117 protein-coding genes and 1 riboswitch (2 of these 118 cut by a window edge) are annotated in these 115,343 nt (G+C 36.9%); of the genes, 54 read left to right on the top strand and 63 right to left on the bottom strand.

Annotated features, from left to right (window positions below):
* On the top strand, positions 1-825 hold the 3' portion of the coding sequence (locus ABH942_RS01930) for an AIR synthase related protein (RefSeq protein ID WP_370029309.1). The gene continues 354 nt to the left of window position 1, outside the view; only the last 825 of its 1,179 coding nucleotides appear in the window; its start codon lies beyond the left edge, outside the window; the stop codon is at positions 823-825.
* A 47-nt stretch (positions 826-872) separates the two neighbouring features.
* Here ABH942_RS01930 and ABH942_RS01925 read toward each other — a convergent pair whose 3' ends face one another.
* From ABH942_RS01925 to ABH942_RS01900, 6 genes are all read right to left on the bottom strand, one after another.
* Complete coding sequence (locus ABH942_RS01925) at positions 873-1,718, bottom strand: GNAT family N-acetyltransferase (protein ID WP_370029308.1); 846 nt, start codon at positions 1,716-1,718, stop codon at positions 873-875.
* A 4-nt stretch (positions 1,719-1,722) separates the two neighbouring features.
* Positions 1,723-2,082 carry an iron chaperone gene (locus tag ABH942_RS01920; protein WP_370029307.1) on the bottom strand — a complete coding sequence of 120 codons (360 nt, stop codon included), beginning with the start codon at positions 2,080-2,082 and terminating at the stop codon, positions 1,723-1,725.
* Positions 2,083-2,095: 13 nt separating this feature from the next.
* Positions 2,096-2,458 (bottom strand): heavy-metal-associated domain-containing protein, encoded by a 363-nt coding sequence (locus ABH942_RS01915; RefSeq protein ID WP_370029306.1) that lies wholly within the window; start codon positions 2,456-2,458, stop codon positions 2,096-2,098.
* A 140-nt stretch (positions 2,459-2,598) separates the two neighbouring features.
* Positions 2,599-3,093 (bottom strand): hypothetical protein, encoded by a 495-nt coding sequence (locus ABH942_RS01910; RefSeq protein ID WP_370029305.1) that lies wholly within the window; start codon positions 3,091-3,093, stop codon positions 2,599-2,601.
* Between the two features lie 25 nt (positions 3,094-3,118).
* A complete protein-coding gene (locus ABH942_RS01905; RefSeq protein ID WP_370029304.1) occupies positions 3,119-4,048 on the bottom strand; it encodes a GLPGLI family protein in 930 nt (309 codons plus the stop codon).
* Positions 4,049-4,402: 354 nt separating this feature from the next.
* Positions 4,403-5,809, bottom strand: coding sequence for a hypothetical protein (locus tag ABH942_RS01900; protein ID WP_370029303.1), 1,407 nt, complete (start codon positions 5,807-5,809; stop codon positions 4,403-4,405).
* Between the two features lie 323 nt (positions 5,810-6,132).
* On the opposite strand from ABH942_RS01900, the gene ABH942_RS01895 reads away from it, so the two are divergent.
* Positions 6,133-6,750, top strand: a complete 618-nt coding sequence (locus ABH942_RS01895) for a GNAT family N-acetyltransferase (protein WP_370029302.1) — start codon at positions 6,133-6,135, stop codon at positions 6,748-6,750.
* Between the two features lie 2 nt (positions 6,751-6,752).
* On the top strand, positions 6,753-7,190 hold the full coding sequence (locus ABH942_RS01890) for a hypothetical protein (RefSeq protein WP_370029301.1): 438 nt from the start codon (positions 6,753-6,755) through the stop codon (positions 7,188-7,190).
* Between the two features lie 53 nt (positions 7,191-7,243).
* On the opposite strand, the gene ABH942_RS01885 is transcribed toward ABH942_RS01890, so the two are convergent.
* From ABH942_RS01885 to ABH942_RS01865, 5 genes are all read right to left on the bottom strand, one after another.
* Positions 7,244-8,410: a peptidylprolyl isomerase gene (locus tag ABH942_RS01885; protein WP_370029300.1), complete on the bottom strand. Its 1,167-nt coding sequence runs from the start codon at positions 8,408-8,410 to the stop codon at positions 7,244-7,246.
* 40 nt (positions 8,411-8,450) lie between these two features.
* Entirely contained in the window at positions 8,451-9,566 is a 1,116-nt protein-coding gene (locus ABH942_RS01880; protein ID WP_370029299.1) for a peptidylprolyl isomerase, read from the bottom strand.
* Positions 9,567-9,581: 15 nt separating this feature from the next.
* The gene (gene gldI, locus ABH942_RS01875; protein WP_370029298.1) at positions 9,582-10,217 is read right to left on the bottom strand and encodes a gliding motility-associated peptidyl-prolyl isomerase GldI; all 636 of its coding nucleotides are present in this window, start codon (positions 10,215-10,217) and stop codon (positions 9,582-9,584) included.
* Between the two features lie 4 nt (positions 10,218-10,221).
* Positions 10,222-11,232: a bifunctional oligoribonuclease/PAP phosphatase NrnA gene (locus tag ABH942_RS01870; protein WP_370029297.1), complete on the bottom strand. Its 1,011-nt coding sequence runs from the start codon at positions 11,230-11,232 to the stop codon at positions 10,222-10,224.
* 69 nt (positions 11,233-11,301) lie between these two features.
* Positions 11,302-12,558: a voltage-gated chloride channel family protein gene (locus ABH942_RS01865; RefSeq protein ID WP_370029296.1), complete on the bottom strand. Its 1,257-nt coding sequence runs from the start codon at positions 12,556-12,558 to the stop codon at positions 11,302-11,304.
* Between the two features lie 174 nt (positions 12,559-12,732).
* On the opposite strand from ABH942_RS01865, the gene guaA reads away from it, so the two are divergent.
* The 6 genes from guaA (at position 12,733) to ABH942_RS01835 (ending at position 18,044) form a co-directional block, all read left to right on the top strand.
* Entirely contained in the window at positions 12,733-14,262 is a 1,530-nt protein-coding gene (gene guaA / locus ABH942_RS01860) for a glutamine-hydrolyzing GMP synthase (RefSeq protein ID WP_370029295.1), read from the top strand.
* A 100-nt stretch (positions 14,263-14,362) separates the two neighbouring features.
* Positions 14,363-16,384 (top strand): LysM peptidoglycan-binding domain-containing protein, encoded by a 2,022-nt coding sequence (locus ABH942_RS01855; protein ID WP_370029294.1) that lies wholly within the window; start codon positions 14,363-14,365, stop codon positions 16,382-16,384.
* Complete coding sequence (locus tag ABH942_RS01850) at positions 16,384-16,785, top strand: OsmC family protein (RefSeq protein WP_370029293.1); 402 nt, start codon at positions 16,384-16,386, stop codon at positions 16,783-16,785. Before ABH942_RS01855 ends, ABH942_RS01850 begins: the two co-directional genes overlap by 1 nt.
* Before the next feature lie 3 nt (positions 16,786-16,788).
* A complete protein-coding gene (locus tag ABH942_RS01845; protein WP_370029292.1) occupies positions 16,789-17,448 on the top strand; it encodes a hypothetical protein in 660 nt (219 codons plus the stop codon).
* The gene (locus ABH942_RS01840) at positions 17,449-17,679 is read left to right on the top strand and encodes a DUF3820 family protein (RefSeq protein ID WP_370029291.1); all 231 of its coding nucleotides are present in this window, start codon (positions 17,449-17,451) and stop codon (positions 17,677-17,679) included.
* A 155-nt stretch (positions 17,680-17,834) separates the two neighbouring features.
* On the top strand, positions 17,835-18,044 hold the full coding sequence (locus ABH942_RS01835) for a hypothetical protein (protein WP_370029290.1): 210 nt from the start codon (positions 17,835-17,837) through the stop codon (positions 18,042-18,044).
* Positions 18,045-18,139: 95 nt separating this feature from the next.
* Here ABH942_RS01835 and ABH942_RS01830 read toward each other — a convergent pair whose 3' ends face one another.
* Positions 18,140-18,511 carry an RDD family protein gene (locus ABH942_RS01830; protein WP_370029289.1) on the bottom strand — a complete coding sequence of 124 codons (372 nt, stop codon included), beginning with the start codon at positions 18,509-18,511 and terminating at the stop codon, positions 18,140-18,142.
* A 216-nt stretch (positions 18,512-18,727) separates the two neighbouring features.
* On the opposite strand from ABH942_RS01830, the gene ABH942_RS01825 reads away from it, so the two are divergent.
* The 4 genes from ABH942_RS01825 to mnmA all read left to right on the top strand — a co-directional run bounded on the left by ABH942_RS01825 (position 18,728) and on the right by mnmA (position 24,540).
* Positions 18,728-20,341 carry a CTP synthase gene (locus tag ABH942_RS01825; RefSeq protein WP_370029288.1) on the top strand — a complete coding sequence of 538 codons (1,614 nt, stop codon included), beginning with the start codon at positions 18,728-18,730 and terminating at the stop codon, positions 20,339-20,341.
* 70 nt (positions 20,342-20,411) lie between these two features.
* Positions 20,412-22,352 (top strand): membrane protein insertase YidC, encoded by a 1,941-nt coding sequence (gene yidC / locus ABH942_RS01820; RefSeq protein ID WP_370029287.1) that lies wholly within the window; start codon positions 20,412-20,414, stop codon positions 22,350-22,352.
* 144 nt (positions 22,353-22,496) lie between these two features.
* On the top strand, positions 22,497-23,246 hold the full coding sequence (locus ABH942_RS01815; protein WP_370029286.1) for a toxin-antitoxin system YwqK family antitoxin: 750 nt from the start codon (positions 22,497-22,499) through the stop codon (positions 23,244-23,246).
* Between the two features lie 106 nt (positions 23,247-23,352).
* Positions 23,353-24,540, top strand: coding sequence for a tRNA 2-thiouridine(34) synthase MnmA (mnmA, locus tag ABH942_RS01810; protein ID WP_370029285.1), 1,188 nt, complete (start codon positions 23,353-23,355; stop codon positions 24,538-24,540).
* A gap of 143 nt (positions 24,541-24,683) precedes the next feature.
* Here the strand turns inward: mnmA and ABH942_RS01805 are convergent, their stop codons facing one another.
* Both ABH942_RS01805 and ABH942_RS01800 read right to left on the bottom strand, forming a co-directional pair.
* On the bottom strand, positions 24,684-25,877 hold the full coding sequence (locus ABH942_RS01805; protein WP_370029284.1) for a homoserine dehydrogenase: 1,194 nt from the start codon (positions 25,875-25,877) through the stop codon (positions 24,684-24,686).
* An 11-nt stretch (positions 25,878-25,888) separates the two neighbouring features.
* A complete protein-coding gene (locus tag ABH942_RS01800) occupies positions 25,889-27,067 on the bottom strand; it encodes a PLP-dependent aspartate aminotransferase family protein (RefSeq protein WP_370029283.1) in 1,179 nt (392 codons plus the stop codon).
* A gap of 146 nt (positions 27,068-27,213) precedes the next feature.
* Positions 27,214-27,322: riboswitch (SAM riboswitch) on the bottom strand.
* Positions 27,323-27,868: 546 nt separating this feature from the next.
* Between ABH942_RS01800 and ABH942_RS01795 the strand changes: the two genes are divergently transcribed.
* Together ABH942_RS01795 and ABH942_RS01790 are read left to right on the top strand one after the other, a co-directional pair.
* Positions 27,869-29,482, top strand: coding sequence for a S8 family serine peptidase (locus ABH942_RS01795; RefSeq protein ID WP_370029282.1), 1,614 nt, complete (start codon positions 27,869-27,871; stop codon positions 29,480-29,482).
* A 45-nt stretch (positions 29,483-29,527) separates the two neighbouring features.
* On the top strand, positions 29,528-30,466 hold the full coding sequence (locus ABH942_RS01790; RefSeq protein ID WP_370029281.1) for an NAD(P)H-dependent flavin oxidoreductase: 939 nt from the start codon (positions 29,528-29,530) through the stop codon (positions 30,464-30,466).
* A gap of 155 nt (positions 30,467-30,621) precedes the next feature.
* On the opposite strand, the gene ABH942_RS01785 is transcribed toward ABH942_RS01790, so the two are convergent.
* The 4 genes from ABH942_RS01785 to ABH942_RS01770 form a co-directional block, all read right to left on the bottom strand.
* Positions 30,622-31,254: a carbonic anhydrase gene (locus ABH942_RS01785; RefSeq protein ID WP_370029280.1), complete on the bottom strand. Its 633-nt coding sequence runs from the start codon at positions 31,252-31,254 to the stop codon at positions 30,622-30,624.
* Positions 31,255-31,346: 92 nt separating this feature from the next.
* Positions 31,347-32,762: an alkaline phosphatase gene (locus ABH942_RS01780; protein WP_370029279.1), complete on the bottom strand. Its 1,416-nt coding sequence runs from the start codon at positions 32,760-32,762 to the stop codon at positions 31,347-31,349.
* Between the two features lie 136 nt (positions 32,763-32,898).
* Positions 32,899-34,137, bottom strand: a complete 1,239-nt coding sequence (gene lysA / locus ABH942_RS01775) for a diaminopimelate decarboxylase (protein WP_370029278.1) — start codon at positions 34,135-34,137, stop codon at positions 32,899-32,901.
* Between the two features lie 124 nt (positions 34,138-34,261).
* Positions 34,262-34,675 carry a hypothetical protein gene (locus ABH942_RS01770; RefSeq protein WP_370029277.1) on the bottom strand — a complete coding sequence of 138 codons (414 nt, stop codon included), beginning with the start codon at positions 34,673-34,675 and terminating at the stop codon, positions 34,262-34,264.
* Positions 34,676-34,918: 243 nt separating this feature from the next.
* Between ABH942_RS01770 and sucC the strand changes: the two genes are divergently transcribed.
* A complete protein-coding gene (gene sucC, locus ABH942_RS01765; RefSeq protein WP_140001164.1) occupies positions 34,919-36,112 on the top strand; it encodes an ADP-forming succinate--CoA ligase subunit beta in 1,194 nt (397 codons plus the stop codon).
* 57 nt (positions 36,113-36,169) lie between these two features.
* On the opposite strand, the gene ABH942_RS01760 is transcribed toward sucC, so the two are convergent.
* Genes ABH942_RS01760 through ABH942_RS01750 form a run of 3 tightly spaced genes read right to left on the bottom strand, consistent with a single transcriptional unit; the run spans position 36,170 to position 37,947 of the window.
* Positions 36,170-36,691, bottom strand: coding sequence for a DUF4269 domain-containing protein (locus ABH942_RS01760; RefSeq protein WP_370029276.1), 522 nt, complete (start codon positions 36,689-36,691; stop codon positions 36,170-36,172).
* Position 36,692: 1 nt separating this feature from the next.
* Positions 36,693-37,112: a DUF1456 family protein gene (locus tag ABH942_RS01755; RefSeq protein WP_370029275.1), complete on the bottom strand. Its 420-nt coding sequence runs from the start codon at positions 37,110-37,112 to the stop codon at positions 36,693-36,695.
* 34 nt (positions 37,113-37,146) lie between these two features.
* Complete coding sequence (locus tag ABH942_RS01750) at positions 37,147-37,947, bottom strand: alpha/beta hydrolase (protein ID WP_370029433.1); 801 nt, start codon at positions 37,945-37,947, stop codon at positions 37,147-37,149.
* Positions 37,948-37,997: 50 nt separating this feature from the next.
* Between ABH942_RS01750 and ABH942_RS01745 the strand changes: the two genes are divergently transcribed.
* Entirely contained in the window at positions 37,998-38,399 is a 402-nt protein-coding gene (locus ABH942_RS01745; RefSeq protein WP_370029274.1) for a TerB family tellurite resistance protein, read from the top strand.
* A 1-nt stretch (position 38,400) separates the two neighbouring features.
* Here the strand turns inward: ABH942_RS01745 and uvrB are convergent, their stop codons facing one another.
* The 8 genes from uvrB to ABH942_RS01705 form a co-directional block, all read right to left on the bottom strand.
* Positions 38,401-40,389 carry an excinuclease ABC subunit UvrB gene (uvrB, locus tag ABH942_RS01740; protein WP_370029273.1) on the bottom strand — a complete coding sequence of 663 codons (1,989 nt, stop codon included), beginning with the start codon at positions 40,387-40,389 and terminating at the stop codon, positions 38,401-38,403.
* Between the two features lie 90 nt (positions 40,390-40,479).
* Complete coding sequence (nudK, locus tag ABH942_RS01735) at positions 40,480-41,064, bottom strand: GDP-mannose pyrophosphatase NudK (RefSeq protein WP_370029272.1); 585 nt, start codon at positions 41,062-41,064, stop codon at positions 40,480-40,482.
* A 23-nt stretch (positions 41,065-41,087) separates the two neighbouring features.
* On the bottom strand, positions 41,088-41,750 hold the full coding sequence (locus ABH942_RS01730; RefSeq protein WP_370029271.1) for a thiamine diphosphokinase: 663 nt from the start codon (positions 41,748-41,750) through the stop codon (positions 41,088-41,090).
* A gap of 111 nt (positions 41,751-41,861) precedes the next feature.
* Positions 41,862-44,084: an NADP-dependent isocitrate dehydrogenase gene (locus tag ABH942_RS01725; protein WP_370029270.1), complete on the bottom strand. Its 2,223-nt coding sequence runs from the start codon at positions 44,082-44,084 to the stop codon at positions 41,862-41,864.
* 356 nt (positions 44,085-44,440) lie between these two features.
* The gene (locus ABH942_RS01720) at positions 44,441-45,202 is read right to left on the bottom strand and encodes a hypothetical protein (protein ID WP_370029269.1); all 762 of its coding nucleotides are present in this window, start codon (positions 45,200-45,202) and stop codon (positions 44,441-44,443) included.
* A 135-nt stretch (positions 45,203-45,337) separates the two neighbouring features.
* Positions 45,338-45,688, bottom strand: coding sequence for a 50S ribosomal protein L19 (gene rplS / locus ABH942_RS01715; protein ID WP_370029268.1), 351 nt, complete (start codon positions 45,686-45,688; stop codon positions 45,338-45,340).
* Between the two features lie 338 nt (positions 45,689-46,026).
* Complete coding sequence (gene trmD / locus ABH942_RS01710; protein ID WP_140001175.1) at positions 46,027-46,704, bottom strand: tRNA (guanosine(37)-N1)-methyltransferase TrmD; 678 nt, start codon at positions 46,702-46,704, stop codon at positions 46,027-46,029.
* A gap of 96 nt (positions 46,705-46,800) precedes the next feature.
* Positions 46,801-47,250, bottom strand: a complete 450-nt coding sequence (locus ABH942_RS01705) for a DUF1569 domain-containing protein (RefSeq protein WP_370029267.1) — start codon at positions 47,248-47,250, stop codon at positions 46,801-46,803.
* Positions 47,251-47,410: 160 nt separating this feature from the next.
* On the opposite strand from ABH942_RS01705, the gene ABH942_RS01700 reads away from it, so the two are divergent.
* Together ABH942_RS01700 and ABH942_RS01695 are read left to right on the top strand one after the other, a co-directional pair.
* A complete protein-coding gene (locus ABH942_RS01700) occupies positions 47,411-48,343 on the top strand; it encodes a peptidylprolyl isomerase (protein WP_370029266.1) in 933 nt (310 codons plus the stop codon).
* Between the two features lie 101 nt (positions 48,344-48,444).
* Entirely contained in the window at positions 48,445-48,984 is a 540-nt protein-coding gene (locus tag ABH942_RS01695) for a hypothetical protein (RefSeq protein WP_370029265.1), read from the top strand.
* Here ABH942_RS01695 and ABH942_RS01690 read toward each other — a convergent pair whose 3' ends face one another.
* A complete protein-coding gene (locus tag ABH942_RS01690; RefSeq protein WP_370029264.1) occupies positions 48,985-49,539 on the bottom strand; it encodes a thioredoxin family protein in 555 nt (184 codons plus the stop codon).
* Between the two features lie 86 nt (positions 49,540-49,625).
* On the opposite strand from ABH942_RS01690, the gene ABH942_RS01685 reads away from it, so the two are divergent.
* Complete coding sequence (locus ABH942_RS01685) at positions 49,626-49,979, top strand: tRNA-binding protein (RefSeq protein ID WP_056070482.1); 354 nt, start codon at positions 49,626-49,628, stop codon at positions 49,977-49,979.
* Positions 49,980-50,035: 56 nt separating this feature from the next.
* Here ABH942_RS01685 and ABH942_RS01680 read toward each other — a convergent pair whose 3' ends face one another.
* The 3 genes from ABH942_RS01680 to ABH942_RS01670 form a co-directional block, all read right to left on the bottom strand.
* On the bottom strand, positions 50,036-51,076 hold the full coding sequence (locus ABH942_RS01680; protein ID WP_370029263.1) for a WG repeat-containing protein: 1,041 nt from the start codon (positions 51,074-51,076) through the stop codon (positions 50,036-50,038).
* A 113-nt stretch (positions 51,077-51,189) separates the two neighbouring features.
* Complete coding sequence (locus ABH942_RS01675) at positions 51,190-51,567, bottom strand: PUR family DNA/RNA-binding protein (protein ID WP_140001182.1); 378 nt, start codon at positions 51,565-51,567, stop codon at positions 51,190-51,192.
* Between the two features lie 72 nt (positions 51,568-51,639).
* The gene (locus ABH942_RS01670; protein WP_370029262.1) at positions 51,640-53,388 is read right to left on the bottom strand and encodes an ABC transporter ATP-binding protein; all 1,749 of its coding nucleotides are present in this window, start codon (positions 53,386-53,388) and stop codon (positions 51,640-51,642) included.
* A 202-nt stretch (positions 53,389-53,590) separates the two neighbouring features.
* Here ABH942_RS01670 and ABH942_RS01665 point away from each other — a divergent pair, with 202 nt between their 5' ends.
* From ABH942_RS01665 to yajC, 4 genes are all read left to right on the top strand, one after another.
* Positions 53,591-54,694, top strand: a complete 1,104-nt coding sequence (locus ABH942_RS01665) for a Glu/Leu/Phe/Val dehydrogenase (protein ID WP_140001184.1) — start codon at positions 53,591-53,593, stop codon at positions 54,692-54,694.
* A gap of 118 nt (positions 54,695-54,812) precedes the next feature.
* Positions 54,813-55,721, top strand: a complete 909-nt coding sequence (nusB, locus tag ABH942_RS01660) for a transcription antitermination factor NusB (protein ID WP_370029432.1) — start codon at positions 54,813-54,815, stop codon at positions 55,719-55,721.
* Between the two features lie 17 nt (positions 55,722-55,738).
* Positions 55,739-56,215 (top strand): DUF1573 domain-containing protein, encoded by a 477-nt coding sequence (locus ABH942_RS01655; RefSeq protein ID WP_370029261.1) that lies wholly within the window; start codon positions 55,739-55,741, stop codon positions 56,213-56,215.
* A 7-nt stretch (positions 56,216-56,222) separates the two neighbouring features.
* Positions 56,223-56,498 (top strand): preprotein translocase subunit YajC, encoded by a 276-nt coding sequence (yajC, locus tag ABH942_RS01650; RefSeq protein ID WP_140001186.1) that lies wholly within the window; start codon positions 56,223-56,225, stop codon positions 56,496-56,498.
* A 49-nt stretch (positions 56,499-56,547) separates the two neighbouring features.
* Here the strand turns inward: yajC and ABH942_RS01645 are convergent, their stop codons facing one another.
* From ABH942_RS01645 to ABH942_RS01620, 6 genes are all read right to left on the bottom strand, one after another.
* A complete protein-coding gene (locus ABH942_RS01645) occupies positions 56,548-57,123 on the bottom strand; it encodes a YdeI family protein (RefSeq protein WP_370029260.1) in 576 nt (191 codons plus the stop codon).
* A 6-nt stretch (positions 57,124-57,129) separates the two neighbouring features.
* Positions 57,130-58,371 carry a peptidase T gene (pepT, locus tag ABH942_RS01640; RefSeq protein WP_370029259.1) on the bottom strand — a complete coding sequence of 414 codons (1,242 nt, stop codon included), beginning with the start codon at positions 58,369-58,371 and terminating at the stop codon, positions 57,130-57,132.
* 76 nt (positions 58,372-58,447) lie between these two features.
* Positions 58,448-59,065, bottom strand: coding sequence for a hypothetical protein (locus ABH942_RS01635; protein ID WP_370029258.1), 618 nt, complete (start codon positions 59,063-59,065; stop codon positions 58,448-58,450).
* Positions 59,066-59,070: 5 nt separating this feature from the next.
* Positions 59,071-59,820 carry a hypothetical protein gene (locus ABH942_RS01630; RefSeq protein WP_370029257.1) on the bottom strand — a complete coding sequence of 250 codons (750 nt, stop codon included), beginning with the start codon at positions 59,818-59,820 and terminating at the stop codon, positions 59,071-59,073.
* A 21-nt stretch (positions 59,821-59,841) separates the two neighbouring features.
* A complete protein-coding gene (locus ABH942_RS01625) occupies positions 59,842-60,222 on the bottom strand; it encodes a VOC family protein (protein ID WP_370029256.1) in 381 nt (126 codons plus the stop codon).
* 3 nt (positions 60,223-60,225) lie between these two features.
* The gene (locus tag ABH942_RS01620; protein WP_370029255.1) at positions 60,226-60,597 is read right to left on the bottom strand and encodes a VOC family protein; all 372 of its coding nucleotides are present in this window, start codon (positions 60,595-60,597) and stop codon (positions 60,226-60,228) included.
* 142 nt (positions 60,598-60,739) lie between these two features.
* Here ABH942_RS01620 and ABH942_RS01615 point away from each other — a divergent pair, with 142 nt between their 5' ends.
* The 4 genes from ABH942_RS01615 (at position 60,740) to guaB (ending at position 66,192) form a co-directional block, all read left to right on the top strand.
* The gene (locus ABH942_RS01615) at positions 60,740-61,759 is read left to right on the top strand and encodes a quinone-dependent dihydroorotate dehydrogenase (RefSeq protein ID WP_370029254.1); all 1,020 of its coding nucleotides are present in this window, start codon (positions 60,740-60,742) and stop codon (positions 61,757-61,759) included.
* 80 nt (positions 61,760-61,839) lie between these two features.
* The gene (locus ABH942_RS01610) at positions 61,840-62,703 is read left to right on the top strand and encodes a hydroxymethylglutaryl-CoA lyase (RefSeq protein ID WP_370029253.1); all 864 of its coding nucleotides are present in this window, start codon (positions 61,840-61,842) and stop codon (positions 62,701-62,703) included.
* 100 nt (positions 62,704-62,803) lie between these two features.
* Positions 62,804-64,648, top strand: coding sequence for a tetratricopeptide repeat protein (locus tag ABH942_RS01605; RefSeq protein WP_370029252.1), 1,845 nt, complete (start codon positions 62,804-62,806; stop codon positions 64,646-64,648).
* 71 nt (positions 64,649-64,719) lie between these two features.
* Positions 64,720-66,192 carry an IMP dehydrogenase gene (gene guaB, locus ABH942_RS01600; protein ID WP_370029251.1) on the top strand — a complete coding sequence of 491 codons (1,473 nt, stop codon included), beginning with the start codon at positions 64,720-64,722 and terminating at the stop codon, positions 66,190-66,192.
* Between the two features lie 54 nt (positions 66,193-66,246).
* Here guaB and ABH942_RS01595 read toward each other — a convergent pair whose 3' ends face one another.
* The 5 genes from ABH942_RS01595 to ABH942_RS01575 all read right to left on the bottom strand — a co-directional run bounded on the left by ABH942_RS01595 (position 66,247) and on the right by ABH942_RS01575 (position 71,343).
* On the bottom strand, positions 66,247-68,121 hold the full coding sequence (locus ABH942_RS01595; protein ID WP_370029250.1) for a monovalent cation:proton antiporter-2 (CPA2) family protein: 1,875 nt from the start codon (positions 68,119-68,121) through the stop codon (positions 66,247-66,249).
* A 1-nt stretch (position 68,122) separates the two neighbouring features.
* The gene (locus ABH942_RS01590; protein ID WP_370029249.1) at positions 68,123-68,728 is read right to left on the bottom strand and encodes an NAD(P)H-dependent oxidoreductase; all 606 of its coding nucleotides are present in this window, start codon (positions 68,726-68,728) and stop codon (positions 68,123-68,125) included.
* Positions 68,729-68,882: 154 nt separating this feature from the next.
* Positions 68,883-70,229 carry an adenylosuccinate lyase gene (gene purB / locus ABH942_RS01585; RefSeq protein WP_370029248.1) on the bottom strand — a complete coding sequence of 449 codons (1,347 nt, stop codon included), beginning with the start codon at positions 70,227-70,229 and terminating at the stop codon, positions 68,883-68,885.
* Between the two features lie 65 nt (positions 70,230-70,294).
* A complete protein-coding gene (locus ABH942_RS01580; protein WP_370029247.1) occupies positions 70,295-70,987 on the bottom strand; it encodes an NAD-dependent deacetylase in 693 nt (230 codons plus the stop codon).
* Entirely contained in the window at positions 70,984-71,343 is a 360-nt protein-coding gene (locus ABH942_RS01575) for a winged helix-turn-helix transcriptional regulator (protein WP_370029246.1), read from the bottom strand. The genes ABH942_RS01580 and ABH942_RS01575 overlap by 4 nt, the downstream gene beginning before the upstream one ends.
* 131 nt (positions 71,344-71,474) lie before the next feature.
* Here ABH942_RS01575 and ABH942_RS01570 point away from each other — a divergent pair, with 131 nt between their 5' ends.
* Positions 71,475-72,284: a DNA alkylation repair protein gene (locus tag ABH942_RS01570; RefSeq protein ID WP_370029245.1), complete on the top strand. Its 810-nt coding sequence runs from the start codon at positions 71,475-71,477 to the stop codon at positions 72,282-72,284.
* 33 nt (positions 72,285-72,317) lie between these two features.
* On the opposite strand, the gene ABH942_RS01565 is transcribed toward ABH942_RS01570, so the two are convergent.
* Together ABH942_RS01565 and ABH942_RS01560 are read right to left on the bottom strand one after the other, a co-directional pair.
* Positions 72,318-73,103 carry an anti-sigma factor domain-containing protein gene (locus ABH942_RS01565; protein WP_370029244.1) on the bottom strand — a complete coding sequence of 262 codons (786 nt, stop codon included), beginning with the start codon at positions 73,101-73,103 and terminating at the stop codon, positions 72,318-72,320.
* Positions 73,103-73,633, bottom strand: coding sequence for an RNA polymerase sigma factor (locus tag ABH942_RS01560; RefSeq protein ID WP_370029243.1), 531 nt, complete (start codon positions 73,631-73,633; stop codon positions 73,103-73,105). Before ABH942_RS01560 ends, ABH942_RS01565 begins: the two co-directional genes overlap by 1 nt.
* A 54-nt stretch (positions 73,634-73,687) precedes the next feature.
* Between ABH942_RS01560 and ABH942_RS01555 the strand changes: the two genes are divergently transcribed.
* Positions 73,688-74,368, top strand: coding sequence for a TrmH family RNA methyltransferase (locus ABH942_RS01555; RefSeq protein ID WP_370029242.1), 681 nt, complete (start codon positions 73,688-73,690; stop codon positions 74,366-74,368).
* 5 nt (positions 74,369-74,373) lie between these two features.
* Here ABH942_RS01555 and ABH942_RS01550 read toward each other — a convergent pair whose 3' ends face one another.
* The 4 genes from ABH942_RS01550 to ABH942_RS01535 all read right to left on the bottom strand — a co-directional run bounded on the left by ABH942_RS01550 (position 74,374) and on the right by ABH942_RS01535 (position 78,402).
* Positions 74,374-75,132 (bottom strand): carboxypeptidase-like regulatory domain-containing protein, encoded by a 759-nt coding sequence (locus tag ABH942_RS01550; protein WP_370029241.1) that lies wholly within the window; start codon positions 75,130-75,132, stop codon positions 74,374-74,376.
* An 86-nt stretch (positions 75,133-75,218) separates the two neighbouring features.
* Positions 75,219-77,132: a DEAD/DEAH box helicase gene (locus ABH942_RS01545; protein WP_370029240.1), complete on the bottom strand. Its 1,914-nt coding sequence runs from the start codon at positions 77,130-77,132 to the stop codon at positions 75,219-75,221.
* Positions 77,133-77,232: 100 nt separating this feature from the next.
* Positions 77,233-77,805: a non-canonical purine NTP diphosphatase gene (locus ABH942_RS01540; protein ID WP_370029239.1), complete on the bottom strand. Its 573-nt coding sequence runs from the start codon at positions 77,803-77,805 to the stop codon at positions 77,233-77,235.
* 291 nt (positions 77,806-78,096) lie between these two features.
* Complete coding sequence (locus tag ABH942_RS01535; protein WP_370029238.1) at positions 78,097-78,402, bottom strand: hypothetical protein; 306 nt, start codon at positions 78,400-78,402, stop codon at positions 78,097-78,099.
* A 168-nt stretch (positions 78,403-78,570) separates the two neighbouring features.
* On the opposite strand from ABH942_RS01535, the gene ABH942_RS01530 reads away from it, so the two are divergent.
* The 3 genes from ABH942_RS01530 to ABH942_RS01520 all read left to right on the top strand — a co-directional run bounded on the left by ABH942_RS01530 (position 78,571) and on the right by ABH942_RS01520 (position 80,645).
* Positions 78,571-79,665: an MBL fold metallo-hydrolase gene (locus ABH942_RS01530; RefSeq protein WP_370029237.1), complete on the top strand. Its 1,095-nt coding sequence runs from the start codon at positions 78,571-78,573 to the stop codon at positions 79,663-79,665.
* Between the two features lie 491 nt (positions 79,666-80,156).
* Positions 80,157-80,315, top strand: a complete 159-nt coding sequence (locus ABH942_RS01525) for a hypothetical protein (protein WP_370029236.1) — start codon at positions 80,157-80,159, stop codon at positions 80,313-80,315.
* Between the two features lie 54 nt (positions 80,316-80,369).
* A complete protein-coding gene (locus tag ABH942_RS01520) occupies positions 80,370-80,645 on the top strand; it encodes a hypothetical protein (RefSeq protein ID WP_370029235.1) in 276 nt (91 codons plus the stop codon).
* 60 nt (positions 80,646-80,705) lie between these two features.
* On the opposite strand, the gene ABH942_RS01515 is transcribed toward ABH942_RS01520, so the two are convergent.
* Genes ABH942_RS01515 through ABH942_RS01505 form a run of 3 tightly spaced genes read right to left on the bottom strand, consistent with a single transcriptional unit; the run spans position 80,706 to position 83,306 of the window.
* Positions 80,706-81,251, bottom strand: a complete 546-nt coding sequence (locus ABH942_RS01515; RefSeq protein ID WP_370029234.1) for a hypothetical protein — start codon at positions 81,249-81,251, stop codon at positions 80,706-80,708.
* 4 nt (positions 81,252-81,255) lie between these two features.
* Complete coding sequence (locus tag ABH942_RS01510; protein WP_370029233.1) at positions 81,256-81,948, bottom strand: response regulator transcription factor; 693 nt, start codon at positions 81,946-81,948, stop codon at positions 81,256-81,258.
* Positions 81,945-83,306, bottom strand: coding sequence for a sensor histidine kinase (locus tag ABH942_RS01505; protein ID WP_370029232.1), 1,362 nt, complete (start codon positions 83,304-83,306; stop codon positions 81,945-81,947). Before ABH942_RS01505 ends, ABH942_RS01510 begins: the two co-directional genes overlap by 4 nt.
* Before the next feature lie 322 nt (positions 83,307-83,628).
* Here ABH942_RS01505 and ABH942_RS01500 point away from each other — a divergent pair, with 322 nt between their 5' ends.
* The 10 genes from ABH942_RS01500 to ABH942_RS01455 all read left to right on the top strand — a co-directional run bounded on the left by ABH942_RS01500 (position 83,629) and on the right by ABH942_RS01455 (position 93,368).
* A complete protein-coding gene (locus tag ABH942_RS01500) occupies positions 83,629-86,019 on the top strand; it encodes a TonB-dependent receptor (protein ID WP_370029231.1) in 2,391 nt (796 codons plus the stop codon).
* A gap of 214 nt (positions 86,020-86,233) precedes the next feature.
* Entirely contained in the window at positions 86,234-87,073 is an 840-nt protein-coding gene (locus tag ABH942_RS01495) for an AraC family transcriptional regulator (RefSeq protein WP_370029230.1), read from the top strand.
* Positions 87,074-87,219: 146 nt separating this feature from the next.
* Entirely contained in the window at positions 87,220-87,873 is a 654-nt protein-coding gene (locus ABH942_RS01490; RefSeq protein WP_370029229.1) for an ankyrin repeat domain-containing protein, read from the top strand.
* A 106-nt stretch (positions 87,874-87,979) separates the two neighbouring features.
* Positions 87,980-88,471 carry a hypothetical protein gene (locus ABH942_RS01485; RefSeq protein ID WP_370029228.1) on the top strand — a complete coding sequence of 164 codons (492 nt, stop codon included), beginning with the start codon at positions 87,980-87,982 and terminating at the stop codon, positions 88,469-88,471.
* A 97-nt stretch (positions 88,472-88,568) separates the two neighbouring features.
* Complete coding sequence (locus ABH942_RS01480; RefSeq protein ID WP_370029227.1) at positions 88,569-89,114, top strand: hypothetical protein; 546 nt, start codon at positions 88,569-88,571, stop codon at positions 89,112-89,114.
* 34 nt (positions 89,115-89,148) lie between these two features.
* A complete protein-coding gene (locus ABH942_RS01475) occupies positions 89,149-89,529 on the top strand; it encodes a PH domain-containing protein (protein WP_370029226.1) in 381 nt (126 codons plus the stop codon).
* A gap of 190 nt (positions 89,530-89,719) precedes the next feature.
* Positions 89,720-90,052, top strand: a complete 333-nt coding sequence (locus tag ABH942_RS01470) for a DUF4339 domain-containing protein (protein WP_370029225.1) — start codon at positions 89,720-89,722, stop codon at positions 90,050-90,052.
* A gap of 451 nt (positions 90,053-90,503) precedes the next feature.
* Positions 90,504-91,205 (top strand): hypothetical protein, encoded by a 702-nt coding sequence (locus tag ABH942_RS01465; protein ID WP_370029224.1) that lies wholly within the window; start codon positions 90,504-90,506, stop codon positions 91,203-91,205.
* Positions 91,206-91,429: 224 nt separating this feature from the next.
* Positions 91,430-92,698: an aminotransferase class I/II-fold pyridoxal phosphate-dependent enzyme gene (locus ABH942_RS01460; RefSeq protein WP_370029223.1), complete on the top strand. Its 1,269-nt coding sequence runs from the start codon at positions 91,430-91,432 to the stop codon at positions 92,696-92,698.
* Between the two features lie 205 nt (positions 92,699-92,903).
* The gene (locus ABH942_RS01455) at positions 92,904-93,368 is read left to right on the top strand and encodes a hypothetical protein (RefSeq protein ID WP_370029222.1); all 465 of its coding nucleotides are present in this window, start codon (positions 92,904-92,906) and stop codon (positions 93,366-93,368) included.
* Positions 93,369-93,439: 71 nt separating this feature from the next.
* Here the strand turns inward: ABH942_RS01455 and ABH942_RS01450 are convergent, their stop codons facing one another.
* The gene (locus ABH942_RS01450; protein ID WP_370029221.1) at positions 93,440-94,558 is read right to left on the bottom strand and encodes a GTP cyclohydrolase; all 1,119 of its coding nucleotides are present in this window, start codon (positions 94,556-94,558) and stop codon (positions 93,440-93,442) included.
* Between the two features lie 6 nt (positions 94,559-94,564).
* Positions 94,565-95,530, bottom strand: a complete 966-nt coding sequence (locus ABH942_RS01445) for a transporter (protein WP_370029220.1) — start codon at positions 95,528-95,530, stop codon at positions 94,565-94,567.
* Between the two features lie 127 nt (positions 95,531-95,657).
* Here ABH942_RS01445 and ABH942_RS01440 point away from each other — a divergent pair, with 127 nt between their 5' ends.
* From ABH942_RS01440 to ABH942_RS01415, 6 genes are all read left to right on the top strand, one after another.
* Complete coding sequence (locus ABH942_RS01440) at positions 95,658-95,936, top strand: DUF4834 family protein (RefSeq protein ID WP_370029219.1); 279 nt, start codon at positions 95,658-95,660, stop codon at positions 95,934-95,936.
* 71 nt (positions 95,937-96,007) lie between these two features.
* Positions 96,008-98,467 carry a YfhO family protein gene (locus ABH942_RS01435; protein WP_370029218.1) on the top strand — a complete coding sequence of 820 codons (2,460 nt, stop codon included), beginning with the start codon at positions 96,008-96,010 and terminating at the stop codon, positions 98,465-98,467.
* Between the two features lie 102 nt (positions 98,468-98,569).
* Complete coding sequence (locus tag ABH942_RS01430) at positions 98,570-99,853, top strand: glycosyltransferase family 4 protein (protein ID WP_370029217.1); 1,284 nt, start codon at positions 98,570-98,572, stop codon at positions 99,851-99,853.
* Positions 99,854-100,037: 184 nt separating this feature from the next.
* Positions 100,038-101,513 (top strand): lipopolysaccharide biosynthesis protein, encoded by a 1,476-nt coding sequence (locus tag ABH942_RS01425; protein ID WP_370029216.1) that lies wholly within the window; start codon positions 100,038-100,040, stop codon positions 101,511-101,513.
* A 20-nt stretch (positions 101,514-101,533) separates the two neighbouring features.
* A complete protein-coding gene (locus ABH942_RS01420) occupies positions 101,534-102,430 on the top strand; it encodes a LysR substrate-binding domain-containing protein (RefSeq protein WP_370029215.1) in 897 nt (298 codons plus the stop codon).
* 69 nt (positions 102,431-102,499) lie between these two features.
* The gene (locus ABH942_RS01415) at positions 102,500-103,477 is read left to right on the top strand and encodes a YeiH family protein (RefSeq protein WP_370029214.1); all 978 of its coding nucleotides are present in this window, start codon (positions 102,500-102,502) and stop codon (positions 103,475-103,477) included.
* 206 nt (positions 103,478-103,683) lie between these two features.
* On the opposite strand, the gene uvrA is transcribed toward ABH942_RS01415, so the two are convergent.
* Positions 103,684-106,470: an excinuclease ABC subunit UvrA gene (gene uvrA / locus ABH942_RS01410; protein WP_370029213.1), complete on the bottom strand. Its 2,787-nt coding sequence runs from the start codon at positions 106,468-106,470 to the stop codon at positions 103,684-103,686.
* Positions 106,471-106,789: 319 nt separating this feature from the next.
* Between uvrA and ABH942_RS01405 the strand changes: the two genes are divergently transcribed.
* A complete protein-coding gene (locus tag ABH942_RS01405) occupies positions 106,790-107,374 on the top strand; it encodes an RNA polymerase sigma factor (RefSeq protein ID WP_056070645.1) in 585 nt (194 codons plus the stop codon).
* Positions 107,375-107,607: 233 nt separating this feature from the next.
* On the opposite strand, the gene nth is transcribed toward ABH942_RS01405, so the two are convergent.
* Positions 107,608-108,258: an endonuclease III gene (nth, locus tag ABH942_RS01400; protein ID WP_370029212.1), complete on the bottom strand. Its 651-nt coding sequence runs from the start codon at positions 108,256-108,258 to the stop codon at positions 107,608-107,610.
* A gap of 84 nt (positions 108,259-108,342) precedes the next feature.
* Between nth and bcp the strand changes: the two genes are divergently transcribed.
* A complete protein-coding gene (gene bcp, locus ABH942_RS01395) occupies positions 108,343-108,795 on the top strand; it encodes a thioredoxin-dependent thiol peroxidase (RefSeq protein ID WP_370029211.1) in 453 nt (150 codons plus the stop codon).
* 73 nt (positions 108,796-108,868) lie between these two features.
* Here bcp and ABH942_RS01390 read toward each other — a convergent pair whose 3' ends face one another.
* Positions 108,869-109,417 (bottom strand): GNAT family N-acetyltransferase, encoded by a 549-nt coding sequence (locus ABH942_RS01390; RefSeq protein WP_370029210.1) that lies wholly within the window; start codon positions 109,415-109,417, stop codon positions 108,869-108,871.
* Between the two features lie 78 nt (positions 109,418-109,495).
* Complete coding sequence (locus ABH942_RS01385) at positions 109,496-110,968, bottom strand: TonB-dependent receptor (RefSeq protein ID WP_370029209.1); 1,473 nt, start codon at positions 110,966-110,968, stop codon at positions 109,496-109,498.
* A gap of 85 nt (positions 110,969-111,053) precedes the next feature.
* On the opposite strand from ABH942_RS01385, the gene ABH942_RS01380 reads away from it, so the two are divergent.
* Genes ABH942_RS01380 through ABH942_RS01370 form a run of 3 tightly spaced genes read left to right on the top strand, consistent with a single transcriptional unit; the run spans position 111,054 to position 112,863 of the window.
* Complete coding sequence (locus tag ABH942_RS01380; protein ID WP_370029208.1) at positions 111,054-111,818, top strand: MBL fold metallo-hydrolase; 765 nt, start codon at positions 111,054-111,056, stop codon at positions 111,816-111,818.
* A 12-nt stretch (positions 111,819-111,830) separates the two neighbouring features.
* A complete protein-coding gene (locus ABH942_RS01375) occupies positions 111,831-112,328 on the top strand; it encodes a hydrolase (RefSeq protein WP_370029207.1) in 498 nt (165 codons plus the stop codon).
* A 49-nt stretch (positions 112,329-112,377) separates the two neighbouring features.
* Complete coding sequence (locus tag ABH942_RS01370; protein ID WP_370029206.1) at positions 112,378-112,863, top strand: hypothetical protein; 486 nt, start codon at positions 112,378-112,380, stop codon at positions 112,861-112,863.
* Positions 112,864-112,900: 37 nt separating this feature from the next.
* On the opposite strand, the gene ABH942_RS01365 is transcribed toward ABH942_RS01370, so the two are convergent.
* The 4 genes in view from ABH942_RS01365 to ABH942_RS01350 are tightly spaced (at most 6 nt apart) and all read right to left on the bottom strand, a layout consistent with a single transcriptional unit that may run on beyond the window.
* Entirely contained in the window at positions 112,901-113,551 is a 651-nt protein-coding gene (locus tag ABH942_RS01365) for an alpha/beta hydrolase (protein WP_370029205.1), read from the bottom strand.
* 6 nt (positions 113,552-113,557) lie between these two features.
* Entirely contained in the window at positions 113,558-113,884 is a 327-nt protein-coding gene (locus ABH942_RS01360; RefSeq protein WP_370029204.1) for a hypothetical protein, read from the bottom strand.
* A 3-nt stretch (positions 113,885-113,887) separates the two neighbouring features.
* On the bottom strand, positions 113,888-115,144 hold the full coding sequence (locus tag ABH942_RS01355) for a dihydroorotase family protein (protein ID WP_370029203.1): 1,257 nt from the start codon (positions 115,142-115,144) through the stop codon (positions 113,888-113,890).
* A protein-coding gene (locus ABH942_RS01350; RefSeq protein ID WP_370029202.1) for a BatA and WFA domain-containing protein crosses the window boundary here: on the bottom strand, positions 115,141-115,343 show its 3' portion. Its footprint extends 1,738 nt past the window's final position; only the last 203 of its 1,941 coding nucleotides appear in the window; the start codon falls outside the window, past its right edge — the gene reads right to left on this strand; it ends in the stop codon at positions 115,141-115,143. The genes ABH942_RS01355 and ABH942_RS01350 overlap by 4 nt, the downstream gene beginning before the upstream one ends.

Raw genomic sequence — 115,343 nt, 5'->3', positions numbered from 1 at the left:
GCTGAAGTAATTTCAGCTATCATTAACGGAACAGAAGAGCTCATAGAAGAATTGAAATCCTTTGGAGTAACAATCCATTCAACAGGTGGTGAAACGGCTGATGTGGGCGATTTAGTACGTACTATAATTGTCGATTCTACCGTAACAGCAAGAATCCGAAGAGATAAAGTAATTGATAATGCGAATATCAGGCCTGGTGATGTAATTGTTGGTTTGGCCTCTTTTGGACAGGCAACTTATGAAAAATCATATAATGGAGGAATGGGAAGCAACGGACTGACATCAGCACGTCATGATGTTTTCCATAACTATCTTGCTCAAAAATATCCTGAAAGTTTTGATGCTTCTGTACCGGCTGATCTGGTATATTCCGGTGGTGTAAAATTGACAGATGAAGTAGAAGGTTCGCCAATTGATGCCGGAAAACTAGTGCTTTCTCCAACAAGAACCTATGCACCCATTATCAAAAAAATCTTAGACAACTATTCTCCGGAGCAAATTCACGGAATGGTTCATTGTAGCGGAGGCGCTCAGACCAAAGTATTGCATTTTGTTGAAAATGTACATGTCATAAAAGATAACCTTTTCCCAATACCACCGCTTTTCAAACTTATCCAGGAGCAATCCAAAACGGATTGGAAAGAAATGTATCAGGTATTCAATTGCGGTCACAGAACGGAAATTTATGTGCCTCAGGAACTGGCGGCAGATATCATAGCGATTTCTAAATCGTTTAATGTGGATGCACAGATTGTGGGAAGGGTAGAATCTTCAGGAAACAAGAAGCTAACGATAAAAAGCGAATTCGGAACTTTTGAATATTAATCAAAAGCCATAAAAATAAAAACTCCCGCAATTGCGGGAGTTTTTTGTTACTTTAATTTTAATTCCATTTCGTGCTGGACTATATATTTTTCAAATCCTAGTGACGCCAGGAAAGAAGCAGTTTCTTTAGAATTGCCATCTACATTAATTAATGACATTTCATTGCCAAAAGTTGTGGCGATGTAATTAAAAAGCTGCTTTCCGAGTCCTTTTCTTCGATATTCCTTTTTAATACCAAACTGTTGGATTCTTTTAGAAAGAGGATTATAAATCAGATATCCAAGCAATTGTTCACCGTCAAAAATTCCAATGGAATGATTGGTTTCTTTTAAATTTTCAACAGCCGTGATAGAATTCTGCCAGGAAGGTTCCCAATCCCAAAATAGTTTTATGCTTTGCCAATTATATGATTGTATCGTTCTTATTTCATAGTCTTTGCTATGATTTTCTAATGGGAACAATCCTTTGTAACAGTCAAGATACCGTACTGTTTTAAAACCTATTTTCTCATAGGTTTTTAATGCGGGAACATTTCCGGTCAGTACTTCGAGCGTAATGCTATCTGTATTTTTAGCTTTGAGAAGTGGAAGGATATAGTCATAAAGTTTAGCGGTAAGTCCGTGGCCTCTTTTTTCAGGTATGATTCCGGTTCCGGCATTATAAGCAAATGATTTTCCATTGATTGTATCATAACCATGAAGTATAAAACCAATTAGCTTATCTCTCTCAAAGGCTCCAACAGACAAATCCGTATGTATACTGTCATTAGTGATTTTTGCTTCTAATTGCGGTAACGTCAGGTGAAAGGGAACAATATAATCTGAAAATGAACTGTTGAAAACATCTAAGAGATCTTTTGTATTGCTTTTTTCAAGCGTCTGGAATTGTGTCATTATATTATTTCTTTTTTTCTGAATTCTGCTTTACTCTAAATACAGTAATCCTTGTAATCAAATCAAATGGTATTGGTTTATCTAAAGGAAACTGCACAGAGCCTTTCCCTTTTTTATAAACAGCGAGTTCTTTGTCAAATTTTTCCATACCTTGAGGTGCAGGATAAAAACCAATATGATTTTTGAAAGCCGCAAAATGGACGAGATTCCCATGAAACACAAAAGTAGGAATAGCATATTTAATAGCTTCTGTTGCTTCCGGGGCTGCCTTTTTTATAGTTGCGCGAACTTCCTCTAGCATCTTTTGCACCTCATAAGGGAAAGTTGCAATATATTCATCGATAGTGTTTGGTTTCGCTGTCATAGTAAATCATTAATTATGTCTTTTTACAGCAATTGTCTAAACTTTCATAAGCAGCCATGTCTGCCTTAACCTCGTCAGCATCATAACCCAGTTTTGAAATAGCTGTTTTGATGGTCTGTAAGTCGGTTTTTGTAGTATTGTAATATACCGTAATAGTCATGTTTTTCTCATCCAATTCATACATTCGTACGCCTTTTATCTTCAGCATATTGGATTGGAATTTTGGTCCGCAGGTTTCGCATTCCTTACAATGGTCGCAATACAGTGTTGTTTTGATGATTGCCTTTTGGTTCTTTTTGCCTTCTTGCCCAAATGAGGCAACTGCAAAAAGCATAAAAAAGAATAAGATGGATTGCTTTAAGAAAGTGTTTTTCATCAGTTATAAGTTTTGCTTTCTCACAAATATAAGGCAATTTATTTGCTGTAAAATCCTAAAATTATTGAATAAACAATACTTATTTTAAATAACCCACCCTCAAAAACCTTAGAACCTTTTGACCTTCCAACCTTGTAACTCTACTGCTCTGTTATTTCCAAGTAGCTTTTATCCCAGTTTTCATAAAGCAGTATCAGGGTGTCATAATTCCCGTCTTTTGGAAAGTTTTTATCCCAGTTTTCTATCATTTTAAGCAACTTTTCTTTATCTCTTTTGATAAAAGCAACGGTTCCTTTTGCATAAAAATACCATGTCTTTCCTTCTTCTCCGCCAAACCATCGATATAAAAAATTATAAGTTTTTCTAAAATAACGAATAGCCTGCTGATCCTTTTGTGCTTTTGCAAACATTTGTCCTGCATGCCAATACAAAGAGTGTTTATTTGTATGGGTTTTATTGTTTTTAAGATAAGAAACAATCAGATTGGCCCCTTTTTCATATTCTTTATTATCCGCAAGTTTTCTCCAACAGCAGGTATCACTGTCAAAAGAGCGCTGTTCATAGGCAAGCATATTGCTCGTTTCTTGGGCTATAAGGCAAGAATATGAAAAGCAAAGGAAGATTATTATTTTCATAGTCACATTCAATCAGATAGCTTACTTATGGATTTGAAGATAAAGTTTTTGAACGCTCTATAGGATTATTAAATACAGGAATTTGAGTAGGAATATCCATTTTTTTGCCTGGCGAAATTTGTTTCAAGCCACCAAGTCCGATCAATTCCATTTGGGTTTTTAGAAATTTCTTAGGGTCTTTGTCCCGGGTTTCTTTCAATTTCTTTATTTCTTGTGGAGTTGCCTTGATAGCGTCTGATGGCAATTGAATTTCAGTTTCCAAAAGAACATTGCTACTGCCTATTTTATTTATGGTATAATCACTGGATATATCTCGTTCAGGTTTTGCTTTTTCATCAATTTTCTCTAATCCTAAAAAGACAAAACTCACTTCACTATCTTCATCATAGGCATCAACAATCAGTCCGGGCAATCCTACCAATTTCCACGGTCCAGTCGAAAAGGGAAGTTCTTCGGTAAACCAGGCGGTCCAATTTCTGCCTCTAAAATAACCTGTCGCTTTTTTGCATTTGAGACCTTCAATAACTTGGATATCGGCTGTTATTTTCCAATCAATTTTTTCTACCTTTTCTTCAGTAAGATAAAAAGCCACCAATTGTTCTTTGATAAAAAACTTGTGCTGATTGGCAAAATAAAAAATTTCCATACTATTGGTCGGCTTTTTTTTAGGGGGAGAAGTAAACGTCGGAACTTCTACATTGGCTTGCTGTCGGCGTTGTTTCTCGAAAGCATCTCTCGCCTCTATATCCTGTTGTATTTTATCATAACTTAAGTATACCGAAGCATTTTTACCGGCTATCAGCATCATATTTTCTCTATAATAGTTTTCCCTATTTGTAGTATCTGGCACATGCGAAAACGCATATTTCACCCGTATCAAAACCTTGTCTTGGTTTTGTGCAAAAGCAAAGGAGGAAAGAGCTGTTGCGAATAAAGTAAATAAAAAAGTTTTCATATGTCTGTTGTTAAGTGTTACTGTATAACTATTGAAAACCAGTGTTTTATCTCTCTAAAATAAGAAAATTAATTTTTAGTTGTACAAAATCACTACAGAAAGCGATTAGAAATGAGAGGATTAAATAAAAAACGACGGGAAAATCCCGCCGTTTTTAGTTAAGTATAAATTGATTAATCAGGGGTATTTCTGTCTAAAAACTTAATTAGTTTTCGATATAGTTTTATTATAAAGTAAATGACTACTGCAAGAAAAAGAAGGCTGAGTACTTCCCACAAAGTACCTAAAATATAAGGTAGATTATATACCGTTTCTGTTTCAAAGACCTGTTCTTTCATAATTTAATTTTTAATGTTAATTATAGCGCCATTCTGAGCTTATGATTGTAGCATCAGACGGATTTAAGATTAAAGTCAAGCGGATTCCTTTGAAAACTTTGATTCCCCAGCCTTCAATAGAATAATCATATTTCATAGAGCCTGCCACTTCAATTTTGATATTTCCATTCGACAAAATGTCGACGAAATAATCCTTTTGAGTCCATTCTCCTAAAGACGCGCCATATTCTTCAGAAGTTACATTAGTGACAGTATGGCGCTGTTGCCGGGAAACGGAAAACTTTACATTCATTCTTAATCCGGTCAAAAAATTAATTTTGAATTTGTAACTACCCAGAAAGGTGTTGCTTGCATTGGGTTGCTGTTCTATAGCTACAGAATTTATTTGCAGTTGGTTTAAAGATTCAGCCAATTCTTCAATACTATTTATTGTTCTTGTAGCGGCCGGTTCTATAGTACCATCAAATTCAAACGAAAACCCTGTGGCGATAGAATAATCAATCAGTTTTCTGGTGAATGCCATAGCTTCTGGGCTAATCCTGCCATTAAATGTATTTTGGTCTAGATGATTGATTATGGACGTTACTGTTCTGAGATTGGCAGGACTGTCCCACCAGTCTTTTTGCTCTGGAGTCAAATGTCTAATAAAACTAAATTGAATATTTCCAAGGAAAACAGGCTGGGTAGTAATAGGGATTGCAATATCTGGATTTCCGCCACCGGCATCGCTAACAGGATCACTAATAAGTGTGTTCTCAAGATAAGGTTCGGGCGTATTCACGACTATTTCAAAGCAATTAATAGACGCTACTGATTTCACATGTGCTCCGCCGTCTTTGTTCTTATAACAGCCAGGACCGGCTAATGTTGGCGGATTGTTATTCGTGCAATATAAATGAGTACTTATAAAACATTTAGTTGCACTGGAACTTCTGGAAAGAAAAGCAGAACGACTTATTTCTGTCATATTATATTTGCCTGTAAACTGTGCTTCAGGATTAACCATACGACGTGAAAAATAAGCATCATCCGGTTTGTATTTTATAAGTACTGCTTTTTTCTCATTCGCAACATCAAAAACAACAAGGTTCTCAAATGTTCCTTCTTCCATAGTCTCACGTGTAACAGCCATGGTATAATATTCAATACCATTATTTGTTATCTGTGTTACAGAAGTACTGTCAATCTCAAATTGATAAACAGCATTAGAATTGCTATTCCTTGCTGCTAAAGTCAGGTCTTTTGGAAGTGCTTCCGAAAGGAGTCCGGAAAGTTTTCCAAATTCTTTAAATTGTTTACGGACTACAGGAGATTCAGAATTGAAATTTTCAGTAGATTCCTGAATTTCGTCAGTTTGACAACTTAACAACAAAAGGCTCCAAATCAACAGGAGACTTTTCAATAGGTTTGCTCTTTGTTTCATATCTATTTGGTGTTTAATTAGTCATTTTGGCGTGAGAGTGATACAATAATACAAAAAATAATTTATAAATAAACAAATTAATTTATTTTGTTATAAAAAAATAACAAAACAGAATATTTTTAAAATTATATATAATGATTATTCTAGTGTTTGTGATGGTTTATGAGATTTCGATAAAATAACTGAAGTAAACTAAATTGTTTCCTTTTAAGAAAAAAAACAGTCACTAATATTTTATTAAAATCAATAAAAATCGATACAATATTTTATATCTTCACATGGCCTTATAGGTTTCGGATACAACCCTAAATCACAATACCTTTATGACATTTACAAAAGAATTTGACTTTTCACAAAACCTTGTTTTGGAAGATGATGCCGTTTTACTGCGCCCATTGCAGCAGTCAGACTTTGAAAACCTGTTGCACTTTGCTCTTAATGAACCTGAAATCTGGACGTTTTCCAGTATACCGGCCAGCGGTAGCGAAAACCTTAAAAACTATATCGATCAGGCAATAGAAGCCCGCGAAAACAAAACAGAGTTTCCTTTTATTGTCATAGACAAGAAAACCGGACTATATGCAGGAAGCACACGCTTTTACGATATTAATTTCCCGTTCAAAAGTCTGCAACTTGGATACACATGGTATGGAAAAGATTTTCAGGGAACCGGACTCAACAAACATTGCAAGTTCTTAATGTTACAGTTCGCTTTTGAAGTTTTGGAAATGGAAAGAGTTGAATTCAGAGCAGACAGTGAGAATGCCAAAAGTATTGCTGCGATGAAAAGCATAGGTTGTCAGGTAGAGGGAATTTTACGAAGCCATATGCCTAGGATTAATAATGAAACCCGACGCGATTCTATAATTCTAAGCATTTTGAAAAACGAATGGGAGCGAGGAGCCAAACAAAGGCTTTTTGATAAAATAAATAATAAATAAATATGAAAATCAATCCAAAAACAGGAATAGACAAGCTGGTCTTCGGGATGTTGCAAAAAGATGTTGAAGAAGTATACGGAAAACCGGACAAGATTTCTACCGACGAAGAAGATAATAAGATCCTACAGTACAACAAACAGAAAATCAGTCTGACTTTCTATACAGATGAAGGATTCAAGTTGGGTTATCTCACAACATCGAATCCGGACTTGCAGCTTTTTGATAAAGAAATCATTGGGCGCCCTGCTGCTGCTGTACTAAAAGAACTCGAAGCAATAGGATGGACAAAATGGGAAAAAGGAGAATTCGAAATGCAGGAAACCTTTTTTAACGAATCGAACTGGACCATTTTCTATGCAGAATATAATGAAATAGTAAAAGTAGAAGTAGGTGCCATTTTCAACGATAAAGACGAATTTGAATGGAAATTCAAGAAATAAAAAAAAGGGGATTTTCAATTAGAAAATCCCCTTTTTTATAGCTGTTTAGCGTATTATTTTTTTGGTGCTTCCAAAAGTTCTACTTCAAAAATAATGTTAGAATTAGGTGGAATTACATTGCCTGCACCTCTGTCTCCATAACCAAGATTTGCCGGAATGAAGAACGTAGCCTTATCTCCAAATGACATAAGATTGATTCCTTCAAGGAAACCGGCAATCAAGCCTCCTTTATTAGAAATATCAAAAGGGAAAGGCTCGTAACCACCTTGTGCGGCACGATTAGAATCAAATTTTCCATACGCTTTTGATATCTCAGCATCACTACTGTCAAATAAGCTCCCGTCTTCCAAATAACCGGCATAACCTACATAAACAGTTCCTGCTGTTGGTTTAGCTCCCGTTCCTTTATGAGTGATGCTGTATTGCAAACCTGATTCTGTTTTTTTAGAAGTAGCTTTCATTGCTGCAAATTCAGCAACTTTTTTAGCCTTTAGCGGAGCATACTCAGCTTCAAGCACTCTTTTTTTCTCAGCCTCAGCAGCAAGTTGCTTTTTCTCAACTTCATCTTTGTTAGCAAAATAATCATTAAAGACTTTTGCCGCATCGAATTTTTTAGCTTCAGCACCATTACGGATAATCTTGATTTCCATGATAACATCATTTTGCTCAATAGCATTCACGACACTCATACCGCTGATTACTTTTCCAAAAACAGTATGCTTTCCGTCAAGCCATTGAGTGTCTTTGTGAGTAATGAAAAACTGGCTTCCGTTTGTTCCAGGACCTGCATTAGCCATAGAAAGTACACCACCTGAATCATGTTTCAATTCAGGAACAATTTCATCTGCAAAACGATAACCAGGGCCACCTGAACCAGTACCGTCAGGATCTCCACCTTGAATCATAAAATCTTTAATTACTCTGTGGAATTTAAGTCCTGTATAAAAAGGTTTACCTTTATATTTTGCGCTTACGGCATTGTTTGTTCCCTCAGCAAGAGAAATAAAGTTTGCTACAGTAATAGGCGTCTTTTGATATTCTAGCTTTACGACGATTCGACCTTTGTTGGTTTCTATCTGGGCATAAATGCCCGGATCTTGAGCAGTAGCTGCTGCTGCTTTAGTAGTAGCTGCTTTTTTTGGAGCAGCTGATTTTTTTGTCTGTGCGCCAAGACCCGCTGTCATGGCCAAAAACAGTAAGCAAATAAATTTTAATTTCATTGTGTATCAGATTAAGTTTTCTATTCTGTTTTAAAAAAATCTATTGGTTTGGTGTAGAACCGAGCATTTCTATTTCAAAAATAATATTCGCATTTGGAGGAATAACACCGCCGGCTCCTCTTTCACCATAAGCAAGATAAGAAGGAATAAAGATAATAGCTTTGTCTCCTGGCGATAATTGTTCAATTCCTTCTATAAAACCAGGAATCATACCTTCTTTCATTCCAATAGTGAAAGGAATTGGAGAATAAGCCTTAGCAGCAGCTCTGTTTGGATCTAATTTTCCAAAATTTGTAGCGATACTTTCAATATTGGTATCAAACAAATCTCCATTTTCAAAATAACCCGCATAGTTGATAGAAACAGGAGTTCCTGCTACCGGCTTTTTGCCTTTTCCTTTGGTAATGATTTTATATTGTAATCCGGATTGCGTTTTTGTTGATTGCGCTTTTAATTGTTGGAATTGAGCTTCCTTTTCTTTAATAATTGCAGAAAATTTCTCTCTCATCTTTAATTGTTCTTCTTCAAACTTTTTTTGCTCTTCGGCTTGTTTTGCAAAACCATCTTTAAAAATTTTAGGAGCATCAAATTTTTTAGCATCTTGTCCTTTACGGATAATCGTTATTTTTTTGATAACATCATCCTGCTGTATAGCATTTACAACTTCCATTCCGTTTCCTATAACGTGGCCAAAAATAGTATGAATACCGTCAAGCCAAGGTGTTGCCTGGTGTGTAATAAAGAATTGGCTACCATTTGTAGCTTTTCCTCCATTTGCCATTGATAGCACGCCTCCTTTATCATGTTTTAACTCCGGAACAATTTCATCTTGAAAACGGTAGCCCGGCCCACCGGAACCATTTCCGTCAGGATCGCCACCTTGTATCATAAAATTAGGAAGTACTCTATGGAATTTTAACCCATCATAAAATGGCTTTCCTTTGTATTTTTCGTTTACTACCGGATTTTTTCCTTCGGCAAGCGATACAAAATTAGCTACCGTAATAGGTGTTTTCTTGTACTCTAATTCAACCATAATGGTTCCCTTGTCTGTTTCAATTTCAGCATACATTCCGTCAGGCAGATTGCTGTTGGACTTGTCACAGGAGAAAAATAAGGCGCTAAGGCCTAAAAGTAAACTTGTTATTTTTTTCATTGGATATAGGTCGGTTTATTGTTTTATTGTTTCTGTTGTTTTTGGAGTCTCAGTAGTTAGAGGAACAGTCGTTTTTGTATCCTTAGTAGCTGCTTTTGCATCCTTTTCAGGTTTAATATCTCTTAAAGAAATAGTAACCATTAAAGGCTGATTGTGGCCAATTCTTCTATTGTCGCCGTGATAACCATAACCCATGTGGGACGGGAAAAGGAAGGTTAGTTTTTCACCTTTTTTCATTAATTTGATTCCATCACGCATTCCCATCATAATGTTTTGCTTGTCGACACGATAAACTTGCGGGCGAAGCTCTAATTCGGTATAAATTATGTTGCCATTCAGGTCTTTTACTTCATAATCAAAATAGGCGACATTTCCTCTTTTCGGAGTTAAAGTATCAGGTAATGTACTTTTTAAGTCATATTTGTACCAATAGCCTTTTGCCGTGGCAATATATTGGGCTGCTGTGTCTTTTTTGATGACTGCTTCAATCTCAGCTTCCTCACCGGCAATCAGTTTTTTGTTTCGTTCAACAGATTCTTTCATAAAAGTTCCTGATGAATTCGAAAGAGGCTTTCTGGCCTGTTGTTGTGTACAGCCTGTAATCAATAAAGCGCCAGCTGTGACACTCAAAATGAGCTTGAAAAATTTCATAGGGCTACACATTAAAATTTTGTTTCGATAAAATAGATTCAAATTGTTTTATAGTCTCGTCCAAAGATAAGGTAGATTTTCCTCCGGCCGCATTGATATGGCCGCCACCATTAAAATAGTCTCTGGCAAATTGGTTCACATCAAACTTGCCTTGTGAACGGAATGATATCTTAATAATTCCTTCTTCTTTGTTTTCGATAAATATGGCTGTAAAGATAATTCCCCGAATTGTAAGTCCATAATTTACGATTCCTTCCGTATCTCCTTTAACATAGTGGAATTCGTCAAGTTCCTGCTGTGTCAGCTTGATATAAGAAGTTTTGTATTCCGGCAACACCTTCATATTTTGCAATGCTCTTCCTAAAAGCTGCAATCTATGGTAAGAATTATTGTCAAACAATGCATTGTGGATATCTCCGTTTTCTACACCAACGTCAAGCAATTCAGCTACAACACGATGCGTCATGCTGGTTGTCGAAGGGAAACGGAATGATCCGGAATCGGTAACAATTCCAGTATATAAACAGGAAGCAATAGTTTTGTCAATCAGATTTTTATATCCTAAAAATAAGATGAGATTGTATATCATCTCACAGGTAGAACCAAAATTCGTATCAGAATAAGTATAAACAGCGTAATTATCTGGCTTTTGATGATGGTCAACCATAATAAACGGTACCGTAAGCTTCGATAACACGTTTTCCATTTCTCCTGTTCTATGCAGGGCATTGAAATCTAAAGTAAACACAAGTTCAGCTTGCAAAAGAACCGCAGTTACATTTGCTTTATCCTTTTCATAAATCAGCACCTTTTCAGAATCAGGAAGCCATGCCAAAAACTCAGGAAATTCATTAGGAGCAATTACTATAGCATCATGCCCCAGTTTTTTTAGCAGATGGTATAATCCCAAAGTAGATCCCATAGCATCACCGTCAGGGCTTCGGTGCGGAATAATTGCAATCTTTTTAGGCGATACCAATAATTCCTGTATCCCTTTAATATCTTCTTCTTTCATAGATTGCGAAATTACATTTTTTTACTATAAATAATTAATAAAATTAAGGAATGTAGCGATACAAATGCGTTATAAATCTCTCAGGTCTTTTCGTTTGATCTTCTGATAAAGAAGATGTTTTGGGCCTTTTACAATCTGAGAGTGGTAGATTCCTACAGATCCCGAGCAAAAATAAGCCAGCAGGCAGGCAAGGGAAATATAAATACCACAATCAACTCCAAAAAGTTCCATTCCCATAATACTGCAAGCGAGAGGTGTATGTGTTGCTCCCGAAAAAACAGCAACAAAACCCATTCCTGCCAAAAGAGCTACTGGCAGAGGAATCAAGCCAGAAAGCGCACTCCCTAACGTAGCACCTACAAAAAAAAGAGGCGTTACCTCACCGCCTTTAAATCCGGCGCCTAATGTAAATCCGGTAAAAAGTATTTTGAGTAAAAAATCAAGATTACCGCTTGGGTTTTGGAAAGAATCAACAATTACAGGTATTCCCAAACCGATAAATTTTGTTGCCTGAAAACTAAAAATAAGAATGGCAAGGATAATCCCGCCAACCAAAGGTCGTAAAGGCGGATATTTGATGTATTTAGAAAAAAGCGTTCCCCAAAAATGAGTCGTTCTGGAAAATGCCATAGCGGCCAGTCCAAAGGCAATCCCGGCAGGAATTATCCAAAATAAATTTATAATAGTAAGTTCCGGAACAAAGGGAATGTCGTAATGCGTATGTTTTATTTGAAGTAGCTCCACAGTATAATAAGCAATATAGGCTACGGCAAAAGAAGGTAGGATGCTATTCGGTTTTATTTTGCTGAAATACAAAACTTCAAGTGCAAATACAGCTCCTGCTAATGGAGTTCCAAAAATAGAAGCAAATCCGGCACTTATTCCTATTATTAATATGGTTTTTCGTTCTGATGGCTGTAGTTTAAACAAGCGCGTAAACTGGTCGGAAATAGCACCGCCCATCTGTACGGCTGTTCCTTCTCGTCCTGCAGAACCTCCAAAAAGATGTGTGAGAACTGTTCCTATTAATACCAAAGGAGCCATTTTGAAGGGAATGATATTCGTCGGATTATCATATTCCTCCAAAATAAGGTTGTTTCCTTTTACAACTTCTTTGCCGTAATAATAATATAATAGTCCAATTAATAAGCCGCCAATTGGCAATAAAGCAATAATCCAGTAGTTGTTTTCTCTATAAGTTGTGGCCCACTCAAGCAAGATGAGAAAGATGGCAGATGCCAGACCGGAAAGTACTCCTGTTAGCAAACAGATTAAAATCCATTTGAAAAAAGAAGATAGCTTGTTTTGAATGCTTGTTGATTCCATGTCTGTAGGTTCGCCCATTTGACAACCAGAACCATTTCTATGATTATAAAAAGACGAAAAAGAGGTGTCTGATTAAAAAATAGGTTGAAAAACAGTAATGCAATACTACAAAAAAACTTTCTGTTTTTTTGCTGATGCATTTTTAATTTCAATATAGTAATAGTATTTTTGCGCATGCAACACAACGTACTTATTTTAGATTTCGGATCGCAATACACACAACTAATTGCGAGAAGGGTTCGCGAATTAAACATCTTCTGCGAAATATTCCCATACAATCATTTTCCGAGTGATTTATCAAGTTATAAAGCTGTAATTTTATCTGGAAGTCCTTTTTCCGTAAGAGCAGATGATGCACCGCATCCTGACTTATCACAAATCAGAGGCAAGCTGCCTATGTTGGCCGTTTGTTACGGAGCACAATACTTAGCCCATTTTTCAGGAGGAGAAGTAGCACCGTCCAATATTCGTGAATACGGAAGAGCCAATCTGACTTTTATTAAAGACGATGAAGATTTCTTTGATGATGTTCATCTCAACAGTCAGGTTTGGATGAGCCATAGCGATACTATTAAAAAAATGCCTGAAAATGGCGTAAGGTTAGCAAGTACAAAAGATGTAGAAAATGCTGCCTATAGAATTGAAGGCGAAACTACGTATGCAATCCAGTTCCATCCGGAAGTATATCATTCAACCGATGGGAAGCAGATTTTAGAGAACTTCTTGGTTAAGATCGCAAAAGTGCCTCAAAACTTCACGCCAAATGCATTTGTCGAAGAAATCATCGCAGAACTTCAGGAAAAAATCAAAAATGATAAAGTAGTTCTGGGATTATCCGGTGGAGTTGACTCTACTGTAGCTGCAGTTTTGTTGAACAAAGCAATAGGTGAAAACCTGTACTGTATTTTTGTGAATAACGGACTATTGCGCAAAAATGAATTCGAAAGTGTTCTGGAACAATACAAAGGAATGGGACTCAATGTGAAGGGAGTTGACGCTTCGGCACGTTTTTTGGGTGAACTGGCGGGTATAGAAGATCCGGAAACAAAAAGAAAAACTATCGGACGTGTGTTCATTGAAGTTTTTGACGATGAATCCAATAAACTGGAAGATGTGAAATGGCTTGCCCAAGGAACCATCTATCCTGATGTAATCGAATCGGTATCTGTGAAAGGACCATCAGCAACTATCAAATCGCATCATAATGTGGGAGGTTTGCCTGATTTCATGAAACTAAAAATTGTAGAGCCATTGCGTATGCTTTTCAAAGACGAAGTAAGACGAGTAGGTGCTACGTTAGGAATTTCGCCAGAATTATTAGGAAGACATCCTTTCCCCGGGCCAGGATTATCAATCCGAATCTTAGGTGACATTACTCCGGAAAAAGTGAGAATTCTACAAGAGGTAGATGCTATCTTTATAGAAGGATTGAAATCACACGGATTATATGACAAGGTTTGGCAGGCAGGAGCAATACTGCTTCCGGTAAACAGTGTGGGCGTTATGGGAGACGAAAGAACGTATGAAAAAGTGGTTGCCCTGAGAGCTGTTGAGTCAACAGACGGAATGACGGCTGACTGGGTACATCTTCCGTACGAATTTTTAATGACGATTTCTAACGAAATTATAAACAAAGTAAAAGGCGTGAATAGAGTCGTATACGACATCAGCTCAAAACCGCCAGCCACAATTGAGTGGGAATAAGAAATTGAAAAATTAAATTAATTAAGTCGTTGCTTTTCTCTAAATTAGTAACGACTTAATAGCTTATAAAACTTATAAAGCCTTTAAAAGAAAGAATAAAATGAAGCAGTTTTTTTATGTACTTGTATTGATGTTAGTAGTGTCCTTTTCAGCAAAGGCACAGCAAAATGTGAAGCACACCGTGACGAGTGGCGAAACGGTAACACAGATTGCGCAGAAATATAAGGTTACACCTTTAGATATTTATACGCTAAATCCCGACGCGAGAAATGGCCTTAAAGAAAACGCTGTTTTGTTGATTCCTTCAAAAGGACCGGTTAAGATTCCTGTTAAAGAACAAAAAGTTGTAGATACGCCATCCCTAAAGAAAAATGGAACGCATACTGTCGTACCCAAAGAAACGGTTTATGGCCTGGCAAAACAATACAATATTTCTGTTGCAGATTTAGAAAAAGCAAATCCTGAAATAAAAGACGGACTAAAAATTGGTCAGGTGTTGACAATACCTAAAAAAGGTCAGGAAGTACCAATGCAGGAAGTAAAACCTTCAAAAAAAGAAGAAAAAAAAGCGGAGAAAGCAGAGAAAAAAGCCGAAAAAGAAGAAAAGAAAGAAGTTAAAAATACGGCACAGGATATCAGCCATGAAGTACAGCCAAAAGAAACAAAATATTCTATTGCTAAAAAATATGGAATTACTCTTGAAGAGCTGGAAAAAAGAAATCCTGAAACCAGAGATGGTTTAAAAATAGGTCAGGTATTAACCATAAAAGGGAATGCTCCAAAAGTTGAAATTGCCGATAAAAAACCTGAGACTAAACAAGAAGTTTCAAAACCAGAAACGGCAGATTCAAATACTAACAAATACGAAGTAAAACCTAAAGAAACACTTTACAGTCTATCCAGACAATTTGGTATAAGCCAGAACGAACTGATAGATTTAAATCCGGAATTGAAAGATGGCGTAAAAGTAGGAATGCTGCTAAAAGTTCCAAATACGTTACCGGTATCGGGTGCATCATCTAAAGATTTTACGGATCTGACTAAAACACTTTCTAAAAAAGAAAGAAAAGAATTGGTCTTATTATTGCCTTTTAACCTTACAAAAATAAGCGGAGATACAACATCAACGATTCAGACAAGACTTAAAAAAGATGGTTTCCTGAACATGACGCTTGACTTTTATTCAGGAGCTTTGATAGCTATTGATTCGGCAAAAACATTAGGACTGAATATTGATGTAAAGATTTTTGATTCACAGGAAAACAAAAACACATCAAACATTTCAAGCACTTTTGTACAGAATAATCTATCTAAAGCGGATGTAGTTATTGGGCCATTTTATCAGGTTCATGCAGAAAAAACAGCAGAAATGCTGAGCCAGAACAATGTACCGGTAATTTCTCCATTGTCAAAAGATAGCGGTAAGCTGTATAGCAACTTATATCAGTCTATGCCAACGGCTGATTATCTGAGAAACGCGATGTTTGATTATATGAACAGCAAAAGCGGCAATATAGTTGCGGTTGTTGACCCGAAAAAAGCTACTACCCGAAAATATATTTCAGACAACTATGGCAATGTCCGATTCGCAACATTTACCGATAAAGGTGGATTGTCTGCTGAAAGCCTGAAATCGCTGCTAAAGCCAAATCAGATGAACTATGTTGTTATGGAAACAGCAAGTATCTGGATGATCAAGTCTACAATTACGGCTTTGCTGGCAGCACAGTCTGAATACCAATTGCAATTGGTTATTTTGGAATCGAATGATGCTTTGGATTCCGATGAAATCCTGGTTTCCAATTTGGCAAAGCTAAAAATGATGTATCCTGCCGTAACACGTGAAAATGATACTCCGGAAGCATTGATTTTTGCAAAAATGTATAAAAAGAAAAACAATATTCTTCCTAACCAGTATGCAACCCGTGGGTTTGATGTTACGTTTGACGCCATGCTAAGGCTTTCGCAAGAAAAAAGTTTTGAAGAAACCATCTATGATGCGGCTACAGAACAGGTAGAAAACAAATTCAATTATAATAGAAATCCGGCAGGAGGCTATTCAAATAAAGGTGTTTATATTCTTTATTATGATGAAGACCTGTCCGTTAAAGAAGCAAAATAATGACATCAAAAGTAACTTACCTGGGTGACCTAAGAACTTCTTCTGTACACCTGCAATCAGGAACTGAAATCCTTTCCGATGCGCCAACCGATAATCATGGGAAAGGCGAAGCTTTTTCTCCTACTGATTTGCTAGCCAATGCGCTTGGTAGCTGTATGGTTTCGATTATGGCAATCAAATCAAAAGATATGGATATAAACCTGGTAGGCTCGACTGTTGAAGTAACCAAAATCATGCAGGCGGAACCAAGAAAAATTGCGAAAATTGAAATCGTAATGAACATGTCGGTTGCGGCTGATGAAAAAACGAGAACCATATTAGAAAGAACAGCAATGAATTGTCCGGTTATACTGAGCCTGAACCCGGATATTGAAAAAGTAATCACCTTTAATTGGAAATAATCATTGGAAAATTCTCAATTCATTACTTTTCAAAAATTCAATCTTAAAGAAGACGCAGTCGAACTGGCTAATTTTTTAAAAGAAAGCCAGATAGAATACCGCATAGAAGATGTTTCCTCTGGTTTGGATGGCAATTTTGGAAACTCGGAACTGACTAAAGATTACCTGATAAAACTGCAAAAAGAAGATTTTGAAAAAGCGGACGCTCTTTTGTTGCAACTTTCTTCTAATTTGGTTGAAACTATTGGGACTGACCATTATTTGTATGGTTTTACAGATGAAGAATTAAAAGAAATCATTGTCAAAAAAGACGAATGGAGCCATTTGGATTACTTGCTGGCTCAGAAGATTCTTAAAGAAAGAGGACAGGAAATAATTCCTGAAGAAATAGAAAAGCACAGAAAACAACGATTGGAAGATTTGGCTAAGCCGGAAGGTCGCCAAACCACTTGGATTATCATTGGTTATATCATGGCTCTTTTAGGTGGATTTATGGGAGTTTTTATCGGTTGGTATCTGAAAACTCACGGGAAAACACTCCCAAACGGAGAGCGTGTCTACAATTATATCGAATCCGATAGAAAGCATGGAGGCAGAATCTTAACGTTAAGTATAATTTCTCTTTTGATTTGGATTGGAGCCCGATTCTATTTCTCTAAATAAATGGACGAACAGAAAAAGCTTCTCATCAAATTAGCCCATGCCAAAATGCCTTTCGGGAAATATGAAGGCCGATATCTGATAGATTTACCGGAATATTACGTGGTTTGGTATAGTAACAAAGGTTTTCCAAAAGGAGAATTAGGACAGCAATTACAGCTGGTTTATGAATTGAAATTAAACGGACTGGAAGAACTTGTCAGAAACATAAAGAAACAATACCCTAAACCTTGAGCAGGAATTAAACCAATTGCTAAACAAATATTTTTTATAAACTCTTTTTGTCGTTATCTGCATGGCATTTGAAAAGAAAATCACTTTTAAGGATTTCCGTAAAAATGATGGCAATCAGATGTTTAAATTTGGACATAATCACTTAACTCATTATTATGAAAAAATTATTTTTACTGGTATTGGTTGTTTTTTTCTGGTTTAATGGCAATGCCAAAACATTTGAATCTTTAAAAATTACGGCAACTTCTGAAGCTCTTTTTAAAGGAGAACAAAAAGGGAAAAAAACCGTGCATGTCAAAAGCTACAAAAAGAAAAGTGGAACAACTGTCAGATCCCATAAGAGAAGCGCTCCAAGAAGGCATTAATTAGGTGTAGTTACTATATAATCTGACCTGTCTTGTATACCTTAACAAAAAAAGCCTGTGACTATTTCACAGGCTTTTTCGGTTAGGTTTTAAAATTATTTGTTGACTACTTTTGTTTTGGCCAAGTCGTCTCCTAGTCTTGGCTTATCAATAAGCACCAGGATAGCGTCAACTAAAGGAATGAATAAAGTTATATTTCTTGTAGCACTGGTAGCATAATCTCCTTCTAAAGAAGAACCGTCTTGTCTGACTGCTGCATACTTCATCGCCTTTTTGCCGATACTTTGGCCTCCCGAAAGAGCATCTCTAAGCAGATAATAGCCAATACCGATAAGCATTCCTATATAGGAAATAATTCCAATTCCGGCCATGCCTGCGATAAACGAAAATAGAAAAATGGGAATGTAGGCGATTATACCGTCAATAAAAATCCCAAGAAACCGATTTAATTTTGATACTTCTGTCATAATAATTTTATTTGGTTGATTATGACTAAAATACAAATAATTTTAACAAATTTGAATTTATTTAAAATAAATTATTGTAAATACTTTTCGGATAGGAAAATAGAACTCAAATTTTTTCTGAAAAAATAATGTAGGCTCCCGTTTCTCAATTATCAATTAATAATTCGTACTTTTGCCACGTTTTTTTACACAACTACAACGACAAACAACAGCACAATGAATCAGACAAAATATATTTTTGTTACAGGCGGTGTGACTTCTTCTTTGGGAAAAGGGATTATTGCCGCGTCTTTAGCAAAATTATTACAGGCCAGGGGATATCGAACGACAATCCAGAAATTTGATCCTTATATTAATGTGGACCCGGGAACTTTGAATCCCTATGAACACGGAGAATGTTATGTGACAGATGATGGTGCCGAGACCGATTTGGATCTTGGACATTACGAGCGTTTTTTAAACGTTCCTACTTCGCAGGCAAATAACGTGACTACCGGAAGAGTTTATCTTTCTGTAATTGAAAAGGAGCGAAGAGGTGAGTTTTTAGGCAAGACGGTTCAGGTTGTTCCACATATCACCAATGAAATCAAGGAGAGAATGCAACTGCTTGGAAAAACTGGCGAATTTGACATTGTGATTACTGAAATTGGAGGAACAGTAGGTGATATTGAGTCACTTCCTTATATTGAGTCGGTTCGTCAACTGGTTTGGGAATTGGGTGAAAATAATGGAATCGTGATTCACCTGACATTAGTGCCTTATTTGGCTGCAGCAGGAGAGTTAAAAACAAAACCAACACAGCACTCTGTTAAGACATTGATGGAAAGCGGTATCAAAGCCGATATTTTGGTTTGCAGAACAGAACATGAACTTTCTGATGAATTGCGTCAGAAACTGGCTTTATTCTGCAATGTGAAAAGAGAAGCGGTAATTCAATCAATCGATGCTTCTACGATCTATGATGTTCCAAATCTGATGTTGGAAGAAGGTCTTGACAAAGTAGCGTTGAAAAAACTGGATTTGCCTGAAAAAGCAACTCCGGATTTAAAACAATGGAATGAGTTCCTGCAAAAGCTGAAAAACCCTAAACATATCGTAAATATTGGATTGGTTGGGAAATACGTTGAGTTGCAGGATTCCTATAAATCGATTTTAGAAGCCTTTATCCACGCAGGAGCGGCTAATGAAACCAAAGTGAATGTAGTAAGCATCCACTCAGAATATCTGGATGATAAAAACGTTGATGAGAAACTGAAGGATTTAGACGGTATTCTTGTAGCACCGGGCTTTGGAGAAAGAGGAATTGAAGGAAAGATTGAAACGGTTCGTTATGCGAGAGAAAACAATATTCCATTTTTTGGAATCTGTTTAGGAATGCAAATGTCTGTAATAGAATATTCAAGAAACGTTCTGGGATATGCAGATGCCAATTCAACAGAAATGAATGCCGGGACAGCACATCCGGTTATCAACCTGATGGAAGAGCAAAAAACGATTACAGATAAAGGCGGAACAATGCGTTTGGGAGCATGGAAATGTGACATAAAACCAGATACATTGGCTTCAAAAATTTATGGTAAAAACCAGATTCAGGAACGCCACCGTCACCGTTATGAATTTAACGGCGAATATTTAGAAATGTTGGAAAAAGCCGGATTAAAGGCATCAGGTATAAACCCGGATACGAAATTGGTGGAAATCATCGAAATTGAAAACCATCCGTTTTTTATCGGAGTACAATACCATCCGGAATACAAGAGTACAGTTGCACAGCCACATCCATTATTTGTGAGTTTTGTAAAAGCAGCTGTAACACATAAAAATAAATAGCATTTTGAAGGAAACTTCAAGAAAGGACTAACGCGTTAAATGCGTAATTAAATTAATTATTTAGAATACAATGGAAGAAAAAAAGTTTGACCGTAATTCAATTATTGGCTTCTTGTTGATTTTTATGCTTTTGTTGGGCGTAATGTATTTCAATAAGCCTTCACAAAAAGATATTGATGCGAAAGCCAAGATTGAAGCCGAAAAACAAAAAGCAGCAACAGTAGCAGAAAAAGAAGCCGCAATAACCGCAGTTGATACTACGGCTAAAGATTCGCTTCAATTGGAAAAATTGAAAAGTTCTTTAGGCAGTTTTGCTTATGCTGCAACACTTCCATCAGCAAAACCGGAAATCCAGACTTTGGAAAATGATTTGGTAAAACTTACTTTTTCTAACAAAGGTGGTTACATTGTTGGTGCAGAAATGAAAAATTTCGAAGCCGTTAGCAAAGGTTCCGGTAAACTGGTTAAAATAATAAAAGACAATAACGCCAACCTTAACATAGAGCTTAAAACACAAGGCAATCTTGTATTGAATACAAAAGACCTGTATTTTGAGCCGGCTGTTACTAAAGAAGGCGAAAACCAGGTATTGACCATGCGCTTAAAAGCAGGAGCGGAACAATATTTGGAATACCGTTATGTACTGAAGCCAAAAGAATACATGCTTGATTTCTCTATCAGAACGCAAGGCTTGAGCAATGTACTTCAAACGTCTAATCCGCTTCCTTTGGAATGGAGCATGAAAACGTACAGAAGCGAGAAAAGTATTTCGTATGAAAACCGTTATACAGAATTGGTATACGAATATGAAAATGGTAAAGATGATTATTTAGGACAATCTTCTAGCGACAAACAAGCTAAAGAAGTAACCTATATCGCATTCAAACAGCATTTCTTTACTTCAATCCTTTTAACAGACACGCCATTTAAGGTAGCAGAACTGAAATCGGATAATTTGGTTAAGGATACTGAAAAAGATACCATCTTTACAAAATCGTTTAAAGCTACTGTTCCTTTAGCATTCAAAGGCGGAGAAGTTAATTATAATATGAACTGGTACTACGGGCCAGCCGATTATAAAATCTTAAACAAATACGAAAAGAACCTTGACGAAGTAATTTCATTAGGTTGGGGAATCTTCGGTTGGATCAACCGTTGGATTTTTATCCCGGTTTATGATTTCTTAAGCCTTTTCTTGTCACATGGAATCGCAATTATCGTATTTACCATTTTGGTACGTTTGGTAATGTCGCCAGTAACCTATAAGTCGTATTTGTCACAGGCAAAAATGAAAGTACTTCGTCCGGAAATTTTAGAATTGAACGAGAAGTTCAAGAAAGATCCGATGAAGAAACAGCAAGAAACAATGAAGCTGTACAACAAGGCAGGCGTTAATCCTATGGCGGGATGTCTTCCGGCTTTAATGCAGATTCCGGTATTCTACGCCTTATTCCAGTTTTTCCCTTCGGCAATTGAATTAAGGCAGAAAAGTTTCCTTTGGGCAGAAGATTTATCTTCGTTTGATGCTATTTTCTCATGGAAACAGCACATTCCGGTAATCTCATCTTTTTATGGAAACCACATCAGCTTGTTCCCGATTTTGGCAGCAATTGCTATCTTCTTCTATATGAAAATGACAACTGGTGACCAGGCAATGAGTGCACCGCCACAAGAAGGTATGCCGGATATGAGCAAAATCATGAGAATGATGATTTATATCTCGCCTTTAATGATGATGATTTTCTTTAATAACAACGCCTCTGGATTGAGTTTGTACTATTTTATTTCCAACACAATTACAATTGGTATCATGCTGGTAATTAAAAACTACATCATCAATGATGAAAAAATCCATGCGAGAATCCAGGAGAACAAAACTAAAGAAAAGCCAAAAAGCAAATTCCAGCAAAAAATGCAGGAAATGATGGAGCAGGCGCAAGAGCAGCAAAAACAAAAAAACAAAACTCTGGAGGATAAGAAAAAATCACTAGACGACAGAAAAAAGAAATAAAAACAAAAAAGCACTCAACTAGGGTGCTTTTTTAAATTCTTAAGGAATCTGTAGCGCAAAAGTTTTCGGCAGGCTTTTTGAAAGAAGAAAACGGCAATAAAAACAGATATTTTTAGTTAACAAGAATAATAAACCCACTATTGCATGAAATCACTGACTATAACATTTATTTTATTTTTCTCGTTGTTCCAAACTTCTTATTCCCAGGAGACAAATAAGTTGGACGACAAAGGACAGCGTCACGGACTTTGGAAAGGTACATATACCGAATCACAAAGACCGCGTTATGAAGGAACTTTTGATCATGGAAAAGAAACCGGAACCTTTAAGTTTTTTGATGATACTAAAGAACTAAAAGTTATTGCCACTAGAGATTTTAGCGCAAAAGACGGTAGCGCTTATACCACCTTCTTTGATCAAAAAGGTAATAAGGTTAGTGAAGGAAAAGAAGTAAACAAGCTCTATGAAGGCGAATGGAAATATTATCATTTGGAGTCAAAAGAAATAATGACTATTGAAAACTACTCCAAAGGAAAATTAAATGGCATTAGAAAAGTTTTTTATAGAAGTGGGAAAATAGCAGAAGAGGCAAACTATAAAGACGGAATTAAAAACGGGCCATACAAAAAGTATAGTGAAAAAGGAGCTGTTTTAGAAGATGCGACCTATAAAAACGGAGAATTTGAGGGAGCAGCGACTTATAATGATGATGCCGGGAAAACCGTAAAGGGACAATTCAAAAACGGGAAGAAATCCGGAATATGGAAATATTATGAAAACGGAAAACTGGTCAAAGAAGAAAACCCAAACAAGCCGGTAAGAGAAAAATTCAAGATGAATGGCAAAAACAAAGGAGCCCGAAAACTACCGCAAAACGCTCCGGCCAACAAATAAATTTCTCAAATGCATTTATAAATTAAACAAATGCAGGGAATACAAATACTATTCTATTTTGACGTAATTTTGCACCATCAAATAATTTGAATCAAATAATAAGAAAATGAAACGTGTCGTAGTAGGTCTTTCTGGTGGTGTCGATTCTAGTGTTGCTGCTTATTTGCTTAAGGAGCAAGGCTATGAAGTCATTGGCCTGTTTATGAAAAACTGGCATGACGATTCCGTAACTATTTCTAACGAATGCCCTTGGCTGGAAGACAGCAATGATGCGCTTCTGGTAGCTGAGAAATTAGGTATTCCTTTCCAGACAATAGATTTAAGCGAGCAATACCAGGAAAAAATCGTGGACTATATGTTCCGCGAATACGAAAAAGGAAGAACGCCTAATCCGGATGTGCTATGCAACCGAGAAATCAAATTTGATGTCTTTATGAAAATTGCTTTGAGCCTGGGAGCTGATTATGTAGCAACCGGACACTATTGCAGAAAAGGAGAAATTGAAGTTGATGGAAAGCCGGTATACCAATTGCTTGCCGGAGTGGATGGAAATAAAGACCAATCCTATTTTCTTTGTCAGCTTTCGCAGGAACAACTGGCGAAATCCTTATTCCCAATTGGAGAATTGACAAAACCTGAGGTTAGAGAAATTGCAGCCAAAATGGGACTGGTTACAGCGGAAAAGAAAGATTCTCAAGGATTGTGTTTTATAGGGAAAGTCCGCCTGCCGGAATTCCTACAGCAAAAATTACAACCAAAAGACGGATTGATTTTTGAAATCGGAGCCGATCAGGAAATTTATAAAAAAGAGAAAACAGGTTTTAATTCATTGCAGGAAGAACTTGCCCATGAAGCAGCATCGATTCCTTATGTTCCGGAAATGGGTAAAGTAGTTGGAAAACACCAAGGCGCACATTACTTTACAAAAGGACAGCGAAAAGGATTGAATGTAGGTGGAACCGTTGAACCTCTTTTTATTATCGAAACTGACGTTGAAAATAACATTATCTATACCGGACAAGGAAATCACCATCCTGGACTTTATAAAAAAGCCCTTTTTGTGGAACGTTCCGAAGTGCATTGGATCCGTCAGGATTTGGCATTGAAAAATGGCGAATCGATGGAAGTAATGGCAAGAATCCGTTACCGTCAGCCATTGCAAAAAGCTACGCTATACCAATATGAAGATGGATTGTATGTTGCTTTTGACGAAGCACAGTCAGCCATTACAGAAGGACAGTTTGTTTCCTGGCATTTAGGAGAAGAATTGATTGGTTCTGGAGTAATAGCCTAAGCTTCTGAGGTGCTAAGGTTCTAAGATGCTAAGGTTATGCTTTTGGATGTGAAAAGTTATAACCTATCATAAAATAAAAACCCGACAATCACTTGTCGGGTTTTTTTGAACAAAATATATAACAAACAAAACTAAACAGCGAATCAGGCAATATCTAATAACACAAAAGATTTATCAATGCTTTCGTCAAAATGAATGTTTCTTAAGTTTTCTAAAGAAATAGTACCGGTTATATAACCCGATTCATGATTCAGATACGATTCGTCAATAGCAGAAAAATGCTTTTTTAGAGTAACGGCATCTTCAATCTGGTGTCTTAGGAAAACCTTTAGATTTACGTCGTCAGACAGGCTGTAATCTTCCTGCTGCGCAATCTTTTTATATTCGTATTGGTAGTCATAGCTCAAAGCAGAAATGTCGCTCAATACAGCCGAAGCCGTTGGGTGCGCTCCAGCACCTTTACCCACGAAAAACTGTTCGTCGGCAAAACTGGTTTTAGTAATCACACCATTAAAAACATCATCAACATTAAACAGACGGTCTGTCGAATCCACAAATTTTGGAATAACGAAAGCAGTAATATTTCCATCTGTATTTTTAAAAGCCTGTGCGACCAATTTGATTTTTAGTCCTTTTTCACGGGCATATTTTAATTCTAATCCTCCAATATTATTGATTCCAATATTCAGAAGATCTTCGGGTCTTGCAATATATCCGAAGGAATGCGCCAAAAGAATCAACAGTTTGTATTTGGCATCAAAACCGCCGGTGTCTAAAATAGGATTGCTTTCTGCAAATCCTTTTTCCTGGGCTTCTTTTAAGGCTTCTTCATACGACAGGTTTTCTTTAAAAGTTTTAGTCAGTATGTAATTGGTTGAGCCATTCACTATACCCTGAATAGACTCTAAAAGATCATTATCATAATATTCTTCTAAATTCCGAATGATAGGCATACTCGCGCAACAGGCAGCTTCATAGAGTAATGGCACGTTGTGTTTTCTCTGCAATTCCAACAATTCTTCAAAATGCTCTGCAATCATTTTTTTATTGGCAGAAACCACAGCTTTTCCACTTTTTAAAGCTGTCGTTACAATTTCATAAGCCGCATCTGCATCATCAATAAGTTCTACAATAACATTGATTTCAGGATCGTTGAAAATATCGTTTTTGTCGAAAGTAAAGTTTTCTGCTCCAATTTCGCGTGGCTTATTTTGGTTTTTGACACAGATTTTTTTGATGTCGGCTTTTAATCCCGGTGTTTTCTGCAAAACCTCATACAACCCGAAGCCTACGCATCCAAAGCCGAATAATCCTATATTTAATTTTTTTCTTGACATTTTTCGAGTAATTAATTTTTATGGAATTCGACAGTGGCATTTTCTTTAATTGCATTTTGTAACGCCTGCTTTAAGTCGGCAATCAGATCATCAGCATCTTCTAAACCTACAGAAAGGCGGATTAGGCTATCAGTAACGCCCGATTGGTATCTTTTTTCAGCAGGAATTGATTTATGGGTCATTTCACATGGCAGACAACACAAACTTTTTACACCGCCCAAACTTTCTGCCAACTGGAATAATTTTGTTCCCGATACGATTCTTGAAGCCAGTTCCTTGTCGTCAATAACCAGATCAAAGGTCACAACACCACCAAAATATTTCTGCTGGCTTTTTGCAATTTCATGATTGAGGTGGGTTTTTAATCCTGGATAGTAGACATTGCGGATTAGCTTTTCAGTAGTCAGGAATTCGGCAATTTTCTGTGCATTTTCAGCATGTTGTTTGATTCTTAGGTTTAGGGTTTCAATTCCTCGTATAACCAACCAGCTATCAAATGGGCCTAAAATAGCGCCAGAAGCATTCTGGATAAATTTAATCCTAGCGCCTAACTCTTCTGTAGCTGTAATCACCAAACCGGCTATTAGATCGCTATGTCCTGAAATATACTTTGTTGCACTGTGAACAATCAGGTCGGCACCAAAATCAATCGGTTTTTGGGCGATAGGAGAGGCGAAGGTATTGTCTACACAGAAGAGGATATTGTTCTCTTTTGCAATTTTCCCTATGGCACGCAAATCTGAAATCTTTAATGTTGGATTGGTTGGAGATTCGATCCAAATCAGGGCTGTCCTGTCACTGATGGCGTTGGCAACATTTTTTGCATCGGTCGCATCAACATAAGTCACCTGTATCCCGAATTTTTCATAAATATGAGTAAATAGGCGGAAAGCACCTCCATAAATATCGTCTACCGCTATGATTTCGTCTCCGGCAGATAGCAATTTCACAACAGCATCTATTGCGGCAAGTCCACTGGAAAAGGCATAGCCATTGGTTCCATTCTCCAATTTGGCGGCCAGATCTTCAAGAACTTTTCGTGTAGGATTATTGCTTCTTGCATAATCAAAACCTTTGTGAACGCCCGGAGCATCCTGTACAAAAGTAGAAGTTTGGTAAATTGGCACCGAAATGGAACCTGTTAGTTTATCAACTGGAATGTAGTTTAGAATTTGAGTTTGCTCTTTCATCTTGATTCGTTTTTAAGTTTTTTAATATTTTTTCGCTTTTAAAAAAATATTCGAAACCAGATATCGGAAAGGGCATAAAATAAAAATGCTCCTCCGATAAGTCAGAAGAGCAAATAATATCTCGAGTTATTATGTACTATTTTCTAAGCTTATCTTTCCCTGCTAAAGCAAGGGTTGAATGTGGCACCTTATCCTCAATAGGACAGGTTGCCAAGACGTCATCGGGTCAATTCCCTCGGTCTTTCTGGATAAGAATAATCTTTTAAAGAACTTGGGTGCAAATTTAGAGTATAAAATATTTAAAAACCTAATAAAAACGAAAATATTTTTTATTTAATTGATTTGCAGTGTTTTATATTATGTGTAAATGTTGTAAATAGTGCATGTTAAAGTATTTTATAAAATTTCATTTTTGTAAATTTGACATTCATATCTAAAAAAATAATGGTTTTGAATTCAAAAATCACTCAAATTATTTCCCAGCTTCCTTCTTTAAATTTTGAAAGATCCAAACAATTTTATCAGGAAATTTTAGGTTGCATGTTGGCAAACAAATATGAGACCTTTTAATTTTTTATGGGATGATAATGAAATCCATCTTTAGAAATGCAATGAAAAAATAATTCCTGAAAACTCAAGTTGCTACATTCGCGTACATGATATTGAAGCTGTTTTTGAACGGTATAAAAAAGTTTTGGAAGATAAAATAGTACTTAAAAGCCAATCTCGGGAATGCGGGAATTTTATATTATTGATGATAGCGGCAATTTGTTTAAGTTTGGACAGCCAATACAATAGCTTATGAAAAAAATTACCTTTTTAATCGTGTTGCTTTCAGGCTTCTGGGCTATGGCTCAGGAAGATGCCTGGGTGTATTTTACAGATAAACCAGATGCAACCTATTATTTGGCAAATCCGCTGGAAATGCTTTCGCAGAGAGCGCTTGACAGAAGGACAAGACAGAATATTTCGTTAGACGACAAAGATGTCCCAATTTCTGTATCGTATATCAATCAGGTTACGGCTTCAGCAGGAATTACGGTCAAGGCCAAATCAAAATGGATGAATGCTTTGCATATTAGAGGGACTGTAGAAGCCATCCAAAACCTTGAAAACCTGACATTCGTAGACCATGTTCAATTTGCTAATGCTACATTGAATACTGCGGGACGGGCCATGCGACAATCCCAATCAGCTGTTGTGAATAAAGAGCAGGAAGTTCAGGTGAGCTTTGGATACGGTACATCAGCAAACCAGATTCAAATGTTAAAGGGAAATCTGTTACACCAGCAGGATTTTACAGGAAATGGAAAAATAATTGCGGTCATGGATGCCGGTTTCCCTAATGTAAACACAGTACAGCCTTTTCAACGACTTCTTAATAACAATAAAATTTTAGGAGGCTATGACTTTGTAAACAGAAATACAAATTTTTATACAGGCGGCACTCACGGAACTTTGGTGCTTTCTACTATGGGCGGTTATGTTGAAAACCAATTAGTAGGAACAGGACCCGATGCTTCGTACTATCTTTTTATTACGGAAGATATTTCAGATGAGAATCCGGTAGAGGAATCCTATTGGGTTGAAGCTGCTGAAATGGCTGATAGCCTTGGTGTTGATATAATCAATACCTCATTAGGATATTTCATATACAACAATCCCAATTATAGTTATAACTATGCTAATATGAACGGTACAACAGCCTTTATTTCCCGTGGGGCAGATATTGCTTTTTCAAGAGGAATGATTTGTGTTGTTTCGGCAGGAAATTCTGGAGCCGGACCCAATCCAAACATCAGTGCTCCGGCAGATGCTATAAATGCGCTGGCGGTGGGTGCTGTTACTCCGGATGGCAGTTATGCCAGTTTTAGTTCTATTGGTCCTTCATCAGACGGTAGGGTAAAGCCCGATATAATGGCGCAAGGTCAACAAGCTGTTGTTTCTGACGTTTTTGGTAATATTGTTACTGCCAACGGAACTTCTTTTTCTTCGCCAATAATTTCAGGTATGGTGGCTTGTTTATGGCAGGCTTTTCCCAATAAAACAAATGTAGAGATTATGCAAATGATTAAGCAATCGGCTCATTTGTATACTACTCCAAACAACCAATTTGGTTATGGAATACCAGATTTTAATAAAGCCGTGACCAATGCTTTGGCAACTCCTCATTTTTCTGAAAATGAATTTTCAGTATATCCAAATCCGGCCAATTCTGTCGTAAATTTGACCATTCCTGAATTTTATAGAGAAGTACAGATTCTTATTTATAACCAGTTGGGACAAGAGATCGTAAACAGGGAAGTCAAAAAAGAAAATCCTTCCTTTTCAATTGAAAGCCTGCAATCGGGTATTTATTTGTATAAAATCAAAGCAGGAAATACGTATAAGACGGGGAAATTAGCGATTAAATAATAGTTTGAAAAACGAAAAACAAATAATAAACCATAACTAAATTAAATGAATAAGATTACACAGCTTTTCAATATACAATATCCAATTGTTCAAGGAGGTATGATATGGAACAGCGGTTACAAATTAGCAAGTGCGGTCAGTAATGCCGGTGGATTGGGATTAATTGGAGCAGGATCAATGTATCCGGAAGTTCTTAGAGAACACATCCAGAAATGTAAAAAAGCGACTGATAAGCCATTTGGTGTCAATGTTCCGATGCTCTATCCGAATATTGAAGAAATCATGAATATTATTGTAGAAGAAGGCGTAAAAATTGTGTTTACTTCTGCGGGTAATCCTAAAACTTGGACGAGCTTCTTAAAAGAAAAAGGAATCACGGTTGTTCATGTGGTTAGCAGTTCAAAATTCGCTCTAAAAGCGCAGGAAGCTGGCGTTGATGCGGTTGTTGCAGAAGGTTTTGAGGCTGGTGGTCATAATGGAAGAGAAGAAACAACTACACTGACTTTAATTCCTATGGTTCGCGAAAAAATAGAAATTCCGCTCATTGCAGCCGGAGGAATTGCTACAGGAAGAGGAATGCTAGCCGCAATGGTTTTGGGCGCCGATGGCGTTCAGGTAGGAAGCCGTTTTGCAGCATCAATCGAAAGTTCATCCCATGCTGATTTTAAACAGACTATTGTCGACTTGGAAGAAGGCGGAACGCAAGTGACTTTGAAAGAACTGGCACCAGTGCGATTAATAAAAAATAAATTCTACCAGGATATACAGGAGCTTTATGCCAAATGCCCAACAACAGATGATCTTAAGGTTTTATTGGGAAGAGCCCGTGCCAAAAGAGGAATGTTTGAAGGTGATTTAGTAGAAGGCGAACTTGAAATCGGCCAGATTTCAGGACTGATCCACGATATAAAACCGGTAAAAGAAATTGTTCAGGATATGGTTTCTGAATTCGAAAAAGCAAAACAGGAAGCTGTTTCTTTATAAAAAAATCCCTTTGCTCAGCAAAGGGATTTTTTTTAATTGATTATCTGAAACCTTATGCCAAAAACAGTCTCTAATATGTTTATGTTTTTTTGCAAAGTTCAATAATAGAGCGTTGAACGTTACCTGTCTGGTATAACTTCCCGATAGCCATTTTTTTAATCGTGACCCAGATTATAGATTTCCATGATATTTTTCATGATGCGGTCAATATCCAGTTTCAGATCAATTAGTTTTCCGGATTCTATGTCGAATACCCAACCATGAATCTGAAGCCCTCTTTCGTTATATGCTTTTTGCACTTCGGCAGTTTTAACCAAATTAACGCACTGTTCCTGTACATTTAATTCGACCAGCCTGTTGTATTTTGCGGTTTCATCTTCAATAGCATTCAGTTCATTCTTATGTAGCCTGTAAACGTCGCGTATGTTTCGCAACCATGGATTAAGAACGCCCAAATCTTCAGCCTGCATGGCAGCTTTTACACCACCACAGAAGTAATGCCCACAAACTACGACATGATTGACATGAAGGTAGTTTACTGCATAATTCAATACAGACATCACATTCAGGTCAATGCTGATTACCATATTGGCGATATTTCTGTGCACAAAAACTTCTCCGGGAGAAACGCCCATCAAATCTTCTGCTGTAACACGGCTGTCAGAACATCCAATATATAAGATATCCGGATTTTGTCCTTTTGATAAGTTCATGAAATAGTCCGGATCTTTTTGTAATTTTTCAGCAATCCACTTTTCATTATTTCGGAATACTTTTTCTAGTTCCATAGTATTATAGTTAGTTGGGAGATTTTTATATGTTAAATATAAAAAAAGACCGTCTAAAAAAAACGGTCTTGTGATTTTATTTTTGGTAATGTTTAAAACTTATTCTCAACTTCGGCAGCCTGAAGCATTAAATAATGCAGGTCCGTGTTTTTTACAAAAGGCTTTAGAAGCTCGCTTCCAGGGCCAAACATTGCCAATTCAACATAATCAGCGGAGTGATCCATACTAATCCATCCAACAGAATTTGTTTTCTGCTGCATTTCTGAAAATGCTTTATATGGCAGTTTTTTATAATTGTATAGACCTTCTTCTTTATGTAATCCATCATAATAACTCAATATTATTTTGGCATCTTCATCAGAAGGAGCATGCCCGTTTGCCTTTTCGATAACTTCTTTTACTTGTGAAGTTGAAAAGCTCGGAGTGATCGTGTTCAGAATCCATTCGTTGGTATGAGTGTATTTTTGGATGCTGTCAAAATTGTCATTGGCATTTTTCCCATAGATTACTCCGGGATTGGCATTTCCGTGGTCGGTTGTAATGATAACTAAGGTTTCTTTATCTTTTTCTGCAAAGTCTATGGCAACCTTTACGGCTTCGTCAAAAGCAACCTGGTCATTTATCAAAGCTGCAATATCATTAGCATGGGCTGCCCAATCCACTTTTCCGCCTTCTATTTGAAGGACAAATCCGTTTTTGTGGCTTTTCATTCGGTCGATAGCCTTTTGTGCCATTTCTGCTAAAGTAGGAACGGTTTTTTTTAAATCGTCATCACTATTTCGATCTACAGAATAAGGGAGTGCATCATCAGAAAAAACACCCAATATCGGCTTATCATTTGGAATGCTAAGCATTTCTGAGCGTGTTTTTGCTATTTGGTAACCTTTTGCTTCGAATGCAGCAAACATATCTTTTTTATCTTTTCTGGTTTCGGCTGAAAAATAATTTTTACCACCGCCCATCATAATATCAAATCCTTGTTCAAGATAAATTTCAGCAATATCATCCTGACTGTTTCTGCTTTTGCTATTTACACAAAAGCCGGCAGGAGTAGCATGGGTAATTGGAACGGTAGTTACACATCCCGCCATTTTTCCGCTTCTTTTGAATTTTTGCCAGATAGGAAGGTGTGGTTTTCCGTCAGGCCCTACATTCAGTGATCCGTTGTTAACACGAAAACCACCGCCCCAGGAAGAACTGGCTGCAGCAGAATCCGTAACAATAGAACTGGCTGAAGCCGTGTCCATCAAAGCTCTGGAAACTCTGTTGTCTTTATATAATTGAATCCAATTGGATCCTTTTCCATATTTTCTGTTCAAGAACAAGTCGGCCATATTAAGTGTCCCGGTACTCATTCCGTCACTAACCAGCAAAATGATGTTCTTGGCTTTTTTATTTTTGTTAATCGTTTCAAAATCCAGAACATTGGCATTGCCCTGAAAAGGATTCAAAACTGCAGTTCCGATTGTAAACAGTGAACCGTTTTTGAAAAACTTCCTTCTATCCATGTGGTAAAATCTTTATGAAGCCCAAAGATAATGAACTAACATTTTACAGCGATTAACTATTTGTTATTTTAAGAGTTTTTATAAAAAAAAAGCCCCAAGCTAATGCTATGGGACCCTTCCTCAAAATATACTTAACCTAACTAATTTTAGAAACCAGCTCGTAACTTTTGTCAAATTCTACAATGATTTGGTTTCTTATTAAATCGTCAAAATTTTCTCTTTCTCTAATGAGGTGTCCTTTTCCTTCATACCATAATACTTCGGCAGGTTTGAATCTGGAATTGTAATTGGATGACATCGAAAAGCAATAGGCTCCTGCATTTCTGAAACACAGAATATCACCTTCTTTAATTTCAGCAATTCTTCTATTGTTAGCAAAAGTGTCCGTTTCGCAGATGTATCCTACAACAGAATAAAAGCGTTCTTTACCTTTAGGATTGGAAATATTTTCAATATGGTGTTGCGAACCGTAAAACATAGGTCTTATTAAGTGGTTGAAACCACTGTCGACACCTGCGAAAACAGTAGAAGTTGTTTGTTTTACTACATTGACTTTTGCCAAAAAGAAACCGGCTTCGCTAACCAGAAATTTACCCGGTTCAAAAGCTAAAGTCAAATCACGGCCATATTCTTTGCAAAAGGCATTAAATCGCTTGCTCAGTTTTTTACCTAGCTCTTCAATATTGGTTTCGATATCGTCTTTTTTGTAAGGTACTTTGAAGCCGCTTCCAAAATCAAGAAATTCAAGATTGCTAAAATGTTTGGCGGTATCAAAAAGTATTTCGGCCGCATACAGGAAAACTTCAATATCGAGAATATCAGATCCGGTATGCATATGGATTCCGTTGATGTTCATACCTGTATTTTCGACAATACGTAATAGGTGAGGCATCTGATGTACAGAAATTCCAAACTTACTGTCGATATGACCGACTGAAATATTAGCGTTTCCGCCTGCCATGACATGTGGATTGATTCTGATGCAGACAGGAATTGATGGGTATTTTGCTCCAAAATGTTCCAATACGGATAAATTATCGATATTGATCTGAACACCAAGGTGTGCAGCTTCTTCAATTTCTTCAAAAGAAACGCCGTTGGGTGTATAGATTATTTTTTCCGGTTCAAATCCGGCATACAATCCAAGTTGAACTTCCTGGATAGAAACCGTATCCAATCCAGAACCCAATTCCTTTAGAAGTTTTAATATAGAAATATTCGATAATGCCTTTACAGCATAATTTATACGTAAGCTTCCGACTTTTGAAAATGCATCCGTCAGTCGGGTATATTGAGACTGGATTTTTGCAGCATCATATACATACAGCGGGCTTCCAAACTCTTCTGACAATTGCAGTAAATCTTTCGTTTGCATGACTTTAAATTCTTTTATACAAAATTATAATCGAATTTTATATTATGCAAAATAATAACTTATATTAACAAAAATCAACATATTGTTGTTTTTAAAACAATAATATATTAAAACTTAAATTATTTTAACGAATAAATTTGAGAATGACGCCATCTGCTTCGCCTTGATTAATTTGTAAAGTTGTATTAGTGGTTATATAACAACCATAATTTGTTCCGGCAAGAGAAAGAGAACGGGCGCATGTTTCAGGAGTCATAACATTATTGCTTATAGAGTAATTATAGGTGCCTGATTCAAATATGTCTTGTTTGGATTCGTCTGTATTGTTATTTACGACTGTGAAAGTATGATTGGATGCATTAAAATTCCATTGGATAACTCCCGGTTCAAACTGGTCTCTGATTCCGGCTATAGTACCGTTGACTTCTATTAATTTCCATACTCCTCGCAATGAAGTATCATTTCTATTATCGTCGTCGTTATTGCAGCCTAGCAATATCATTATTGCAAATAAGCATATTAGTTGAATTTTTTTCATGATTATTTGTTTTAAAGGATTGGGTTTTGACTTTAATGTATATTAAAGATGTTAAAAAAGTGAAAAAGTTGCTTTTATTTTTGTGTTTTTAATGAAAAAAATGAAATAATAAATAATGTGGGATACTAATAAAAATAGAATCAGAATAGGCAGGCAAGCATTAAATAAAAGAAATAATTCTTTCGCTGATTAGATGAAAATTGCTATTTTTGTGGCACTTTTAAAAAGTCAAAAAACTTCAATATGGATATACACGAATACCAAGGAAAAGAAATATTAGCCAGTTACGGCGTGAAAGTTCAACGTGGTTATGTTGCCAATAATCCTCAGGAAGCTGTTACGGTTGCAAAACAATTGACGGCTGAAACAGGAACTGGATGGCACGTGATTAAAGCTCAGGTTCACGCAGGTGGAAGAGGAAAAGGTGGAGGTGTGAAATTGGCTAAAAATTTACAGCAGGTAGAAGAATTAGCTGAACAGATTATAGGAATGCAGCTAATTACTCCTCAGACTTCTGCTGAAGGAAAAAAAGTACATAAAGTTTTGGTAGCGGAGGATGTTTATTATCCAGGTGAAAGTGAAACTTCAGAATTCTATATGTCAGTTTTATTAAATAGAGGTAAAGGACGTAACATGATTATGTATTCTACTGAAGGTGGAATGGATATCGAAGAAGTTGCTGAAAAAACACCTCATTTAATCTTCACTGAAGAAATTGATCCTACTGTAGGATTACAGGCTTTCCAGGCTAGAAGAATTGCATTTAATCTTGGTCTTTCAGGAAATGCTTTCAAAGAAATGGTTCAGTTTGTAGATTCTTTATATAAGGCTTATGTTGGTTCAGACGCTTCTATGTTTGAAATCAACCCGGTTTTAAAAACATCTGATAACAAAATCATTGCTGTTGATGCAAAAGTTAACCTGGATGACAATGCGTTATACAGACACCCGGCTTTAGCAGAAATGCGTGATATTCGTGAAGAGAACCCAATCGAAGTTGAAGCAAAAGCTGCAGGTCTTAATTATGTAGATCTTGACGGAACTGTTGGCTGTATGGTTAATGGTGCGGGTCTTGCTATGGCAACGATGGATTTGATTAAATATGCAGGATTTGAGCCAGCTAACTTCCTTGATGTAGGTGGTACTGCTGATGCTAAACGTGTGGAATTGGCTTTCAGAATTATCTTGAAAGATCCAAACGTAAAAGCAATCTTGATTAACATTTTTGGAGGAATCGTTCGTTGTGACCGTGTTGCTCAAGGTGTTATTGATGCATACAAAAATATGGGTGATAGCATAAAAGTGCCAATCATTGTTCGTTTGCAAGGAACTAACGCAGAACTTGCTAAAGAAATGATCGACAACTCTGGAATGCCAATTTTATCTGCAGTACAATTCCAAGAAGCTGCTGATCAGGTAAAAGCAGCACTTAGCTAATAGTATATTTATAATTGCAATAAAAAAATCCTAATCGAAAGATTAGGATTTTTTGTTTTATTCAAGTTCGAGTAATGCTTCGTAAGGATTCCCGTTTAAGTCCAATAGCAGTGCAAAAGCGGGCTCTGTTTTATATCCCTGTTTTTTTAATTCTTTAATTTTTTCTCGGAAATTTTCTCCCTGCTGTTCCAGGATCTTGTATTCAATTAACATATGGCGGTATCCGTATTGCTTTTCTACAGGAATATCCTGTCCAAAAATTTCTATTTCAAAATTATCTAAGATAAAGCTGGAGATAATTGTTTCACGGTCATTGATAACCGTTTCAGTAATTTGAAATCCGATTTCTTTGCCAAAATTGGTTTTAACCTGATTGTAGAAACTAACTTTTTCTGTCCAATAGCAGGCAATATCTAAATCGCTTGATGGAATCTCAATACAGATTGGAATCGTTCCTACCAGTATCGGACTAAATTCCGAAAGTTTTTCAAGAACTGTATGTTGCGTTAAAGTCTGGTATGCTTCACGCTGTCTGCTATTTCCGGATTTAAGATATTCTATCGTCAGAAAATCAATCAATTTATGCCTTTTTGTTTTTACCGTTTTTGAATTTTACTTTTTCTACAGGATTGAATTTGCTTTCCACTTTTTTAGGCTTGAAGTTTTTGGAAGAGGATTTTGCAACTGGTTTTTTTGGAGCTTCTTTTGGAGCAACTTTTTTGACAGCCGTTTTTAACTGGGTTTTGTTTTGGTTGATTACATCCATAGCGTTGGTTGGGTTTTCTTTTGTCCCACGCAAATGAATGATCAAACCATTTAAGAAATTACGTAGTACCTGGTCACCACATTCCATGTAGTTTGGATGGTCTTCTGCTCTAAAAAAAGCGCCTAATTCTGGCTTGGAGATTCTGAAATCTACCAATTGAAGTATGTCTACTATTTGGTCATCACGAAGCTGTAAGGCTACACGAAGCTTTTTAAAAATATCGTTGTTGTTCATATCCTTGATTTGTGCAAAGATAGATTATATTTAACTAAAACAACCACAAAACAGCTTTCGCAAAACCTTCCCGCCATAATTTCTCTCCATGTTGTCCTCCTTTTACAATTACGGTCTTGTCTAGCTTCAGGCAATAGCATCTGTTATGGTCTAAAAGTTTTTTAATTTTTTGAGCATCGATAACCATATCGTCACTTTCAGAATCACCATATAAGAAATAGATTTTGGCTTTGATTTTTTCTGATTTTTCAGTCATGGTGTATATCTCATCTGAAAACCAGAATGAAGGTGAAAAAACACCTGCTTTTCCAAAAACTTCCGGGTATTTTAATATGGCATAATACGAAACAAGTCCTCCTAATGAACTTCCAAAAATTGCGGTATTACTAGCATTGGTTTTTGTTCTGTAATTTTTATCAACGTAGGGTTTTAATGTGTTTACAATAAAATCCAAATAGTCATCAGCTTTGCCGCCGCCATGTTTTTTATTTGGAAAAGGAGTGAGTTCATCCACCCGCTTTTCATTTCCGTGTTCAATACCAATAACGATAACTTGTGCCTTGAGGCTGTCCAGTGTTTCATCAACATTCCATTCACCCGCAAAAGAAGTTTTGGCATCAAACAAGTTTTGTGCATCATGCATATAGATTACAGGATACTTTTTTTTAGAAGCCGCATAGCTTTTTGGAAGATAAACCCATATTTTCTTGACAGTTTTTAATTGGGGCGCATCTATTTCAAAAGTGCTGACCTGTGATGTAGCCGTACTTTCCTGTGCTTTCAGATTCAGAAAAAAGCAGAGAAAGAAAATTGTGAATAAATATCTCAAGTGAATGATTTTAGGGATGGACAAAAAAGAATATTTTAGCTAAAAATAAAGATTTAATGAATACCTACGAACAAAAGTTAAGCCTTCTTGCTGAAATGATTTCTTTTGCAATTGTTGACGGAATGCTTCATGATAGAGAATATCAATTTTTAAGTATTGTAGCCCAGGAATTAAATGTCAAAAGCGAAGACTTTAAAAATCTTTTTCACGAAGAATTAATAGCGCTTCCTATAAAATCAGAACAGCAGCGAATCCAGCAATTTTACAGACTGGCTTTACTGATGCACTGTGACGGTGTATTGCATGAAAAAGAAGAAATAGCCATCAAACAGATGGGTGTGAATATGGGATTAAATCCTTTTGCAATCAAAAGAATACTAAAAGCAATGGAGGAATCGCCAAACGGAATGATTGATCCTGAAATGCTGATTGATATTTTTAAGGAGCAGTTGAATTAGTTTATATCTTTTCCTGCAATGCCTTTATCTCATCTCTGTATTTTGCCGCTTGCATAAAATCTAAATCTTTAGCTGCTTTTTCCATAGCCTTTCTTGCCTCACGGATTTTTTTCTCAATTTCTGGTTTTGTCAGGTATTGGCTTTCCGGTTCGGCAGCTTTCAGAGCTTGATTCTCGAAATATTGGGTCGAAACAGAGTTTTTTGCTAACGTACTGTCGATTTTTTTGTTCAGAGCTTTTGGAGAAAGATTATGTTCTTTGTTGTAATTAATCTGTTTTTCTCTTCTGTAATTGGTTTGGTCAATCGTTTTCTGCATGCTGGCAGTAACCTTGTCGGCATACATAATCGCTTTTCCGTTGATATTCCTTGCTGCTCTTCCTACGGTTTGGGTTAGCGATCTGGTATTTCTCAGAAAACCTTCTTTATCGGCATCCAAAATGGCTACAAGCGATACTTCCGGAAGATCTAAACCTTCACGTAGCAGGTTAACACCAATTAATACATCAAATAGTCCTTTTCGTAAATCCTGCATGATTTCAACACGTTCCAACGTATCGACTTCAGAGTGAATATAGCGGCAGCGAATGGCTACTTTGGTAAGGTATTTTGTAAGTTCCTCTGCCATTCTTTTTGTAAGCGTGGTTACCAAAACCCGTTCGTCCAGTTCAACACGTTGCTGGATTTCTTCAATAAGGTCGTCAATCTGGTTCAGGCTTGGGCGTACTTCAATAATCGGATCAAGAAGTCCTGTTGGACGAATAATCTGCTCGACATAAACACCTTCTGATTTTTCCAATTCATAATCAGCAGGAGTTGCCGATACATAGACGACTTGGTTTTGCATGGCTTCAAATTCTTCAAACTTCAGCGGGCGGTTGTCCATAGCAGCAGGCAGTCGGAAACCATATTCCACCAGATTTTCTTTTCTCGAACGGTCACCACCATACATGGCATGAACCTGTGATACGGTAACATGGCTTTCGTCTACCACCATAAGATAGTCTTTTGGGAAATAGTCCAGCAGGCAGAAAGGCCTTGTGCCTGGAAGTCGGCCGTCAAGATATCTCGAATAATTCTCGATACCGGAACAATAACCTAATTCACGAATCATTTCCAGGTCGAAGTTAGTACGTTCCTCCAAACGTTTTGCTTCCAGGTGTTTTCCAATTTCTTTAAAATAATCTACCTGTTTTACCAAATCCTGTTGGATTTCCCAGATGGCACCGTTCAGTACTTCAGGTGAAGTCACAAACATATTTGCGGGATAAATATTTAGACTGGTGTATTTTTCCAATACCAAAGAGGTTTTTGGATCAAATGCTTCGATCTCTTCAATTTCATCGCCAAAAAAATGTATCCTGAAAGGTTCGTCTCCGTAGCTAGGAAATACTTCTACCGTATCACCTTTGATGCGGAAAGAGCCGGGATTAAATTCAGCTTCGGTTCGGGAATACAAGGCCTGTACTAATTTGTGTAGTAGTTTTGTTCTGGAAATTACCTGGTTTTTTTCTACTGTAACCACATTCTTTTGAAATTCTACAGGGTTACCAATACCGTATAGGCAGGACACAGAAGAAACAACTATAATATCCCTACGTCCGGAAAGAAGCGAAGAAGTGGTACTCAATCGCATTTTTTCCAATTCTTCATTGATGGAAAGGTCTTTCTCTATATAAGTACCCGTTACAGGAATAAAAGCTTCAGGTTGATAATAGTCGTAGTAGGAAACAAAATACTCTACCGCATTGTTTGGAAAAAACTGCTTGAACTCGGAATATAACTGGGCAGCAAGTGTTTTGTTGTGCGCCAGAACAAGCGTAGGCCTTTGTACTTCCTGAATGACGTTCGCCATAGTAAACGTTTTTCCAGAACCCGTGACTCCTAATAACGTTTGGAAACGCTCTCCGTCCTCGATGCCCTTGCTTAATTTTTCAATAGCTTGTGGCTGATCGCCAGTAGGTTTGTAATCAGATACGACTTGAAATTTCATGTGGAGTTTGAAGTTTAAGTAACAAAGTTACAAAGGAAAATAGGAAAAAAACTTTAGGAAACCTTAAAAGTTATGTCTTAGTATAAATGCTTATTCCAACAAATTGTTGATTTTGGCGTATTGTAAAAGCATGATGGTTTTGGCATCTTTTATTTCTCCGGTTTCAATCATCTGCATGGCTTTTTCAAAAGGAATTTCGAGTACGTCGATGTTTTCATGTTCTGTAGAAAGTCCGCCGCCTTCGCTTATTTTCATCTCTTTTGAATACTCTGCTACAAAGAAATAGATGATTTCTGTAACAGATCCGGGTGACATATAGGCCTGAAAAACTTTCCGTACCTGGGTCAGACTGTATCCTGTTTCTTCTTCAGTTTCACGCTTGATGCATTCTTCCGGATTTTCTTCTTCCAGGAGTCCGGCACAAGCCTCAATAACCATTCCTGTTTCATTGCCATTTACAAAGGTAGGCATACGGAATTGGCGGATAAGAATAACTGTTTTTTGTGCTTTGTTGTAAAGGAGAATGGTAGCACCATTACCACGATCGTAGACTTCTCTGGATTGGGTTTCCCAACTGCCGTCTTTTTTCTGGTAATCAAAGACAATTTTTTTAAGGATGTACCAATTGTCTGAGAGGATTTCGGAACTTTTAATTTTTATAACAGGATTAGTCATATCGTATAGAGGTTTTAAAAGAATCAATCAAAACATTCCATCAGCAACAAATCACCTTCTTTATGCTCGATAGTTACCATGCCATCCTGGGCGGCATGATTGCTGCTTCCGGTGCGATATCCCATAGTCAGGGTTTCATCGTGTAACAAATAATCGAGATTTGTTGATGTAATGCCATGTACTGTCCCAACGGGAATAATCGAAATTGGGAAGCCTTTTGGATACCATTTTTCATATCGTTTTGGTAGTTGGAAAATTTTGGAATAGTCGTCAAGAATAACAATTTTTAGTTTGTCTTGAAAGCGAACGATATTGGTCATGTTGGTTATGGTATGATCGGCTCTTCGTCCTGTTGCCCATACGACATTGACGGCTTTGTGTCCTTTTTCGATCAAATAGTCGAATGCCTTTTCCAGATCGGTTTTTTCCTGATCAGGAGCGTATACGATTTCCAACGGGAATTGCAATGTCTTATAGTATTCGGTATCCAATCCATTATCAAAATCGCCTAACAGAACATCGACTTTAATGCCTAATGGCAGCACTCTTTCTATAGCTGAATCCAAAACAATAACCAAAGGCGACCATTCTAATAATTGTCCCATTAGTTCACTACTACATGAAGCTCCATTAGCAATGATTAAAGCAGGTTCCTGGTCGTCGCGGACAATATGGTGGCTTGACATTTTTTAATTATGAGTTGTGAATTATGAATTACGGATAAAAAGATTGAAACGTAAAAATATAAAAAAGACGACCGTTTCCAGTCGTCTTTTTCTATAAAATAAGTTAAAAGATTAAGCTAGTTTAGCCAAAGCTTTGTTTAGCGTCTCGCTTGGTCTCATGGCTTTGTCAGTCAAGTTGAAATCTGGCTTGTAATAGCCGCCAATTTCCTGGTGTTTTCCTTGAGCAGCGATTAGCTCTTCATTGATTTTAGCTTCGTTATCAGTAAGTTCTTTGGCTATTTCAGTAAAAGTCGCTTTCAATTCAGCGTCTTTATCCTGAGCTGCTAATGCTTGTGCCCAATATAAAGCAATGTAAAAATGCGATCCTCTGTTGTCAAGCTGACCTACTTTTCTAGCTGGCGATTTGTCGTTTTCTAAGAACTTTTCTGTAGCCTGATCCAAAGTTTCAGAAAGAACCAATGCTTTGGAGTTGTTTAGAGTTTGTCCTAAATGTTCCAAAGAAGCTCCTAAAGCCAAAACTTCTCCAAGAGAATCCCAACGAAGGTAACCTTCTTCAATGAATTGTTCTACGTGTTTTGGTGCAGAACCTCCGGCTCCGGTTTCGAATAAACCACCGCCATTCATCAACGGAACGATAGAAAGCATTTTTGCTGAAGTTCCAAGTTCCAAGATAGGGAATAAGTCCGTCAGGTAATCACGCAAAACGTTTCCTGTTACTGAAATTGTGTCTTTTCCGTCCTTGATTCTTTCCAAAGAAAGTTTAGTAGCTTCAATTGGATTCATAATTTTGATATCCAATCCGGTTGTATCGTAATCTTTTAAGTAAAGTTTTACTTTTTCGATTAATTGTCTGTCATGGGCTCTGTTTTCATCCAACCAGAAAATAGCAGGAGTGTCAGATAATCTTGCTCTATTTACAGCCAGTTTTACCCAGTCCTGGATTGGAGCATCTTTTACCTGGCACATTCTAAAAATATCGCCTTTTTCTACTTTTTGTTCAGTAAGGACTTCTCCTTTTGAGTTGATGACTTTTACAGTTCCGTCAGCAGTCATTTGGAAAGTCTTGTCATGTGAGCCGTATTCTTCAGCTGCCTGCGCCATCAAACCTACGTTTGGAACGCTTCCCATTGTTCTTGGGTCAAAAGCGCCATTTTTCTTGCAGAAATCGATAGTTGCAACATAAACACCGGCATAAGAACGGTCTGGAATGATAGCTTTTGTGTCTTGTCCTTTGCCTTCTTTGTTCCACATTTGTCCTGAAGTACGGATCATGGCCGGCATAGAAGCATCAACGATTACGTCAGAAGGAACATGAAGGTTGGTAATTCCTTTATCAGAATTTACCATAGCAATAGCAGGCCCGTTTTCGTAAACTGCATTTAGGTCAGCTTCTATTTCAGCCTGTTTTGGATGTCCGGCAATCTTTGCATATACATCACCCAATCCATTTTTAGTATCGATACCAAGTTCTGTAAAAAGGTCTTTGTATTTTTCAAAAACCGGTGCAAAGAAAACGTCAACGATTGCTCCAAACATAATCGGGTCTGAAACTTTCATCATGGTTGCTTTTAAATGCACAGAAAATAAAACACCTTTTGCTTTGGCGTCTTCAATTTCTTTAGAGATAAAGCTTTTTAATGCTTTCATGCTCATTACTGAGCTATCAATAATTTCTCCGGCCTTTAACGGAGAAGTGTCTTTTAATAATTTTGTAGTACCGTCATTGCCTACGAATTCAATTTTGAAAGTATCGGCATCCTTAATGGTTACTGATTTTTCACTTCCATAAAAATCACCTTCGCTCATGCTTGCTACATGTGTTTTGGAATCTGCGCTCCAGGCACCCATAGAATGTGGGTGTTTCTTAGCGTAATTCTTTACAGCTTTTGGAGCTCTTCTGTCAGAGTTTCCTTCACGTAGAACCGGGTTTACGGCAGATCCGAGCACTTTAGCATATTTAGCCTTGATTGCTTTTTCTTCGTCAGTCTGAGGGTTTTCAGGAAATTCAGGAAGATTGTATCCCTGTGCCTGTAATTCCTTGATGGCTTCTTTCAATTGAGGAACCGAAGCCGAAATGTTAGGCAATTTGATGATGTTTGCCTCAGGAGTTGTAGCCAGTTTTCCAAGATCGGCAAGATTGTCGTTGATTCTCTGTTCTGGCTTAAGATAGTCTGAAAGGTTGGCGATGATTCTTCCAGCCAATGAAATATCTTTGGTTTCAACAGTAATTCCTGCCGGAGCAGTAAATGCTTTTACGATTGGTAAAAAAGAGTGGGTGGCAAGCATCGGAGCTTCGTCCGTAATTGTATAAGAAATCTTTGCTTTATCTGACATTTTCGAAAAAAATTTGTTTGTTTATTCTTGTTTGTAAGGATTGCAAATATATGAAAACCATAGCGAATTTAAGAATTTGGAGAAAGCGAAAACGTTTGATTTAAGAAATTGGTAATTAAAAGATTGATAAATGCGAAATCATCAAATAACTATAAAATTTTAACGTGGATATTTTAGAAGTTGGAAATATTTTAGCAGGTGAATTCTTTAGGTTTTCTTAATTGATTACCTGAAATCTTGCTTTGCGGCTCTGCGCCTTTGCGAGCAATTATTTCACGCAAAGGCGCAGAGTCGCAAAGTTTCTAATAATAGAAATGTTGTGCTTATCTTGATAGTCTTTTATTTAAGAAAGAATTTTAGTAGAACAGATAATCAGCAGCACTGTTGCTGTCTTTGTTGATTACTTTTGGGAATCCGTTTTCATTGTATTCGTACGTATTCATAACTTCGATTACGTTCGGATTTTCGATTAGGCTGTTGCTAATGCAATTTTTTGAACTTCCAATATTAGTGGTAAAACCATTGAAATGTGCTGAATTGTAAAAATAGTGATACAAGAATAGCTTATTGTATCCGGTAACATTTTTCAAAGGGTGGTTTTTACTGTCGTAAGTGTATTTTACAGAAGGCCTTGGTCTTCCGCCGTTCAGGTATACATATTCTGAGATCTCATTGTCTCGAACGGTAAAATATCCTACGAAATCATAAGAACTTCTGTAGGCTCTTGCGACAAAATTTACAGTATCCTGTCCAACATAGGTAAACTCAACAGTCAAAGGATTATCGCTTTCTTGTTTGAATTTTTTTAGTTTTCCATTAGAAAGATATTCAAATTCTACAGTTTGTGACAATGTATTGTCGGTATCAGGATTTGTGTACCAGCTGATTTTTGAGATGTTATTTCCGTTGTAATTGAATTTTTTATTTTCCTTCACGCTTCTGGCTTCCAGTAATTTTTTACCGTCATATTTATAAAGCGTTTCATAGCTTGTGCCATTGCTTTGAGTGATGGTCTTTTTTAAGAGCACATCGGCTGTAGTGTCATGCGGCTGCGAAGAATCGTCGCTTGAACATGAAAGAAGTATGGCGAGACAAAATAGTAAAGCTATTTTTTTCATAATGTCTGATTTTAGGTAAGTTGCATACAATAGGTAAAGGTATGATTTTTTATTTCATGTTGCATCTTAAAAAAAATAGGCCATAAAAAAATCCCGAAGCGATTCGGGATTTTTTTATAACTAAAAGACGTTAGATTATCTTCTTCTGTCTTTAATTTTAGCTTTTTTACCTGTAAGTTCTCTGAAGTAGAAAATTCTAGCTCTACGAACTTTACCAGTTTTGTTGATTTCAACTTTCTGTAAAGCAGGCATATTCACAGGGAAGATACGCTCAACTCCAACAGAACCAGACATTTTACGGATTGTAAAAGTTTCAGTCGCACCAGAACCTCTTCTTTGGATTACAACTCCTTTGAAGAACTGAGTTCTTGTTTTTTCACCTTCTTTAATTTCGTAGTAAACTGTGATTGTGTCACCAGCTCCGAATTCAGGAAAATCTTTTTTTGTTACAAATTCGTCTTTAACGAATTTCATCAAATCTGCCATTTTGTTTGATTTAATTATTTGATTATCAGAGCAACGTTCACGAGTTTCGCCAGAGGTTGGTCCAAAGTGGGTGCAAAGATAGGAAAAGTTATGAATTATGAAATGGGAATAGATGATTTTTTTAAGAAAAATTTCAAATGCATGATTTTAGATGTAAGATTTAGTATTTAAAGATTTAAGATTTTGGAGGTAGGATTTAAGATTTTAGAACTACGATGCTTTATGTAGGTACGTTTTCAAAAATCAAAAAATAAGTCAGCCTTCAAAAATCAAAAATCTCAAATCAAAAATTTAAAAGGTCTTCAAAAATCCGAAATCATAAATCAAAAATTCAAAAATCAGTCTTCCAACAAATCCGGTCTCCTATTCTTCGTGTGTTCAAAAGCTTTGTCTTCACGCCATTGGTCGATTTTAGCAAAATGACCGCTTAGCAAAATATCCGGTACTTTCCAGCCTTTATAGTCGGATGGGCGTGTGTAAATTGGAGGCGATAATAGGTTGTCTTGAAAACTGTCTGTCAAGGCAGAAGTCTCATCGCTTAAAACGCCCGGAATTAATCGGATTAAAGCGTCAGACAATACGATAGCTCCTAACTCTCCACCCGAAAGTACATAATCTCCGATTGAAATTTCTTTAGTAATCAGATGATCCCGTACTCTTTGGTCTACACCTTTATAATGACCACATAAGATGATAATGTTTTCTAACGACGACATCTGATTAGCCATGCCCTGATTTAAAGTTTCTCCATCCGGAGTCATATAAATGATTTCATCATAGTTGCGTTCGCTTTTCAGCTTTGCAATACAATCATCAATAGGCTGAATCATCATAACCATTCCCGCGCCTCCACCAAATTGATAGTCGTCGACATTCTTTTGTTTGTTTGTCGTATAATCTCTCAAATTATGAAAATGGACTTCTACCAGTCCTTTGTCGATCGCTCTTTTCATGATAGAGGCTTCGAAAGGACTTCTTAATAATTCAGGAAGTACGGTGATAATGTCGATTCTCATTTTAGGGATTTGTGATTTAGGATTTACTATTTGTGATTTAGGATTTAGGATTTCAGATTTCGCTTCTAAAATCATAAATCCTAAATCAAATATTTTTTAAGCTCCGAATTGTTTTAAATGGTGGTCCAGGTGTTTCCATTGCATATAATCCCATTCATCAGTTGTAAGATTTCCAAAAAAAGGATGCTTAGGGTTCTTTATTGCGCCAGGGCCTTCGTTGGTAAATTTTGAGATTAAAGTAATTAGTTCTGTTTTTGACTGCTCAAAATCAGGATGTCCTTTTACGACAAATTCTTTAGCAGTAGGCAGGTTTCTTTTAATCGGGTCTTTGCTAATCACGCTTTTTTTTGCCATTTTTCCAAATAGCAAAGCAATAAGTCCGACTTTAATCTTTATCTCTCCAAAAGCAACCTTAATGGGCATTTGGCAATGCACAAGCATCTGGCTTACGTTCATTGTTCCCCATTCATTATGTGTAATCGGAGTGAGCGTCTCTATGCGCTCAATCAGTTTTTTATTTCCTTCAGGATGAAAAATGCTATTCATGTGGTTGGTTGTTTTTATTTTCAGAACGGAGAATTCTCTTTTTTCTGTGACGCAAATTTAAGTAAATACCTAGTTTCTTTGTTTGACCTAGGTCATTAATTGTATTTATTTTCACATTTTAATTCGTAATTTTGCGTGATTCAAAAATAAAATTAATAAGATGGAAAACGGAATATACGCAAAATTCAATACTCCAAAAGGGGCAATCTTAGTGAAATTGACACATGATAAGACGCCTGGAACTGTAGGTAACTTTGTTGGATTGGCAGAAGGAAATTTAGAAAACAAATCAAGACCACAAGGCAAGCCTTATTATGACGGGCTTAAATTTCACCGTGTGATTCCTGATTTTATGATCCAGGGCGGTTGTCCTCAGGGAACAGGAACAGGCGGACCGGGCTACCAATTCGATGATGAGTTTCATCCGGAATTAAAGCATGATAAGCCAGGTGTATTGTCTATGGCTAATTCTGGTCCGGGTTCTAACGGTTCGCAATTTTTTATCACACACGTGCCAACAAACTGGTTGGATAATAAGCATACTGTTTTTGGTCATGTGGTAGAAGGACAGGATGTTGTAGATGCAATTGCTCAGGGCGATGAAATTCAAAGTATTGAAATTATCCGTGAAGGTGATGAGGCAAAAAAATGGAATGCTATTGAGGCTTTCAGAGTATTTGAAGGTTCTCGTGCAAAACGTGAAGCAAAAGCAAAAGAAGAAGCTGAAGCTAAAATGGAAAAATTAGCTGCTGGATTTGATAAGACTGAAAGCGGACTTCGTTATAAAATGATTCAAAAAGGAAACGGTAAAAAAGCAGAAAACGGTAAGACCGTTTCTGTTCACTATACCGGACAGTTGGAAGACGGAAAAGTATTCGATTCTTCTTACCCAAGAAAAAAACCAATTGAATTTCCTTTAGGAAAAGGCCATGTAATTGAAGGATGGGATGAAGGAATTGCTTTACTTCAGGTAGGAGACAAGGCTCGTTTTGTTATTCCATCGCATTTAGGATATGGTTCTCGTGGAGCAGGTGGTGTTATTCCTCCAGATGCTACTTTGGTTTTTGACGTTGAATTAATGGATGTGAAATAATAAGATTTCGATTTATAGTTGTTAAAAGCACCTCATTAGAGGTGCTTTTTTCTTGGAATGCTATTTGCTTTTGTATTTTTGCCATTACTAAAATTGATCCGATGCGTTTTTTGTTTTTTATTCTTTTTCTGTTTTCGATTTCTTCAAAAGCTCAGGTTGCACAACATTGCGGCTATGATTTTACTTCTTATTTTGTATTGAATGTACACGAAGCAGGCAAAAAAGAGAATATTCCCGGATTAAAAATTACCATAATTAACGGATTGGGTCTTGATTTGCTGAATATCAATAATCTATACAGTTGGACAAGTGCCGGAAAACCATTGACTTTTACTGCTAATTATAGAATAGATGATAAAGGCAATAGGATAACGAGCGATTCTCAGGTTTCAAAAGAGCGCTGGTTTTTTCCTTTTGCAAAAGACAATTATCTGCTTTCTATCAAAAACACGTTTCCGGGAGATGATTTTAGCCTGAAAGTTGAAGATGTTGATGGTGAAGAAAACGGAGGCAATTTTAAAACGCAAATTGTAAAACTGAATAGTTTCAATATGTATGTCCTATGTTCCAGCAAAGCTCGTGAGACACAGTTTGGTCCTAAGATGAACCGTCCGATTGATATCGTATTGGAAAAGAAATAATTATTTCCATTTGATATTGCAACCCAAACTTGGTTTTTGGATTTCAGGCAGGCTTCTGTTATAAATTAAGGCGTCGATTGCGTTTCTCAAATCACTGCCGCTTAAAGGAATTCCGTTTGAAGGTCGGGAATCATCTAGTTGTCCTCGATAAAATAATTTGTCCTGTGAGTCAAAAAGATAAAAGTCAGGCGTACAGGCGGCATCAAAATCTTTGGCGACATCCTGGGTTTCATCGTATAGGTAAGGAAAATCAAAACTGTTTTTAAAAGCGAATTCAGACATCATTTCCGGGCCGTCCTGTGGATATTTTTCAACATCATTGCTGCTGATAGCAATAATCCCAATGCCTTGTACGCGGTAATCGTTGGCAATCATCAAAATTTCCGGCAAGGCATGAATCACATAGGGACAGTGATTGCAGATAAACATAACCAAAGTGCCTTTTTTGCCTTTCAGGTCTTCAAAAGAATAATAAAAACTAGAATTAGTATCTTTCAGTCTGAATTGTGGAGCAGAAGTCCCAAGTGGGAGCATATTTGATGGTGTTTTTGCCATTGCATTTAAAATAAAATTCGAGCTTTAAATATAGGCAGAAATTTTCGAAATTTGACAGACAGTATTTAGAATAGAAAATTAAAATTATGAATTCAGAATTACAGAATAATTTATCATGGTCCGAATTTGAAAGAGTAGAAATGCGGGTTGGGACTATTATGGAAGCTAATGATTTTCCAGAAGCCAGAAAGCCGGCATATCAGCTGGTTATCGATTTTGGTGCTGAAATAGGAATCAGAAAGACTTCCGCTCAGATTACAAAACATTATGAAAAAGCAGATTTAGTTGGAAGGCAAATCGTTTCTGTTGTAAACTTTCCTAAAAAACAGATTGGCAAATTTATGAGCGAATGTCTTGTTTTAGGAGCGGTAGGCGAGGAAGGTTCTGTTATCTTGCTGTCTCCGGATTTTAAAGTGGAAAATGGTTTGAGGATTGGATAAAAAAAACAGCCTCTTTTGAGGCTGTTACTATAATTACAAAATAATATCAAATTGAATTAGTTGACTGGCTGTCCTTGCTTGTTGATAAAAAAAACATCATTACCTTTTCTTACTTCTGCTTTTCCGTTTCTGAAATTTTCAGCCCTGGTATATTTTGTAAATGGAATGATAAGTTTTCCGGTTGTGTCTACATAACCACTTTCTCCTTTGTCAGTAACGATTAATGCCAGGCCTTCACTGAAAAAATTAGCTTTGATATAAATACACGGAACAACTTCTTTTCCTTTTTTATTGATAAAGCCCCATTTGTTGCCTATCTGAACTCTAGCCAATCCAGATTGGTCGCTATCAAAACTACCCATTCCGTCATACTTTAATGGAACTATAACTTTTCCGGTTTTATCAACCAGGCCGCATTTGTTGTTATTTCTGACAATAGCTACGCCGCCTTTAAAATCGTCAGCTAGTTCATAAATAAAAGGAACGACCGTTTTTCCTGTTTTGTCTACATAACCACGTTTTTGTCCTTTCGTGGCTACTGCCAATCCATCTTTAAAAAAACCAATCTCATCATAGATGCAAGGAACGGCTTCTTGCCCTTTTTGATTAATGGCTCCGAATTTCCCGTCTTTTCGTACCCGTGTCATGCCTTCTGATGTAAAGCCGGCCGCCTCATAAATAAAAGGAATGTTTTCTTTGCCAGTAGGATCGATACGCCCCCATTTTTCTTCTTTTCTTACCCAAGTATAACCTTCTGAAAAACCTTTAGCTTCATCATAAATACATGGGATTACTTCCTTGCCTGATTTATCTGCATAGCCGTATAGATTTTCTTTTTTGACTAGTGCTCTGTTTTCTGTAAAACTGGCGACTGTCGAATCGTAAATAAGCGGTACAACAATAGTTCCGGTACTGTCGATTATTCCAGAGGCTGTGCCATTTGAGACAGAGGCATAGCCTTTAAAAAAATATTGGATGTTGTAGCTCTTGTCTTCGGGAGTGAATTTTTTTGTTTTTGTATCATAAGTCCCGGTAATTTTTGTCTGCGCAAGAAGACAATTGCTTACGAAAAGGCATAGGATAAGAAGATGTCTCATTTAGGAGTTTGTTACGGTGTTAGGTTTGAACTTGAGAAAAAACTATGCCAGAATCTTATATAAACAAAAAATTCCCGAAAGGTCATTTCGGGAATTCTGTTATTGTGTATTGATTAAATATCGTCAAAGTCAATATCTGTAAAGCTTGCTGTGGCGGTAGTTTCAGCAGTAGCTTTTTCAGTATAGAACTCTTTCTTGAAATCTTTTTGATGTCTTTCAGAGATTACTTCTTCGCCTTTGTGGTTTAAGACATAAGAAGTCATTTCTTCCAAGATTTCTGAAAATGCGGTAAAATCTTCTTTATAAAGGTAGATTTTGTGTTTTTTAAAATGAAAAGAACCGTCTTCTTCAGTGAATTTTTTACTTTCAGTAATTGTGATATAATAGTCGTCAGCTTTTGTAGCTCTAACATCAAAGAAATAAGTTCTTCTTCCGGCTCTCAATACTTTAGAAAAAATTTCTTCTTTTTCTAGCATGTCATTTTCTCTCATAATCCGTCGTTCAATTGGTTTGTGTTAACTGGAAACCAAAAATCTAAAAAATAGCTGAATTAAACAACATTTTTATAGGATTTCTTTTTCAGAAAGTTGTTTCAGATACAAGTCTTTGTAATAACCTTCCTGGTTTACCAATTGATTATGAGAGCCTTGTTGGATGATTTTTCCATCGTCAAGAATAATGATTTTGTCTGCGTTTTTGGCTGATGAAACTCTATGGCTTACCAAAATAGTTGTTTTGTCTTTACAGAATTCAAGAAGGTTATTCAGGATCGCTTCTTCGGTTTCTGTGTCAACGGCAGACAGACAGTCGTCAAGCAGTAAAATGTTGGAATCTTTGATGATTGCCCTTGCAATAGAGATACGCTGTTTTTGTCCGCCCGATAATGTAATTCCTCTTTCACCGATTACAGTCTGGTACTGTTCGTTGAACCCTATAATATTAGTATGGACAACCGCTTTTTTCGCTGCTTCGATTACTTCTGCTTCTGTAGCGTTTTCCTTTCCGAACTTGATGTTGTTCATAATCGTATCTGAAAACAAGAAAGCGTCCTGAGGTACAAAAGCAATACTGTTTCTGACATCATGAAGGTTCAGGTCTTTGATATTGTGGCCATCAATAGTGATTTCGCCGTCCTTAATATCATACAATCGACTAATAAGGTTTAAGATGGTCGATTTTCCGGAACCTGTTTTTCCAAGAATAGCCAGTGTTTCTCCTTTTTGTATCGTGAAACTTACTTTATTTAAGGCTGTGATGTTGGTGTCCTCATAAGTAAAGCTAACATGGTTGAACGTTATTTTTCCATCAATGATTGAGCTTTCTAATGTTTTGTTTTTGATTTCCGGTTGTATTTTCAGGAATTCGTTGATTCTTTTTTGTGACGCTTCTGCCTCTTGTATCATAGATGAAACCCATCCTAAAGAAGCCACCGGCCAGGTTAGCATGTTGATGTAAAGTATGAATTCTGCAATGACACCGATACTTTTTATAGAGCCGTTAATATACATCATACCTCCAACGTAAATCACGACAAGGTTACTCATCCCGATTAGCAAAATCATTAGCGGACCAAACAAAGCGTTGGTTTTGGCAAGTCTCATGCTCTTTTCACGGCTTTCTTCTGACAGATCAGAAAATTCGCCCTGTGATTTTTCTTCGAGGCTATACGCTTTAATAACTCGGATTCCAGAAAAGACTTCCTGAGTGTAGCTTGAAAGTTGTGAAAGATTTTGTTGGAAAATTCCACTCCTTATATTGATTTCGTTGCTGAGTTTAAATATCAGATAAGAAAGAATTGGCAAAGGCAATAAAGTATATAAGGTAAGCTTTGGCGAAATAATATACATCTGTACGATTACCACGGCAAAACGGATAAAGGTGTTGATGGTATACATAACCGCTGGACCAACATACATCCTGACCTTGCTAACATCTTCACTGATACGGTTCATCAGGTCGCCTGTCCTGTTTCTTTTATAGAAATTCTGAGAAAGATTTTCGTATTGCCTGAAAACTTCATTTTTTAAGTCGAATTCTACATAACGTGACATTACAATTAATGTCTGACGCATTAAAAAAGTAAGAACGCCTGCAATAATCGTAGTAATTAAAACCCATACAATATTTTCGAGAAGAATATTTTTTGTGGTTTCAGAATCAAACTCTTTCTGCGTCAGTGCATTGATAGAATTTCCGATTAGCTTTGGTGTGTAAAGGGAAAAAAACTGGGCAGCAATTGTGGTAATAATTCCTAATAAAAAATGGTATTTATATTTGGTGAAATATTTGTTTAAATATTGAAGTTCTTTCATTGTATTTGCAAAAGTGATAAAATAATTTATTTTTTTTTGTTAAAAATATGAGTAAAATATTTTTTTATTTAAAATGTAAAAAAGCTATTTTCATTAATGGATTGCTAATAAAGGTTAATTTCATTGCAAAGTTTTGATTTAAATCTTAATTTTGCGACATCTTTTTGATGAAATCATAATTAACCACTTAATAAAAGATAGTATGATAACAGAAGTAGCAAAAGCAAGTGAGCTTCACAAAATCGACCCGGTTTTTGGACAATTATCATTTGACAATCACGAACAAATCGTATTTTGTAATGACAAAGATACTGGTTTGAAAGCAATAATCGGCATTCATAACACAGTTTTAGGACCAGCTTTGGGTGGAACAAGAATGTGGAAATATACCAACGAATGGGAAGCTCTTAATGACGTTTTGAGACTGTCTAGAGGAATGACTTTTAAATCTGCTATCTCAGGATTGAACCTAGGAGGTGGAAAAGCCGTCATTATTGGCGATTCAAAAGTTGACAAAACTCCAGAAATGATGATAAAGTTTGGTGAATTTATTAATTCACTAAGCGGAAAATATATTACTGCTGAAGATGTAGGTACTACAACTCCAGACATGGACCTGATCAGAGATGTTACTCCTTATGTAACAGGTATCTCTCAATCAAGAGGTGGTTCTGGAAACCCATCGCCTGTAACAGCTTTTGGTGTTTACATGGGAATGAAAGCAGCAGCTAAGTACCAATTTGGTTCTGATAACCTGGATGGTAAAAAAATCCTGGTTCAAGGAACTGGAAACGTAGGTGAGACACTTATCGACCACCTTACAAAAGAAGGTGCTTTGGTACAAATCACTGACATCAACGAAGCTAGATTGAAAGAAATCAGTCAAAAATATGGCGCTCAGATTTTTACAGGAGAAGATATTTACAGTGCTCCAGTTGATATTTATGCTCCATGTGCATTGGGTGCTACAATTAACGATGCTACAGTAAACAAAATCCAGGCAAAAATCATTGCTGGTGCTGCTAACAACCAATTGGCTAATGAAGAAATCCACGGAAAAATCCTGAAAGACAGAGGTATTGCTTATGCTCCTGATTTCTTGATCAACGCTGGAGGTATCATTAATGTATATGCTGAAATTGTTGGTTATGATAGCGCTGAGGCTTTGAGAAGAACTGAAAACATCTACAATACTACATTGGAGATCTTCAATTTTGCTGAAACAAACGGTATTACTACGCACCAGGCAGCTTTATCTATTGCTCAAAAACGTATTGACGACAGAAAAAAAGAAAACGCTAAATAATAATTTAGGGTTTCAATAATATTACTATTTTTGCAAAGCGAAAGAAATCTCTTTCGCTTTGTTAATTTTTAAAAGTTCTTATAAGGTGTTAAATAGAAGACATATCCGTGTAAAAGTAATGCAGTCAGTATATGCCATGCATCAAAACAATTCCGATAATCTTGAAAAAGAAGAAAAATTCTTATTTTACAGTATCGAAAATATTCAAGATTTATACCTTATTATGCTGTCCTCTTTGGTAGAAATCCAAAAAAGAGAAGAAGATTTTCTTGACAAGTCCAGCAAAAAACACCTCGCAACTCCTGACGAGCGTAATCCTAATAAGAAATTCATCAACAATCATGTATTGCAGTTGCTGCTTGAAAGCAATTCTTTAAGCATGGCTTTGGAGAATAGAAAAATCAATGACTGGCATTTGAATGATGATTATATCAGAATTCTTCTGGAAGAAATTAAAAACAGTGACCTTTATAAAGAGTACATGAGCAATCGTGTAAACAATTTTGAAGAAGACAAACGCTTTGTTGTTACGGTTTTTACAGAATTGATTGCTCCAAATGAAAAACTTTACGAATATCTTGAAGATAATAAGTTGACATGGATTGATGATATTCCGTTAGTGAATACGCATATTGCCAAGCAGCTAAAAGCCTTGAAATCTACAGACGAAGATTTTTCAATCCCAAGAGTATACAAAGATTCTGAAGATAAGGAATTTACTAAAAATCTATTCCGAAAAACGGTTTTGAATGAACCGGAATTGTCAAAAGAATTTATCGATAAGACTCCAAACTGGGATTCAGACAGGATAGCTGAAGTAGATACGATTATCTTAAAAATGGCTATTTGTGAGTTATTAAAATTCCCTTCTATACCTGTAAAAGTAACTATTAACGAATATTTAGAAATAGCAAAAGAATATTCTACGCCAAAAAGCAGTATTTTTATCAACGGAATTTTAGACAATTTGGTAAAAGACTACCAAACAGCAAATAAATTAAATAAAACCGGAAGAGGTTTGATGTAACTTAAATACTCATGATCATGATTAAAAAAACTGTAGGTTTACTAGCAATTGCAACGCTATTATTAAGCGCTTCTTGCAAAGAAAATGCGTCTTCAAAAATCGAGGCTTCCAATGTTCAGGAAACAGCCATGCGTGAAGAAGCAGCCGGAAAAATACCGGTAATGACCTTTAAAGAAAAAGAATTTGATTTTGGAACAATCAAAGAAGGTGACAAAGTAGAACACGTTTTTACGTTCACTAACACAGGTAATGCTGATTTGATTATTGCTGATGCTAAAGGAAGCTGTGGTTGCACGGTTCCTGAGTATAAGAAAGAAGCAATCAAGCCAGGAGAAACCAGTACAATGAAAGTTACTTTTGATTCTACTGGAAAACCAGGAAAACAACAAAAGTCTGTAAATATTACGGCTAATACAGCTAACGGAAACGAATTATTAACTATTAGAGCAGAAGTTACACCTAAAGCAGGTGGAATTGGAGTGACAAATCACTAAGATTATTATGGAACAATACGCAAATTTACTTTTATTCGGTGGAATGTTTGTGGTCATGTACTTTTTCATGATCAGGCCTCAACAAAGAAGAGCTAAAGCAGAAAAAGAATTTGAAACCGGTCTTAAAGTAGGAGACAAGGTGATTACAAAAAGTGGTCTTCACGGAAGAATTGCTGAACTTGCAGAAAGAACTGTTGTTCTTGAAACAATGTCAGGAAAACTAAAAATGGAGCGTTCTGCAATTTCTTTGGAATTGAGCAAAATGGCAAACGAAGCTAAATAATCGTTTTCTATAAAAAAATAAAAAGTCCCGAGCAATCGGGACTTTTTTATTATCTGTATTTGTCATTCAGGCCAATTCCTTCTAAAATCATTGGTCTGATTTTTTCAAATCGTGCGATTTTTGTTTTCTCCTGCTTGGCACTTTCGATATATTCTAAGAATTCTCGCTGTTTAAAAGGAGTAAACGATTCAAAAGCTTTTTTCAGACCAGAATCAGCGTTGAATTGGTTTTCCATGAATTCAGAAACAATAGCTTCTTTTTTTGCAGGCTTGATTGAAAGTCCAGCATTTTCATTTTCAATAGCTTCCCTGATATAAGAAAGCACCAATTTTTCATCTACTTCTTCCTTAGACTGAAAACGCCATTGCCTTAAGGATTTTGTAACACCTTCATTGGCATTGACCAATACTTTTTTCGGGTCTTTCAGAAAAACACCATTGTAAAACCAAATGGTAAAAAAGTTTTTAAAACCGCCAATTGCCAGGACATTTTTATTGTTTAAGGTGTAAACGGGAGCTCCCCATTTAATAGCCTCAACTAATTCTGTCTTGATAATAATCGACTTCAGGAAATCCAACTCTTCTTCCCATTGATTGGTTTTATCCCATGTATGTTTTTCTTCCATACACGCTTATTTTTTTGCGGCAGTCAGTTCAGCAATTTTTACAATAACTTCAACTGCTTTCTGCATGCTTTCTACAGGAACATATTCATATTTGCCATGAAAATTATGTCCACCAGCAAAAATATTTGGGCAAGGAAGTCCCATATACGAAAGTTGGCAACCGTCTGTTCCACCTCGGATTGGCTTGATGATTGGTTTGATGCCCAATTCTTTCATTGCTTTTTCAGCAATATCAACAATATGCATAACCGGTTCTACTTTTTCTTTCATGTTGTAGTACTGGTCTTTGACTTCGGCAGTAGCGATATCACCTCCGAATTGTTCTGCAAATTTCTTGTTGATTTTTTTCGTGATTTTTTCAACCAGTTTTTTTCTTTTTTCGAACTTTTTCTTATCGTGGTCACGGATAATCAATTCCAATACGGTTTCTTCAATCGTACCGTTCAGGTGATGTACGTGGAAAAATCCTTCATAACCTTTTGTTCTTTCAGGTACTTCGTCTTTTGGTAATTTTGAAAGGAATTTGTTTGCAATCAGCATAGAGTTGATCATTTTTCCTTTAGCATAACCGGGATGCACGCTTTTTCCTTTGAAAGTAATCTTTGCACCGGCAGCATTGAAGTTTTCATATTCCAATTCGCCAATCTGGCTTCCGTCCATAGTATAAGCCCAGTCTGCATTGAATTTTGCCACATCAAATTTATGAGCACCACGTCCAATTTCTTCATCAGGAGTAAAACCTACTCTGATTTTTCCGTGTTTGATTTCAGGATTCTGGATCAGGTATTCCATTGCTGTAACAATTTCTGTAATTCCCGCTTTATCATCTGCACCAAGAAGTGTAGTACCATCGGTAGTGATAATAGTCTGTCCTTTGTATTGCAACAGGTCCTTGAAATAGCTAGGAGAAAGTACAATATTTTGTTCTTTATTTAAAACAATATCGCCACCATCATAATTTTGTATAATCTGCGGCTTGATGTTTGCGCCCGTAAAATCCGGAGTTGTATCAAAATGCGAAACAAACCCGATTGTTGGCACGTCATGATCTACATTGCTTGGCAGTGTAGCCATGATATAAGCATTTTCGTCAATCGTAACGTCTTCCATTCCGATTGCCTTTAATTCTTCTACTAATTTATTAGCCAGATCCCATTGTTTTTCTGTACTTGGAGTTGTATTTGAATTTGGATCCGATTCCGTATCAATTGTCACATAACTGATAAAACGGTCAATGATATGTTGCATACTATAAGTTTAAAAATGTGTCGCGAAGTTACGATTTATTTAAGTTTTTCTTATTTTTTGTGTCAAGGTTTAACGATTATTTATCGAGTATCCGGAACTCTTTTTCAATATTCAATCGTGCCTGGTTTTCATATTTATTTTGGAAATATTCTGTTTTGAAAATGCTTTCCATGTCCAGAAAATGCTCCAGTACTTTTTTTCGCCCGTTGTTGTAGAGAAAATCAGGATAAAGACTGTATTCCTTTCGGATTTGCTGATAGTAAACAGCATACGTTTCCCAGTCTTTTCCTAAAACGGATAAGTCGGCATCAGTAAAAAAGTTAGTGTCATTATCCGCAAAACTATGTGATTTTGTGGCGAGTATCTGATTCTCGCATTTGATAATTTTTTCTTCCGAGTAACCAATTTGGCGAAGGCGGTCTGCTGCTAACAAAGCACTTTCTTCTTCATTGTTACTTTTGAAAGACTTGTAAATAATGTCATGATAGAATAGGGAAAACTGTAGCGTATCCCAATCTTCAAATTTTCCGTGTATAGGTTTCAACTCTCCAAAAAGATTTTCCAGATGCAAAAGTGTGTGATAATGCCTTTTGCCTGAACTATAATGCTTTTCGATTTCCAGCCAGAATTTTTCTTGCAGAGAAATATCCTGAGTATACGTTTGAAGCAGATTGTTGAACTTTTGTTTTAGCATAGGTATTAGGCTTGACCATTGACACTTAAATCCGTAACTTCATTTTTTGTCAGATTTATTGTTATCCAAAAGAAATAATCGCCACCATCCTTAACAATAAGAGGCTGTTCTTTCCAATCTAAAGTAAAACTACTTTTTTTACTTATGCAATGTATTTGGACTTCTTTTTCATTTTTAGAATTGATAATTACCATACATTGTTTGTTATAATCATTTTCATTGAAATTGCTATAAAATTTAGCCTTGTTTTTTTCTATAGTAGCTTGAATCAGGTCCTTGACTTTTAAAATTTCATCTTCATTTAAAGAGGAATTTTTGCCAATTAAGTCTTTTCCAAAATACTCTTTTGTGTAGGTGAAAAATGTAAAATCAGATTTAGTATCGGTGTAAATTTTTGAATTGATTTGAGAATTATTTTTTAATAATTCAAATTTTAAAGGTCTTGGGCTTAATAACTCAAAATACCCGTTTGTTAAAATACCTTTTTTAAAATAATAAAATGGATCTTGAAAGTAAATAGTGTCGTTCTTTATTGTGTATTTCCCTTTTATGATTGTATCACGATCTAGGCCTCTGTTTAACGAACTGTCTGCAAACATGAAAGTACTGTCTTTGAAAAGTTTTAGAGTTCTTTTATGCCCCAAAGCGGGGTCATTTACAAGGCTGTGACCTACAACTAATTCAGGGTCTTCTTTACAGCTTATAAACATTAAACCGAAAGCTAAAAAAATAAATTTTATGATGTTGTTTCTCATTCTTTATGGTATAGTATAAAATTAATCTCCAACAGTTATCAAATATCCATTACAGTCCTGAATGATAAACTCACGGCTACCGTACACGCGTTTTGTTATTTCCTGAAAGATTGTGGCATTTTTGGAACGAAGCTCTTCATAAAAAGCATCGATTTCAGGAACCCAGATAATCAAATCCGTACATCCTTTTTTGTAATACTCATTTTTGTTTATTTCAAAATCGGCATCTGCTTTTCCGAAATGTATCTGGAATTCATCTCTTTTTACCATGGCATAAACCGGCGGTTCCAGAAAATATCCAATAATCTCGAAACCCAATACATCACGGTAATATTCTGCGGTCTGTACTACATCAGGAACAATGAGCTGTGGAGCGATTCCAATAAGTTTTGGCTTTGTCATAGTCTATTCCTGATTAGGGATGTCCTGCCCAAATTGGAGAATATATCCGTTGTTGTCATAAATTGCAAATTCTCTCATGCCCCATTCAAAGTTTTCTATAGGATAGCAGATATTCGCCTTGTCTTTTAGCTTGTCCCAAAACGAATCAACATCATTTATCGAGATATAAAATGAGCCGGTAAAAGTAGGTTTTACAAATCCTTCATGGCTGTTTGGTTTTGCCAGCATAATTACTATGGAATCTCGATGCAGTGAAGCCCAGCCCCAATCGTCATTTTTTTCATCACAAGTAAAATCAAGCATTTTGGTGTAAAAATCGATGGTTTCATCTAATTTCTCTGTCCAGAGTATCGGGCGTAATTCTTCAAATTTCATAGTACATAGATGTTTCTTCTGTTAAAGATAAAAAAGTTTTGAATGCGTTAGTTTAGATGTTTCAACAAAAAAATCTTTTTAAGCATTTAATAATCGGTGGGATAATTCTATTTTTGCAGGACAACAACACAACACGACTATAATGTACAAATCGGTAATCCGTCCTATACTTTTTGGCTTCGATCCAGAAAAAATCCACTATTTTACTTTTTCCACATTACGGTTTCTAAATAAGATTCCGGGAGCCAAATCCGTTTTTAAATCGCTATACCAGGTCGATGACAAACGCCTGGAACGTGAGGTTTTTGGACTGAAATTTAAAAACCCTGTTGGCCTGGCTGCGGGATTTGACAAAGATGCCAAGTTATATAAGGAACTTTCGAATTTGGGATTTGGTTTTATTGAAATCGGGACACTTACGCCAAAAGGACAGGAAGGTAATCCGAAAAAACGCCTTTTCAGACTCAAAGAAGATTCGGCAATTATCAATAGGATGGGTTTCAACAATGGTGGTGTTTTTGAAGCTGTGGAACGATTGAAGAAAAATAATGGTGTCCTGATAGGCGGAAATATTGGAAAGAACAAGCTGACTCCGAACGAAGATGCGGTTTCAGATTATGAAATCTGCTTTGATGCTTTATATGATTATGTCGATTATTTTGTCGTGAATGTAAGCTCGCCTAATACGCCAAACCTGCGTGCCTTGCAGGATAAAGAACCGTTGACGCAATTGTTACAGACTTTGCAGCAAAAGAATACGACAAAGCCAAAGCAAAAACCAATTCTTCTGAAAATAGCTCCGGACTTGACAGACGAGCAGCTTTTGGATATTGTAGATATCGTAAACGACACCAAAATTGCCGGTGTAATTGCTACGAATACGACAATTTCACGAGAAGGCCTTACGTCAGAAAACCAGAAAGAAACAGGCGGCTTGTCTGGTAAACCTTTGACAAAACGCTCTACAGAAGTCATTCGTTTCCTATCTGAAAAAAGTAATAAATCGTTTCCTATTATTGGAGTAGGAGGTATTCATTCTGCAGAAGATGCTTTGGAGAAATTGGAAGCAGGAGCCAGCCTTGTGCAATTGTATACCGGATTTATATACGAAGGACCGGAATTAATCAAAAAAATCAACAAAAAAATACTTCAAAAAAAGTAAGATTATTCTATAATCTGTTAGCATAAAATTAGGAAAAAACGATTTCGTAAAATAGAATTCTTTCCTATCTTTGGATTTCTATGGAACAAGTTAAAATTATAGAATGTCCGAGGGATGCAATGCAAGGAATCAAGGCATTTATCCCAACCGAAAAGAAAGTGGACTATATCCAATCCTTATTACGTGTTGGTTTTGATACCATAGATTTTGGAAGTTTTGTTTCTCCCAAGGCTATTCCTCAAATGGCAGATACGGCTGAAGTGCTGTCAAAACTTGACCTTTCCCAAACCAATAGCAAACTGTTGGCTATCATAGCTAATACTCAGGGTGCTGAAACAGCTTCAAAACATAAAGAAATACGCTATTTGGGTTATCCGTTTTCCATATCGGAGAATTTCCAGATGCGTAATACGCATAAAACGATTGCAGAATCATTGGTAACTTTACAGGAAATCCTGGACATTGCTAACGCTACCGATAAAGAAGTTGTTGCTTATCTTTCTATGGGATTTGGTAATCCATATGGTGATCCGTGGAATGTAGAAATTGTAGGCGAGTGGACAGAAAAATTATCCGATATGGGTGTCAAAATCCTATCGCTTTCGGATACCGTGGGTTCTTCAACTCCAGAAGTAATCGATTATCTTTTCTCTAACCTGATTCCAAAATACAAACATATTGAGTTTGGTGCCCATCTTCATACAACGCCAGACAAATGGTTTGAAAAAGTTGATGCAGCTTATAAATCAGGATGCAGAAGATTTGACGGAGCCATACAAGGTTTTGGAGGATGCCCAATGGCAAAAGACGATCTGACGGGCAATATGCCGACAGAAAAAATGCTCTCTTATTTTACGGCAGAAAAAGTGGCTACCCACACCAGTCCAATGAGTTTTGAAAGTGCCTATAACGAAGCCACTAAGATTTTTACGGTATACCACTAAATTAAGGCTCGAAATTTGATACCTTTATAGCGGAATTCTAGTTAGAAATAGTTTGCCCAGATCTATAATAAACTTTCTTATAGTATTTATTTGTTTGGTTTTGTCAAAAACCAATAGCTATTCTTTTAACCTACCGAAAGATTCCGTTTCCTATTATTTAGCCGAATCAAAAAAAGTTGTCTATAGTGATTTTAAGCAAGCAGAAAAGCTGCTTAAAAAGGCTGAAACTGTTGCTAAGAAATCAAAAGACCCAATCCTGATTGCAGATGTCGCCCATAATTATGGTGCGAGCTATTATATTGTGGGATCGTATGATATCGCCTTGAAAAAGTTTATGGAAGCTCTTCTGCTATATGAAGAGAATAATAATAAGTTGGGAATAGCCAAATGTCTGATGGGGCAAGGATTGATTCAGCAGGGAATTGGCAGAAATGAAGAAGCTATTAAGCTGTTTAAAGGTGCTAATATCCTTATCCATGAATTGAAAGATGCTGTTTTAGAGAGTAAGGTGTACTTTAATATAGGAATATCTCAGGTTGAGTTGAAGGATTATGAAAGTTCGTATAAGAATTTCCATAAATCGCTGAAATTGGCAGCTCGGAATAAAGATGCGAATATGGAACATCTTTCCTTTAACAGGCTCGGAAATATCCATTACCTGAAAAACGATCTGGATTCATCTGTATATTATTACCAAAAAGTATTAACCGATTCTGATTTCCCTAATGAATGGGAAAGGTCATTTGCCTTTACGGGACTTTCAGAAGTTTACATCAAAAAAGGAAATTACAAAAAGGCACAGGAATATGGACTCAAAGGTTTAGAAGCAGCAAAAATAGCGCAGGCCAAATGGGATATTGCAAGAGCGGCAGAAATTTTGTCGATTGCCTACAAGAATGAAAATAACTATGAGATGGCTTTTAAATATCTGGCAATCTGCAAATCATACAACGATTCGCTATTCAACGATACTAAATTAAAAGAGATCAATCTTCTACAATTAAAACGTAAAGAAGCCGAAAATGAAAAGCTTATAGCAAAAAATGAAGCGGCACAGCACAAGCTAAAAAACACGCGGTTGTTTTCTGTTTCTGTCATATTGTTTATGCTTTATCTTCTGACAATCATTTATCAATACACCAAAAACACGAAGATTAAAGAAAAACTCTACAATGAATTAGAGGTTAAAAATCAGGATATTGAAAATCAAAAAGCACTTATAACAGCCCAAAATCATAATTTGAGTGAATTGAACCAGACCAAAAACAGGTTGTTTTCGATATTATCACACGATTTAAGATCGCCTATTGCTTCGATACAGCAGGTTTTGGGACTGTTGAAGGAAGGAGAAATCAGCGATGAAGAATTAAAAGTGCTCGCCGAGCATCTGATAACGCAAGTGGATAGCACTTCTATTATGCTTAATAATATTTTGCATTGGTCGATGACACAGTTAGACGGAGCCAAGATCAATAAGGAAAATATTGATATGGAAGCCGTAGTTCGGGATTCTATTGCGGCTTTGGAACTGACAGCAAAAGCAAAAGAAATTACAATTGTCCATATCAATTCACATGAAGATGTTATTGTGGATGCAGATAAAGGACACGTGCAGATTATACTCAATAACCTGCTTTCTAATGCGATTAAGTTTACGCCATTGTCAGGAACAATTGAGATAAAATATTCTGAAGATGACCTATTCCATAATATCCATATAACTGATTCCGGAGTGGGAATTTCTAAAGTCAAGATTGAAGAAATCCTAAACTTTGATAAAAGAATGGTTTCTGAAAAAGGAACCGGATTTGAAGAAGGAACCGGTCTAGGGTTACTTTTGGTAAAACAGTTCCTATCTGATAATAACGGTAAACTGGATATTGTATACCATCATGAACAAGGAACTGAGTTTATTGCGGCTTTGCCAAAAGCTAAAAATTTCTAAATAAACAGCCAGATTTCCTTTTCTCCTGAAAATTAACTATATTTGCACGCAATTTAACTACAAATTGCAACATGAAAGCACACTCAACTAAAGTTATAGGAGAAGGACTAACCTATGATGATGTCCTCCTAATTCCCAATTATTCTGAAGTTTTACCCCGAGAAGTAAGCATTCAATCTAAATTTTCACGCAATATCACATTAAACGTTCCAATTGTTTCAGCAGCAATGGATACGGTTACAGAAAGCGCTATGGCAATTGCAATGGCTCAGGAGGGCGGTATCGGCGTTTTGCATAAAAACATGACAATCGACCAGCAGGCTGCTGAAGTACGAAAAGTGAAAAGAGCCGAGTCAGGAATGATTATCGATCCGGTAACTTTGCCTCTAACAGCAACAGTTGGTGATGCCAAACAAGTAATGAGAGAATACAGTATTGGAGGTATTCCTGTGGTAGATGAAAATCAGATACTAAAAGGAATCGTTACCAATCGCGACCTGCGTTTTGAAAAAAACAATACTCGTTCCATCCTGGAAGTAATGACAACAGAAAAATTAGTTACGGCTGGTGAAGGAACTACATTAGAAGTTGCTGAAGGAATACTTCAAAAAAATAAAATCGAAAAACTACCGGTAGTAAATGCTGACTATAAGTTGGTAGGTCTGATTACCTTTAGAGATATTACAAAACTGACACAAAAACCTATCGCCAATAAAGACAGATTTGGACGTTTGAGAGTTGCAGCCGCCTTAGGTGTTACAGCAGATGCGGTACAGAGAGCAGGTGCTTTGGTTGCAGCTGGAGTTGATGCGGTTATTATCGATACGGCTCACGGACATACAAAAGGTGTGGTAGATGTATTGAAAAATGTAAAGAAAAGCTTCCCTGAACTGGATGTTGTTGTTGGAAATATTGCTACTCCAGAAGCTGCTAAATATTTAGTAGAAAATGGGGCAGATGGTATAAAAGTAGGAATTGGACCGGGTTCTATCTGTACGACCCGTGTGGTTGCCGGTGTAGGATTTCCACAGTTTTCTGCTGTATTAGAAGTTGCGGCGGCTGTTAAAGGTTCAGGAGTTCCGGTAATTGCTGATGGCGGTATTCGCTATACGGGAGATATTCCAAAAGCAATTGCAGCTGGTGCTGACTGCGTTATGCTAGGTTCGCTTTTAGCAGGAACAAAAGAATCTCCTGGTGAAACCATCATCTTTGAAGGAAGAAAATTCAAATCGTATAGAGGAATGGGATCGGTTGAAGCTATGCAGGAAGGTTCTAAAGACCGTTATTTCCAGGATGTGGAAGATGATATCAAAAAACTGGTTCCGGAAGGAATCGTTGGACGTGTTCCGTACAAAGGAGAATTGTTGGAAAGTATGCTTCAGTTTGTAGGCGGACTTAGAGCAGGAATGGGCTATTGCGGTTCAAAAGACATTCAGACTTTACAGGAAACAGGTCGTTTTGTTAGGATTACTGCCAGCGGTATAGGTGAAAGCCATCCGCATAATGTGACCATTACAAAAGAAGCGCCAAATTATTCAAGATAATTTTTCTCAACAGTATATACAACCGGAGTTCATTTATGTTCTCCGGTTTTTTTATTAGGCTGAAGTATCTTTTTTCAGATTTTCGCTATCCCAGGCATGATCGTCAGGTCCCATAGGATTGAGCAAGTCGCTTTTGAAAAGTTGTTCCTGCATTTCGATTTCTTCCATAGCCGAAATCATAAACGCTTTCTTGTCATGGCGTTTTTTTGCCAACCTGAAAATTGCATCTTCGTCATATTTGATAAACCGCTGTCCTTGTCGGGTTGCTGAATAACGACGATGGCCCAAATAAACCAAAGCATCGATGCCTAAGTGGACAGCACTATAAAGATTTTCACGGTAGATATTTTCGATTCCCATGTCAATTATCTCAAAGGCATCATTTCTGTTTCGGGCTCTTGCCAGAATTTTCAAATGAGGAAAATGTTTTTTAAGCATTTCAATTACGATGAGGTTTACAGTTGGGTTGTCAATTGCAGCAATAAACAGCTTTGCATTTTCACAACCGGCAGCTTTGAGTAACTCTAATCGGGTAGCATCACCATAATATACCTTAAAACCCATTTTCCGAAGCGAATCCACACGATCAGAATCCAGGTCGAGGATGGTTGCCGGAATCTTATTGGTTTTTAAAAGACGGCCTATTGTACTGCCAAAATTTCCAAAACCGGCAATGATTACCTCATTATGTTCATTGATTTCGTCATAAGTATTGGTTTCTTTCTCTTTTACGCCAAAATAAGGATCAATCAGTCTTTCATTAATCAGCAACAGGAAAGGAGTAGAAATCATACTGATCGCAATAATAGCCATAATCTGATTGGCGAGCATATTCGGGATCATATTCAATTCCATAGAAAAGCTCATGATTACAAATCCGAATTCACCCGCCTGGCTCAATCCGATGGAAAAGATAAAGTTCTGGTCGATTTTTTTATTGTACAGTTTTCCTATTCCTAAGAAAACAAAGAATTTGATCATCGTTAGTATAAATCCAAAAATCAAGATAAAGGCCGGATTTTCGATAATCAGCCTGAAATTGATAGAAGCGCCTACGCCAATAAAAAACAATCCTAAAAGTAAACCCTTAAAAGGTGCAATATCGCCTTCCAGTTCATGGCGGAATTCCGAATTGGCTAAAACGACTCCTGCCATAAAAGCACCCAAGGCCGGGCTTAATCCAACTACCTGCATTAAATAAGAAACACCCAGGACTAACAACAAAGCTGAAGCCGTAAATAATTCTTGTAATCTCGTTTTGGCCACAATATGAAGCAAAGGTACGATGATATATTTCCCGCCAAAATAAATGGCCGCAATAACTCCTGTTACGATTAAGGTCTGTAGCCAACCGTCAAGATTGGAAATCAGGGAATGATGTAAGTCTTCGTCAGGAATTATATTGGAGCTGGAAACCAGTAAAGGTATGATAGCAAGTATAGGAATAACGGCTATGTCCTGAAAGAGCAACACGGCAAAAGAAGAACGACCAACGGATGTTTGCAGCATTCCTTTTTCTTTGAGCGTCTGCAATACGATTGCAGTTGAAGATAATGATAATGCCAGCGAAATAGTCAGTGCCGTTTGCCAGTTCCAGTCAAAAATAATTGAAGAACAGATAAAAAGTACCAAAGAAGTAATGCCTACCTGAAGCGATCCCATGCCTAAAATAAAACGCCTCATTTTCCAGAATTTGTACGGATCTAATTCCAATCCGATTAAAAACAGCATCATGACCACGCCAAATTCAGCAAAATGCATCAGGTCTTGTCCTTCAGATCCTATAAATCCCAAAACAAATGGGCCAATAATAATTCCTGAAAACAGATAGCCTAAGATGGAGCTGAGCCCGATTTTCTTGGCTATCGGGACACAGATTACTGCTGCGGCCAGATAGATTATTGCCTGAAGAAAAAAACTATTTTCCATGTCAAATATTTTTAGATTGCATCCAATCGTTCATGTAGAAAAACTCCTGTAATTCCCGAATGTCAACTTCGTTATTTTCAAGATAGGTAAGCAGCCGTGCGTAATGGGCTCCTTTTTCGTGACAGGTCTGTTCGTCCATTTTGTGCGTGCCGTGAATTACAAAAGGCGGCAGGTATTCCATACGACAGACTTTGGCAGTTTGGCTAAAAGGCCGTAATAGTTCCGGTATTGTAAACAGATGTAATCCTTCTGCCGAATAATTTTCGGCATTGGCACCAGTGGTAATGGCCTGAAAAATGATTTTGTCTTGTAGTGCTAATCCGTGTTTTCCATAAGCCCAGCCATATTCCAGAACCATATCAATCCATTGTTTTAGCAAAGGCGGGCAACTGTACCAATACATTGGATGTTGCCAGATGATAATATCATGTTGTTTTAGCAACTCCTGTTCGCGTTTGACATCGATATCAAGTTCCGGGTAAAGTTCGTATAAATCGTGAAAGGTGATGTTTTCGGAATCCGGGATATGTCCCGCTATAATTCTATTCGCAAAAGATTTTTCGAATAAAGGATGAGCAAACAATATTAAAATTTTGTTCTTAAACATCGATTTAGTTGGTAGTGGTTGGTTGATAGTGTATAGTTGTGGTGTGCTTAGGTAATTTAAATGTCGGGAAAAAAAAGAAATTGGCAAAAAAAAATCTCGAGCAGTATTTGATGTTGTTGCTCGAGACTTTTTATAATGTTTGAAATTTTAAATCTTAGATCCCTAAGTAATTACTTGGCGTAATTACTAGCAATTCTGCTTTTACGCTATCGGAAACATCCAAGGTTTTGATAAAATTATGGATGGATTCTTTATTCATTACTTCATTGGTTCTGGTAAGTCCTTTTAAGGCTTCATACGGATTCGGATAGCCTTCTCTTCTCAGGATAGTCTGGATAGCCTCGGCAACAACAGCCCAGTTTCTTTCCAAATCTTCTTCAAATTTGGCTGCATTCAGTAATAATTTGTTCAGTCCTTTTAAAGTGGCTTCAAAGCCAATAAGCGTATGCCCCATAGGAACGCCAATATTTCTCAATACCGTACTATCAGTAAGGTCTCTCTGTAATCTTGATAATGGAAGTTTGGCAGAAAGGTGTTCAAAAATAGCATTTGCAATTCCAAGGTTTCCTTCTGAGTTTTCAAAATCAATTGGATTAACTTTGTGTGGCATAGCAGATGATCCAACTTCTCCGGCTTTGATTTTCTGCTTGAAATAATCCATGGATACATACGTCCAGATGTCTCTGTCAAGGTCAATTAGAATAGTATTGATTCTTTTGAGTGCATCAAAAAAAGCGGCAAAATGGTCGTAATGTTCAATCTGCGTTGTTGGGAACGAATGCTGTAATCCCAAAGTTCCTTCTACGAAATCTTTTCCAAACTGTTTCCAGTCAATCTGTTTGTAAGCCACATGATGGGCGTTGAAATTTCCGGTTGCACCTCCAAATTTGGCAGCAAAAGGAACATTAAAAAGAAGGCGCATCTGTTCTTCCAATCTTTCTACAAAAACAGCTATTTCTTTACCTAATCGGGTAGGAGAGGCAGGCTGTCCGTGAGTTCTGGCTAACATTGGTACGTTTGCCCATTCTGTACTTAATTCTTTAAGTTTGGCTGTCAGCTCAATCAGTGATTTAAGATATACTTCCTGAAAGGCCTCTTTGGTAGATAACGGAATTGCAGTATTGTTGATGTCTTGAGAAGTCAATCCAAAATGGATAAACTCTTTATATTCGGATAGTCCGAGTTTGTCAAAAGCTTCTTTGATAAAATATTCTACGGCTTTGACATCGTGATTTGTTGTTTTTTCAATTTCCTTGATGGCTTTGGCATCCTCAGCGCTGAAATTTTTATAGATAGCTCTCAGACTGTCAAACAGCGATGCATCTACAGTTTTTAGTTGTGGCAAAGGAATCTGGCAAAGAGAAATGAAATATTCTATTTCAACAAGCACCCGATAGCGGATCAATGCTTCTTCAGAGAAATAGTGTGATAAGGAATACGTTTTGCTTCTATACCGTCCGTCAATCGGAGATATAGCATTTAGTTCAGTTAGCGTTGTCATTTTGTGTTGTTATTAAGCGCAAATATACTTTATCTGCCTGACGTATAAAAGATAAAAAAGCGATATTAGGCAAGCACAAGCAGCTTTTCTTTTAAGATTTTCATGCCTTCAGATGCTGTTTTGGCAATAACTTCTAGTTCGTTGCTTAGGTTCGTGATTCGGGCAGGTTTTAAATCGATATAATATAAAGGCGTTCCCGGTTTTGCAAAATCAACCAAACCTGCAGCTGGATACACTTGCAATGAAGTTCCTACTACGGCAAAGAAATCGGCATCGTGCGTGATTCTTACGGCTTCATCCAGTGCTGGTACAGCTTCACCAAACCATACAATATGCGGACGGAGCTGGTGTCCGTTGGCGTCGAGATTTCCTAAAAACAAATCGTCTTCCCAATCTATGATATGGCGGTGATTTTGGGTGCTGCGTGCTTTGAGCAATTCTCCATGCAGGTGCAATACTTTGCTGCTTCCGGCTCTTTCATGGAGATCGTCTACATTTTGCGTAATGATATGTACATCGAAATGCTGTTCCAATTCCGCCAGGATTGTATGGGCAGCGTTGGGCAGGACTTCTTTAAGCTGTTGGCGTCTTTTGTTGTAGAAATCCAAAACCAGCACAGGATTTTTTTTCCAACCTTCTGGTGAGGCAACTTCCATAATGTCGTGGCCTTCCCATAATCCGTCTGAGTCGCGAAAAGTTTTGATGCCGCTTTCAGCACTGATTCCGGCTCCGGTAAGAACTACAAGTTTTTTTTTCATAGTGTTTGTGTTTCAGGATGTAGGGTTTCTTTTTCCAATAGTAATTTTCCCCAATCGTTTAATTGCCATAAAACCAGGACGAGCTTTTCTCCTAATTCTGTCAAGGAATATTCTACGCGAGGCGGCAATTCATTAAAAATTTCTTTGGTTAAGATACCGTCATTTTCCATTTCTTTCAATTGCTGGTTCAATACACGTCTATCTACTTTGGCAATACCTCTGAGAAATTCACTAGGGCGTTTTTTACCTTCGTTAATCTGCCACACGATAGGGATTTTCCATTTTCCGGATATAGAATTTACCGCAATTTCTAACGGACATATTTTATTTTCGGTTGCTCTTTCCTTTGCTTTCATAAAATTGATTTTTTGTTCACTAGGGGATAAAAATATGCGGTATTGTTTATCTGCACCGGATTTAGGATTTTTACAAAAATAATCAAAGAAAGATTACAAGATATATCATTCTTGAAGAAAGACTATAGGTTATGGCCGAAACAAAAAGAAAAGGAGCACGTTCCGCAAAAGATATTCCCAAAGCTATTCTGGAACAGTTGAATGCAGGGAAAATTGAAACCGCAAATCTGGTGGAATGGCTAGCAGTCGATCAAAAAATACTACTTAAGAATTTGCTGGAAGAGAAAGAGAGAATATCTTATTTAGCTCTTGTTTTAGAGGATATAGAGCGATTAAAAAAGCAAACGGTGAATACGATTAATGAAACCATTGGAAAAGGACTTTATAAGCAGGCTTTACAGGGCGATGATTCCCGATTTTTAATGGAAATTGTTTCGCATCCTTCCGATTTAGTTCGTTGTTGGACAACTTATTATATTGCAAGTGATGAGAATTGTACTTTAGAAGAAACATTGGAATTGATAAAACCGTTTGCCGCTGATAGCCATTTTGGAGTAAGGGAAATTTCGTGGCTTTCGGTTCGAAAATTAATTTCAGAGGATATCAGTCAAAGCATAAAAATCCTTTCAGAATGGACAAAAAGCAAGGATGAGAACGTAAGACGTTTTGCAAGCGAAGCAACCAGACCTCGCGGAGTTTGGTGCGAACATATTGAGTTGCTGAAACAACAACCGGAATTAGGCCTGCCAATTTTGGAACCCATGCGTTCTGACAAGGCAAAATATGTGCAGGACAGCATAGGCAACTGGCTCAATGATGCCAGTAAATCACAACCCAAATTTGTAATGGAACTTTGTGAAAGATGGTGCAAAGAATCCCCATGTAAGGAAACCGATTATATCATTAAAAAAGCACTCCGTACCATCGAAAAGAAAGCTTAGCAACTCAGTACCTTAGAGCCTTAGCCACTTAGATTAAGCTTTCCCTAAAGTATAAAGCTGTCCTAAAGTAGGCGATGGGCTACCGCCAGCCGGTTCGAGCGTAATTCCGAAAGCTTCTGCCTCATTTGCATTTTCAACTGTAAAGAAACGTTTTGTATTGCCTTTGAAATTTTCAAGAAGTCCGATACTTGTCGGAGTCAGCGGATTAAGTTTTAATGCCCAAACCTGATAAACCATTCCTTCAGGCGGTTCAGGAAGGCCCGTAGCATCAATATGCACGGCTTTGGTCGACTTGTTCCAATAGACTTTTGAGTAGGACAGTGGTGAAACTTCTTGTCCTTCCATAGCGACTATCGTATTGCTGTTATCGCGGACAATTGCGAATGCGGCTTCCGTATTTTTGTTTTGCAGATCGAGGTCGGATACAGACTTTTGCAATTTACTTTTTTCTGTTTCTATCGTTTCGATTTTAGATTTTTTATCTTCTAATTGTACGTATTGATATCCAACGCCAATCATAAGCAATATGGATGCTGCCCAACCCAAATACAGACCGATACTTGGTTTTGACTTTTCATCGGTTGTTATTTTGTGTTTGATTAGTAATGAGGCACGTATCTTTTCATAGTTTTCTGAAGAAAGGAATGGAGCCATGCTTTCAGAAAAATTGATGATGGCTTTTTCTATCGAGATAATTTCATTACGAATGTCTTCGTCATTTTTGGCCATTTCTGTGACTTTGCTGAATTCCGGCTCGTCCAATTGTCCAAAAACATACAATTCTAAAATACCTGACTCTATGTATTCTTGCTTGTCCATTATACTTTTAAAAAGTTTCTTAAATCATTAATACAATTTCTGTTCTGTGTTTTTACGGTGCCTAGCGGAATCTGTAATTCTTCCGATGCTTCCTGTTGCGTATATCCTTTAAAGAATAGCAGATCGAGAATCTGTATGCATTTCGGTTTCAATTTCTTGACAAATTCTTTGATTCCAATCGTATCAATTTTATGATTCAATTTGTTACTGTCATCGAGAAGATGTACGAAATTATCAGACGAGAGGTTTTTTTGTCTGTTGTTAAATCCTTTGGAACGAAGCCTGTCTATAGAAGTATTTCGGGAAATATTGAGTATCCAGGTGTAGAATCTTCCTTTAGATTCATCATAGCTGTCGATATTTTTCCATATTTTCACAAAAGTTTCCTGAAGAATGTCTTCAGCTTCCTCATGATCGCGTATCAGATTGTAAATAACGCTAAAAAGACTTTTAGAGTACATATCATAGAGCAACGTAAAAGCTCTATCGTCTTTTTTATAAATTTGCATCAGCAGTTCTTCCTGAGTCATGGCCAGATTTTAGGTAAGCCAAGTTAAGGAAACTATTTTATAATCCACTTATTAATGAAAGAAAAAGACTGGGAAATTGAATATCTGTCCTATCTGGAAGGATTTCTGACAGAAAACAGGGTAGAGAAGTTTTTAAAGATATTGGAACAACGTACCAATCATTTTACGATTGCATTGGAAGACATTTACCAACTTCACAATACCAGTGCCGTTATGCGCAGCTGTGAAGTGTTTGGTATCCAAAATCTTCATGTTGTTGAAGAAAAATATGGAAAAACAATTGATAAGGAAATTGCTATGGGAGCCCAAAAATGGGTTGATGTTAGCCGATACAATTCCAATGCCGATTGTGTGAAATCCTTAAAAGAAAAAGGCTACCAGATTATTGCTACAACGCCTCACAATGATTCCTGTTTATTGCATGAATTTGATATTACGAAGCGTTCGGCACTATTTTTTGGTACCGAAAGAAAAGGGCTTTCTGACGAAGTGATGGACGAAGCCGATGGTTTTTTGAAAATCCCAATGGTTGGCTTTACGGAAAGCTTGAATATTTCGGTTTCGGCAGCGATAGTGATTCAGGATATAACGAGCCGTTTACGCCAATCGGATATAGATTGGAAGTTAACAGAAGATGAAATATTTTCTAGAAGATTGGCATGGGCTAAAAACTCTATCCGTGATATCAAAAGGATAGAACAGCGGTATATGGAAATGAATAATGTTCCGGAATAGGAATATTATTTTTTACCTTTCAGAATTTTATATTCTTCGTAACATTCGTTGATGGCATCCATGATTTGCAAATCGTTGGCCGTTTTGACAAAAGCTTCAGAATAGTTGCAACGTTCCAAGATTTCGGCAATTTCATTAGGAGTAACGCCCAATAAGGCACCTAAAGTTTCTCTGTCAAATTTGGAAGCCAGAAGATTCTTTACGGCATCATCCTTTTTCATTTCTTTCAACCTTTTTAGTTCGGTAGGTTTTTTTCCGAAGAAATTATAAAGCATGTCGGCAGGGTTGAAAATGGAACCTACTACTTTTGAAAAGGCACCCGGAGAATATCTTCCCATTTCATAGCCTTGTGAAAGTCCTGAAATACTGTATCTGTAGTTTTCTTTTATAGGAATGATTTTATAATCAATTTCCAGATATCCGGTCAAGTTGTATTGATTGATGACTACTTCATCTAAGGCATAAGCCTTTTCAGTCATTTTAATTTTTGTGCTTTTGGTTTTGAACCAGTCATTAGTAACTCTTACTTTAATGGATTTGTATCCCAGAGTCGAAATGTGAAGTGTATCGTTTACTTCGGCAACCAGCTCAAAATAACCACTTGCATTCGTTGTCGTTCCTTTAACCTTGTTGAGGTTAATTACGCTAACGTCTGCCAGGGGGAGCAAAGTATTGTCGTTAATTACTGTAGCCGAAATTTTTGTATCCTGTGCAAAAGCAAAAGAGGTTACGAAAAAGAAAAAGAAAACTGCAAAATATCTCATAGCCTTGTTAGAAGCGTTAAAAGTAATAAAACTCTTTAAGATATTTTGCAGTCTGTATATAATTATAAGAAAATTAACTAAAAGATTTAGTCTCTTCTAGTTCTTCTTGCTTTCGGAAATTCCGATCTGTTTTCAGGACGTCTTGGAGAACGTTCAGAAAAACCACCTTCTCTTCTTGGACGATCAGAACGGTCTGAACGATCTGAAGAAAAACCTTCGCTTCTGCGTGGTCTATCTGATGAACCGCCTCTGTCGCTTCCGCTTCTGTCACTTCTGAATCCACCTTCTCTTCTTGGAGCTGAATTTCTGTCGCTTCTGAATCCGCCACCGCCGCCAGATCTGTTTCCTCTGCCGTTGTGGTCTCTTCTGGAGCTGCTTCTGCCACCTCCGTCATTTTTAGAAATCTCAACATTAATACGTCTTCCTTCCATTTCGATTCCGTTCAATACATCCATTACTTTGTCTGCATGTTCAGCATCAGTATTGAAGAAAGAGAAACCTTCTTTTACGTCTACTTTGAAAACATCGTCACGTCCAAGATCTAAAGTTTCTTTTAGGAAATCTTTTAAAGACATCCAATCGAAATTATCTCTGGAACCAATGTTTACGAAATAACGTACTGCACCACTGCTATCTCTGGAAACACCTTCGCTTGAAGGACGTCTTTCGCCAGCAGATTGTGCAGAAATATCTCTGTTTTTCTTGTAGTAGTTGATGAAACGGTTGAATTCTACCGAAACCATTCTCTTAATCAGTTCTTCTTTTGTAAGAGCTTCAAAAACGTTGTTGATAGCCGGAAGATAGTTGTCAATTTCATGATCTACTTCTGTATCCTTAATCTTGTTGGCTAAGTGCAACAATTGGATTTCGCAGATTTCGATTCCTGAAGGAATAGACTTTTCTTCAAATTTCTGCTTGATGATTTTTTCGATAGCAGAAATCTTACGCAATTCGCTTTTTGTTACGATTACGATAGAAGTTCCTAATTTTCCTGCACGTCCGGTTCTTCCTGAACGGTGGTTATAGGTTTCTACTTCGTCAGGAAGCTGGTAGTTGATAACGTGAGTTACGTTGTCAACGTCAATTCCACGAGCCGCAACGTCAGTCGCTACTAGCATCTGGATTTGTCTTCCACGGAATGATTTCATAACGCCATCACGCTGTGCCTGAGATAAATCTCCGTGCAAAGCAGCGGCACTGTATCCGTCTTCTATTAATTTTTCAGCAACTGCTTGTGTATCTCGTTTCGTACGGCAAAACACCACAGAAAAGATATCCGGATTAGCATCAGCCAATCTTTTCAATGCTTCGTAACGATCACGAGCATTTACCAAATAAAATTCGTGTGAAACTGTTGCAGAACCAGAGTTTTTGGTTCCTACAGTAATTTCTAATGGTTCGCTCATGAATTGTTTTGCAATTCTAGCTACTTCTGCTGGCATCGTAGCCGAGAATAACCATGTGTTTTTGTCGTCTGGTGAAGTTGAAAGGATGTTTACGATATCTTCATAAAAACCCATATTCAACATTTCGTCTGCTTCGTCAAGTACGCAATAGCTGATTTGTGAAATGTTCACCAATCCTCTATTGATCATGTCTTGCATTCTCCCCGGGGTAGCTACAACAATTTGTGCTCCTCTTTTAATTTCCCTAGCCTGCTCTGTAATGCTGGCACCGCCGTAAATCGCAACTACATTAATACCTTTTTCGTACTTAGAGTAGTTTTTGATTTCATTTGTAATCTGCAAACAAAGTTCGCGTGTTGGTGATAAAACCAACGCCTGAGTATTTCTATTGTCGGCATCAATCTTTTGGATAAGCGGAAAACCAAACGCTGCTGTTTTCCCTGTCCCTGTCTGAGCCAACGCAACCATGTCTGTGTCTTGTGCCAATAATAGGGGAATCGCTTTTTCCTGCACCTCTGTCGGATTTTCAAATCCTAGATCTAAAATCGCCCTCTGCAGCGACTCACTCAATCCTAATTGTTCAAATTTGTTCATATATTTATTTAAAATAGGGTGCAAAGGTACGTTTAATAAATCATTAAAACTAATGCAAAAACGAAGTTTATTTTTTTATGAGTGATTGAAAATCAGAAAGTTATTTTTTTAGGTGCTCGATAAGTTGCCTCACAGCTTGCGCTCGATGGCTCACTAAGCTCTTTTCATCGAGTGAAATTTGCGCAAATGTGTAGGAAAAACCATCAGGAAGGAAGACAGGATCGTATCCAAAACCATTAGTTCCTCTTCGTTCTGTAATGATGGTGCCAAATATTTTTCCGGTAAATAATGTCTGTTCTCCGTTAAGGTTCAATGTTATAACTGTTTTGAAATTGGCTTTTCTGTCCGTTTTGTTTTCCAGTTCCAATAAGAGTTTGTCAATATTGTCCTGATCGTTTTTATGTTCGCCAGCATAACGGGCAGAGTAAACGCCGGGAGCACCGTCCAAAGCATTGACTTCCAGTCCTGAATCATCAGCAAAGCAGTCATAGCCATAGTTTTTGGTAACATAGTCTGCTTTTAGGATAGCATTGCCCTCAATTGTGTCAGCCGTTTCAGGAATATCTTCATGGCAACCTATATCTTCCAGACTTAATATCTGAATGCCTTCTGGAAGCAGATTTTGTATTTCTTTAATTTTGTTTTTGTTGTTCGAGGCGAAAACGAGTTTCATGGATTTATGGTGTAAGATTTTAGATTTAGGATTTTTGATTTATGAATGCAAATGTACTTCAATCGAAATATATTTAAGATTTGTGATTTAAGATTTATGAATGTAGATGTGCCTTAAATCTATTTTTTATTTGAGATTTCTGATTTAAGATTTTTGAGGATAGCGGTAATAAATTTGGCTTCAATCCTAAATCAGAAATCTATAAATGTTCAGGATCTATTTTTGATTTATGTACATCATGAAATGTACTTCAACCCCAAATCTAAAATCTTACATCATAAATCTAAAATTCTAGAGTTCGTTGATTTCTTTTTTAAAAAAGTTTACATAAAAGAAGTGAGCAGGATCCAGTCCTTGTTCAAGTAGGGCAGCATTGATAAGTCCAATCTTTTCTTCGTCGAGTTCTTCCGGATTTGAGAAGTTGAGAAACGTGACAAACTCTTCGCTGTTATGAAATTTAAAGCTGAGAGGCGTATTCAAGGAATATTGCGTAATCTTAAAATCGAGCTTACTTCCGAGTTCCCGAATATGCTGTTCTGATTCTATGAAACCGTTTTTAATCAGGGATTCGATGATGGTCTTGAAATTATCGTTCATGATGGCTGATTTATAAAATTGTCTTACTAATATACGATTTAAAAATGAAATAGCAGTTATGCTAAATCCAACAGCATTTTTTGATTTTGTTATATTATATTTAGCATAGCTTTTATTTTTTGAATCCAATTTATCGATAGCTTTGGCGTAGTTAAACCCTGAAATCAGATGACTTTTATTTTTACTCTCTGTGTCCTATTGGCAATCTCTGTCTTTTTATTTTTTAATCACCCGAAATTTGGAAGACGGCCGTCGGGTAAACGAGTTGAACGTATCAAACAGCTTTCGAATTACGGAAAAGGCCAATTCCAGAATATTTCTGATACGCCTGATCTTACAGATGGAGCTAATCTATATACCGTTTTAAAAGACTTTTTCTTTGGCAAAAGCAAACGAAATATTCCTTCGGGTGTTATTCCTTCACAAAAAACCGATCTGAAAAATCTGGATCCCGAAAAAGATGTGCTGGTGTGGTTTGGCCACTCTTCTTATTTTATGCAGTTAAGCGGAAAGACTTTTTTGGTTGATCCGGTGTTTAGCAATCATGCTTCACCATTGTCATTTACTGTCAATGCGTTTAAAGGTGCGAATGTTTATAGTGCCGCCGATATGCCTGAAATTGATTTTCTACTCATTTCGCACGATCATTGGGATCATTTGGATTATGATACCGTGCTCCAACTGAAACCAAAAATAAAAAGAATCATTACCGGCATAGGCACAGGAGAGCATTTTGAGCGCTGGAATTTTGATATGAAGATTGTCGACGAGCTTAACTGGCATGAGTCATTGGATATGGGCTCAGGCTTTAAGATTCATGCAGTTCCGGCTCGCCATTTTTCAGGTAGAGGCTTTAAGAGAAACCAGGCAATCTGGTTGGCTTTTGTACTCAATACGCCACAAAAAAGAATATATGTGGGAGGTGATTCCGGCTACGATACTTTTTTCAAGCAGACAGGTGATGCATTTGGACCATTTGATCTTGCCATATTGGAATGCGGACAGTACAACAAGAATTGGAAATATATCCACATGATGCCAGAACAGACCGTACAGGCAGCATTAGACCTAAATGCTAAGGTTTTACTTCCGGTGCATTGGGCAAAGTTTCCGCTGGCACTTCACGATTGGGACGATTCCATCATAAGAGCAGTCGCAGCAGCAGAAAAGAGAGGACAACCTATAGTGCACCCGATGATTGGAGAAGTACTGGATTTGGATGTATTAGATAGTAAGGTTAAATGGTGGGAAGGAATTGATTAGTTGGTAGTGGATAATGGATAGTTTATAGTGGATAGTTGGTAGTGGATAGTTTTTAGTTGGTAGTGTGAGTCGCAAATCTAAAATCATAAATCACAAATCTTACTATCACAAATCCAAAATCCATAATCCTATAAAAATGCAAAAGCCGACCTGGAGCGATCGACTTTTGCGGTGAGAGCGTAACCCTGTTTCCAGGTCTCTCGCTGCAAAAGTAATCTTATTTATTAGAACCGCAAGAATTATTTAATTAAAAATTTATAGGGAATAGATTATAGTCACATCTAAAATCATAAATCTAAAATCACAAATCCTAAATCCAAAATCATAAAATCCCAAATCTCTAAAAAATCTCATTACACGTTTCTTCCTCGTTGTTACAAAATGTGTTGTTTTTATATTAAATTTATATTAAACCCGCATTCTCATTGCGTATTTTGTCGTATCTTCATGACGAATTAATAATTAATAACCCAAAATAATACGCACAGAAAATGAAAACAAAAAGCCTTTTATTGATCGGAATCGTAGGTCTCTCATTAGTGACCATTGTAAAAACGGTATTAAACAGGATGGAAATCTTCGATGAAGAAGAGGAAGACCAAGAATTAGACGGTCAAGATGAAGAATATGGCTTTCCACTTTTCATCTAATGTAAAGTTTATTCGAGTTAGTTAGTTTACAAATCATTATTAAAAAACAGCGCTATGACAAACAAGAAATTAGTTTTAGGAATAGCGGCGGGAGTCGCAGCCTTAGCAGTAGTAGGAGTAATTTGCCACAAAAAAGGATATGTTAACTTTGGATCGATGCTTGACAAAGCAGGCGATATGGCCGGAAAGGTAAAAGATACCTTAGGCAAGATAAAAGATTCGGCAGTAGCCGAAGCAGATTCCATGATTAAGGAAAGTAAAAATATTGCCGGAAAAGCCATCGATGCTGCAACCGGAATAAACGACAAGGCTTCAAACGCTGTTAGCTGATTTGATTCATTGTTAGTTTGGAAACGGCTGAATGTTTAACATTCAGCCGTTTTTTATTATCTAGTTAGACAATGCTTCTGAAATCTTCTCACCCAAAGCGACAAACTTGTCTACAGCGCTATTGGAGTTTAATTCTTTGTTTACAGTGCCTTTTAGTCTTCCATCAGATAATGTAAAGCTGTAAGCCGCTTCGCCATCTTCCAATTTTTTCCATGTATAGGTGTCCCCCTTGCTGTTCAAATGGTCTTTTTCAAGATTGTCCATCAAAATTTTTCGAACCTTTTCAGTCTTATAGTCGTCAAAACTGGCCCTTATGGAATACGTAAAATCTGAATTTTGGATAGAAACAGATGTAGAACTAGAACTACTACTAGAACTGCTGCTTTTTTTACTACGGGTTTTAGATTCTGCTTTTACAGGAGTTGATGAGTCGGTAGAAACATAGGTCTTTCCATTAATTGTTACTACTGAAGTAGTGTTTGAAGAAACCTTGGTCGATGTTGATGGCGTCGACGGTGTTGGTGGTGTTGGCGGTGTAGGTGTAGTCTTCTGTGCGCTTGCCATATAGCTGCAAGCCATAAATGCGATGGTGATAATTAGTCTCATAATGTTATTCTTTAATGTTAAACTCAAAACCCAAGCCTCTCACGCTTGGAATAGATATGGCAGAATCTTCGCTGAAATACTTTCGTAATCGGCTAATAAAGACATCCATGCTTCTGCCGGAAAAGAAATCGTCGTTGCCCCAGATTTCTTTCAGGATATCTTCTCTTTTTACAAGCTTGTTTTTATTGGCATATAAAAATTGGATCAGGTGTGCCTCCTTTTCCGTAATTCGGTGTGTAACTTTTTCATGTGTCAATAGATAGTTTTCGCTATCAAAAAAATATTGCCCGATTTTGAATTTTTTATCCGCTGTGTGCTGTGGCGCCGTTTTTTGCACACGCTTCAATATATTCGTGATTCGCAATATCAATTCTTCTACTTCAAAAGGCTTGACGATATAATCATCGGCCCCAAGTCTTAACCCTTTTATCTTGTCTTCTTTCATGGATTTAGCCGTCAGGAAGATAAAAGGCGTTTCCGGATAGGTGTCAACAACCTTTTCAGCCAGCGTAAAGCCGTCCATTTGTGGCATCATTACGTCAAAGACACAAATGTCAGGTTGAGTATCGGGAAACAACTTAAGAGCTTCTTTGCCGTCTTTTGCCCAGGTAACTTCAAATCCGGAGAATTCCAGGTACTGCTTCAAAATCGAAGCATAATCGAAATCGTCTTCTGCTAATAGGATATGCTTTTTCATAAGGGTAGGGTGATTAAAAATAGGGCTCCTTTGTCTTCTTCGCTTTCTACTTTGATTGTGCCTTTATAGGATTCTATGAGTTGTTTGACATAGAATAGTCCAAGTCCAAGTCCTTTGGTTTCATGTATATTTCCTTTTTCAATTCTGTAAAATTTATCAAAAATGGCAAGTTGTTCTTTAGAGGCAATGCCTTGTCCATTATCCTGAATGCTCATTATAAAATTATTTTTCTGGGCTTTCATTTCAATATCAATTTCTGTTGCTCCATATTTTACTGCATTTTCCAATAGGTTTACGATAATCGTATTCAGATGGAATGGATCAATTTTGGCATGGAGGCTTTCTTGTTCCTGATGGCAGTTAATAGCGATGTTAGGATGCGAAAGTTTGAAATCTTCAACAATATCACGGATTTCGCTGCAATTAACTTCTTTAGCATTTTCTGTCTGGGCTGTAGGAAGTAATGAAGCATCGGTGACCTGGCGGAACAGCTTCTGTAATCTTTCATTTTGCCTTTCGAGCAAAGACAGTGTGTGTCTGTAATGTTCTTCTGTCATGTTACTTTCTTTGCGCTGCAAGGTTTTGATTGCAATGTCCATTGTTGCTAGCGGAGTTTGAAATTCGTGGGTAATATTGTTTACAAAATCGGTCTTGATGTCGGCAATACGTTTTTGACTGATAAGGTTTTTGAGCGATAAATAATAAAGATAAACCACAAACGCCATAAGCAGTATAGAAAAGATTAGTAGTCCTGCCATCTGGCTAATTACCGTCATCTGCCAATTGGCAACGCTATAATAGGTTTCACTCTTGATAAGGAACTTAAAATCTTTTTTTAATGGGGCAAGCAGACTGTCTTTAACGCTTAATTCTATATCGCTTTCCCATCGGCCGGTAGAAGCTGATATTTCCTCTTTATTTCGGATGTGGTTTCCGCTTACAAACAGTTTGCCTTTGTAAAAGGTTTTCATCTTTTGATTTTCAAGAATCGTAGCCGAATTGATATAGACTGAATAACCGATATCATAATCACCGGGCTTTTTCACTTTTGTCATATAATCTGACATAAGGTTGCTTAACGAATCTGACTTTTGAGTCATGAAAGCCACAAATTCTTCTTTTTTGACTCTCTTATAGGCATAGTCCTTAATAAATTGGCCACAAAGTCGCATCCAGGCATTGTTAAGTTTATACCACTCATCTGTATCTTCCAATTCAAAAAGCTGCTTCTTGATTTTGGCGCTGACTTCTTTTTCGGTCAGTTTATAGGTGTTGTATATAAAATAGCCCTGTATAGTCGCCAGTGCGGCTACGGTGAAAATGCAGGAAGCTATTAATAACATTATTTTTCGTTTCATGACAAATGCTGGTTTGTTGGGACAAAGCTAGGAGTTTATTGGTTTTGGCGTACTAAAAAACAAACCGTTAACCCTTCTTTAACCAAATCTGTAGTGACGCAAAGATATACTCGCACAGTAGATACGGGCTGGGACATACAGGAAACTTCTTTTGTTAAATGCTGTTCAGAAGGCTGTTTTGTGTTTAACCCTTCATTAACCCTTCGTTAACCCATTTCCAGAAAGCGTTTGCTGAGATTTGCACCATCAATCATCGAGTTTCAATCATCATCAATCAATCATCATTATGAATCCACGTGGTTCATCAATCATCAATCAAATCATGAAACAGTTAGTTATTTTTTTGCTGCTGTTCCCTTTGTGGAGCAGCGCACAGCACAGCCTCTCCGGTTCCGTAACAGAAACCGGAGGCAAGGCGGTGCCTTTTGCCGATGTTGCTTTATTAAAAGCACAAGATTCTACCGCTTACAGAGCAGTACTTGCTGATGAAGAAGGATTTTTTACAATAGGATCAGTCGATAATGGACAGTATATTCTAAAAGCAAGTGCTATCGGAATGTCAACAACCAATAGAACTATTACCGTAACAGGCGACCAGCAGCTGCAACCAATTGTCTTATCGCAGACGGCAGAAATGCTCGAAGGTGTTGAAATCGTTGCAAAGCGCCCGATCGTAAAAAGGCTGGTAGACCGTATGGAATTTAATGTTGAGAATTCTTCTTTAGCTTCTAACAATGCATGGGAAATCTTATCCAAAACACCTGGTGTGACAACTACGGGTGCCGGTAGTATTTCGATACGTGGAAGCCAAAGTATTCTGGTAACAATTAACGATAAGAAAGTATATATGAGCGGCGATGAGCTGAAGCAGTATCTGGAAAGTACAAGTGGTGAAGATGTAAAATCAGTTGAGGTTATTACCAATCCGCCAGCTAAATACGATGCGCAAGGAGCTGCCGTTGTCAACATCAAGCTTAAGAAAGTATTGTCACAGGGTTATAAAGGCTCTGTCAATACAGCCTATGTACAATCGATATATCCTAAAGCAGTGACATCGACCGGACATTTTTACAAAGGCAAAAAACTTTCTTTAATGGGGCGCTATACTTTTGGAATGGGAGAATATGTAAGTGAAAGTGAGGATGTGACACGTTACTACGACGAAAACGGAGGAATTGCCTCAGAATGGAAGAGCTTTTTGCGTCGCAAGAGCAAGTCGTTGGAGCAGCATTCTTACCGATTACAGGCAACCTACGAATTGGATTCGCTCAATACGTTTACAATAGGGAGTACAGCCTTTCAAGCACCGCAACAGTTTGGAAAGTACAGTTCACCAACGGCTATTTATGGAGGTGACAGATTGCTGGATTCGCTTTATGTGACGACCAACAATCGGAAGAATCCGGCACGCAATGCAGCATATAATTTCTTATATGAACGTGTATTGTCTGAAAAAGCAAAGCTGGCGATCAATGCCGATTTTACAAACTATCTTTCCAAAGATAATCAGGATATCAACACAGCATTTTCGTTACCAGACGGTACGCCTTATCGAGATACTCGTTTTGTGAATAACAGTCGACAAGCAATCAAGCTATTTTCAGCACAGGCGGATTATAGTAACGAAAGAAACGGAACGTTTGAATCAGGATTAAAGTACAGTAATGTGTCAGCTGACAGTAATCTTGACTTCCGTGATGATATTGGCGGAGTTCTGGTGCCTAACTTAAGGCGTACAAGCAAGTTCCTATATGATGAATCTATTTTTGCAGGTTATGTGAGTTATAGTAAGGAGTTTGGCAAATGGAGTTTTAAGGCGGGATTGCGTGGGGAATATACTTCGCTTGAAGGGAATTCGGTTACAAGTTCAGAGGTCAATGGTCAGGACTATTTCAAATTGTTTCCGACTTTTTATTCGATGTACAAACCTAATGAGAATCATGAAATCGGCTTTTCTTACGGGAAGAGAATCAGCAGGCCCCGTTATAGTGAACTCAATCCGTTCCGAACTTACAACAATAACTATTCGTACGGTATGGGAGACCCAAATTTGCTGCCAACCATTACGCACAACCTAAACTTTTTGTATACGCTCAAAAGCAAGTATAATTTTGACTTGTTCTACCGATTGGAAAAAGATCCGTCAATGGAAATAGTGTATCAGGATTATGAGGAGAATACGGTGGTTTACCAATTCACTAACATTGATAAGAACTATGCATTTGGACTGGAATTTAATACAAACCTGACGTTTTTTAATTGGTGGGATGCAGGATTACAAGGTGCTTTTAGCTATGTAGAAGACCGTTTTCAGGGAGTAGATGGAAAGATGTATAGCAATGGACGACCTACTTATAGTTTTAGTGTCAACAACCGTTTTGCCCTAAACAAGAAAAAAGATTTTAACGGCGAGATTAATTTCAACTACAATTCATCTTCAGTACAGGGTACGTTTGTTTTTAATCCTACATCCAACCTGACACTGGCATTACGCAAAAAGGTATTGAAAGGTAATGGAGAAGTATATGGTATTTTTTCAGATGTTTACCGAGGAGAGAGATTGAAAATGAGTACAGACTACGGTAATCAGTATAATAAGTCGCGCTATTATTCCGATACGCAAAATTTGAGACTGGGATTCCGTTATAATTTCGGAAACCAAAAGTTGAAAGAGAAAACCAGAGAGCAGACGGAGGAGCAGAGAAGAATTTAATGAATTAGGAATTTTGAATTACGAATTGAGACTTTTTGAGGTGCGATGTGCCTGTGCCCTGAATTTTTTTGATACCGATTAATTCATAATTCCTAATTCGTAATTCAAAATTTGTAATTCCTAAAAGAATAGCCTTGTCATTTTTTTGTAAATTCCACCGGTTTTGCATCACTAAAGTGTTGTGGAATTGGTGGAATTTTCAATTACTTCAAAAATGATATTACCTATACTCAACATCGAAAAGTTCCGTGCAGGGCAATTAGCCGGTAAGGAAGAGCTTTTGTTTAATGAACTTCATGGGGAAAGGCATATTGATGAACCGCACAAACACGACTTTTTTTCCATATTGCTTTTTGAGAAAGGAGAAGGGAAGCATACTATTGATTCGGTTGAATATGAAATAGAAAACAGCCAGGTGCATTTGCTTTTCCCGGGACAGCTGCACAAATGGGATATCAAATCAGGAACAATAGGTTATCAGTTAATGGCAGAGCGGACTTTTTTTGAACAGTTTGCGCCCTATTTCCGATTTTCGATTACAGAGTACCAGAATCATCCGGTGTTTCAGTTGGCAGATGCTACGTTTAACAGTCTGCTGTATGAATTCAAAGCAGTTAAAGAAGAATTACAAAAAACCGATGCCAAAAACCACATCATTTATCTGCGGGCAGCTATTATTGCCAGTATAGTTAGCAGTGAAGCCGAACAGCTATTATCAACACTTAAGGCTTATGAGTTGAACCCAAGATTGGCAAAATTCAATACGCTGGTTGACCAGTTTTTTAAAGAACAGAAACAGGTAGCCTTTTATGCAAATGAATTGCATGTTTCTGCCAACTACCTAAACACTCTTTGCAGAAAACATTTAAAAGCTTCTGCCACACAGCTGATCCAACAACGCATCAGTACAGAATCCAAACGATTGTTGAGCAATACCAACCTTTCCATCAAAGAAATAGCCTTTGAATTGGGCTTTGCTGACCATGCTTATTTTTCTAATTTTTTTAAAAGCCAGATAGGAATGACTCCTAGTGCATTTAGAGAAAAGAGATAAATTTTACAAGCAATGGCAGAAATCGTCCTACTTGTTTGAGAACAAGCCGCTTTATCTTTGCAGTATCATCTTTTATATAGATTTTAAAAAAGATTGCAATCCATAATTTACCGGTAAAAGAGTATAAATATTTTAATAAGGCTATTATGAAAGGTATACTTTTAATGGCAATGATGGCAGTAGCTGCTTCTTGCCCTTCTTTAACTCAAACAACTCAAGTAATGAATCAGAATGTTTTAGAATTAGTGCAGAAAAATGATATGAATGGCATGGCAAAGGCACTTGAAAATGGAGCCGATGCGAATACAGCCGATACTAATAAAAACTCGTTGCTGTTAATTGCAACACGAAACGGGCAGGCGGAAATGGCAAAGTTGCTGGTAAAACACGGAGCCGATGTCAATCAGCAGTCGGATAATTTAGACAGTGCTTTTTTATATGCCGGTGCAAGCGGACAAACAGAACTCGTAAAGCTGTATTTAGACCACGGAGCACGCTTTGATCTTTTTAACCGATATAATGGAACGGCACTTATTCCGGCCTGCGAACGCGGACATGTGGAAACCGTCAGATTATTAGCCAATACTAAAAAATTTCCAATAGACCATGTCAACCGTTTAGGCTGGACTGCTTTGATGGAAGCGATTGTGCTAGGAGACGGCAGCAAAAAATACCAGGAAATTGTCCAGATTTTAAAAGATGCCGGCTCCCGATTAGATATTTCGGATAGTGACGGTGTAAGTCCTTTGCAGCATGCTAAGAATAGAGGTTTTAAAGAGATTGTAAGTTTGTTGCAGTAATATCAAAACAAAAAAATAGAGAGCAACAAAGAGTCGCAGTTTTTGATAGAACATTTTATATCTTCTAATCAAAAAAATCCTGTACTTTAGGAGAAATATTTATCCTATGAAAAAACTGCTCCTTCTAGTTGTTATCGCCCTCCTTAGTTCTTGCGCAAAAAAAGAACATAAGGAGGTTTTTTCTAGTATTGTCATCAATCTGAGCCATTCCCAATATCCTAAACAGATTACCATTGATTGTCAGAAAAGTCAAATTGAGTATAAAAATTTGAATGAGGTTTTGACTGCATCAGCAGATGCTAACAAAGGCGTTTCAGATAGCCAAATTGTACCTCTGGACAAAGCTTCATTAAATGAAATCATAAGTCTTTTTGAAGTGATAGATACAACTTCACAAAAGCGAAATAAGTCTGAGGAAGGAATGTATTCTTCTATTGAAGCCCATACAAAAGATGGGAAGGTCGTAAATCTAGACCAACTAAATGACAGACATGTTGATGAGGTTGCTTTTATGAAAGCAGTTTTAAAAACCATAGCTGCAAAATCAAAAGCCCCTAATGCACACAAAGAGATGGAGGTTTTGATTAAGGCACTTTAATATGTATAGGTTTTAATAAGAAACAGACAAAATCACAGTTCTTTACGGCCTGAAAAATAAGAAAAGATTCTCGTACCTTAGCAAAAAACAATCGGCTATGAAAAACCATATTCTGCTCTTTTTTGCTGTTGTGTTCTTTACTTCATGCAAGACAGGAAAATTGTCAACCCAAGACACACTGTCTCAATCAGAAACTGTCATTATAGGAGAAATCAAAATCATAAATGATGGTAAAGATGTAACTAAAAATGCCAAAATCTATTTTGACGAAAACATAAAAGGTACTCTGTCGTATAAGCTTTTAGAAGACGGACTCATCATAATGAAACTCCCGCAAGGCAATCACTTTATCAAATACATCTATACGCCTTATGGTTCTGTCAACCTACCGATAGGTTATGCCAATTTTTCTGTTCCTGATGCAGGAAAGACTTATTACATTGGCACGATTGTAATTGATGCTGAGAAAAAGCTCCGCAAAAAATCAAGAGGTATTATTTATGATACGGATCCAAAAGGATTAAAAGAAGAAAAAGTGCAGATTACAATATCGGACACTCCGGAAAAAGCTTCGAAAACGTATCATGTTATGTTTGGAGCTGATAAAAAGATTGAAAACGCTCTTATGACAGTATCACCTTAAAAACAATCGTAACAACTTAATTTAAAATAACAAAATGGGACTATTTTCAGCATTATTAGGCAATGCGGGTGCAGTAAGCCAGGATGAACTTCAAAAGAAATACGGACAGCTTCTTACTGATGGAGAGACGATAGAACTAGGATTTAAACTGCTTCGAGACACATTTATCTTTACCAATAAAAGACTTATTTTAATCGACATACAAGGACTTACAGGAAGTAAGACCGAGTATAAATCAATAGCCTATAAAGCAATCAGTCGATTTAGCGTAGAAACGGCAGGAACTTTTGAATTAGATGCAGAATTGAAGATCTGGGTGTCGAGTGAAAGCAATCCGAGTATTAAAAAACAATTTAATAAATCGGTTAATGTATATGAGGTGCAAAAAGTATTGGCGCACCATGTGTTAAAATAGAAAAAAAATAATTATTATTTTAATAAAAATTATGACCCGAAGCATTGCTTCGGGTTTTTTTATTTGCTAATTTGTAACACAAATAGAGAAAATAGCGAGTATTACGGGAATCCGTAAGGCAATTGTTTTTTCGAAACCTATTTTTGGCAATATGTAACAAAAACGACATAGATTGAAGAAAATGTAAACCATGAAAAAATATTATCTGAACAGGGGAGATGAAAATCTAGGGCCTTTTAGCCTGGAGGATTTGAGAGAGCATAGGATAGTGCCAGAAACAATGGTATGGTTTATCGGGCTTGAAGGTTGGACACCGGCAAGAAATGTCAGAGAATTACATCCTTTGTTTGAGAGTATTCCCGGACATGAGCTGACCAGTAGCCAGGGTGTAGAAAAATATTATATTTCTAAAATGGAAAATGATGAATCCTTTTTTCTAAAGCATATCGATAAGTTTTTGTTTCTCTTCCTTTTTGCCCTTGCCGTGGGTATTATCATGTTTTTATTGGGACTTAATCTGTAAAAAATGACATTTTTTTAATGCATTTATAGATTTAAATTCTCGTAACGTGAATATTTTTCAAAAAAAAGACCTGCTTTACGGCTAACCGTAAGGATATAATTCGTAACACATTTATATTTGGTGTTAAGTATATTTTGATTAACAGTTGGGACAAGCGGATCTAGCCATAATAGTGATGCAATCCGGACTAAACCGCCTTCGGGCGGTTTTTTTGTTTTTGCTATAGGCCTGTTTTTGAAAAAGAAATGGAAGAGATAAGGTAAATGTTATAAGCTAAAACTTGATTTTTTTTGAATTATAACCAACACATTTTGTGTGTGTTATGATTATTAAGTGTTATTTTTTTAAAAAAAACAGTGTTTTACGGAAATCCGTAAGGAAATTGGTTTTTGCTACTCTAAATTTGATACTGCTTGTTTATCTCAGGTTATCATTTGAATTCACTGTTTTTATGAAAAAGTATTACATAAATAGTGGGGAACAAAATCTGGGTTCTTTTGATTTCAATGATTTGAAATCAAGGGGAAATGGGAGAGATACGCTGGATTGGTTCTTTGGTTTAAATCGCAGGTCTAAGATCAGAAACATATCAGAATTAAAAGAGCTGTTTCGAACAAACTGGGAAAAAAGGAAAGAAGGGTTCCGTAAATCTATGGATGACGAAACGGCTTCTTTTTTTAAAGACCGCTTGCTATTATTTGTGGCTTTGGGACTGATTCTGGGATTTGGCATTTTGTTTTATAGTTTTTATATCACAAGTAGCATCTCAAGAGATGAACAACGTAGCCATAATGAGTTACAGTTATCTAAAGAGTCATTCTGGAAAGAACGCTCATCCGATAAGGAAGAAATGTCTGCCAATGCTAGACTTGAAGAAGAAGGCCTGCTAACAACCGATGAGAATGGAGTAGCAGCCAAAAGAATGGCACAGATAGAAATTGAGTTGGATATGGCAAAAGAGAATCTGGAAGCAGCAAAACAAGAGCTTGTCGGTGCCAAATCATTCCAATTTTTAAGGATGACTGAGAATAAGAAAGAAGATATTGATGAAGCAAATAAAAAAATACATGTCTGGAAGGAAGAAATCCGAGCCCTGGAAATGGAGATGGAGAGCCTAGGGAAAGTTGCTAGCCTGACAGACATAACAGAATGAATTTCTAAATTTTTCCACTATATACTACAAATTTTTTCCCAACCCTTTAACCGCTCCCCTGCACAGGAGCGGTTTCGCTTTTTTGGCTAATCCTATGGTAGAAAGTATGGATTTATACTTAAAATAAATGCCTATTCCGAAGCATAATAACTTATAAATAATTATTTTTGCACGCGGGTTTGAGAAGACTCAATTTCATAAAAGAAAATTAACTATATCATATTATGGTAAAAGATTTATTCGAAAGAATACAGCAAAATAAAGGTCCTCTTGGAAAATGGGCTTCACAGGCAGAAGGATATTATGTATTTCCTAAACTGGAAGGCGATTTAGGACCGAGAATGAAATTTCATGGGAAGGATATTTTGAACTGGAGTCTTAACGATTATTTAGGGCTGGCAAACCACCCGGAAGTACGCAAGGTTGATACTGAAGCTGCTGCGCAATTTGGAGCAGCGTATCCTATGGGCGCACGTATGATGAGCGGCCACACCAAATATCACGAGCAGTTAGAAAATGAATTGGCCGCTTTCGTAATGAAAGAAGCCGCATATCTTTTAAATTTTGGCTATCAGGGAATGGTATCTATTATTGATGCTTTGGTAACCAAAAATGATATTATTGTGTATGACGTAGATTCGCATGCTTGTATCATCGATGGTGTTCGCCTTCACATGGGTAAGCGTTTTACGTATAAGCACAATGATTTGGAAAGCATGGAGAAAAACCTGCAACGTGCTACAAAAATGGCTACAGAAACAGGTGGTGGTATTCTTTTTATCACAGAAGGTGTATTTGGAATGAGAGGACAGCAAGGAAAATTGAAAGAAATTGTTGCCATGAAAGAAAAATACAATTTCCGTCTTTTGGTAGATGATGCACATGGTTTCGGTACGCTTGGTAAAACTGGTGCCGGTGCTGGTGAAGAACAAGGCTGTCAGGATGGAATAGATGTGTATTTCTCTACATTTGCGAAGTCAATGGCAAATATTGGTGCATTTGTTGCCGCGGATAAAGATATTATCGACTATTTAAAATACAACCTGCGTTCTCAGATGTTTGCTAAGGCATTGCCAATGATTCAGACAATCGGTTCATTGAAGCGTTTGGAATTGTTGCGTAACTCGTCTGAAATCAAAGACAAGCTTTGGGAAAATGTGAATGCACTTCAAAATGGCTTGAAAAAGAGAGGATTTAATATTGGAGATACCAACACTTGTATTACTCCGGTGTATTTAGAAGGAAGTATTCCGGAAGCTATGGTAATGGTAAACGACCTGAGAGAAAATTACGGGATCTTCTTATCTATCGTAGTGTATCCGGTTATCCCTAAAGGTATTATTTTGTTAAGAATGATTCCTACCGCTTCCCATACTTTGGAAGACATAGAAGAAACGCTAGCGGCATTTGAAGCAATACGCGAAAAACTAGTTAATGGAACTTACAAAGAAATCGCTGCCAAGACTACGGTTGACGTGAGCGACGAAAGATAATTTAAAAAAGCCATTCTGAAAAGAATGGCTTTTTTATTTCAGATTTTTGATTTGAGATTTCAGAATTTAGATTTTACACTTTTGATTTCAGAATTTAGATTTTCAAACCTTAGCGACTTAGTACCTTAGCACCTCAGAACCTTAGTTTTCAATTCTCAACTAAAAACTCTATCTTTAATACTACTAATCAAAAAAAGCAACGCAAATGAAAATCAAATTTTTAGTTTTAGGGCTGGTCATCAGCTTGACGGCCTGTAATAAGAAAGAAGATACAAAAGTTGTCACAGAACCAGAAATGGAACAGCCGGAAATAACGGCACCCGCCAAAGAATGTTATGAATACACTAATGGGAAAGATACAATACAGCTGTCTATGGCTATTACTAATGGTAATAATGTGGCAGGTGATTTGAAATATGCCTGGTTTGAAAAAGACAACAATACGGGAATGTTTTCAGGGATGTTTAAAGGAGATACTCTATATGCTGACTATACGTTCCAATCGGAAGGCATGACTTCAATTCGGGAAATTGTTTTGCTACGCAAAGGTGATAATCTGCTGCAAGGATATGGCGATATAACCGAACAAGGGAGCAAGCAGGCTTTTAAAGATAAAAAATCGCTAAAGTTTGATGATAAGATGGTGCTGAAAAAAGTAGCATGTAAATAACAGATTACACTAAATAAAAAAGTTCCGACATCACTGATATCGGAACTTTTTTTATTGTAACCTCTTTACGGCTATAGATTCTGTATGTAAGTGCATCTTCTTTTATGAATGACTGGACCGAAATGCTTCCAAATATTATGGATAGCTGTATTGTCAACCAACTCAGGAGTCCTGAAACAGGTTTGGACATTTTTTTCGGTAAAAGTCTTGTAATATTCATTGAAAACAATAGCTGTTACGCCTTTGTTTTGATATTCGGGATCAATACCTATCAGGTAAAAAATCATGTCCTTGCTATGTTTTCGGGCCTTAAGCAAATGCAGGAATCCAAAAGGGAAAAGCTTGCCTTTGGCTTTTTGCAGTGCTTCAGAAAAAGACGGCATCACAATACTGAAGGCAACTATATTGTCGTCTTTATCGACAATAAACTTGATTAGCTCCGGATTGATAAAACTGATGTATTTTTTCTTGAAATATTCTTTCTGGATATCAGTTATAGCTACGAATGAAGATAAGTTTGCGTAGGATTTATTAAACAAATCAAACATCTTGTCAACATAAGGCATGATGTCCTTAGTTTTAGTAAAGTTTAGCGGTCTTAGCTGATAGCGCTGCTTGATCAGTTCGTTTGCTTTTATGAAATAATCAGGATTGATGTTAGAAAGAGGAAACTTGCTTTCAACATATTCTTTTTCAACCGTCATTCCTAACTTCTCGAAATGCTCTTTATAATACGGAAAGTTATACCATGTAATCATGGTGCTAATTTCGTCAAAACCTTCTGTGAGTACGCCAACTTTATCCAAATTAGAAAAACCTACAGGGCCCTCGACATATTCAAGCTGATGTTCTCGGCCAAATTCATGCACTTTTGCCAGCAATGCTTTGGTAACTTCGATATCGTCAATTACATCAAACCATCCAAAACGTACTTTTTTCTTGCCATGGTCGTTTACCTCATTCCAATTGATGATGGCGGCAACCCTTCCAACAATTGTATTGTCTTTATAGGCAAGATAAAACTTGGCATCAGCACTGGTGAAAGCAGGGTTTTTATCTTTGTCAAAAGTTTCCAGTTCATCGCTTATAATAGGCGGTACCCAATATTGGCTGCCTTTGTATAGTGAAAACGGAAATTTTATATAATCCAAAAGCAGGGCTTTGGTATTGGCTTCTTTAATTGATATCATTGTGGGCTATTCTTTTTCTCCTCCGACTTCGTCGATTCGTTTTTTCTCGTCTTCTTTTTTCTTGTCTTTCTTTTTGTCTTTTTTGTCATTCTTATCTGGTCCCTGGATCATAATGTCTTTATAAAAACCGTCAAATCTCCAGGAAACACCCACACCTCCGTAAAAAATAGAAGGCGTATCCTTGATGTTTTTACTGATGGAAGCATCAACTTGTAAATTCGGTTGAAGAAGATAAGCAGCACCAATACGCCCAATAGCATCAGAATAAAAATCACTTTGATAGCCTTGCAATTCGATGAATCCTGACCATTTTTCATTAAAGCCTCTGGTTAGCGTGGCAATAATACCATAGCTCGGATAATCGGTTGTAATCTTATCGGCAATAATGTTCATCACATATACATAGCGACTTCCAAAGTGGTTTTGCGTAATAACCATCAGTTTAGGGCTGATTTTTGGATCAGTAGGAAATGTATAGGGATTATTCGAAAAATTAATATTGGCTCCGGCATAAACTCCCACGGCAGGGATAAACTGTCTCCATTTGAATCTATGGTTGGCTTTCCAACTATAGATGTTTACCTTTTCTTCGTAATTCTTAAACGGATCGTAGATAAGATATTTGGCTCCAAGAGTTAGTTTTTTGACAGCATTCCTGTTTTCAGTTCCCAAGGCAGTTTCGTACTGGTCGGCTTGGTATTGCAGGTTCATAATGAATTCCAGCTGTTCCAGAAAAGCTCCGTAGCGCAATGCAAGATCAAGTCCAAATCCTTTAGTTTTATAGTTCAGGATATCATGGTCTTCTGCTATGGCATAAATTCCGGTTTCAGCCTGGAAAACGGTCTTTCCTACTGAAAATCCCGACATGGATTCTCCGGGACGGTTGGAGTTAATATCGTCAGTAAATTGCGCGTAGCTGGCTGAAGAACAGAAGGCGAAGAGCAGTAATGAAGCAAATCTTAATTTTGACATAGTCTCTGAGTTTTCATTAGCAATGGTTAGTATAACCCAAAAGTAGTATAATTTATTATTTATTTAAGAAGGATATTTTAAATTTAAACGTTCTATTTGCTAATTTTACGGTTTAAAATTTTAGATTATGCAATTTGCTTCATTAAACGGAGTCTTGAGAACGTTGTTTATCCTAGTCTGTATTTATTACGGTATCAGACTACTGGCAAGGATATTTTTTCCGATCATGGTGAGAACCGTAGTGCAAAAAGCGGAACAGACTTTCCAACAGCAACAGCAAAACTACCAAAGACAAAATAGCCAGGATGATTTTGCTAATATTAATACAAATGCCAACAGAAGATCTGACCGACCTCGTGAGACAAAAAAAGTAGGCGAATACATCGATTACGAAGAAATAGACTAACTTTCTTTGAATATATTTGCGGTAAAGCGTATCTTCACGCCTTTATTTTATTTGTTTTCAATTAACACCGTATGAAAATAATCAGCAAGTATTATCCGCACTTACTGGCCATTTTAGGCTTTGTTTTGGTTTCCTTAATTTATTTTTATCCTGTCCTGCAAGGCAAACAGATTTATCAGTCTGATATTGCGCAGTATACAGGAATGGCAAAAGAGCAGAATGATTTCCGAGCCAAGGAAAAAGAAGAGCCATTTTGGACGAATTCTGCATTTGGTGGAATGCCAACCTACCAATTAGGAGCCAAATATCCTAATGATTTTGTAGGTGATTTGGATGATGTATTGCGTTTTCTGCCAAGACCGGCTGACTATCTTTTCTTATATTTTCTCGGATTTTACGGATTATTGCTTACCCTGAGGATTGACCCGCTAAAAGCTTTTTTGGGAGCTTTGGCTTTCGGTTTTTCCACTTATCTGATTATTATAATAGGTGTTGGACATAATGCCAAGGCCCATGCCATAGCCTATATGCCGTTGGTGGTTGCCGGTGTGATTCTCGTATTCAGGCGGAAATACGTCGTGGGTGGTTTGCTTACTATGATTGCCGGAGCATTGGAAATCAATGCAAATCACTTCCAGATGACGTATTATTTATTGTTTTTACTACTAATCATAGGTATCTACTTTATTTATAAATACATTAAACAGAAAGATTATAAAGGCATTTTATATGCTGCTGGAGTATTTGTGGTGGCAGGAATTTTGGCTGTTGGAGCGAATGCGACCAGCCTGATGGCAACAGCTGAATATACAGATTTCAGTATGCGCGGAAAAAGTGAGCTGACCTTTAAGCCTGACGGTTCTAAAAATACGACAACTTCCTCAATGACTTATGAGTATATTACGGAATATAGCTACGGAATTGCAGAAAGTTTGAACCTATTTGCTCCAAGATTATTTGGAGGTTCTAACTCTGAACATTTAGGAAGCAAATCTAAAGTATATGAATTTATTTCGGCTCAGGGCGCAAATCCAGAAGAAGCCCAAGGTTTTACAGAAGCCTATGCAAAAACATATTGGGGCGCTCAGCCGCTCGTAGCAGCGCCTGCCTATATTGGGGCTGTTGTATTTTTCTTATGTATTCTGGCTTTGTTTAATGACAAGCGAAAAATCAAATATGCATTTTTGGCAGGAGCAATTTTTTCACTATTGCTTTCATGGGGTAAGAACTTCCCGTTAATGACTGACTTTTTTATTGACCATGTACCGATGTATGATAAGTTCAGGGCCGTATCTTCAATCCAGGTTATTCTTGAATTGTGTATTCCGGTATTAGCAATCATGGGATTACAAAGTTTTTTCAAATCCGATAAGACAGAACAAAGGAAGTCATTAAAGCTTTCAGGAGCTGTAAGTTTAGGAATTATTATAGTGCTTTTCTTTGCTAAAGGAATGTTTGATTTTACCGGACCTTATGATGCCCAAATGCAAAAAATGTTCAGCCAGGCACAAGGAAGCCACTCTTTTGGACTTGAGTTTATTGAAGCATTGCGTGAGGACAGAAAAAGCATGTATAATAGCGACCTGTTGCGTTCCGGATTCTTGATTTTGGTAACGGCAGGACTATTGTGGTTACATATTAAAAATAAGCTTTCACATACTTTTGCAGTCATATTAGTGGGACTATTTATGATTGGAGATTTATTCTTCATCGATAAGAATTATGTTGACAGCAGTGGTTTTGCAAGCGCAAGAGAAATTAACGAACCTTTCCAACCAACAGCTTCTGACCAGCAGATTTTAAGAGATACGACACAATACCGTGTTTATGAAATTGAAGGAAGATTGCAGGCTAGGACTTCGTATTTCCACAAATCACTATCGGGTTATAGCGCTGTGCGTCCAAGAAGGATTGAACAGCTGTTTGATTACCAGATAGCGAAAAACAACCTGAACGTATTGAATATGCTAAATACCAAATACGTTATCCAGGTAGATGAAAAAGGGCAGGAGTATCCTATCATAAATCCGGATGCCAACGGAAATGCATGGTTCGTAAAAGAAGTAAAATTTGTCGATACGCCAGATGAAGAAATGAAAGCATTAGACAAATTAGACACTAAAAATCAGGTTGTCTTTAATCAGAAAGAGTTTAAAAATACGATTTCAAAAACTTACCAGAAAGACAGTACGGCAACAATTGTCCTGAACAGTTATAAGCCAAACCATTTGAAATATACTTCTAACAATTCTCAAAAAGGATTGGCGGTGTTTTCTGAAATCTACTATCCAAAAGGATGGAAGGCAACTATTGACGGAAAACCAGCCGACCATTTTAGGGTAGATTATACCTTAAGGGCAATGGAAGTTCCGGCAGGAAAACATACGATTGAATTTAAATTTGAACCGCAAGTTGTTAAGACAGGTAGCACGATTGCTTTAATCAGCTCAATTTTTATGCTGTTGCTTTTAATTGGCGGGATTTATTTGGAAAATAAAAGGAATAAAAAAGAAGATTCATTGGAGAAATAGGATTTGAGATTTAAGATTTGTGATTTCAGCTAGAAATCCACAATCAAAAATCCGCAATCAAAAATCTTAAATCAGAAATCAAAAGATTACAAATTTACAATTTTGAAAAAAGTACTCATCATAACTTATTATTGGCCGCCGGCCGGAGGACCCGGAGTGCAGCGCTGGTTAAAGTTTGTAAAGTACCTGCCTGATTTTGATATTCAGCCTATTGTTTATATTCCTGAAAATCCGACCTATCCGATTTTGGATGAAGGACTGGTTTCAGAAGTTTCAGAGAAGGCAGTTATCCTAAAGAAAAAAATTTTCGAACCGTATGGTTTTGCCTCTTTTTTCTCAAAGAAAAAGACTAAAAAAATCAGTTCCGGAATTATCCCGAACCAAAAAAAACAATCGCTGCTGGAAAAACTTTTTCTCTGGATTCGAGGTAATGTTTTTATTCCGGATGCCCGGGTATTTTGGGTAAAACCTTCAGTGTTATTCCTGGAGAAGTACATTCGGGAGAATGGTATCGATACGATAATAACTTCTGGCCCACCGCATAGCCTGCACCTGATTGGACTGGCTTTAAAAGAAAGAACCAAAGCACATTGGATTGCCGATTTTAGAGATCCATGGACAACCATTGGCTATCATAATAAATTGAAATTATCCAAATCGGCTTCTAAAAAACATAAAGAACTGGAATCGATCGTTTTAAATGAAGCCGACCAGATTTTAGTAACCAGCCAAACGACCAAAAAAGAATTTGAAGCACTAACGTCAAAACCCATTGAAGTTATTACAAACGGTTTTGATGTAGAGAAAATAACAAAGCAGCCATTGGATGAAAAATTCAGCATGGCACATATAGGTTCTTTTTTATCTGAAAGGAATCCAAGAATCTTATGGAAGTGCCTGAAAGAAATCATTAAAGAAAACCCTGATTTCAAAAAAGATTTCGAACTGAAATTAATTGGTGCCGTGAGCCAGGAAGTATTGGATGCGCTTTCAGAGTTCAGACTTAACTCTTATGTAAACAATCTGGGCTATGTTCCGCACAAGACAGCAGTAGAACACCAAAGAAAATCACAGGTGTTACTGTTGGTTGAAATCAATTCTGAAGACACAAAAAGCATCATTCCAGGGAAATTATTTGAATACATGGCTTCTGAACGACCAATACTGGCAATAGGCCCGGAAGGCTCGGATTTTGCGTCTATCATTAAAGAAACAAACACAGGTGCCTTTTTCCATTATGATGAATTCGATGCCTTAAAAGAACGTATTTTAGCCTATTATGCAGCCTTTAAAGAAGGCAATCTTAAAACACACGCCGTTGGTTTACAACAATACAGCCGAAAAAGCCTAACTGAAAAGCTGTCGAAAATAATAAGAAATAGTTGATAGGAGATAGTTGATAGTGGATAGTTGATAGTTGATAGTGGATAGTGGATAGTGGATAGTCGATAATAGATAGACAATTTACGTAAACAGAAATCAAAAATCAAAAATCATAAATCAAAGTTCAAAAATCAAAGTTCATAAATCAAAAATCAAAAATCATAAATCATAAATCAAAAACCTGCCCATGGGAATTGTATTAAATCAGTCTGCCAAAAACATCGCCGTAACCTATTTTGGTTTTGGTATTGGCGCTATTAATGCACTTTTCCTCTATACCAGTTTTTTAGGGAAAACACATTATGGTATTGTTTCGTTTTTGCTTTCTGCTGCCAATATTATGATGCCGTTGATGGCGTTTGGCGTACATAGTACACTGATACGGTTTTATGCAAAGTATAAAGAAGAAAGCGAGCGGGAACGATTCCTGAGCTTTATGCTTCTCATGCCTTTTCTGCTGATAGTACCTATTACTATCATTACCATTTTTGGCTATGAACAGATAGAGTCGTGGATAGTAAAAGATAATCCTACGGTTGAGCCATATTTATGGTTGATTCCTGTTGTAGGACTTTTTATGGGCTATTTCGAGATTTTTTATGCCTGGGTTAAGGTACATATGAAATCTGTTTTCGGAAATTTTATCAGCGAAGTCCTGGTTCGAATTGTAACAACTGTTCTTCTGTGTTCTATTTATATGGGCTGGATTGAAAAAGATACTTTTATTTATTGCATAGCCGGTGCTTACGGATTGCAGATGCTTGCCATGATGATTTATGCCATGTATGTCAAAATGCCTAAGCTGCATATCAAGATTCCTGAAAATGCAAAAGATATTTTTGGCTATTCGTTTTTCATTATACTGTCGGGAAGTGTAGCCGTATTATTGCTGGATTTTGATAAAGTGATGATTCCGGCCTATGAAGAAATCAGTAAAAATGCAGTCTACTCTGTAGCGATTTATATTGCTACGGTAATTGCCGTGCCAAGTCGTGCCATGTTGCAGATTATCTATCCGATTACCGCCCGATTGATGAGCGAAGAAAAGATGCAGGAACTAAATGAATTGTATAAAAAAAGTGCTATCAGCTTGCAGGTTTTTGGCGGATTGGTAATGCTCGGCATTTTTTTAAATATCAAAGAATTGTATCTGGTAATTCCGGGAAATTATGAAGCCGGACTTTGGAGCGTTTTTCTAATCGGGCTAGGGAAGTTTTATGATGTCATTTTAGGAAATAACAATGCTATTATCCTAAATACAAAATACTACCGAATGGTTTTGATTTTCGGATTGCTGCTCGTTGCGATGATGATTGGATTGAACATGCTTTTCATCCCAATGTACGGCATAACCGGTTCGGCTCTGGCAACTTTTATTTCTATATTTGTATATAACACCATAAAACTTTTGTTTGTAGTGAAAAAAATGGATTTGTATCCGTTTACCGCTAATACGCTAAAATCGTTTGGGATTATCGCTCTTGTGTTTATCGCATTTTATTTTTGGGATTTTCCTTTTAATCCCTTTATGAACATTACCTTGAAATCGATATTGATTACGATAACGTATGTGTATCTGAATTATGTTTTCAAGATTTCTGCCGATATTAATCAAGTATTGGAAAAGATGATTCCAATAATCAAGAACTCGCTTAAAAAGTAATTTTATTTATTCTTCATGTTATGCTGGACTTTAGGCTAAAGGTTTTTTATATCGTTGCCAAGCGGCTGAATTTTACCAAAGCTGCTGAAGAATTGTTTATTACCCAACCCGCCGTCAGCAAACATATCCATGAAATTGAATCCTTCTATAAAAGCAAACTCTTTGAAAGAAACGGAACAAGAATAAAACTAACACCAGCCGGTGAGATACTTTTGCGCCATGCGGAAGAAATTCTTAATATCTACAGAGACATCGAATTTGACCTTGCAGCCTTGACAAAAGACGTAAAAGGAACTCTTAAAATAGGAGCCAGTACAACCGTTGCACAATACTTTATACCGGAACATTTAGCTTCCTTTAAACGCAAATTTCCGGATTTGAAAATAGCGTTATTTGTAAATAACACAGAACATATTGAAAATCTGCTCTTAGAAAATAAAATCAATTTAGGCATAGTCGAAGGACAGACCAAACGTAAAAACATAAAATACATTCCTTTAGTCAAGGATGAAATTGTTTTATGTACAAGTGCTTCTAATCCTACTTCAAAAAAGACAGCGATTACTTTAAAAGATTTGCTACAATTACCGTTAGTAATAAGAGAAAGCGGATCAGGAACTCTTGAAGTTAGTATTGCAGCATTAAAAAAAGCAGGATTGAATTTCTCGACCTTAACCATTGATATGGAATTTGAAAGTACAGAAAGTATCAAATCCTATCTGCTGAGTTCCAATTCGTATGCCTTTCTATCAGTGGCTTCTATATTCAAAGAGCTGAAAAATGGAGAATTAAAAATTGTCGATATAAAAGAGTTGGAAATAGAACGCTTTTTCTATTGTATTACACAGCAAGGTGACACGCACTTTTTAAATGATATTTTTCTAAAACACTTGTCTTTACATAACTTTAAGTTATAACACATTCGTAATAGTCATTTCTCTATTGTTCTGATACTTTCCAAATTTGCATTATAAATTAATCAAATAATGGAAAAAATCAACCAACTTTTAGATCAAAACAGAATTGTTTTCGGGAAAAGTATTTCGCTCAGAAAGGTTTTGTTTATAGCGCTTATTCTGCTTTGTGCTTCTACTTATGTTTCGCCTCCTTTTGCCTTATTTTTAGGAATTTTGACAGCTCAGACAATTGGACACCCGTATTTGCAATTCAATCATAAGGTAACCCATTACTTGCTGCAAATTTCTGTAGTAGGTTTAGGATTCGGAATGAATGTGCATACCGCGTTGCAGGCAGGCAAGAGTGGATTTTTATTTACAGTATTTTCCATTTTTGGTGTTCTTATAGCCGGATATATTGTTGGGAAAATCCTAAAGATTAATAAAGAAACATCTTTTCTGATTTCTGTCGGTACTGCTATTTGTGGCGGAAGTGCGATTGCAGCCGTTTCTCCGGTTATCAACGCAAAAGAAAAACAAATCAGCGTAGCCCTCGGGACTATATTTATACTGAATTCTATTGCGCTTATCCTGTTCCCGATTATAGGACATATGTTGCATTTTTCCCAATCGCAATTCGGACTATGGTGTGCCATAGCAATACAGGATACCAGCTCGGTCGTAGGTGCCGCCAGCAAATATGGAAATGAAGCCTTACAGATTGCTACAACAGTAAAACTTACAAGAGCCTTATGGATCATTCCGATTGCTTTTTTCAGCTCGCTTATTTTTAAATCCAAAGAAGCTAAAGTAAAGATTCCTCACTTTATTGGTTTATTTGTAGTCGCTATTATACTGAATACTTATATTCCTTTTTTTCAGAAAATAGGAGGCAGCCTGGTTAGTTTATCAAAAATAGGAATGACGGTTACTCTTTTTCTAATTGGAGCTGGCTTATCAAAAAAAGTATTGGCAACGGTAGGATTCAAACCCATACTGCAAGGAATTATTCTTTGGATATTGATAGCAATTCCTGCGGCTATAGCTGTATTTTATTATAGCTCCTAAAATAATAAATCCCGCCTACTTTGCAGTATAACGGGATTTATAACAAACCTAACCAACCAATTTTAATAATCAACCAAATTATTAAACTCTTAAATATTTTATCAGTTCGTGTTAACCAACTAACTTTTACACTTTACTATATTCAAGTTCCATGCCAAAGTTAAAATGTCATGCTTCCTGAAATGATAAATTAGTGTTAAACAGGACTATAATTTTTCTTTGAGGTATTTTCCGGTAACTGATTTTTTGTTCTGTACGATTTCTTCAGGAGTTCCTGATGCAACCAATTGTCCTCCATTTTCACCACCTTCAGGGCCTATATCTATAATATAATCGGCACACTTGATAAGATCAAGATTATGCTCGATCACAATGATAGAATGCCCTTTGTCAAGTAACGCGTCAAATGAAGCCAACAACTTTTTGATATCGTGGAAATGCAATCCGGTAGTTGGTTCGTCAAAAACAAATAATGCCTTATCTTTTGTTGCTCCTTTTACGAGGAACGAAGCCAGTTTGATTCGCTGTGCTTCACCGCCAGAAAGTGTTGATGACGATTGCCCAAGCTGTACGTAACCCAATCCTACATCCTGTAATGGTTGTAGTTTCTGAGTGATTTTTGTCTGCTTGTGTTCTGAAAAGAAAGCCACAGCATCATCAATAGTCAGCGTAAGGATATCGTCAATGTTTTTTCCTTCGTAGGCAACTTCCAAAATTTCTTTTTTGAAACGCTTTCCGTTGCAAGTATCACAGACCAATTGAACATCGGCCATAAACACCATTTCTACATTGATAGTACCTTCACCTTTACAGGTTTCGCAACGGCCGCCATCAACGTTGAAAGAGAAATGTTTCGGCTGGTAATTGCGAAGTTGCGACAATTTTTGCTTGGCAAACAAGTCACGTATATCATCATATGCTTTAATATACGTTACCGGATTGGAACGTGAACTTCGCCCGATAGGATTCTGGTCAACATATTCGATATGCTTGATGAGCTGATAACTTCCGGTCATTTCACTGAATTGTCCGGCTTTCTCGCCAACTCCTTCCAGGGCTTTTTGCATAGCAGGGAAAAGTATTTTTTTGACAAGTGTACTTTTTCCACTACCGGAAACTCCCGTGATTACCGTAAGCACTTCCAAAGGAAAACGAACATCAATATTTTTAAGATTGTTTTCGCGTGCGCCAATGATATCGATAAAGTTTTTATATTTTCTGCGAATTCGAGGTGTTTTGATTTCTTCTTGTCCGTTCAGGTATTTGGCCGTAAGTGATGATGAGTTAAGGATTTCATTAAAAGTTCCCTGTGCGACCAATTCACCGCCAAAAGTTCCCGCTTCCGGACCAATATCGATAATCATATCCGCTGCTTTCATGATGTCTTCATCATGTTCGACCACGATAACCGTATTTCCCAAATCACGAAGTGAAATCAAAACTTTTATCAATCTCTCCGTGTCTTTTGGATGAAGTCCGATACTTGGTTCATCTAAAATATACATCGAGCCTACCAGGCTGCTTCCTAGGGATGTAGCCAGATTAATTCGCTGTGATTCACCTCCGGACAAGGTGGCAGAATTTCGATTTAAGGTAAGATAGTCAAGCCCAACTTCTGATAAGAAAGCCAAACGATTATTGATTTCCAACAATAGGCGTTTTGCTACTTTGAAATCGTATTCTGAAAGTTCCAATTCTTTAAAGAATGTGACAAGTCTTTTGATTGGCAAATCGACCAAATCAGAAATTGTCTTGTCGGCTACTTTTACATAATTAGCTTCTTCACGGAGGCGTTTTCCTCTACAATCAGGGCATTTGGTTTTGCCTCTGTAGCGGGAAAGCATCACGCGGTTTTGTATCTTATAATTTTTTACCTCAAGTTCTTTAAAGAAATCGTTCAATCCGACAAATTCCTTATTGCCTTTCCAGACTAATGCTTTTTGTTCTTCAGTAAGCTCGTAATACGGCTTGTGGATAGGGAAATCGAATTTATAGCCATTCTTAACCAGTTCATCGCGATACCAGCTCATGCTTTCACCACGCCACGGATAAATGGCATTTTCAAAAATAGAAAGTGCTGTGTTTGGAATAACCAAATCTTCATCAATTCCAATGACATTTCCATAACCCTGACAGGTAGGGCAGGCGCCATAAGGATTATTAAAGCTAAAAAGATGTACGTTTGGTTCAAAGAATTGTATTCCGTCCAGTTCAAAATTATTACTGTACGTAAAACGCTTATCCGTATTTAATTCTTGCAGATAGCAGACACCTTTGCCTTCATAAAAAGCAGTCTGGATCGCATCGGCAAGTCGGTTATAAAATTCTTCTTCCTCTTTAACGACAATCCTGTCGATAATCAATAATATATCTTTGTTATCTAGCGAATGTCCGTCTATTTCGTCAAGCCTAACCATTTCGTTATCAATCAGGATACGGGCAAATCCTTGTTGTAATAACACTTTCAGTTTATCTTCAAGTGCACGTCCGTCTTCCAGGTGGATAGGAGCCAGAAGCAACCATCGACTATCCAATTCAAATGATTTTACCTCGTTGATAACGTCCGTAACACTGTCTTTTTTGACTTCCTGTCCGGAAACAGGCGAGTAGGTTTTCCCGATTCGTGCAAAAAGCAATTTCAGGTAATCGTATATTTCTGTAGAAGTTCCAACCGTTGATCGGGCATTTGTTGTGTTGACTTTCTGCTCAATAGCAATTGCCGGGGCGATTCCTTTGATGTATTCTACTTTTGGTTTGTCTAATCGTCCAAGAAACTGTCTGGCATAAGAAGAAAGACTTTCCACATATCTTCTCTGACCCTCGGCATAGAGCGTATCAAAGGCCAGGCTTGATTTTCCTGAGCCGGAAAGCCCTGTAATGACTACAAATTTATTCCTTGGAATTACAACATCAAGATTCTTAAGATTGTGAATCTGAGCACCTTTGATGATAATATTTGATTTTGGTTCAATTTTTGTTATATCAGTTGTCATAGCCTGTTTTGAGAGGTACAAAGATAATTAATTTTGAGTGAAGCAAGCCGATACTCTAAAATTGAGAAAGCATAATGATTTCAATGTTAACGGAGTCGTAAATGTATGGGAATTTGCCATATTTTGGCGGAAAATCATTGTTAGGATTTATTTTATCATAAGGTTTTATGTTAAAATTCAATATTATGTTTTGTACTATAAAAAAAATAACACTACATTTGGTTCATTATTAATTTTAATTTAACAGTTGCCTATAACAAAAAATTACTTTTTAGAATATCTATTTTTCATTTACAACCAAAAACTAAAAGGTAATACTATGGCAAATGTTCAAACCCCAGACGCTTTGTTGGTAAAAAGATATGTGGCAGGTGACGAAGTCGCTCTTGCATCACTTATCGACAGACACCAGTCAAAAATCTATGGATTTATCTACTCCAAGGTTTCTGACAGAGATATTACTGATGATATTTTTCAGGACACTTTTATTAAAGTCATCAAAACCTTGAAATCAGGATCGTATAATGAAGAAGGGAAATTTCTTCCTTGGGTTATGCGAATTGCACACAATCTTATCGTAGATCATTTCAGGAGAGGCAAAAAAATGCCAATGTCCAGAGAGACAGAAGAATTTTCTATTTTCTCTGTCATTTCTGATTCTTGCCCAAATATTGAAAGCAGAATGATTACGGCTCAAGTAGAAAAAGACCTGAAAAAATTAATCGAAGAACTTCCTGATGACCAGAAAGAAGTACTATTGATGAGAATTTATCAAGACCTTAGTTTTAAAGAAATCTCTGAATTGACGGGAGTTAGCATCAATACGGCGCTAGGAAGAATGCGTTACGCTCTGATGAACTTAAGAAAAGTTATTGACAAGCATCAAATAATCTTAACAAACTAACAATATTACCTGCATTGTTGCGTTGTAGTAGAAATAACCTAGTAAATTATTATATGGCAAAAATCTACTCTAAAAAATCATTAGCAACAAAACCAATGCAGCCCAAAAAAGAGACAATATCATTTTTATTGAATTACTCTAAAGCCTTGAACTATATCAAAGTAAAAGGGCTTAAATTCGAGTCGATTGCTAATTGATAAAATATCCCGATAATTTATTGTCGGGATATTTTTTTATTTTCCAGCCAGTTCAGCCAGTACCTTTTTACTGCCTATAGTGCGGGTAATAATATCTTTTTCTAAATTCCAACCTCTAGCCGGGGAATATTCTCTTCCATACCAGATAATCTGAAGATGAAGGTCATTCCATAATTCTTTTGGAAAAATAGCTTTTGCATCTTTTTCAGTCTGTACTACATTTTTTCCGTTTGAGAGTCCCCAGCGGTACATCAATCGGTGGATATGCGTATCTACCGGAAAGGCAGGAACTCCAAAAGCCTGCGACATGACAACGCTGGCTGTTTTATGACCTACTGCCGGAAGTTCTTCCAGACCTTCAAAGCTTTGAGGAACTTCACCATTGTATTTTTCAATAAGTATGTGTGATAATCCGTAAATTCCTTTTGATTTCATAGGAGATAGCCCACACGGACGAATAATATCCTGAATTTCTTCAACAGTCATTTTTACCATGTCATAAGGATTATCAGCTTTAGCAAACAGCAAAGGTGTAATCTGGTTAACACGAACATCAGTACATTGTGCCGATAATAAAACGGCAATCAGCAAAGTATAGGCATCTTTATGGTCTAACGGTACTGGAATAGTGGGATATAACTCTTTTAACGTATTAATAACAAATGTGGCGCGTTCTTTTTTGGTCATTTTTAGCTATTTTTATAAATGTAAAATTAGGATAAATATTTAGTTTTTCCTTTTTCCAACTTTCTAAAACCCAATACCAAAAATATGACGACATTAAAAGCAGGAGACAAAGCACCTGATTTTTCAGGCTTTGACCAGGACGGAAAATTTCACCAGTTAGCAGATTATAAAGGAAAAAAATTAGTAGTTTTCTTTTATCCTAAGGCCAATACGCCTGGCTGCACTGCCGAAGCTTGCGACTTACGCGATAATTTTGAACGTTTTAAAGCGAATAATTACGAACTTCTTGGAGTAAGTGCAGATTCTCAAAAAGCACAAGGAAGATTCAGGGATAAATTTAAATTTCCTTTTCCTTTGCTGGCAGATGAAGATAAGGAGGTAATACAGGCTTTTGGTGTCTGGGGCCCTAAAAAGTTTATGGGTAGAACCTATGACGGAATTCATAGGACTACTTTTGTAATTGATGAAAATGGGATTATCGAAGAGGTAATTACAGATGTAAAAACCAAGGCGCATGCCAACCAAATATTGAAATAGATTGTGGCAACCATAAAAAAAGCAGTATCAATTGATACTGCTTTTTTATTGTATGAAAATCAAAGTAAGTAGTTTAACCAGGATTTGTTATTTCGTAAAGAAGACAATCCTTAAGTCGGTTATCCTGTAAGAGTAAGGGATGGTCAAAGTTTTTTACCTTTACCATTCCGATTTTTTTCATTACTTCCTCCGATTTTAGGTTTATTTTAGGCGTTGTAGCAATAATTTTTTCAAGGTTTAATTTTTCAAAACCATATTTCAAACAGGCCTTGGCTCCTTCGGTTGCATAACCTTTGTACCAATGTTCTTCAGACAGCCTCCAGCCAATATCAACAGAAGGTGTAAAATCGGATTCAAAATCTTTATCAGATAATCCAATAAATCCGATAAAAGTGCCGTTTTGTAATGCGTCAACGGCAAAATAGCAATACTTTTTATCTGAAAATTGCTTCTGCATTCTTTCAACAAAGGCTTTTGTCTGTTCCAAAGTTGGAATAGAAGGAAAAAACTCCATTACATTTGGATTGCTATTTACCTGGGCCATTTGCTCAACATCTTCAGAAATCCAGTTTCTGAAACCCAATCTTTCAGAAGTGAAAATATAATTTTTTGTATTGTTCAAAATCACAGATTTGGAGTTGTCTTCTAATAGGATTTAGTAGAAGGCGCTCTTTTCTAAATTTAATAATATGTGTCGAAATTAATTTGTGCTTTCTTCTACCAGCTTTTTTGGGTCATATCCAAAAAGATTATCTCTTTTAATCATTTCGGCAATACCTTTCGGCAGCATGCTTTCCCAGCCCGGTTTTCCTTTGCTGATCATTTTCAGAACTTCACGAGAGAAGATTTCTAAATCGTGCTCATCAAAATCGGTTATGTCGACTACTTTTCCGTTGAATTTGAAGAATTTGTACAGTTCTTTCATTCTAGGATGTACTTTCAGGTTTTCTGAATTGATGACTACGCCGTGCTCATCTTTCATTGGATATAGGAATACCTTCAAGTCGCGATAGAATAATTTACCAAAGGCTTCAAGGATACCGCCGCTTAAGTGACGGTAATATTTTTCATCAAAAACATCTACAAGGTTGCTGACTCCCATAGCTAGTCCCATACGGGCTTTAGTGTAGTTAGAGAAATATTCTACCACCTTATAATATTCCTGGAAGTTGGAGATCATTACGGTTTGTCCTAACGAACAAAGCAATTCAGCCCTGTCCATAAAGTCTCTTTCGTCAATTTCACCATCCGAACGTAGGTTGGACAGCGTAATTTCAAAAACAACCAATGTGTTTTCTTTTTCTACTTTATTTTCTTCTAGAAACATCTGTAATGATTTCTCGTACATATCCATGTTTACACGGGTTACAGGACGGAAACTTCCTCTTAAAGCAAGAATGTTCTTTTTGTAAAGTACCGCAGCAGGCAAAACGTTATTTCCTTCAGGATCAAACATTACAGCATCAGTCATTCCGTTTTTAACCAATTGAAGACTCATCAAACGGTTGTCGACGTCAGCAAAACGAGGACCAGAAAAATTAATAGTGTCAATTTCCAATTGGTCTTTGTCCAGGTGGTCGTAGAGATAGCGTAATAATTTTTTCGGATCGTTGTATTTGTAAAAAGCGCCATAAATCAAATTAACACCAAGAATACCAAGAGTTTCTTGTTGTAATCGGGCATCTGTTTCTTTAAAACGGATATGGAGTATGATTTCATTATAATCTTCGTCCGGTTCAATCTGGTATTTGATTCCTACCCAACCATGTCCTTTGAATTGTTTAGCAAAGTCAATTGTAGCTACCGTATTGGCGTAGCTGAAAAACATTTTGCTAGGGTGCTTATCTCTTTTAAGACGCTGCTCTACAAGCTTTACTTCGTGAGAAAGCATTTTTTTAAGTCGGGCCTCAGTAACATATCTTCCGTCAGCTTCAGCACCGTAAATAGCATCGCTAAAATCCTTGTCATAGGCAGACATTGCCTTCGCGATTGTTCCAGAAGAACCGCCTGTTCTAAAGAAATGCCTTACAGTTTCCTGACCGGCACCAATTTCGGCAAAAGTACCATATATATTTTCATTCAAGTTGATACGGAGAGCCTTATCCTTTACGGAAGGAATTTGCTCGATGACCTTATCTCCTTTAAGTTTAATCTCGTTTTCGTCGTTTCTCATAATAGTGATAATACTTTGCAAAGTTAACAAAATAGGGCTTTTATTAAAGGGAATTAATCCTATTTTTGTAAAAAATTAACGTCAATTGAAAGTCTATTTTTTAGGTACGGGAACTTCACAAGGCATTCCGGTGATAGGAAGCGAACATCCCGTATGTAAAAGCACCAACGCAAAAGACAAGCGTCTTCGTGTTTCTGTTTGGATTTCTTGGGAGAATCATTCCTTTGTCATTGATTGCGGGCCGGATTTCAGGCAACAAATGCTGATTTCCAAATGCCCAAAAATTGATGGCATTCTCTTTACGCATGAACATTCAGACCATACTGCAGGATTGGATGATATCCGTCCGTTTAACTTCAGGCAGGGAAATATTCCAATCTATCTGCACGAACGGGTTTTAGAATCTCTTAAACGCAGATTTGATTATGTTTTTGAAACCGTCAATAAATATCCGGGTGCGCCGTCTGTTGAGCCAATAGAAGTAATTAACGGACAAAGTTTCGATATAGGCGATAAAAAAGCTATTCCGATTAACGTTATGCATGGTGACCTTCAGGTTTTCGGGTACAGGATAGACGATTTCGCTTATCTGACAGATGTCAAGACTATTGAACCTTCTGAGATAAATAAACTAAAGGGACTGAAAGTGCTTGTTGTTAATGCCTTACGGGAAGAACCGCATAATTCTCATTTCAATCTGGAAGAAGCGTTGGAATTTATAAAAATTGTAGGTCCGGAAAAGGCCTATCTCACCCATATCAGCCATAGAATGGGATTTCATGATGAAGTAGAAAAGCTGCTTCCTGAAAACGTATATTTGGCGTATGACAATCTGCAAATAACCATTTAAACCCACCAAATAATGAAAAAACCGCTGTTATATCTTTTCATTTTATCTGTATTGCTGAACATTTTTACTTATATGTATTTTACTAAAAAAGTGAAATTTGAAGAAGACAGAATAACTAATTTTCAAAAAGAATCCAAAGCAAAAAAAGATTCTATAACTGCATTGAACAATCAGGTTCTGGATGCAAATTATTTTTCTTTGGAATACAATGATAATGCGATAGAATATTTTGACAAATTTGACATCAATCAGCTATCTACTGAAATCCGTGATGAAATCAGTTCTCTAAACGAAAAGCCAGGAGGCAATCCGCTTACAAAATATGACATGATTAACGGCAACAGGGCAATTATCAACAAAGTAAAAATCTTAAACAGCCGTTGGATTATTGCTGATTTTAGTATTGGAAAAGCCTGGGGCGAAGTCATGATTAAATATTTCAAGCAGGAAGGAAAGCCTACTGAATATGAAACCATGGATACTTTTATTTATCCTAACACTTTAAAGTAGAAGTTTTTTTATAATTTTATAGGCTATCAAGAACAAACCCTAAACGATTATGAAAAAAATATTTTTGTTGGCCTTTGTTACTGTTTCAGCTTTTTCCTGTAAGGATTTAGGCAAGAGCTCTGATTTGTCAATTCAAAAAGACAGCTTGGGAACAGTAGTAGGAAACGATAAAGACGATAAAGGATGCGTGGCTTCGGCTGGCTATACCTGGTCTGAATTGAAAAGAAATTGTGTCCGCCCATTTGAGGTGGGTATTCGTTTAAATCCGGCGGCAGAAGTAAAACAAGGAGATGCAGTTTATAGTGCTTTTGCTATTTTGGAAGAAAATGGAGGAAACAAAGCCGAGCTTTTTATGCCAAATCAAAAAACATCAATGATAATGGAAAGAGAGGCAGAAGGTAAGCCTTATGTAAAAGACGATTGGAAATTGAAAACTACAAATGGCTACCAATTGATGAAAGGCGATTCGCTGATGTATGCCGGGGCGCTGATTAATGAGGAGGTCATAACCGGAAGCGACAAGGCAGAAGATTAAAACATACTAAAAAGGATTCCAAATCGGAATCCTTTTTTTATTGATGATTTTCAAGCCAGTTTCTAAAATCGTAAAAATTTTGTGGCGATACGCCATGACCTATAGGATATTCTTTATAGGTTGCTTCAATCCCTAACTTTTTTAGCAAATCAGGTGCTTTTCGGGCCCATTCTACCGGAATAACCTGATCAACGGTTCCGTGTGAAATAAACATATTCAGATGCCTGAAATCATTTTTTTCATAACCGGGAACCAGTAAGTCAGTATTGATATGGCCGCTTAATGCAATGACATTTTTGACTTTTTCAGGATAACTTAGTGCAACTGCATAGCTCAAGATTGTTCCCTGACTGAATCCGATTAATGTGACATTCTGAAAATCAATAGGAAGCTCAGAAATGAGCTCGTTGATTAACTTAGCAATAATGTCTCTTGATTCCTTGGCCTGGTCTGTGTCTGAAAATTTATTTTCGTCCGCATCAAAATTGATAGCATACCAGGCATGCCCATACGGATTCAGGTTATAAGGAGCGCGCGCCGAAACTACATAATATTCATCAGGAAGTTCAGCTGCAAAAGAAAATAAATCTTCCTCATTGCTTCCATACCCGTGAAGTAATAACAACAGCGGATTCTTTTCTTTTTTTATTTTAGGTTCTCGAATGAGGTATTCTATATTTGATTTCATTACTTTTTAAGTAAGGTTTTTAAATGCTTTTTGGAAAAAACCTCCCAAAAGAGGAATCTTGTTCATTTGCCCTTGAAGTGCGCTCACAAAACTGTATGCCCACAATATGAAAATAAAGATATATAAAGCAGATGAAATCATCCAGCTGTCAAACAATCCTACTGGATAGCCTAAAGCGAAGAACAAAAGAAAAATTCCCAAAGTCTGGCGGATATAAAAACCGGCAAAGGCATTTTTTTTATCGCCATTTAATACCGCAGCGATTATTGTTCCTATAATGGTAAGGTGGGTTATGATAGCAATGTTTTTTCCTTCGTTAATTGTATTTTCCATAATCTAGTTGTTTAAGATTAATTGGTTGTTATTGTATATTCCGTATGCTTTTCCTTTCATCGATTGTCCCAGAAAAGCGGAGTTTTTTGATTTTGACAAGATGTTTTCTTTACCAAATGTCCATTTTTCTTCCGGGTTAAATAATGTCAGGACAGCCTTGTTTCCTTCTTTAATGATGTTTTCATCAATGCTGAAAATTTCTTTCCCGGAAATCAATTTTTCAATTACGGTCTCTAATGGAAGTACGGTCAATAGAGCACCAAAAGCACTTTCCAAGCCTATAGTTCCGTTTTTAGCCATATCAAATTCCATTTTTTTATGCTCGATGTCCATTGGATTATGATCGGATGTAATCATATCGATGATTCCGTCTTTTACCGCTTTTACCAATGCTTTTCTATCGGATTCGCTTCGTAGTGGAGGCGTTACTTTATATCGGGTATCAAAACCATCCAATTTTTCGTCGGTCAAGACTAAATTATGCACAGCCACACTGCAAGTCACATTCAGGCCTTTGGCTTTGGCTTCTTTAATTAGCTGTACTGATTTTGCTGTCGAGATAGTCGGGATATGTAATTTTCCACCGGTATATTCCAAGATAAACAAATTCCTTGAAATCTGCAATTCTTCGGCTAGTGAAGGAATGCCTTTTAAGCCCAGTCTGGTGCTTGCAATACCTTCGTTAGCAACACCTGCGCCTTTAATGTCAGAATCTTGTGAGTAGGCGATGACTAATCCGTCAAAATCCTGTACATATTGTAGGGCAATTTTTAGCAAGTTGGCATTTGATAAGCTTTTGTTGTAATCTCCAAAAGCTACCGCGCCAGAATTTTTCATATCGAACAGCTCTGCAAGATCTTTCCCTTCGCTTACTTTAGTCAGGGCGCCAATAGGAAATAAATCGGTAGCAGCACCTTCTGCTTTTCTTTTTGTAAAGCTGATTCCAGATTGGCTGTCAGGAATTGGGAAAGCATTTGGTTGTAAAGCAATGGCTGTAAAACCGCTTTTTCCGGCAACATTCAGTCCGTTAGAAAGTGTTTCCCTGTCTTCAAAGCCCGGTTCGCCTAAGCTGACACTGGAATCAAACCAGCCTTGTGATATATGAAGACCTTCAAGTGTTATCTCCTTGAGCTTATCAGGATTTTGGAGCTTTTTTCCAATTTTTGTAATGACACCGTTCTCAATTTTTAAATCGGCAGTCTCATTATGATAAGGGCTTTTAGGATCAATAATTTTAGCTTGTTTGATAATTAGGTTCATTTTACGAATTTTTGTATCAATATTTCAGTGACTAAAAAGAGCAGTGTCAAAAACACAAACCATTTCCATATTTCATTGTCCGTTCTGTTGGTCTGCAAAGTATCAAAGACTTCATCAATGCTTCCAATAACATTATAATCGGACAATATAGATTCATTTGAAGCCTCTATATTGCTTTCTGTTCGGGCATAATTAAAGC

This window comes from Flavobacterium sp. 28YEA47A, assembly GCF_041262125.1.
In the GTDB taxonomy this organism is placed as follows: Bacteria; Bacteroidota; Bacteroidia; order Flavobacteriales; family Flavobacteriaceae; genus Flavobacterium.
This window is presented reverse-complemented; position numbering and strand designations above follow the sequence as displayed.

Bases quoted from the DNA above. Each gene is read 5' to 3' on its own strand.
- trmD (WP_140001175.1), bottom strand. From the start codon at position 46,704: ATGAGAATCGACATTATCACCGTACTTCCTGAATTATTAAGAAGTCCT.
- yidC (WP_370029287.1), top strand. From the start codon at position 20,412: ATGGAAGAAAAAAAGTTTGACCGTAATTCAATTATTGGCTTCTTGTTG.
- ABH942_RS01730 (WP_370029271.1), bottom strand. From the start codon at position 41,750: ATGTCAAGCCACCATATTGTCCGCGACGACCAGGAACCTGCTTTAATC.
- ABH942_RS01480 (WP_370029227.1), top strand. From the start codon at position 88,569: ATGAAAAACCATATTCTGCTCTTTTTTGCTGTTGTGTTCTTTACTTCA.
- ABH942_RS01840 (WP_370029291.1), top strand. From the start codon at position 17,449: ATGGACGAACAGAAAAAGCTTCTCATCAAATTAGCCCATGCCAAAATG.
- uvrA (WP_370029213.1), bottom strand. From the start codon at position 106,470: ATGACAACTGATATAACAAAAATTGAACCAAAATCAAATATTATCATC.
- ABH942_RS01675 (WP_140001182.1), bottom strand. From the start codon at position 51,567: ATGAGAGAAAATGACATGCTAGAAAAAGAAGAAATTTTTTCTAAAGTA.
- ABH942_RS01415 (WP_370029214.1), top strand. From the start codon at position 102,500: ATGGAAAAAATCAACCAACTTTTAGATCAAAACAGAATTGTTTTCGGG.
- ABH942_RS01880 (WP_370029299.1), bottom strand. From the start codon at position 9,566: ATGAAAAAAATAACAAGTTTACTTTTAGGCCTTAGCGCCTTATTTTTC.
- ABH942_RS01725 (WP_370029270.1), bottom strand. From the start codon at position 44,084: ATGTCAGATAAAGCAAAGATTTCTTATACAATTACGGACGAAGCTCCG.
- ABH942_RS01900 (WP_370029303.1), bottom strand. From the start codon at position 5,809: ATGAAACAAAGAGCAAACCTATTGAAAAGTCTCCTGTTGATTTGGAGC.
- ABH942_RS01360 (WP_370029204.1), bottom strand. From the start codon at position 113,884: ATGGAAAATACAATTAACGAAGGAAAAAACATTGCTATCATAACCCAC.
- ABH942_RS01560 (WP_370029243.1), bottom strand. From the start codon at position 73,633: ATGACTCAGGAAGAACTGCTGATGCAAATTTATAAAAAAGACGATAGA.
- ABH942_RS01800 (WP_370029283.1), bottom strand. From the start codon at position 27,067: ATGAAAGAGCAAACTCAAATTCTAAACTACATTCCAGTTGATAAACTA.
- ABH942_RS01700 (WP_370029266.1), top strand. From the start codon at position 47,411: ATGGAAAACGGAATATACGCAAAATTCAATACTCCAAAAGGGGCAATC.
- ABH942_RS01805 (WP_370029284.1), bottom strand. From the start codon at position 25,877: ATGTCAAGAAAAAAATTAAATATAGGATTATTCGGCTTTGGATGCGTA.
- ABH942_RS01615 (WP_370029254.1), top strand. From the start codon at position 60,740: ATGTACAAATCGGTAATCCGTCCTATACTTTTTGGCTTCGATCCAGAA.
- ABH942_RS01695 (WP_370029265.1), top strand. From the start codon at position 48,445: ATGCGTTTTTTGTTTTTTATTCTTTTTCTGTTTTCGATTTCTTCAAAA.
- ABH942_RS01755 (WP_370029275.1), bottom strand. From the start codon at position 37,112: ATGAACAACAACGATATTTTTAAAAAGCTTCGTGTAGCCTTACAGCTT.
- ABH942_RS01465 (WP_370029224.1), top strand. From the start codon at position 90,504: ATGAAAAAGTATTACATAAATAGTGGGGAACAAAATCTGGGTTCTTTT.
- ABH942_RS01795 (WP_370029282.1), top strand. From the start codon at position 27,869: ATGAAAAAAATTACCTTTTTAATCGTGTTGCTTTCAGGCTTCTGGGCT.
- ABH942_RS01440 (WP_370029219.1), top strand. From the start codon at position 95,658: ATGCAATTTGCTTCATTAAACGGAGTCTTGAGAACGTTGTTTATCCTA.
- ABH942_RS01635 (WP_370029258.1), bottom strand. From the start codon at position 59,065: ATGCTAAAACAAAAGTTCAACAATCTGCTTCAAACGTATACTCAGGAT.
- ABH942_RS01825 (WP_370029288.1), top strand. From the start codon at position 18,728: ATGAATCAGACAAAATATATTTTTGTTACAGGCGGTGTGACTTCTTCT.
- ABH942_RS01910 (WP_370029305.1), bottom strand. From the start codon at position 3,093: ATGAAAATAATAATCTTCCTTTGCTTTTCATATTCTTGCCTTATAGCC.
- ABH942_RS01555 (WP_370029242.1), top strand. From the start codon at position 73,688: ATGAAAGAAAAAGACTGGGAAATTGAATATCTGTCCTATCTGGAAGGA.
- ABH942_RS01890 (WP_370029301.1), top strand. From the start codon at position 6,753: ATGAAAATCAATCCAAAAACAGGAATAGACAAGCTGGTCTTCGGGATG.
- ABH942_RS01790 (WP_370029281.1), top strand. From the start codon at position 29,528: ATGAATAAGATTACACAGCTTTTCAATATACAATATCCAATTGTTCAA.
- ABH942_RS01540 (WP_370029239.1), bottom strand. From the start codon at position 77,805: ATGAAACTCGTTTTCGCCTCGAACAACAAAAACAAAATTAAAGAAATA.
- ABH942_RS01405 (WP_056070645.1), top strand. From the start codon at position 106,790: ATGGCAAATGTTCAAACCCCAGACGCTTTGTTGGTAAAAAGATATGTG.
- ABH942_RS01495 (WP_370029230.1), top strand. From the start codon at position 86,234: ATGATATTACCTATACTCAACATCGAAAAGTTCCGTGCAGGGCAATTA.
- yajC (WP_140001186.1), top strand. From the start codon at position 56,223: ATGGAACAATACGCAAATTTACTTTTATTCGGTGGAATGTTTGTGGTC.
- ABH942_RS01745 (WP_370029274.1), top strand. From the start codon at position 37,998: ATGAATACCTACGAACAAAAGTTAAGCCTTCTTGCTGAAATGATTTCT.
- ABH942_RS01595 (WP_370029250.1), bottom strand. From the start codon at position 68,121: ATGGAAAATAGTTTTTTTCTTCAGGCAATAATCTATCTGGCCGCAGCA.
- ABH942_RS01720 (WP_370029269.1), bottom strand. From the start codon at position 45,202: ATGAAAAAAATAGCTTTACTATTTTGTCTCGCCATACTTCTTTCATGT.
- ABH942_RS01780 (WP_370029279.1), bottom strand. From the start codon at position 32,762: ATGGATAGAAGGAAGTTTTTCAAAAACGGTTCACTGTTTACAATCGGA.
- ABH942_RS01485 (WP_370029228.1), top strand. From the start codon at position 87,980: ATGAAAAAACTGCTCCTTCTAGTTGTTATCGCCCTCCTTAGTTCTTGC.
- ABH942_RS01785 (WP_370029280.1), bottom strand. From the start codon at position 31,254: ATGGAACTAGAAAAAGTATTCCGAAATAATGAAAAGTGGATTGCTGAA.
- ABH942_RS01565 (WP_370029244.1), bottom strand. From the start codon at position 73,103: ATGGACAAGCAAGAATACATAGAGTCAGGTATTTTAGAATTGTATGTT.
- ABH942_RS01420 (WP_370029215.1), top strand. From the start codon at position 101,534: ATGCTGGACTTTAGGCTAAAGGTTTTTTATATCGTTGCCAAGCGGCTG.
- ABH942_RS01620 (WP_370029255.1), bottom strand. From the start codon at position 60,597: ATGAAATTTGAAGAATTACGCCCGATACTCTGGACAGAGAAATTAGAT.
- ABH942_RS01445 (WP_370029220.1), bottom strand. From the start codon at position 95,530: ATGTCAAAATTAAGATTTGCTTCATTACTGCTCTTCGCCTTCTGTTCT.
- ABH942_RS01580 (WP_370029247.1), bottom strand. From the start codon at position 70,987: ATGAAAAAAAAACTTGTAGTTCTTACCGGAGCCGGAATCAGTGCTGAA.
- ABH942_RS01830 (WP_370029289.1), bottom strand. From the start codon at position 18,511: ATGACAGAAGTATCAAAATTAAATCGGTTTCTTGGGATTTTTATTGAC.
- rplS (WP_370029268.1), bottom strand. From the start codon at position 45,688: ATGGCAGATTTGATGAAATTCGTTAAAGACGAATTTGTAACAAAAAAA.
- uvrB (WP_370029273.1), bottom strand. From the start codon at position 40,389: ATGAAATTTCAAGTCGTATCTGATTACAAACCTACTGGCGATCAGCCA.
- purB (WP_370029248.1), bottom strand. From the start codon at position 70,229: ATGACAACGCTAACTGAACTAAATGCTATATCTCCGATTGACGGACGG.
- ABH942_RS01630 (WP_370029257.1), bottom strand. From the start codon at position 59,820: ATGAGAAACAACATCATAAAATTTATTTTTTTAGCTTTCGGTTTAATG.
- ABH942_RS01645 (WP_370029260.1), bottom strand. From the start codon at position 57,123: ATGGAAGAAAAACATACATGGGATAAAACCAATCAATGGGAAGAAGAG.
- ABH942_RS01450 (WP_370029221.1), bottom strand. From the start codon at position 94,558: ATGATATCAATTAAAGAAGCCAATACCAAAGCCCTGCTTTTGGATTAT.
- ABH942_RS01525 (WP_370029236.1), top strand. From the start codon at position 80,157: ATGAAAACAAAAAGCCTTTTATTGATCGGAATCGTAGGTCTCTCATTA.
- ABH942_RS01705 (WP_370029267.1), bottom strand. From the start codon at position 47,250: ATGAATAGCATTTTTCATCCTGAAGGAAATAAAAAACTGATTGAGCGC.
- ABH942_RS01435 (WP_370029218.1), top strand. From the start codon at position 96,008: ATGAAAATAATCAGCAAGTATTATCCGCACTTACTGGCCATTTTAGGC.
- ABH942_RS01835 (WP_370029290.1), top strand. From the start codon at position 17,835: ATGAAAAAATTATTTTTACTGGTATTGGTTGTTTTTTTCTGGTTTAAT.
- ABH942_RS01865 (WP_370029296.1), bottom strand. From the start codon at position 12,558: ATGGAATCAACAAGCATTCAAAACAAGCTATCTTCTTTTTTCAAATGG.
- ABH942_RS01355 (WP_370029203.1), bottom strand. From the start codon at position 115,144: ATGAACCTAATTATCAAACAAGCTAAAATTATTGATCCTAAAAGCCCT.
- ABH942_RS01365 (WP_370029205.1), bottom strand. From the start codon at position 113,551: ATGAAATCAAATATAGAATACCTCATTCGAGAACCTAAAATAAAAAAA.
- ABH942_RS01460 (WP_370029223.1), top strand. From the start codon at position 91,430: ATGGTAAAAGATTTATTCGAAAGAATACAGCAAAATAAAGGTCCTCTT.
- ABH942_RS01610 (WP_370029253.1), top strand. From the start codon at position 61,840: ATGGAACAAGTTAAAATTATAGAATGTCCGAGGGATGCAATGCAAGGA.
- ABH942_RS01575 (WP_370029246.1), bottom strand. From the start codon at position 71,343: ATGAAAGCAAAGGAAAGAGCAACCGAAAATAAAATATGTCCGTTAGAA.
- ABH942_RS01665 (WP_140001184.1), top strand. From the start codon at position 53,591: ATGATAACAGAAGTAGCAAAAGCAAGTGAGCTTCACAAAATCGACCCG.
- ABH942_RS01915 (WP_370029306.1), bottom strand. From the start codon at position 2,458: ATGAAAAACACTTTCTTAAAGCAATCCATCTTATTCTTTTTTATGCTT.
- ABH942_RS01455 (WP_370029222.1), top strand. From the start codon at position 92,904: ATGAAAATCAAATTTTTAGTTTTAGGGCTGGTCATCAGCTTGACGGCC.
- ABH942_RS01545 (WP_370029240.1), bottom strand. From the start codon at position 77,132: ATGAACAAATTTGAACAATTAGGATTGAGTGAGTCGCTGCAGAGGGCG.
- ABH942_RS01670 (WP_370029262.1), bottom strand. From the start codon at position 53,388: ATGAAAGAACTTCAATATTTAAACAAATATTTCACCAAATATAAATAC.
- nudK (WP_370029272.1), bottom strand. From the start codon at position 41,064: ATGACTAATCCTGTTATAAAAATTAAAAGTTCCGAAATCCTCTCAGAC.
- ABH942_RS01520 (WP_370029235.1), top strand. From the start codon at position 80,370: ATGACAAACAAGAAATTAGTTTTAGGAATAGCGGCGGGAGTCGCAGCC.
- ABH942_RS01590 (WP_370029249.1), bottom strand. From the start codon at position 68,728: ATGTTTAAGAACAAAATTTTAATATTGTTTGCTCATCCTTTATTCGAA.
- ABH942_RS01370 (WP_370029206.1), top strand. From the start codon at position 112,378: ATGAAAAAAATATTTTTGTTGGCCTTTGTTACTGTTTCAGCTTTTTCC.
- ABH942_RS01385 (WP_370029209.1), bottom strand. From the start codon at position 110,968: ATGAGAAACGACGAAAACGAGATTAAACTTAAAGGAGATAAGGTCATC.
- ABH942_RS01685 (WP_056070482.1), top strand. From the start codon at position 49,626: ATGAATTCAGAATTACAGAATAATTTATCATGGTCCGAATTTGAAAGA.
- ABH942_RS01490 (WP_370029229.1), top strand. From the start codon at position 87,220: ATGAAAGGTATACTTTTAATGGCAATGATGGCAGTAGCTGCTTCTTGC.
- ABH942_RS01925 (WP_370029308.1), bottom strand. From the start codon at position 1,718: ATGACACAATTCCAGACGCTTGAAAAAAGCAATACAAAAGATCTCTTA.
- bcp (WP_370029211.1), top strand. From the start codon at position 108,343: ATGACGACATTAAAAGCAGGAGACAAAGCACCTGATTTTTCAGGCTTT.
- mnmA (WP_370029285.1), top strand. From the start codon at position 23,353: ATGAAACGTGTCGTAGTAGGTCTTTCTGGTGGTGTCGATTCTAGTGTT.
- ABH942_RS01850 (WP_370029293.1), top strand. From the start codon at position 16,384: ATGACATCAAAAGTAACTTACCTGGGTGACCTAAGAACTTCTTCTGTA.
- ABH942_RS01470 (WP_370029225.1), top strand. From the start codon at position 89,720: ATGAAAAAATATTATCTGAACAGGGGAGATGAAAATCTAGGGCCTTTT.
- ABH942_RS01625 (WP_370029256.1), bottom strand. From the start codon at position 60,222: ATGACAAAGCCAAAACTTATTGGAATCGCTCCACAGCTCATTGTTCCT.
- ABH942_RS01870 (WP_370029297.1), bottom strand. From the start codon at position 11,232: ATGAAAGAAGAAGATATTAAAGGGATACAGGAATTATTGGTATCGCCT.
- ABH942_RS01530 (WP_370029237.1), top strand. From the start codon at position 78,571: ATGACTTTTATTTTTACTCTCTGTGTCCTATTGGCAATCTCTGTCTTT.
- lysA (WP_370029278.1), bottom strand. From the start codon at position 34,137: ATGCAAACGAAAGATTTACTGCAATTGTCAGAAGAGTTTGGAAGCCCG.
- ABH942_RS01570 (WP_370029245.1), top strand. From the start codon at position 71,475: ATGGCCGAAACAAAAAGAAAAGGAGCACGTTCCGCAAAAGATATTCCC.
- sucC (WP_140001164.1), top strand. From the start codon at position 34,919: ATGGATATACACGAATACCAAGGAAAAGAAATATTAGCCAGTTACGGC.
- ABH942_RS01535 (WP_370029238.1), bottom strand. From the start codon at position 78,402: ATGAACGATAATTTCAAGACCATCATCGAATCCCTGATTAAAAACGGT.
- guaB (WP_370029251.1), top strand. From the start codon at position 64,720: ATGAAAGCACACTCAACTAAAGTTATAGGAGAAGGACTAACCTATGAT.
- ABH942_RS01905 (WP_370029304.1), bottom strand. From the start codon at position 4,048: ATGAAAACTTTTTTATTTACTTTATTCGCAACAGCTCTTTCCTCCTTT.
- ABH942_RS01475 (WP_370029226.1), top strand. From the start codon at position 89,149: ATGGGACTATTTTCAGCATTATTAGGCAATGCGGGTGCAGTAAGCCAG.
- pepT (WP_370029259.1), bottom strand. From the start codon at position 58,371: ATGCAACATATCATTGACCGTTTTATCAGTTATGTGACAATTGATACG.
- ABH942_RS01500 (WP_370029231.1), top strand. From the start codon at position 83,629: ATGAAACAGTTAGTTATTTTTTTGCTGCTGTTCCCTTTGTGGAGCAGC.
- ABH942_RS01920 (WP_370029307.1), bottom strand. From the start codon at position 2,082: ATGACAGCGAAACCAAACACTATCGATGAATATATTGCAACTTTCCCT.
- ABH942_RS01550 (WP_370029241.1), bottom strand. From the start codon at position 75,132: ATGAGATATTTTGCAGTTTTCTTTTTCTTTTTCGTAACCTCTTTTGCT.
- ABH942_RS01895 (WP_370029302.1), top strand. From the start codon at position 6,133: ATGACATTTACAAAAGAATTTGACTTTTCACAAAACCTTGTTTTGGAA.
- ABH942_RS01680 (WP_370029263.1), bottom strand. From the start codon at position 51,076: ATGAGACATCTTCTTATCCTATGCCTTTTCGTAAGCAATTGTCTTCTT.
- ABH942_RS01855 (WP_370029294.1), top strand. From the start codon at position 14,363: ATGAAGCAGTTTTTTTATGTACTTGTATTGATGTTAGTAGTGTCCTTT.
- nusB (WP_370029432.1), top strand. From the start codon at position 54,813: ATGCAGTCAGTATATGCCATGCATCAAAACAATTCCGATAATCTTGAA.
- ABH942_RS01885 (WP_370029300.1), bottom strand. From the start codon at position 8,410: ATGAAATTAAAATTTATTTGCTTACTGTTTTTGGCCATGACAGCGGGT.
- gldI (WP_370029298.1), bottom strand. From the start codon at position 10,217: ATGAAATTTTTCAAGCTCATTTTGAGTGTCACAGCTGGCGCTTTATTG.
- ABH942_RS01815 (WP_370029286.1), top strand. From the start codon at position 22,497: ATGAAATCACTGACTATAACATTTATTTTATTTTTCTCGTTGTTCCAA.
- ABH942_RS01375 (WP_370029207.1), top strand. From the start codon at position 111,831: ATGAAAAAACCGCTGTTATATCTTTTCATTTTATCTGTATTGCTGAAC.
- guaA (WP_370029295.1), top strand. From the start codon at position 12,733: ATGCAACACAACGTACTTATTTTAGATTTCGGATCGCAATACACACAA.
- ABH942_RS01655 (WP_370029261.1), top strand. From the start codon at position 55,739: ATGATTAAAAAAACTGTAGGTTTACTAGCAATTGCAACGCTATTATTA.
- ABH942_RS01515 (WP_370029234.1), bottom strand. From the start codon at position 81,251: ATGAGACTAATTATCACCATCGCATTTATGGCTTGCAGCTATATGGCA.
- ABH942_RS01425 (WP_370029216.1), top strand. From the start codon at position 100,038: ATGGGAATTGTATTAAATCAGTCTGCCAAAAACATCGCCGTAACCTAT.
- ABH942_RS01510 (WP_370029233.1), bottom strand. From the start codon at position 81,948: ATGAAAAAGCATATCCTATTAGCAGAAGACGATTTCGATTATGCTTCG.
- ABH942_RS01690 (WP_370029264.1), bottom strand. From the start codon at position 49,539: ATGGCAAAAACACCATCAAATATGCTCCCACTTGGGACTTCTGCTCCA.
- ABH942_RS01505 (WP_370029232.1), bottom strand. From the start codon at position 83,306: ATGAAACGAAAAATAATGTTATTAATAGCTTCCTGCATTTTCACCGTA.
- nth (WP_370029212.1), bottom strand. From the start codon at position 108,258: ATGACCAAAAAAGAACGCGCCACATTTGTTATTAATACGTTAAAAGAG.
- ABH942_RS01770 (WP_370029277.1), bottom strand. From the start codon at position 34,675: ATGAAAAAAATTCAACTAATATGCTTATTTGCAATAATGATATTGCTA.